The sequence below is a fragment of the Arthrobacter sp. NPDC057259 genome, from assembly GCF_042668995.1.
In the GTDB taxonomy this organism is placed as follows: Bacteria; Actinomycetota; Actinomycetes; order Actinomycetales; family Micrococcaceae; genus Arthrobacter.
On record NZ_JBHUYA010000002.1, the window covers coordinates 1 to 111,356 of the forward strand.

106 protein-coding genes (1 of these 106 running past the window's edge) are annotated in these 111,356 nt (G+C 69.7%); 46 read left to right on the forward strand and 60 right to left on the reverse strand.

Going from position 1 to position 111,356, the window contains the following annotated elements:
* Positions 1–702: 702 nt before the first annotated feature.
* From rpsN to rpmB, 3 genes are read right to left on the reverse strand one after another with little or no spacing between them, the layout of a single operon-like run.
* Positions 703–1,008, reverse strand: a complete 306-nt coding sequence (gene rpsN / locus ACFUCU_RS03825) for a 30S ribosomal protein S14 (protein WP_043485315.1) — start codon at positions 1,006–1,008, stop codon at positions 703–705.
* A gap of 4 nt (positions 1,009–1,012) precedes the next feature.
* Positions 1,013–1,180 carry a 50S ribosomal protein L33 gene (gene rpmG, locus ACFUCU_RS03830; RefSeq protein ID WP_290257284.1) on the reverse strand — a complete coding sequence of 56 codons (168 nt, stop codon included), beginning with the start codon at positions 1,178–1,180 and terminating at the stop codon, positions 1,013–1,015.
* Positions 1,180–1,416, reverse strand: coding sequence for a 50S ribosomal protein L28 (gene rpmB / locus ACFUCU_RS03835; protein ID WP_056737118.1), 237 nt, complete (start codon positions 1,414–1,416; stop codon positions 1,180–1,182). Before rpmB ends, rpmG begins: the two co-directional genes overlap by 1 nt.
* A gap of 462 nt (positions 1,417–1,878) precedes the next feature.
* Between rpmB and ACFUCU_RS03840 the strand changes: the two genes are divergently transcribed.
* The 3 genes from ACFUCU_RS03840 to ACFUCU_RS03850 are packed head-to-tail and all read left to right on the forward strand — an operon-like array spanning position 1,879 to position 4,680.
* Positions 1,879–3,321 carry a ferric reductase-like transmembrane domain-containing protein gene (locus ACFUCU_RS03840; protein WP_377970821.1) on the forward strand — a complete coding sequence of 481 codons (1,443 nt, stop codon included), beginning with the start codon at positions 1,879–1,881 and terminating at the stop codon, positions 3,319–3,321.
* Positions 3,318–3,881: an FMN-binding protein gene (locus ACFUCU_RS03845; protein WP_290257282.1), complete on the forward strand. Its 564-nt coding sequence runs from the start codon at positions 3,318–3,320 to the stop codon at positions 3,879–3,881. Before ACFUCU_RS03840 ends, ACFUCU_RS03845 begins: the two co-directional genes overlap by 4 nt.
* A gap of 40 nt (positions 3,882–3,921) precedes the next feature.
* Positions 3,922–4,680: an FAD:protein FMN transferase gene (locus tag ACFUCU_RS03850; protein ID WP_377970822.1), complete on the forward strand. Its 759-nt coding sequence runs from the start codon at positions 3,922–3,924 to the stop codon at positions 4,678–4,680.
* Between the two features lie 12 nt (positions 4,681–4,692).
* On the opposite strand, the gene ACFUCU_RS03855 is transcribed toward ACFUCU_RS03850, so the two are convergent.
* From ACFUCU_RS03855 to ACFUCU_RS03865, 3 genes are all read right to left on the reverse strand, one after another.
* Positions 4,693–6,081 (reverse strand): GH1 family beta-glucosidase, encoded by a 1,389-nt coding sequence (locus ACFUCU_RS03855; protein WP_377970824.1) that lies wholly within the window; start codon positions 6,079–6,081, stop codon positions 4,693–4,695.
* Positions 6,082–6,147: 66 nt separating this feature from the next.
* Positions 6,148–6,909, reverse strand: coding sequence for an SGNH/GDSL hydrolase family protein (locus ACFUCU_RS03860; protein ID WP_290257279.1), 762 nt, complete (start codon positions 6,907–6,909; stop codon positions 6,148–6,150).
* A 49-nt stretch (positions 6,910–6,958) separates the two neighbouring features.
* Positions 6,959–7,456, reverse strand: a complete 498-nt coding sequence (locus tag ACFUCU_RS03865) for a MarR family winged helix-turn-helix transcriptional regulator (protein WP_290257278.1) — start codon at positions 7,454–7,456, stop codon at positions 6,959–6,961.
* 93 nt (positions 7,457–7,549) lie between these two features.
* Between ACFUCU_RS03865 and ACFUCU_RS03870 the strand changes: the two genes are divergently transcribed.
* Positions 7,550–7,837 carry a YciI family protein gene (locus tag ACFUCU_RS03870; RefSeq protein WP_377970827.1) on the forward strand — a complete coding sequence of 96 codons (288 nt, stop codon included), beginning with the start codon at positions 7,550–7,552 and terminating at the stop codon, positions 7,835–7,837.
* Positions 7,838–7,846: 9 nt separating this feature from the next.
* Here the strand turns inward: ACFUCU_RS03870 and ACFUCU_RS03875 are convergent, their stop codons facing one another.
* The 6 genes from ACFUCU_RS03875 to ACFUCU_RS03900 form a co-directional block, all read right to left on the reverse strand.
* Positions 7,847–8,668, reverse strand: a complete 822-nt coding sequence (locus tag ACFUCU_RS03875; RefSeq protein ID WP_377970829.1) for an SGNH/GDSL hydrolase family protein — start codon at positions 8,666–8,668, stop codon at positions 7,847–7,849.
* A gap of 103 nt (positions 8,669–8,771) precedes the next feature.
* A complete protein-coding gene (locus ACFUCU_RS03880) occupies positions 8,772–9,767 on the reverse strand; it encodes a siderophore-interacting protein (RefSeq protein ID WP_377971316.1) in 996 nt (331 codons plus the stop codon).
* A 53-nt stretch (positions 9,768–9,820) separates the two neighbouring features.
* Entirely contained in the window at positions 9,821–10,651 is an 831-nt protein-coding gene (locus ACFUCU_RS03885) for an ABC transporter ATP-binding protein (protein ID WP_377970831.1), read from the reverse strand.
* A 1-nt stretch (position 10,652) separates the two neighbouring features.
* On the reverse strand, positions 10,653–11,666 hold the full coding sequence (locus ACFUCU_RS03890) for a FecCD family ABC transporter permease (RefSeq protein ID WP_377971317.1): 1,014 nt from the start codon (positions 11,664–11,666) through the stop codon (positions 10,653–10,655).
* Positions 11,667–11,683: 17 nt separating this feature from the next.
* Positions 11,684–12,694, reverse strand: a complete 1,011-nt coding sequence (locus ACFUCU_RS03895) for a FecCD family ABC transporter permease (protein ID WP_377970833.1) — start codon at positions 12,692–12,694, stop codon at positions 11,684–11,686.
* An 8-nt stretch (positions 12,695–12,702) separates the two neighbouring features.
* A complete protein-coding gene (locus ACFUCU_RS03900; protein ID WP_377970835.1) occupies positions 12,703–13,815 on the reverse strand; it encodes an iron-siderophore ABC transporter substrate-binding protein in 1,113 nt (370 codons plus the stop codon).
* A 438-nt stretch (positions 13,816–14,253) separates the two neighbouring features.
* Between ACFUCU_RS03900 and ACFUCU_RS03905 the strand changes: the two genes are divergently transcribed.
* The gene (locus ACFUCU_RS03905) at positions 14,254–14,748 is read left to right on the forward strand and encodes an FBP domain-containing protein (RefSeq protein WP_377970836.1); all 495 of its coding nucleotides are present in this window, start codon (positions 14,254–14,256) and stop codon (positions 14,746–14,748) included.
* A 47-nt stretch (positions 14,749–14,795) separates the two neighbouring features.
* Here the strand turns inward: ACFUCU_RS03905 and ACFUCU_RS03910 are convergent, their stop codons facing one another.
* The 3 genes from ACFUCU_RS03910 to ACFUCU_RS03920 are packed head-to-tail and all read right to left on the reverse strand — an operon-like array spanning position 14,796 to position 20,673.
* Positions 14,796–18,278, reverse strand: coding sequence for an ATP-binding protein (locus ACFUCU_RS03910; RefSeq protein WP_377970838.1), 3,483 nt, complete (start codon positions 18,276–18,278; stop codon positions 14,796–14,798).
* Positions 18,275–19,222, reverse strand: a complete 948-nt coding sequence (locus ACFUCU_RS03915) for a DUF4194 domain-containing protein (protein ID WP_377970840.1) — start codon at positions 19,220–19,222, stop codon at positions 18,275–18,277. Before ACFUCU_RS03915 ends, ACFUCU_RS03910 begins: the two co-directional genes overlap by 4 nt.
* A 2-nt stretch (positions 19,223–19,224) precedes the next feature.
* Positions 19,225–20,673, reverse strand: coding sequence for a DUF3375 family protein (locus ACFUCU_RS03920; protein WP_377970841.1), 1,449 nt, complete (start codon positions 20,671–20,673; stop codon positions 19,225–19,227).
* A gap of 286 nt (positions 20,674–20,959) precedes the next feature.
* Here ACFUCU_RS03920 and ACFUCU_RS03925 point away from each other — a divergent pair, with 286 nt between their 5' ends.
* From ACFUCU_RS03925 to ACFUCU_RS03935, 3 genes are all read left to right on the forward strand, one after another.
* On the forward strand, positions 20,960–21,289 hold the full coding sequence (locus ACFUCU_RS03925; RefSeq protein ID WP_377970843.1) for a hypothetical protein: 330 nt from the start codon (positions 20,960–20,962) through the stop codon (positions 21,287–21,289).
* Between the two features lie 64 nt (positions 21,290–21,353).
* On the forward strand, positions 21,354–23,372 hold the full coding sequence (locus ACFUCU_RS03930; protein ID WP_377970844.1) for an acyl-CoA dehydrogenase family protein: 2,019 nt from the start codon (positions 21,354–21,356) through the stop codon (positions 23,370–23,372).
* A 433-nt stretch (positions 23,373–23,805) separates the two neighbouring features.
* A complete protein-coding gene (locus tag ACFUCU_RS03935) occupies positions 23,806–24,546 on the forward strand; it encodes a hypothetical protein (protein ID WP_290257319.1) in 741 nt (246 codons plus the stop codon).
* 28 nt (positions 24,547–24,574) lie between these two features.
* Here ACFUCU_RS03935 and ACFUCU_RS03940 read toward each other — a convergent pair whose 3' ends face one another.
* The gene (locus ACFUCU_RS03940) at positions 24,575–24,973 is read right to left on the reverse strand and encodes a YchJ family protein (protein WP_290257269.1); all 399 of its coding nucleotides are present in this window, start codon (positions 24,971–24,973) and stop codon (positions 24,575–24,577) included.
* Positions 24,974–25,176: 203 nt separating this feature from the next.
* Here ACFUCU_RS03940 and ACFUCU_RS03945 point away from each other — a divergent pair, with 203 nt between their 5' ends.
* The 3 genes from ACFUCU_RS03945 to ACFUCU_RS03955 all read left to right on the forward strand — a co-directional run bounded on the left by ACFUCU_RS03945 (position 25,177) and on the right by ACFUCU_RS03955 (position 27,209).
* Entirely contained in the window at positions 25,177–25,545 is a 369-nt protein-coding gene (locus ACFUCU_RS03945; protein ID WP_377970846.1) for a hypothetical protein, read from the forward strand.
* A gap of 40 nt (positions 25,546–25,585) precedes the next feature.
* A complete protein-coding gene (locus ACFUCU_RS03950) occupies positions 25,586–26,590 on the forward strand; it encodes an aldo/keto reductase family protein (protein ID WP_290257267.1) in 1,005 nt (334 codons plus the stop codon).
* Positions 26,591–26,753: 163 nt separating this feature from the next.
* Entirely contained in the window at positions 26,754–27,209 is a 456-nt protein-coding gene (locus tag ACFUCU_RS03955; RefSeq protein ID WP_377970848.1) for a DUF4282 domain-containing protein, read from the forward strand.
* 45 nt (positions 27,210–27,254) lie between these two features.
* Here ACFUCU_RS03955 and ACFUCU_RS03960 read toward each other — a convergent pair whose 3' ends face one another.
* From ACFUCU_RS03960 to ACFUCU_RS03985, 6 genes are all read right to left on the reverse strand, one after another.
* Entirely contained in the window at positions 27,255–28,136 is an 882-nt protein-coding gene (locus tag ACFUCU_RS03960; RefSeq protein WP_377970849.1) for a cytochrome c oxidase assembly protein, read from the reverse strand.
* A gap of 51 nt (positions 28,137–28,187) precedes the next feature.
* Positions 28,188–28,907: an SGNH/GDSL hydrolase family protein gene (locus tag ACFUCU_RS03965; protein ID WP_290257264.1), complete on the reverse strand. Its 720-nt coding sequence runs from the start codon at positions 28,905–28,907 to the stop codon at positions 28,188–28,190.
* A 122-nt stretch (positions 28,908–29,029) separates the two neighbouring features.
* On the reverse strand, positions 29,030–30,601 hold the full coding sequence (locus tag ACFUCU_RS03970; protein ID WP_377970851.1) for a DUF4389 domain-containing protein: 1,572 nt from the start codon (positions 30,599–30,601) through the stop codon (positions 29,030–29,032).
* Positions 30,598–31,038: a flavodoxin domain-containing protein gene (locus tag ACFUCU_RS03975; RefSeq protein WP_290257262.1), complete on the reverse strand. Its 441-nt coding sequence runs from the start codon at positions 31,036–31,038 to the stop codon at positions 30,598–30,600. Before ACFUCU_RS03975 ends, ACFUCU_RS03970 begins: the two co-directional genes overlap by 4 nt.
* Complete coding sequence (locus ACFUCU_RS03980; protein ID WP_377970853.1) at positions 31,035–32,090, reverse strand: zinc-dependent alcohol dehydrogenase family protein; 1,056 nt, start codon at positions 32,088–32,090, stop codon at positions 31,035–31,037. The genes ACFUCU_RS03975 and ACFUCU_RS03980 overlap by 4 nt, the downstream gene beginning before the upstream one ends.
* Entirely contained in the window at positions 32,087–32,419 is a 333-nt protein-coding gene (locus ACFUCU_RS03985; protein ID WP_377970854.1) for a hypothetical protein, read from the reverse strand. Before ACFUCU_RS03985 ends, ACFUCU_RS03980 begins: the two co-directional genes overlap by 4 nt.
* 408 nt (positions 32,420–32,827) lie before the next feature.
* On the opposite strand from ACFUCU_RS03985, the gene ACFUCU_RS03990 reads away from it, so the two are divergent.
* A complete protein-coding gene (locus tag ACFUCU_RS03990) occupies positions 32,828–34,336 on the forward strand; it encodes an amidohydrolase (protein WP_377970855.1) in 1,509 nt (502 codons plus the stop codon).
* Here the strand turns inward: ACFUCU_RS03990 and ACFUCU_RS03995 are convergent.
* Positions 34,320–34,841 (reverse strand): hypothetical protein, encoded by a 522-nt coding sequence (locus ACFUCU_RS03995; protein ID WP_377970857.1) that lies wholly within the window; start codon positions 34,839–34,841, stop codon positions 34,320–34,322. The genes ACFUCU_RS03990 and ACFUCU_RS03995 overlap by 17 nt on opposite strands.
* A 201-nt stretch (positions 34,842–35,042) precedes the next feature.
* Here ACFUCU_RS03995 and ACFUCU_RS04000 point away from each other — a divergent pair, with 201 nt between their 5' ends.
* From ACFUCU_RS04000 to ACFUCU_RS04040, 9 genes are all read left to right on the forward strand, one after another.
* Positions 35,043–36,662, forward strand: coding sequence for an HNH endonuclease (locus ACFUCU_RS04000; protein WP_377970858.1), 1,620 nt, complete (start codon positions 35,043–35,045; stop codon positions 36,660–36,662).
* 282 nt (positions 36,663–36,944) lie between these two features.
* Positions 36,945–37,562 (forward strand): uracil-DNA glycosylase, encoded by a 618-nt coding sequence (locus ACFUCU_RS04005; protein ID WP_290257256.1) that lies wholly within the window; start codon positions 36,945–36,947, stop codon positions 37,560–37,562.
* A gap of 114 nt (positions 37,563–37,676) precedes the next feature.
* Entirely contained in the window at positions 37,677–38,420 is a 744-nt protein-coding gene (locus ACFUCU_RS04010; RefSeq protein WP_377970859.1) for an SDR family oxidoreductase, read from the forward strand.
* A 6-nt stretch (positions 38,421–38,426) separates the two neighbouring features.
* Positions 38,427–39,410, forward strand: coding sequence for an L-lactate dehydrogenase (locus ACFUCU_RS04015; RefSeq protein WP_377970860.1), 984 nt, complete (start codon positions 38,427–38,429; stop codon positions 39,408–39,410).
* A gap of 74 nt (positions 39,411–39,484) precedes the next feature.
* Entirely contained in the window at positions 39,485–40,192 is a 708-nt protein-coding gene (locus ACFUCU_RS04020) for a FadR/GntR family transcriptional regulator (protein WP_364138367.1), read from the forward strand.
* 48 nt (positions 40,193–40,240) lie between these two features.
* On the forward strand, positions 40,241–41,284 hold the full coding sequence (locus ACFUCU_RS04025; RefSeq protein ID WP_364138364.1) for an asparaginase: 1,044 nt from the start codon (positions 40,241–40,243) through the stop codon (positions 41,282–41,284).
* Between the two features lie 8 nt (positions 41,285–41,292).
* On the forward strand, positions 41,293–42,705 hold the full coding sequence (locus ACFUCU_RS04030) for an aspartate ammonia-lyase (RefSeq protein WP_290257251.1): 1,413 nt from the start codon (positions 41,293–41,295) through the stop codon (positions 42,703–42,705).
* A gap of 29 nt (positions 42,706–42,734) precedes the next feature.
* Positions 42,735–44,288 carry an amino acid permease gene (locus ACFUCU_RS04035; RefSeq protein ID WP_364138361.1) on the forward strand — a complete coding sequence of 518 codons (1,554 nt, stop codon included), beginning with the start codon at positions 42,735–42,737 and terminating at the stop codon, positions 44,286–44,288.
* Positions 44,289–44,354: 66 nt separating this feature from the next.
* The gene (locus ACFUCU_RS04040) at positions 44,355–45,674 is read left to right on the forward strand and encodes an ATP-binding protein (protein WP_290257249.1); all 1,320 of its coding nucleotides are present in this window, start codon (positions 44,355–44,357) and stop codon (positions 45,672–45,674) included.
* Here ACFUCU_RS04040 and ACFUCU_RS04045 read toward each other — a convergent pair.
* Both ACFUCU_RS04045 and gluQRS read right to left on the reverse strand, forming a co-directional pair.
* Positions 45,671–46,216 carry an HD domain-containing protein gene (locus ACFUCU_RS04045; RefSeq protein ID WP_290257248.1) on the reverse strand — a complete coding sequence of 182 codons (546 nt, stop codon included), beginning with the start codon at positions 46,214–46,216 and terminating at the stop codon, positions 45,671–45,673. The two genes, ACFUCU_RS04040 and ACFUCU_RS04045, sit on opposite strands and share 4 nt — an antisense overlap.
* Positions 46,217–46,225: 9 nt before the next feature.
* Positions 46,226–47,116, reverse strand: coding sequence for a tRNA glutamyl-Q(34) synthetase GluQRS (gene gluQRS / locus ACFUCU_RS04050; protein ID WP_377970862.1), 891 nt, complete (start codon positions 47,114–47,116; stop codon positions 46,226–46,228).
* A 327-nt stretch (positions 47,117–47,443) separates the two neighbouring features.
* On the opposite strand from gluQRS, the gene ACFUCU_RS04055 reads away from it, so the two are divergent.
* Positions 47,444–47,902 (forward strand): Lrp/AsnC family transcriptional regulator, encoded by a 459-nt coding sequence (locus ACFUCU_RS04055; RefSeq protein ID WP_377971320.1) that lies wholly within the window; start codon positions 47,444–47,446, stop codon positions 47,900–47,902.
* Between the two features lie 24 nt (positions 47,903–47,926).
* Here the strand turns inward: ACFUCU_RS04055 and ACFUCU_RS04060 are convergent, their stop codons facing one another.
* The 4 genes from ACFUCU_RS04060 to ACFUCU_RS04075 form a co-directional block, all read right to left on the reverse strand.
* Entirely contained in the window at positions 47,927–48,427 is a 501-nt protein-coding gene (locus tag ACFUCU_RS04060) for a DUF456 domain-containing protein (RefSeq protein ID WP_377970864.1), read from the reverse strand.
* 24 nt (positions 48,428–48,451) lie between these two features.
* Positions 48,452–49,666: an NADP-dependent malic enzyme gene (locus ACFUCU_RS04065; RefSeq protein ID WP_377970865.1), complete on the reverse strand. Its 1,215-nt coding sequence runs from the start codon at positions 49,664–49,666 to the stop codon at positions 48,452–48,454.
* 218 nt (positions 49,667–49,884) lie between these two features.
* Complete coding sequence (locus tag ACFUCU_RS04070; protein ID WP_377970866.1) at positions 49,885–50,481, reverse strand: helix-turn-helix domain-containing protein; 597 nt, start codon at positions 50,479–50,481, stop codon at positions 49,885–49,887.
* A gap of 124 nt (positions 50,482–50,605) precedes the next feature.
* The gene (locus ACFUCU_RS04075; RefSeq protein ID WP_377970867.1) at positions 50,606–51,886 is read right to left on the reverse strand and encodes an MFS transporter; all 1,281 of its coding nucleotides are present in this window, start codon (positions 51,884–51,886) and stop codon (positions 50,606–50,608) included.
* Positions 51,887–51,991: 105 nt separating this feature from the next.
* On the opposite strand from ACFUCU_RS04075, the gene ACFUCU_RS04080 reads away from it, so the two are divergent.
* The 4 genes from ACFUCU_RS04080 (at position 51,992) to ACFUCU_RS04095 (ending at position 57,083) form a co-directional block, all read left to right on the forward strand.
* A complete protein-coding gene (locus ACFUCU_RS04080) occupies positions 51,992–53,149 on the forward strand; it encodes a thermonuclease family protein (protein ID WP_377970869.1) in 1,158 nt (385 codons plus the stop codon).
* A gap of 63 nt (positions 53,150–53,212) precedes the next feature.
* Complete coding sequence (gene rraA / locus ACFUCU_RS04085) at positions 53,213–53,689, forward strand: ribonuclease E activity regulator RraA (RefSeq protein ID WP_377970870.1); 477 nt, start codon at positions 53,213–53,215, stop codon at positions 53,687–53,689.
* A 107-nt stretch (positions 53,690–53,796) separates the two neighbouring features.
* A complete protein-coding gene (locus ACFUCU_RS04090; RefSeq protein WP_377970872.1) occupies positions 53,797–55,455 on the forward strand; it encodes an MDR family MFS transporter in 1,659 nt (552 codons plus the stop codon).
* 188 nt (positions 55,456–55,643) lie between these two features.
* A complete protein-coding gene (locus tag ACFUCU_RS04095; RefSeq protein ID WP_377970874.1) occupies positions 55,644–57,083 on the forward strand; it encodes a sugar porter family MFS transporter in 1,440 nt (479 codons plus the stop codon).
* A gap of 106 nt (positions 57,084–57,189) precedes the next feature.
* On the opposite strand, the gene ACFUCU_RS04100 is transcribed toward ACFUCU_RS04095, so the two are convergent.
* Entirely contained in the window at positions 57,190–58,416 is a 1,227-nt protein-coding gene (locus tag ACFUCU_RS04100) for an MFS transporter (protein ID WP_290257238.1), read from the reverse strand.
* A gap of 76 nt (positions 58,417–58,492) precedes the next feature.
* Entirely contained in the window at positions 58,493–58,951 is a 459-nt protein-coding gene (locus ACFUCU_RS04105; protein ID WP_364138331.1) for a MarR family transcriptional regulator, read from the reverse strand.
* Between the two features lie 150 nt (positions 58,952–59,101).
* Between ACFUCU_RS04105 and cycA the strand changes: the two genes are divergently transcribed.
* Positions 59,102–60,565: a D-serine/D-alanine/glycine transporter gene (cycA, locus tag ACFUCU_RS04110; protein ID WP_290257236.1), complete on the forward strand. Its 1,464-nt coding sequence runs from the start codon at positions 59,102–59,104 to the stop codon at positions 60,563–60,565.
* Positions 60,566–60,671: 106 nt separating this feature from the next.
* Here cycA and ACFUCU_RS04115 read toward each other — a convergent pair whose 3' ends face one another.
* From ACFUCU_RS04115 to ACFUCU_RS04125, 3 genes are read right to left on the reverse strand one after another with little or no spacing between them, the layout of a single operon-like run.
* Entirely contained in the window at positions 60,672–61,820 is a 1,149-nt protein-coding gene (locus ACFUCU_RS04115; protein WP_377970877.1) for a mannitol-1-phosphate 5-dehydrogenase, read from the reverse strand.
* The gene (locus ACFUCU_RS04120) at positions 61,820–63,793 is read right to left on the reverse strand and encodes a PTS mannitol transporter subunit IICBA (RefSeq protein WP_377970878.1); all 1,974 of its coding nucleotides are present in this window, start codon (positions 63,791–63,793) and stop codon (positions 61,820–61,822) included. The genes ACFUCU_RS04115 and ACFUCU_RS04120 overlap by 1 nt, the downstream gene beginning before the upstream one ends.
* 58 nt (positions 63,794–63,851) lie before the next feature.
* Positions 63,852–64,580, reverse strand: coding sequence for a TetR/AcrR family transcriptional regulator (locus ACFUCU_RS04125; protein ID WP_290257232.1), 729 nt, complete (start codon positions 64,578–64,580; stop codon positions 63,852–63,854).
* Between the two features lie 187 nt (positions 64,581–64,767).
* Between ACFUCU_RS04125 and ptsP the strand changes: the two genes are divergently transcribed.
* From ptsP to ACFUCU_RS04140, 3 genes are all read left to right on the forward strand, one after another.
* Positions 64,768–66,453, forward strand: a complete 1,686-nt coding sequence (gene ptsP / locus ACFUCU_RS04130) for a phosphoenolpyruvate--protein phosphotransferase (protein ID WP_377970879.1) — start codon at positions 64,768–64,770, stop codon at positions 66,451–66,453.
* 80 nt (positions 66,454–66,533) lie between these two features.
* Entirely contained in the window at positions 66,534–66,953 is a 420-nt protein-coding gene (locus ACFUCU_RS04135; RefSeq protein ID WP_377970881.1) for a helix-turn-helix domain-containing protein, read from the forward strand.
* A 74-nt stretch (positions 66,954–67,027) separates the two neighbouring features.
* A complete protein-coding gene (locus ACFUCU_RS04140; RefSeq protein WP_290257229.1) occupies positions 67,028–67,261 on the forward strand; it encodes a hypothetical protein in 234 nt (77 codons plus the stop codon).
* Positions 67,262–67,297: 36 nt separating this feature from the next.
* Here the strand turns inward: ACFUCU_RS04140 and ACFUCU_RS04145 are convergent, their stop codons facing one another.
* Positions 67,298–68,518, reverse strand: coding sequence for a helix-turn-helix domain-containing protein (locus ACFUCU_RS04145; protein WP_290257228.1), 1,221 nt, complete (start codon positions 68,516–68,518; stop codon positions 67,298–67,300).
* Positions 68,519–68,763: 245 nt separating this feature from the next.
* Between ACFUCU_RS04145 and ald the strand changes: the two genes are divergently transcribed.
* On the forward strand, positions 68,764–69,882 hold the full coding sequence (ald, locus tag ACFUCU_RS04150; RefSeq protein ID WP_377970883.1) for an alanine dehydrogenase: 1,119 nt from the start codon (positions 68,764–68,766) through the stop codon (positions 69,880–69,882).
* A gap of 57 nt (positions 69,883–69,939) precedes the next feature.
* Here the strand turns inward: ald and ACFUCU_RS04155 are convergent, their stop codons facing one another.
* The 6 genes from ACFUCU_RS04155 to ACFUCU_RS04180 all read right to left on the reverse strand — a co-directional run bounded on the left by ACFUCU_RS04155 (position 69,940) and on the right by ACFUCU_RS04180 (position 78,113).
* On the reverse strand, positions 69,940–71,004 hold the full coding sequence (locus ACFUCU_RS04155; RefSeq protein WP_377970885.1) for a Gfo/Idh/MocA family oxidoreductase: 1,065 nt from the start codon (positions 71,002–71,004) through the stop codon (positions 69,940–69,942).
* A 135-nt stretch (positions 71,005–71,139) separates the two neighbouring features.
* A complete protein-coding gene (locus ACFUCU_RS04160) occupies positions 71,140–72,852 on the reverse strand; it encodes an ABC transporter family substrate-binding protein (RefSeq protein WP_364138312.1) in 1,713 nt (570 codons plus the stop codon).
* Positions 72,853–72,907: 55 nt separating this feature from the next.
* Positions 72,908–75,151, reverse strand: a complete 2,244-nt coding sequence (locus ACFUCU_RS04165; protein ID WP_377970887.1) for a dipeptide ABC transporter ATP-binding protein — start codon at positions 75,149–75,151, stop codon at positions 72,908–72,910.
* Entirely contained in the window at positions 75,148–76,116 is a 969-nt protein-coding gene (locus ACFUCU_RS04170) for an ABC transporter permease (protein WP_377970888.1), read from the reverse strand. The genes ACFUCU_RS04165 and ACFUCU_RS04170 overlap by 4 nt, the downstream gene beginning before the upstream one ends.
* Positions 76,117–76,118: 2 nt before the next feature.
* On the reverse strand, positions 76,119–77,105 hold the full coding sequence (locus tag ACFUCU_RS04175; protein ID WP_364138303.1) for an ABC transporter permease: 987 nt from the start codon (positions 77,103–77,105) through the stop codon (positions 76,119–76,121).
* A 366-nt stretch (positions 77,106–77,471) separates the two neighbouring features.
* The gene (locus ACFUCU_RS04180) at positions 77,472–78,113 is read right to left on the reverse strand and encodes a TetR/AcrR family transcriptional regulator (RefSeq protein WP_377970890.1); all 642 of its coding nucleotides are present in this window, start codon (positions 78,111–78,113) and stop codon (positions 77,472–77,474) included.
* Positions 78,114–78,231: 118 nt separating this feature from the next.
* Here ACFUCU_RS04180 and ACFUCU_RS04185 point away from each other — a divergent pair, with 118 nt between their 5' ends.
* From ACFUCU_RS04185 to ACFUCU_RS04195, 3 genes are all read left to right on the forward strand, one after another.
* Positions 78,232–78,795: an NAD(P)H-dependent oxidoreductase gene (locus ACFUCU_RS04185; protein ID WP_290257221.1), complete on the forward strand. Its 564-nt coding sequence runs from the start codon at positions 78,232–78,234 to the stop codon at positions 78,793–78,795.
* A 114-nt stretch (positions 78,796–78,909) separates the two neighbouring features.
* Positions 78,910–80,202 (forward strand): PLP-dependent aminotransferase family protein, encoded by a 1,293-nt coding sequence (locus ACFUCU_RS04190; RefSeq protein ID WP_377970892.1) that lies wholly within the window; start codon positions 78,910–78,912, stop codon positions 80,200–80,202.
* Between the two features lie 42 nt (positions 80,203–80,244).
* Complete coding sequence (locus ACFUCU_RS04195; RefSeq protein ID WP_377970894.1) at positions 80,245–80,676, forward strand: universal stress protein; 432 nt, start codon at positions 80,245–80,247, stop codon at positions 80,674–80,676.
* Positions 80,677–80,716: 40 nt separating this feature from the next.
* Here the strand turns inward: ACFUCU_RS04195 and ACFUCU_RS04200 are convergent, their stop codons facing one another.
* Positions 80,717–82,318, reverse strand: coding sequence for an AMP-binding protein (locus ACFUCU_RS04200; RefSeq protein ID WP_377970896.1), 1,602 nt, complete (start codon positions 82,316–82,318; stop codon positions 80,717–80,719).
* A gap of 233 nt (positions 82,319–82,551) precedes the next feature.
* Between ACFUCU_RS04200 and ACFUCU_RS04205 the strand changes: the two genes are divergently transcribed.
* The gene (locus ACFUCU_RS04205; protein ID WP_377971322.1) at positions 82,552–82,890 is read left to right on the forward strand and encodes a hypothetical protein; all 339 of its coding nucleotides are present in this window, start codon (positions 82,552–82,554) and stop codon (positions 82,888–82,890) included.
* A gap of 107 nt (positions 82,891–82,997) precedes the next feature.
* On the opposite strand, the gene ACFUCU_RS04210 is transcribed toward ACFUCU_RS04205, so the two are convergent.
* From ACFUCU_RS04210 to ACFUCU_RS04225, 4 genes are all read right to left on the reverse strand, one after another.
* Positions 82,998–84,527, reverse strand: coding sequence for a dihydrolipoamide acetyltransferase family protein (locus tag ACFUCU_RS04210; protein WP_364138293.1), 1,530 nt, complete (start codon positions 84,525–84,527; stop codon positions 82,998–83,000).
* Between the two features lie 11 nt (positions 84,528–84,538).
* A complete protein-coding gene (locus ACFUCU_RS04215) occupies positions 84,539–85,519 on the reverse strand; it encodes an alpha-ketoacid dehydrogenase subunit beta (RefSeq protein ID WP_377970898.1) in 981 nt (326 codons plus the stop codon).
* The gene (gene pdhA / locus ACFUCU_RS04220) at positions 85,516–86,754 is read right to left on the reverse strand and encodes a pyruvate dehydrogenase (acetyl-transferring) E1 component subunit alpha (RefSeq protein WP_377970900.1); all 1,239 of its coding nucleotides are present in this window, start codon (positions 86,752–86,754) and stop codon (positions 85,516–85,518) included. Before pdhA ends, ACFUCU_RS04215 begins: the two co-directional genes overlap by 4 nt.
* A 146-nt stretch (positions 86,755–86,900) precedes the next feature.
* On the reverse strand, positions 86,901–88,019 hold the full coding sequence (locus ACFUCU_RS04225) for a histidinol-phosphate transaminase (RefSeq protein ID WP_377970901.1): 1,119 nt from the start codon (positions 88,017–88,019) through the stop codon (positions 86,901–86,903).
* Positions 88,020–88,078: 59 nt separating this feature from the next.
* Here ACFUCU_RS04225 and ACFUCU_RS04230 point away from each other — a divergent pair, with 59 nt between their 5' ends.
* Complete coding sequence (locus ACFUCU_RS04230) at positions 88,079–88,504, forward strand: phage holin family protein (protein WP_290257213.1); 426 nt, start codon at positions 88,079–88,081, stop codon at positions 88,502–88,504.
* Here ACFUCU_RS04230 and ACFUCU_RS04235 read toward each other — a convergent pair.
* Together ACFUCU_RS04235 and ACFUCU_RS04240 are read right to left on the reverse strand one after the other, a co-directional pair.
* Positions 88,449–89,897: a hypothetical protein gene (locus tag ACFUCU_RS04235; RefSeq protein WP_377970902.1), complete on the reverse strand. Its 1,449-nt coding sequence runs from the start codon at positions 89,895–89,897 to the stop codon at positions 88,449–88,451. The two genes, ACFUCU_RS04230 and ACFUCU_RS04235, sit on opposite strands and share 56 nt — an antisense overlap.
* 14 nt (positions 89,898–89,911) lie before the next feature.
* Positions 89,912–90,211, reverse strand: a complete 300-nt coding sequence (locus tag ACFUCU_RS04240) for a hypothetical protein (protein WP_290257211.1) — start codon at positions 90,209–90,211, stop codon at positions 89,912–89,914.
* Between the two features lie 233 nt (positions 90,212–90,444).
* On the opposite strand from ACFUCU_RS04240, the gene purB reads away from it, so the two are divergent.
* The 7 genes from purB to ACFUCU_RS04275 all read left to right on the forward strand — a co-directional run bounded on the left by purB (position 90,445) and on the right by ACFUCU_RS04275 (position 98,593).
* A complete protein-coding gene (gene purB / locus ACFUCU_RS04245) occupies positions 90,445–91,896 on the forward strand; it encodes an adenylosuccinate lyase (protein ID WP_377970904.1) in 1,452 nt (483 codons plus the stop codon).
* 109 nt (positions 91,897–92,005) lie between these two features.
* Positions 92,006–92,893: an endonuclease/exonuclease/phosphatase family protein gene (locus ACFUCU_RS04250; RefSeq protein ID WP_377970905.1), complete on the forward strand. Its 888-nt coding sequence runs from the start codon at positions 92,006–92,008 to the stop codon at positions 92,891–92,893.
* Between the two features lie 42 nt (positions 92,894–92,935).
* A complete protein-coding gene (locus ACFUCU_RS04255; RefSeq protein ID WP_377970906.1) occupies positions 92,936–93,649 on the forward strand; it encodes a histidine phosphatase family protein in 714 nt (237 codons plus the stop codon).
* A gap of 133 nt (positions 93,650–93,782) precedes the next feature.
* On the forward strand, positions 93,783–94,286 hold the full coding sequence (locus tag ACFUCU_RS04260; RefSeq protein WP_377970908.1) for a GNAT family N-acetyltransferase: 504 nt from the start codon (positions 93,783–93,785) through the stop codon (positions 94,284–94,286).
* Between the two features lie 187 nt (positions 94,287–94,473).
* Positions 94,474–95,568, forward strand: a complete 1,095-nt coding sequence (locus tag ACFUCU_RS04265; RefSeq protein ID WP_377971324.1) for an extracellular solute-binding protein — start codon at positions 94,474–94,476, stop codon at positions 95,566–95,568.
* An 86-nt stretch (positions 95,569–95,654) separates the two neighbouring features.
* Positions 95,655–96,722 (forward strand): ABC transporter ATP-binding protein, encoded by a 1,068-nt coding sequence (locus ACFUCU_RS04270; protein WP_377970910.1) that lies wholly within the window; start codon positions 95,655–95,657, stop codon positions 96,720–96,722.
* 32 nt (positions 96,723–96,754) lie between these two features.
* Positions 96,755–98,593 (forward strand): ABC transporter permease subunit, encoded by a 1,839-nt coding sequence (locus ACFUCU_RS04275; RefSeq protein ID WP_377971326.1) that lies wholly within the window; start codon positions 96,755–96,757, stop codon positions 98,591–98,593.
* 63 nt (positions 98,594–98,656) lie between these two features.
* Here ACFUCU_RS04275 and ACFUCU_RS04280 read toward each other — a convergent pair whose 3' ends face one another.
* The 3 genes from ACFUCU_RS04280 to ACFUCU_RS04290 all read right to left on the reverse strand — a co-directional run bounded on the left by ACFUCU_RS04280 (position 98,657) and on the right by ACFUCU_RS04290 (position 101,783).
* Positions 98,657–99,844, reverse strand: a complete 1,188-nt coding sequence (locus ACFUCU_RS04280) for a 4-hydroxybenzoate 3-monooxygenase (RefSeq protein WP_377970911.1) — start codon at positions 99,842–99,844, stop codon at positions 98,657–98,659.
* Between the two features lie 103 nt (positions 99,845–99,947).
* Entirely contained in the window at positions 99,948–100,724 is a 777-nt protein-coding gene (locus ACFUCU_RS04285; RefSeq protein WP_377970913.1) for an IclR family transcriptional regulator, read from the reverse strand.
* Positions 100,725–100,754: 30 nt separating this feature from the next.
* A complete protein-coding gene (locus ACFUCU_RS04290; RefSeq protein WP_377971328.1) occupies positions 100,755–101,783 on the reverse strand; it encodes an FUSC family protein in 1,029 nt (342 codons plus the stop codon).
* 252 nt (positions 101,784–102,035) lie between these two features.
* On the opposite strand from ACFUCU_RS04290, the gene mscL reads away from it, so the two are divergent.
* On the forward strand, positions 102,036–102,479 hold the full coding sequence (mscL, locus tag ACFUCU_RS04295; protein WP_377970914.1) for a large conductance mechanosensitive channel protein MscL: 444 nt from the start codon (positions 102,036–102,038) through the stop codon (positions 102,477–102,479).
* 17 nt (positions 102,480–102,496) lie between these two features.
* On the opposite strand, the gene ACFUCU_RS04300 is transcribed toward mscL, so the two are convergent.
* A complete protein-coding gene (locus ACFUCU_RS04300) occupies positions 102,497–103,492 on the reverse strand; it encodes a diacylglycerol/lipid kinase family protein (protein WP_377970916.1) in 996 nt (331 codons plus the stop codon).
* A gap of 213 nt (positions 103,493–103,705) precedes the next feature.
* Between ACFUCU_RS04300 and ACFUCU_RS04305 the strand changes: the two genes are divergently transcribed.
* Both ACFUCU_RS04305 and ACFUCU_RS04310 read left to right on the forward strand, forming a co-directional pair.
* A complete protein-coding gene (locus ACFUCU_RS04305; protein ID WP_364138256.1) occupies positions 103,706–103,924 on the forward strand; it encodes a hypothetical protein in 219 nt (72 codons plus the stop codon).
* A gap of 128 nt (positions 103,925–104,052) precedes the next feature.
* Positions 104,053–104,676 carry a hypothetical protein gene (locus tag ACFUCU_RS04310; protein ID WP_377970918.1) on the forward strand — a complete coding sequence of 208 codons (624 nt, stop codon included), beginning with the start codon at positions 104,053–104,055 and terminating at the stop codon, positions 104,674–104,676.
* Positions 104,677–104,719: 43 nt separating this feature from the next.
* On the opposite strand, the gene ACFUCU_RS04315 is transcribed toward ACFUCU_RS04310, so the two are convergent.
* The 8 genes in view from ACFUCU_RS04315 to pcaG are tightly spaced (at most 25 nt apart) and all read right to left on the reverse strand, a layout consistent with a single transcriptional unit that may run on beyond the window.
* Positions 104,720–105,541, reverse strand: a complete 822-nt coding sequence (locus tag ACFUCU_RS04315; RefSeq protein WP_290257199.1) for an IclR family transcriptional regulator C-terminal domain-containing protein — start codon at positions 105,539–105,541, stop codon at positions 104,720–104,722.
* A 25-nt stretch (positions 105,542–105,566) separates the two neighbouring features.
* The gene (locus ACFUCU_RS04320) at positions 105,567–106,253 is read right to left on the reverse strand and encodes a 3-oxoacid CoA-transferase subunit B (RefSeq protein ID WP_377970920.1); all 687 of its coding nucleotides are present in this window, start codon (positions 106,251–106,253) and stop codon (positions 105,567–105,569) included.
* Between the two features lies 1 nt (position 106,254).
* Positions 106,255–106,914 (reverse strand): 3-oxoacid CoA-transferase subunit A, encoded by a 660-nt coding sequence (locus ACFUCU_RS04325; RefSeq protein ID WP_377970922.1) that lies wholly within the window; start codon positions 106,912–106,914, stop codon positions 106,255–106,257.
* Between the two features lie 3 nt (positions 106,915–106,917).
* Positions 106,918–108,141 (reverse strand): thiolase family protein, encoded by a 1,224-nt coding sequence (locus ACFUCU_RS04330; RefSeq protein WP_377970924.1) that lies wholly within the window; start codon positions 108,139–108,141, stop codon positions 106,918–106,920.
* Positions 108,134–108,577 (reverse strand): 4-carboxymuconolactone decarboxylase, encoded by a 444-nt coding sequence (gene pcaC / locus ACFUCU_RS04335; protein ID WP_364138245.1) that lies wholly within the window; start codon positions 108,575–108,577, stop codon positions 108,134–108,136. The genes ACFUCU_RS04330 and pcaC overlap by 8 nt, the downstream gene beginning before the upstream one ends.
* The gene (locus ACFUCU_RS04340; protein WP_364138242.1) at positions 108,574–109,392 is read right to left on the reverse strand and encodes an alpha/beta fold hydrolase; all 819 of its coding nucleotides are present in this window, start codon (positions 109,390–109,392) and stop codon (positions 108,574–108,576) included. The genes pcaC and ACFUCU_RS04340 overlap by 4 nt, the downstream gene beginning before the upstream one ends.
* Positions 109,385–110,818 (reverse strand): lyase family protein, encoded by a 1,434-nt coding sequence (locus ACFUCU_RS04345; protein ID WP_377970926.1) that lies wholly within the window; start codon positions 110,816–110,818, stop codon positions 109,385–109,387. Before ACFUCU_RS04345 ends, ACFUCU_RS04340 begins: the two co-directional genes overlap by 8 nt.
* Positions 110,815–111,356, reverse strand: partial view of a protocatechuate 3,4-dioxygenase subunit alpha gene (pcaG, locus tag ACFUCU_RS04350; protein ID WP_377970928.1) — the 3' portion only. The gene runs 43 nt beyond the window's last position; the window shows 542 of its 585 coding nt (coding positions 44–585); its start codon lies beyond the right edge, outside the window; it ends in the stop codon at positions 110,815–110,817. Before pcaG ends, ACFUCU_RS04345 begins: the two co-directional genes overlap by 4 nt.

Below are 111,356 nucleotides of genomic sequence, written 5' to 3' on the forward strand. Positions count from 1 at the left end.
TGAGCCAGGATCAAACTCTCCGTTGAAAACAAACAGACACAACCAACAACCCCGGGAAAACGGGGAAAGAAGGCTGCACAAAATTTGAAACCAGCCAAAAACACCAAACCACACCACAGGGGCGGCACGATTCGGCAATTTCAACCAATCAATAAAACAATCGGTATCAACAAACTTGGCACACTATTGAGTTCTCAAACAACAGACACACCCGGCACCACCACAACCCAACCAGGATCATGACTCGCTCCGGAGCAACTTTTCAAACTTACCCGATCACCAACCGCAATGCAAACCGGCGTAACCGCCGAATCCCACGCAATGGAAAGGGTCCCCACCCGAAAAACCGGCGCACAATTCCGCACCATTTTTCAGGCTGTTCAACAAGGGGGTCGGTCGCTATCTTTCCGCTTCAGCGGCGGCGACTCGAATAACTTTACACACGAACACCGGACCACACAAATCGCACCCCCAAGGCCCTCCCCCGCCCCGAAAACCCCGGAAACCCGGGACCCAGCGCTTCTTCGGGGCCCAATCAACCGCCGTCGTACCCCAAACAGGTCCGTGTGCGCTCGGTCACCACCCCGCGGACCCGGCGCCAGCAGCCCCACGGCAGCCAGCCCCGGCGGCTTAAAGCGCAAGGGGCCGGCAACCATGACGGTTGCCGGCCCCTCTCAAGCCACTGGCTTCAGGAGTGCTGAATTACCAGGAAGACTTCGTGATGCCCGGGAGCTCACCGCGGTGAGCCATGTCGCGGAAGCGAACACGGGAGATGCCGAACTTCTGGAAGGTGCCACGCGGGCGGCCATCGATGATGTCGCGGTTGCGGAGGCGGACCGGGGAAGCGTTGCGCGGCAGCTTCTGCAGGCCGAGGCGTGCAGCTTCGCGGGCTTCGTCGGTCGAGTTGGGGTCGACCAGGGCCTTCTTCAGTTCGAGGCGCTTTGCAGCGTAGCGCTCGACGATGACTTTACGCTGTTCGTTCTTAGCGATCATTGACTTCTTAGCCATGTGCTTAGCGCTCCTCTCGGAATTCGACGTGCTTGCGGATCTTGGGATCGTACTTCCGCAGGACCATGCGGTCCGGGTCGTTACGACGGTTCTTGCGCGTCACGTAGGTGTAACCCGTGCCCGCGGTCGACTTAAGCTTGATGATCGGACGTACGTCCTTGTCCTTTGCCACTAGAGCTTCACTCCCCGTGCCAGGATGTCGGCGACGACAACGTCGATGCCGCGTACGTCGATGGTCTTGATGCCACGTGCAGAGACCTGCAGGGTGACATTACGGCGCAGGGACGGAACCCAGTAGCGCTTCTTCTGGATGTTCGGGTCGAACCGGCGCTTGTTGCGGCGGTGCGAGTGCGAAATGCTGTGTCCAAAGCCCGGCTCGGCTCCGGTCACCTGGCAGTGTGCTGCCATGACGACTCTCCTCATGAAAATAAATGAAACGGCAGGCGGAGTTCCGCGTTACCGTGCGATAGGCAGCGTCCGCCGCCAGCTCCCCTCGAACGGGCCCCTCACGACAACGGCCGAAACCGTGCTGCGAGGGAACTGAAGAAGGAGTCCGGGACAACCGTCAGGGAGAACTCGTAAGCCATCACTGCGGTACCCGGATGCCGGGCGAATACAGGAACGCGCGCAACTTGAGCCCCTAACTACCGGCCTCCGGAGCCGCCTGCACTGCAGACTTTTCCGTCAACCGGAGCAATTGCCCACGCTCCGCGCCACCTAGCGCCTACCAAGTCTACGATCTCGCGGAATTAAAGACCAATCCGGGGGTCCGAGGGTGTATATGGCGGTCCCCCGGACATGCGGGGAAGACTTAAGCGGGGCGCAGTTCTTTCACAGCAAAACGAAAGGGAACGGGCAGATTCTGGATTCATGAACACATCGACCCAGACTGCTCAGCAGCCCCTCGCCCGGCGGGCCGGGGCCGGCGGCAACCCGTTTGCGGCGCAGCACCGCCGGCGGATGTTCAGGGGCGACCTGCTCACGGTCATCGCCTGGTCCTCCATCGCAGCCGCCATCGCCCTGTGGCTTGCCGACGGCGGCGCATCCGGCTTCTCCACCCCGGGCGGAACCTTCACGGCCCTGGGCATCGTGGCCGGACTCGCCGGCATGGACCTGGTGCTGCTGATGCTGCTGCTCGCGGCGCGGCTGCCCATCATCGACGGGGCCGTCGGCCACGACCGGGCCCTCGAATTCCACCGCAAGCTGGGGAAACCCGCCCTGTACCTGCTCCTGGCCCACGGCGTCCTGCTGGCGGTCGGCTACGGGATGGCGGACGGCCTGGACCCCGTCAGCGAGGCAGTGTCCCTCTGGGTACAGGTGCCGGACATGTGGCTGGCGTACATCTCCATCCTGCTGTTCATCGCCGTCGTCGTGACCTCCCTGGTGGCCGTGCGCCGCCGCTTCCCCTACGAGTTCTGGTACGCGGTACACCTGCTGACCTACGCCGCGGTCCTGACCGCCATTCCGCACCAGTTCAGCGTCGGCGGGCTCTTCGCCGAGGGCACCTGGCAGCGCTGGTACTGGCTGGCCGTCTGCATCGGGACCGGCGCCGCGTTGGCGCACTACCGGGTCCTGGAGCCGATCGTTGCCACCGTCCGGCACCAGCTGACGGTCAGCCGCGTCGTCTCCGCCGGCCACGGCGTGGTCAGCATCGAAATGACTGGCCGGCACCTTGACGAGCTGGCCGGCAGCGGCGGCCGTTTCTTTATCTGGCGGTTCCTTGCCCCCGGCCAGTGGTGGCACCCTCACCCCTTCAGCCTCTCCGCCGAGCCCGTGACGTTCGGGGCCGACGGCGGCGGCCGGCTCAGGATCACGGTCCGGAACCTGGGCCGCGGTTCCGCCGCCCTGGCCCGGCTGGGGCCGGGCACCCGGGTAGCGGTGGAGGGACCGTACGGGCTGTTCAGCTCGGCCTCCCGCAGCCGGCGAAAGGTGGTCCTCATCGGCGCCGGGATCGGCATTACCCCCATCCGGGCGCTGCTCGAGAACACGCCCTTCGCGCCGGGGGAAGCCACGGTGATCCTTCGCGGTCACAATCAGTCCGGCCTGTACCTCGGCGACGAGATCCTGGACCTCTGCCAGCGGCGCGGGGCCACCCTGTTCCACCTGACCGGCCGACGGCCCCGGGGCGTGAGCACCTGGCTGCCCGAGAGCGAGTCCCGCGCCGGCTACCGGCTGGCCAGCTACGCTCCCGACCTGGCCGGCTCCGACATCTACGTCTGCGGCCCGGACGCCTGGGCCCGGAACGTCCTCGACGACGCACGCCAGGCCGGCGTGCGGGAAGAACAACTCCACTACGAAAGGTTTGACTGGTGAGAATTCGCGCAGTAGTTTCCGCGACCCTGGCTTCCGCCGGGATCCTTTTGGCCGGCTGGCAGTCCGGCGCCCACGTGGCCGAATCGGCCAGCGCGGTCGGCACGACGGCGGGAACCGCCGGGACCGGGACCACCGGCACAGGGTCCGCCAAGTCCGGGCTGGGCAGTTCCGCCGGCGGCTCGTCGTCCGGGTCCGCAGCTTCCGGGGACACGTCCTCCGGCACCGGCACCAGCGGCAGCGGCGCGTCTGGATCCTCCGGCAGCTCCTCCGGTTCCTCCAGTGCCGGCGGCACCTTCACCGGGGACTCGGTGCAGACCCGGTTCGGCTCGGTCCAGGTGCAGATCAGCGTCAGCGGCGGCAAGATCACGGACGTCAAGGCGCTGCAGCTCACGGACGAGGACCGCCGCTCGGTGCAGATCAGCAACCGCGCCGCTCCCCTGCTGCGCTCCGAGGTGCTCCAGGCCCAGTCCGCCAACGTCCAGACCATCAGCGGGGCCACCGTCACCAGCTCCGCGTACCTGACCTCGCTGCAGGCGGCCCTCGATGCGGCCCACCTCTAAGCCGGAAAGCCCGGCACTGAAGGCCCGGACATTCCAGTGCATGGGCACCGTCATCGGCCTCACCGTCCCGATGGCGGGGAACGACGACGGCGGCCCCCGGGCCGCGACGGAGGAGGCCCTCGGCTCGGCCGCGGACGCCGTCGAATGCATCTTCCGGGAGCTTGACGGGCAGTTCAGCCTCTACCGGCCGGATTCGGAGGCCAGCCGGGTGGCCCGCCGGGAGGTGACGCCTAAGGAAACCTCGGCTGGCTTCCGGGACCGCTACGCCGAGGCCGCGAACTGGCGGCTGCTGACCGAGGGCTCCTTCACCCCGGAACGTCCCGACGGGGCCCCGGATCTGTCCGGGTTGGTCAAGGGCTATGCGGTCCAGGAGGCCGGGGCCGCCCTGGCGTCGCTGGGGCTGAGGGACTGGTGCCTCAACGCCGGCGGCGACGTGCTGGTCTCCGGCTCGCCGATCGTCGGGACCGCGGCCACCTGGCAGGCCGGCATCGTGGACCCGCAGGACCGCGGCACCCTGCTGGCCGCCTACCCGCTGGGCGGCGGCCACACGGCGCGGGCGCTGGCCACCTCCGGGTCGGCCGAACGCGGCGACCACATCTGGACGCGGGCCACCGGGCCGAGCGAATTCCTCCAGGTCTCGGTCGCCGCGGCGGACATCGTGACCGCCGACGTACTGGCCACCGCGATCGTGGCGGGTGGGCTCCCGATGCTGAACCGCGCCACCGACGGCTGGGACGTCCAGATCCTCGCGGTCAGGCGCGACGGCGGCCTGCTCGCCACACCCGGTTTCCGCGCCTAGCGCTCCCGGCCGTCAGCCCGGCAGGGCATTCGACGCCGCGACCCGGCCGTACCAAAGCCCGCTGGCCTTGGGGATCCGGCGCTGCGTGTCGTACTCCACCCGGACCAGGCCGAAGCGCTGGTGGTAGCCGAAGGCCCACTCGAAGTTATCCAGCAGGGACCAGGCGAAGTAGCCGCGCACGTCCACGCCCTCGGCAATCGCCGCGTGCAGCGCACGGAGGTGCTGTTCGAAGAAGTTCCGGCGGTCCTCGTCGTTGACGAAGCCCGCCGCGTCCGGTTCGTCGTCGTAGGCGGCGCCGTTCTCGGTGATGCAGATCGGGATCCCTGCCGGCCCCGTGTATTCGCGTTGCAGCCGCACCAGCAGCCGGCGCAGCCCGTCGGGCTGGACTTCCCAGCCCATGCCGGTGACGGGGAGGCCGCGGGGAACGGTGTGCACGCCGTCGGCGGCCACCATTGGGGAGGACGGGTCGGGGTCCCGGCCGGCCTCCGCCGTGAAGGCGCTCCCGTGGTAGTAGTTGACGCCCAGGACGTCCAGCGGCGCGGCGATCAGTTCGAGGTCTCCGGGCCGGACGACGTCGGCCATGCCGAGGTGCGCGACGTCGGCCAGGACGTCCGCGGGGTATTCGCCCCGGAAGAGCGGATCCAGGAACAGCCGGTTGGATTGGCCGTCCGCGCGCCGGGCGGCGTCGCGGTCCAGTTCACGGTCCGGGTCCGCGGGGTCCGCGACGGTCAGGTTGAGGGTGATGCCCACGGTGGCGGCGGCGTCCCGGCTCCGGAGCTCCCGCACCGCCAAACCGTGGCCCAGCAGCAGGTGGTGGACGGCGGCGAGGGCGGCCGCCGGGTCCTTGCGGCCGGGGGCGTGAAGGCCGGCGGCGTAGCCCAGGAAAGCCGAGACCCAGGGTTCGTTCAGGGTGGTCCAGAACCGGACCCGGTCCCCCAGCGCCCCGTGCATGAGGGCCGCGAACTCCGCGAACCGTTCGGCGGTCTCTCGGGCTGCCCAGCCGCCCTTGTCCTCCAGCGCCTGGGGCAGGTCCCAGTGGTAGAGCGTGATCCAGGGCGTGATTCCGGCCGCCAGCAGCCGGTCGACCAGGTCCGAGTAGAAGGCGATTCCCTCCGGGTTGGGGGTGACGCCGTCGGGCATGCAGCGGGCCCAGGAGACCGAGAACCGGTAGGCGGCCAGGTTCAAATCCTGCATGAGTCCGATGTCCTGCGCCGTGCGGTGGTAGTGGTCGCAGGCGACGTCGCCGTTGTGCCCGTCAGCCACGGCGCCGGGCACCCGGCTGAAGACGTCCCAGATCGATTCGCCGCGCCCGCCCTCCCGGGCCGCGCCCTCGATCTGGTACGCGGCGGTGGCGGCGCCCCAAAGGAATCCGGGCGGGAAGGTCACTGGGGTGCTGTTCATCCGGTGCTGCTCCTTTGAACGGTGCCGCTCTTTGAAAGAGGGGCGGCGGCCGCTGACCCGCAGGGCCTAGAGGTGGGTCAGCTGAGGATACCGCGGCGAGAGGCCGTCGCCGGAGGACTTCCCGGTGACCCGCCGCATCACCCAGGGCCCGGCGAATTCCCGGACCCAGCGCGCGTTGGCGGCGAGCGCCTCGGAGCGGCTGAGTTCCGGGACCGGGGCCATGGGCGGCACGTCGATGGAATGCTCATGGGCCAGGACGTCGAGGACCCGCCGGGCCATGGTGGCGTGCCCGGCCGGCGACATGTGCATCCGGTCCGTGGCCCACATGCCCCAGTCGTAGTATTCGCTGAAGCGCCAGTAGTCCACCAGCAGTGCCCCGTGGTCGCCGGCGATGCCGCGGACCAGTTCGTTGTAGATGGCGGTGCGGCCACGCATGGTGCTGAAGACCTTGGACCCGCGGGCGTCGAAGCCGGTGAACATCACCACGGTGGCGCCGGTGGCGGTCAGCTTGGCGACGGCCTCGTTGTACTCCACGAGCAGCCCGTCGATGTCGATGGTGGGCCGGAGGATGTCGTTGGCGCCGGCATAGATGGTCACCAGCGTGGGGTTGAGCGCGACGGCGGCGTCCACCTGTTCGGCCAGGATCTGCCGCAGTTTCCGGCCGCGGATGGCCAGGTTGGCGTAGCCGAAGCCCGGGTCCGCGGCCCCGAGCTGCTCGGCGACCCGGTCGGCCCAACCGCGCACCCCGTTGGGGCGGGACGGATCATCGTCGCCGACGCCTTCGGTAAAGGAGTCTCCGAGGGCCACATACCGGGTGCTGAAATCCATGCAGACAGTCTGTCACCCGTTGCCGGAAGCAACCAAGGGGCGCGAAGGCCTACCCGGCCTCGACGGGTCCGTTCTCACGCAGGATCCAGTGGCAGGGGTCCAGCCGGGCCACCACCTTCTCGCCGATCCGGGCGAGGGCGGCGACGTCGTCGGGGTCGAGGGCGTCGAGGAAGAGCTCGCGCACCGCCTCCACGTGGGCGGGGGCGAGCCCCACCAGGGTTTCCAGCCCGGCGTCGGTCAGGTGCGCCGTGGTGACGCGGGCATCCCCCGGGTGGGGCTGGCGTTCCACCCATCCCCGGTTCTGCAGCTTGGTGACCACGTGCGAGAGCCGGGACAGCGAGGCGCTGGTGCGGGCGGCGAGTTCGCTCATCGGCAGGTAGCGGCCCTCCGCCTCGGACAGCATGGCCAGGACGTTGTAGTCGAAGAGGGAGAGCTTCCCGGCCGAGTGCAGCTGGGTGTCCAGCGCGGCCGGCAGCAGGGTGTTGATGCTCAGCTGTGCCAGCCAGGCACGGCGTTCCTCGGCGTTGAGCCAGCGCGGATCGGTCATGGCTCCATTCTAGGAGCCGCGAAGCTTGACGGTTCAACCCTCCATGGTTTTCTATCCCTGCCGGGTCGCCCGGACAGGCGGTACGCTGACGCTATGTACGTCGTGTCGCTCACCTACAAGGTCCCCGAAGAGATCGTCGATTTCCACCTGCCCGCGCACGTTCAGTGGCTGCAGGACGCCTTCGACCGGGGCGTCTTCATGGTGGCCGGGCGCAAGATTCCCCGGACCGGAGGGCTGCTGCTCTCCAATGCCGAGCGCGCGGACCTGGACGCGGCGCTGCTCGCGGACCCGTTCTACGTCAACGGCGTGGCCAACTACGACGTCGAGGAGTTCCACGCCAGCCGGGTGGCCCCCGGCTTCGAGAACCTGCTGGACGCCTAGGCCGCAGCCTCAGGCCAACAGCTTCTTCAGCCCGCCCTTCTCGGGCACCCGCACCGGCTGCGGCCAGCGCGGGGTGAGCTGGTCCCCCAGGGTGACGCCGCGCAGTTTACGGCCGAACAGCGGCAGCACCCAGTCGTGCACCCAGCGCCGCTGCCGCCGTTCCCAGTCGCGGAACCCCAGCGGGGCAGGCGGTTCCCATTCCTTGGGGCTGATGCTGTGCGGTACGCCCAGATGGTCCAGGACCTGCGCGGCGAGGTACTTGTGGCCGGCCTTGGACATGTGGAGCCGGTCGCTGTCCCACATCCTGGGGTCCTGAAACGCCTCGAAGGCCCAGTAGTCCACCAGCACGGCTCCGTACCAGTCGGCCAGTTCCCGGACCCGGCGGTTATAGAGGGTGTTGCGGCGCTTGAAGGGTTCGAGCAGCACGGAGACCTTGACATCGAAGCCGGTGAAGAGCACCACGGTGGCCCCCGAGGCGGTGAGCCGGGCGACCAGGACCTCATAGTCGTCCATCAGGTCCTCGATGTCGGTGCCGAGGTCCAGCAGGTCGTTGCCGCCGGCGTACAGGGTCACCAGGGAGGGTTTCATCGCCAGCGCCGGTTCCAACTGCTCGCCGATGATCTGCCGGAGGCGCTTGCTGCGGATGGCGAGGTTGGCGTATTCCCAGCCCGGGTCCGCCTTCGCCAGCCTCTCGGCCACCCGGTCCGCCCAACCCCGCACGCCATTGGGCAGGTGCTTGCTGCGGTCCCCGACGCCCTCGGTGAAGGAATCGCCGAGGGCGACGTAAACCCGCCGCCCGTCCGGGCCCGGATGCAAGAGGTTCGCGGCCATGCCGCCACGGTAGCGCCGCCGGCCAACCAGCCGGTGCCGGGACGGTGAACTCCGGGCGGCGGCTTGGCACCGGGACGGTGCCGCCCGCTCTCCCTCACCCTGCCTAGAGCTCCGCCCGGCCCCGCCGCCAGTACCCCATGAAGGCGACGTTCGCCCGGTCGATCCCCGCCTCGCGGACCAGATAGCGCCGCAGCTCCCGGACGGTGCCCGCCTCGCCGGCGATCCAGGCGTAGAACGGGCTGGCCGGGACACTTTCCGGGGTCTCCCACAGGAGGGCCGCGTCTTCCGTCACCGCTTCCGCCTCCGGGGCGGCCGCCCCCGTCAGGGCGCCGCGGCCATCCGGGCGGGAGACGATGTCCCGGACGGCGTCCCGGAGCAGTTCGCCGAGCGGCCGGCCTCCGTCGGAAGGTTTCCCCGCGGCCGCGGTGCGGCGCGGGAGCCAGGTGACGGCGACGTCGGCCTCTGTGGTGATGTGCCGGATGTCGCCGGCGTCGGCGACCTCCAGGACGGCGTCGCCGCTCAGGTGCGGGGGCAGGCTCTCGAGGATCGCGCAGATCGCCGGGACCGCCGTCTCGTCCCCGGCCAGCAGGATCCGCCGGGCGGCGCCGGGCCGCCACTCGATGCCGGCGTAGGTCTCCTCCAGCACGCAGTGTGCGGCGCGGCTGTTCGGGCCGATCAGGGTGACGCGGTCCCCGGGCCGGGTCTGCCGGGCCCACGTGGCACCCGGGCCTTCGGCGTCCGCTCCGCTGCCGTCCATTCCGGCGCCCCCGTGAGCGTGCAGCACGATGTCGACGTCGATCTCGGGGTAGACGGCGTCCAGCCGGGCCCGCCGGACGGTGTAGGTGCGCATGGTCCCGCGGACGTCCGGGTCCATGGCCAGCCATTGGCGGTACCAGCCGGGTTCCTCGACCCGGAAGGCCGGGAGGGGCATCGCGGTTCCGTCCGCCGCCCGCGACGGGAGCACCAGCTTCACCCGGAGGTCCAGGGTGGGGCCGTGCACGCCGAAGTCGCGCAGCGCGTAGCCGCCGAGGGTGATCCGCCGGAAGCCGGGACTGAGGTCCCGCACTGCTGAGACGGTGACGTCGAAGGCGCGGGACATCGGCTGCTCTGCGAGGGTTTCGGGGTCCGGGTGCCGGGCTGTGCGCTGCGCGGTCACGGGACCGTCACCATCCCGTTGCCGCCGCCCGGGGCAAGCACGGTGTGGTGGCGCCCGATCGGCAGCACCAGCGGGGTGCCGGATACCGGGTCGGGCATCACCCGGCATTCCAGGCCGAACACCTCCCGAATCAACTTCTCTGTGACCACCGCCGCGGAGGCGCCCTGGGCCACGATCCGCCCCGCCTTGAGGGCGATGAGGTGGTCCGCGTACCGTGCGGCCAGGTTCAGGTCGTGCAGCACGACCACCACCGTGGTGCCGCGGCGTCGGTTCAGGTCGGTCAGCAGGTCCAGCACCTCCACCTGATGCGCGAGGTCCAGGTAGGTGGTGGGTTCGTCCAGCAGCAGCAGCCCGGTCTCCTGTGCCAGGGCCATGGCAATCCAGACCCGCTGGCGCTGGCCGCCCGAGAGCTCGTCGACGTCGCGGCCGGCAAGGTGCGCGGTGTCCGTGGCCGCCAGCGCCCGGTCGACGGCCTCCCCATCCGCCCGGCTCCACCCGCCGAAGGCGCCGCGGTGGGGATAGCGGCCACGGCCGACGAGGTCCCGGACGAGGAGTCCGGCCGGCGCGGAGGGATGCTGCGGGAGCAGTCCCATCTGCCGGGCGAGGTCCCGGGCCGGACGGGACCGGATGTTCAGGCCGTCGAGGGTGACGGCGCCGCCCGCGGGCTTGAGCAGCCGGGACAGGCCGCGGAGCAGGGTGGACTTGCCGCAGGCGTTGGCGCCCACGATCATGGTCACCTTCCCGGGCGGAATCGTGCAGCTAAGGCCGGCCACCACCGGCGTGGTTCCGTACTCGAGGGTGAGATCCTGTGCGGCGAGTTCTGCCATCTCAGGTGTCCTTTCGGTTGGCGGTGGCCAGCAGCCACAGCAGGAAGGGCGCGCCCAGCGCCCCGGTCACAACCCCCACGGGGAGGACGGTTCCGGCCAGGAGCAGCGGGGCGACGTTCGCGGCGAGGAAGTCGGCGGAGAGGACGATCAGCATCCCGGTCAGGGCCGCGGCGGGCAGGCTGGTCCGGCGGGTCAGGCGGCGGGAAATTGGGCCGGCGAGGAAGGCGACGAAGGCCACCGGGCCGGCCACCGCCGTCGCGCAGGCCGCGAGGCCGACGCCGGCCGCCACGACGCCCAACCGGGTGGCGCCGACCCGCACGCCGAGCCCCGCGGCGGCGTCGTCGCCGAGTTCGACCATCCGCAGGGGCCGCGCCAGGGCGGCGGCCGCCGGGATCAGCACCAGCAGGGCCGCGGCCAGAATCCCCGCCCGTTCCCATCCCGCGGAGTTCAGCGAGCCGCTGAGCCAGACCAGGGCATCCGCGGCGGTCCGGATGTCGGAGCGGGTCATGAGGAAACTGACCACCGCCTGCAGCGCCGCGGCGATTCCGACGCCGGCCAGGATCAGCCGCCCGCCGGCCGCCCCGCTCCCGCCGGTACCGCGGCGGGAGATCGCGTAGATCAGGAGGGCGACGGCGAGGGCGCCCGCGAGCGCGGCCCCGGACACGGCGGCGCCGGAGGCCCCGAAGACCACGATGGCCGTGACCGCCGCGGCGCTCGCCCCGTAGCTGATGCCGATGATGTCCGGGCTGGCCAGCGGGTTCCGCAGCAAAGTCTGGAACAGCGCCCCCGAGAGGCCGAAGGCGGCGCCGACCATGGCGCCCGTGACCGCCCGCGGCAGCTTCAGCTCCATCACCATGAAACTCACCGTCGGGATCCTGGGGGCACCGCTGAAGTGCGCGCCCAAAACCCTCCACAGGTCCGGAACGGTGACGGTGTAGCTGCCCAGCAGGACCGACGCCGTGAACACCCCGCCGGCGGCGAATGCCAGCAGCACCGCCGGCCGGGACGGCCGCAGGGGCAGCAGCCGGGCGCTCACAGCGCGGCCCCCTTGCTCCGGCGGACCAGCCAGACGAAGACGGGGGCGCCCACCAGGGCGGTCATGATCCCGGCGGGCACCTCACCCGGAAGCAGGACCACGCGGCCGGCCAGGTCCGCGAGCAGCAGCAGGCACGGACCCAGCACCAAGGACAGCGGCAGGATCCACCGGTAATCCGGGCCGGAGAGGAGCCGGACCGCGTGCGGCACCACCAGGCCCACGAAGCCGATCGGGCCGGCCAGCGCCGTCGCCGTCCCACAGAGCAGCACCACCCCGAACGCGGTGACCCCGCGGGAGAGCCCGACCCGCTGGCCAAGTCCGCGGGCCACGTCGTCCCCCAGGGCCAGGCCATTCAGGGCGCGCCCGGCACCCACCACAATCACGGCGCCTGCGGCCAGGAACGGCAGCCCGGCAAGCACCACGGACCAGTCCCGTCCGGCGAGTCCCCCCACCTGCCAGAACCGGAACCGGTCCAGGGTGTCCTGGCTGGAGATCAGGACCACGTTCATCAGCGAGAACAATGCTGCGCTCAGGGCGGCACCGGCGAGGGCGAGCTTCACCGGGGTGGCGCCGCCCCGGCCCGCCGCGGCGATCAGGTAGACCACGACGGCGGCCGCCGCGGCCCCGGCGAACGCGAGCCAGAGGTACCCGGTCAGCGAGGTCACCCCCGCGAGGTGGATGCCGGCGACCACGGCCAGCGCCGCCCCCGCGTTGACGCCCAGGATTCCCGGGTCCGCCAGGGGGTTGCGGGCCACCCCCTGCATGGCGGCGCCGGCCAGGCCCAGCGCGCCGCCCACCAGGAGCCCCAGCACCGTGCGCGGCACCCGGGCCTGCACCACGGCGTGATCCCCGTTGCCCGGGTCGAACCCGGTCAGGGCCGCGACGACTGTGCCGGGGCTGAGTTGCCGGGCCCCCACCGCCAGCGAGGCCGCGGACACCAGGACCAACGCGGCGACGGTGGCGAGCAGCCAGCCGGCGCGGACGCTCCGCCCCCGGGCCGAAGGCATGGGGCGCCCTACTTTGCCGCGGCGGCGTCCGCCGCGGCCGCGAGCTGGGGAAGGAAGCGGTCCAGCGCCCACGGCAGGCTCAGCGGGGAGGCCGCGGAGATGGAGAGCGTCAGGGTGTTGTCCGGGTCCGCGACCAGGGCACCTTTCCTGATCGCGGGGATCTGGCCGAGCAGGGGGTGCTGCTTGATCGAGTCCGCGGTCTTGGCGTCGGGGATCCAGGTGACGAAGAGGTCCGAGGCGAGCTCGTTGGCTTTTTCGGCGGACCAGGGGATGAAGAACTCTTTGGAATCCTTGGTGTTCGAGGCCACCACGGGGGCCAGGGTCATTCCCAGGCTGGAGAGGAACCGGGGACGGTTGTCGTTGGCGGTGTAGATGTTCACGCCGTCGCTCTTGGCCGGCTCCAGGTTGCCATAGATGAAGGTCTTGCCGGCCAGCTGGGGGTAGGCGGCGGCCTTGTCCCTGACCGTGGCCTCGGTCTTCGCGACCAGGCTGGCGGCCTCGGCCTCCTTGCCCAAAGCCTTGCCGATCATGGCGGTGGAGTCCTGCCAGGCGGTTCCGTAGGCGACGCCGGGCTGCGCCACCACGGGGGCGATGTCGCTGAGCTTGCGGTAGTCCTCCTCGCTGAGGCCGGAGTAGGCGCCGAGGATCACGTCCGGGTTGAGCTTGGCGATTTCGGCGAAGTTGATGCCGTCAGCCTCCGAGTACTGCGTGGGGGCAGTGGCGGAGCCGGCTCCGGCGCCCAGCCGGTCCAGCGCGGCGTCCTTCCACGGCGTCGACGCCCGGCTGTTGCCGCCCCAGTCATTCTTCGGCAGGCCCACCGGCACGACGCCCAGGGCGAGGGCGACGTCGTCGTTGACCCAGGACACGGTGACCACGCGCCGCGGCTGGTGCTCCAGCGTCGTCTCACCGAAGGCGTGCTTGATGGTCACGGGGTACCCGGCGGTGGCGGTCGGGGCGGTCCCAGCCTCCTGCGCGCCGGCGGGGCCGGTGGAGCAGCCGGCCAGGCCTAGGCCGGCGACGACGGCGAGGGCGGCGGCGGCGAGTCCGCGCCGGGAGAAGGAGCGCGGGCTCAGGAGGGGGCCGGCGGAGCGGGTGGGAGGCGTAGCGAGCGGGGACGTCACGATGATCCTTAGGTAGGTGATGCAAACCTAAGTAAGGCTAACCTATCCTCATGCTGATTACGCAAGCTTTGAGTGACGTAATTGCCTCGGGCACCTCGCCGGCCCGCGAAGGGCGGACTGGACACCGGGTTCCGCGTTTGCGAGGATGGCGGGGCCGGGCATCGGAAACCGGCGCCGGAAGGTCAGAAACCACCTCCGGATGCGACGAGGGAAAGTGGGCGGACATCATGGCGATGACTCCAGCCGCAGTCAGCGGGGTGGCCGTTGCGGCCTGCATCGCGCCCGCGCCGTCGCCGGCCTTCTCCACCATGTACGGACCCGCAGCGGCCTAACGCCGCCGCGCCTCCCCACCGGAATCGCAGGCCGGCAGCTGCCTGCCCCCTCCCCCCGCGCGTCCAACGCGCCGGCCGGAGCTCTCCGATCCCGAAAGACCTTCCCATGTACGAAATCACCGTTGCCCGCATCCGCTCCTCCTTCATCAACGCCAGCCGCTCCGAAGCCGCCAAGCTGACCCTGCCCAGGAACTTCGACAGCCTGGACTGGGATAGCCTCGACTTCCTCGGCTGGCGCGACGGGAAGATGCCGCTGCGCGGCTACCTAATGCTTCCCGGCGCCAACGGGCCCGTCGGCATCATGCTCCGCGCCCCCGAGGGCGGTGCCAAGAAAAACCGCGCGGTGCTGTGCGAACTGTGCCGCGACATCCATTCCAAGGACGACGTGCTGCTCTGGGTGGCCAAGCGGGCCGGACAGTCGGGGCGCAACGGCAACACCGTGGGCACCTTGATCTGTGCGGACTTCGGCTGCTGTCGCAACGTGCGAGTGGCGCCGCCGGTCAACGACATCAACCCGGACCCGGAGGCGGCCGTCGCCCGCCAGGTCGAGGGCCTGATTGCCCGCACCGCGCAGTTCATGGACCGCGTCCGCGGAGCCTGACGGCACCTGCGCGCCCGGGCTCCTTGGGCTGCCCGGGCGCGCCGGCGTCAGCGCAGGATGATGTCCACCGGGTTCGCCTCGGACCGCCAGGCCCCGCCGTCGGCGGCGTCGGGGGCGATCACCGGGGCCGTCAGCACGCCGGAACGGTTGGTGCGCTTGTCCCGGAGGATCTCGGTCACCGAACCGAGGTGCCGGGACAGGTCGATCACATTCTCCGGGGCAGCCAGCAGCAGCTGGAACCCGAATTCGTGCAGCGCCTTGATGCCGGCGCCGGCGAATTCCTCGGAAGCCAGGACGAACGCCTCGTCCATCATGACCGTGCCGTAGGTGGTGAAGCCCTGCTCGGCTATGCCCAGCTGGTAGCTCAGCGCGGCCGCCATGATGAACGCGGTGAAGCGCTGCCGCTCGCCGCCGGACATGGAGCCGGTGTCCGCGTGCATGAACACCTCGGTTTTCTTCGCACCCTTCGCCGCGCCGGACTTGTCAGCGCGGGCTGCCACCTCGCGGTGTTCCTTGCACTGGATGAACAGGTGCCCGCGGACGTCCAGCACCTCGGCGCGCCAGCGGCGGTCCTCCGGGCTCTGCGAGCCGAGCCGCTTCACGAGGGTTTCCAGCGACTTGTACCGGGTGGTGAGTTCGACGTCGTCGTCCGCCGGCGTGGGCGCACCAGCGGTCTTTCCGGGCCTGGCGTGCCGGACCTTGAGGGCGTTCTGGATGGCGTCCTTGAACTGCTTGGCCGTGGCCGGCAGGGTCTGCTTGATGTCCAGCTCCAGGTAACTGCCCTCGTGGAAGTTCACCTGGGACAGGATGCCGTTCAGCGGCAGGATCCGGCTGGTGATGGAGCGCCGTTCCTCGTCCAGCAGGTGCAGCAGCGTGGAGAAGGATTCGTGCGTGCGCTGGTTGAAGAACTGCCGGAATTCGGCCTCCTGGGCGGGCAGGCCGTCGCTGACGATCGCATGGTAGCGGGCCTCGAACTCACCGGCGGCGCCGATGGACGTGCCGTGGTCGGCGGAGATGGCCGTGCCCCACTCGCGGACGAAGCCCTCAAAGATGCGGGTGAGCCGCTCGGCGGTGGCCTGGCCGCGGGACTCTGCGGCGTGCAGTTCGGCCAGCAGCCGGGTCCGCACCTGGTTGGCCAGCAGGTCCAGTTCGTGCATTTCCAGCACGTCGCCGAAGCCGCTGAAGTACTCCGCCAGGGCCGCGGCCGCCTCCGGGGAGGGCGGCTGCTCGGCGAGCCGGCGCCGGGCCGCGTCCAGCAGTGAGTCGGCCGTGGTCAGCTGCGCGTCCAGGGCCTTGTATTCGCTCTGCAGCACGGCGGCGGATTCGGTGCTGGACTGGTGCCGCTGGCGGGCCGTCTCCACCGTGGCCCGCAGCGGTTCCAGGTCCGCCTGGGCGGCGAGGGCGTCCTTGAGCCGCTGTTCGATCCGGGCCAGTTCCTCGGCGGCGACCGCCGCGGACACCTGCTCCCAGGGCCGGTGGTCCTCGGCGACGCGCCGCAGCGCCTCAAGCTGCCGGGTCATGCCCTGGTGCGATTCCTCGCGGTCTTGGGCAAGCTCCGCGGCCCGGGCCAGCTCCCGTTCCAGCTCCTCCACCTGGGCCGCCACCAGGTCCAGCTTGGCGGCGTTGTCGAACCCCAGGACGTAGTCCTGCCGTCCGGTGAACCGGTCATCCTTTTCGACGGTGTGGCGATTGCGCTTGACCACACCGCCCAGGCTGAGGCCCTTGTCCAGGCCGGCGAGCTCGTCCGGGTTCTCGACGCAGGGGTAGGCGAAGTCCAGGGCAATCCGCTCCCGGATCCACTGCCCGGCCTCGGCAATCGCGCTGCCCTCGGGCCCGGCGGAGAGGATGTCCAGCTTGCCCAGCAGGTCGCCGTCGGACGCCTCCGCCACGGCCAGCGCCCCGCCCGCGAGCGGCTTGGAGATGTCGACTGCCCGGAGCGCACCGCGGACAGTGTGGTCGTTGAGGTAGCGGGTGACGGCGGCGAAGTGCTCGCCCGGCACCAGGAGCGTCGTGGCGAGGCTCCGCAGGGCGCGTTCGGCGGCCGGGCGCCAGCGTTCCTGGCCCTCCGCGAGGTCCATCAGCTCCCCGCCGAACGGCATTTGCTCCTCCGGGACCCCGGTGGCGGCGGCGATGGCGGTGCGGTTCTCGATACTCGACGGCGGCAGGAGGGACTTGCGCGTCTTGAGTGAGACGAGTTCCTGCTGGGCCGCGGCGAGTTCACGCTTACGCGCCGCGTGGCTGTCGAACGCCTCGAAGCGCAGTTCCTTCAGCGCCTCGGAGTCGTCCTTGAGCTCGGCCGAGCGCGCGGCGGCCTGCTCGTGGGCCTGCTCCCAGCCGGCGGCGGTCCAGTCGAGCTCCAGACCGGCGTCGCTGAGGGCCTTCCGGGCGGAGGCCTCCACTTCCTCGCGGAGCTTCAGGCCCACCCGGGCGTTTTCCAGCGACTGTTCGATCGCGGAGATCGCGTTTCCGCCCTGGTTGTTGTACTCGGCCTCGAGCTGGCGCAGTTCCTTGGCCAGCCCGTCCCGGACGGCCCGCTCGGCGGCCAGGTCCTTGGCCTTCGCCTGCGCCAGGTCCTTGAACCGGGCCAGGGTCTTCTCGTGCACGGCGACGGCCAGCTGCTGCCGGTAGGCCTCGAATTCCTCGCCGGCCAGTTCCCGCAGCCGGTTCGCGTCCAGCAGCGACTGGGCGTACTCCTTGTTCAGGCCGGGGACCGGGGCCAGCTGGTCGCGCTGCTGGCGGACGTCCTCGAGCCGCTGCCTGATGGACATGAGGTTGCTGAATTCCTCGACGACGTCGTCCGCGGCGGCCAGGGTGGCGGGGGCGTCCAGCACCTGGTCGCGGAAGAACGTGTTTACGCTGCCGCCGAGGCCCTTGCCGGCCTGGATGACGCGCAGCAGCGGCAGTGCCTGGTCCGAGTTGATCCCCAGCAGGCGGCGGAACCGCTCGGCGAAGGCCTTGTGCACGTCGAAGATCTGGGCGTCCGGGAAGATGGCATCCAGCGTGGACTTGGTGAACCGCTTCTCCGCGATCCCCTCGACCTTGGCCAGGTCCAGCGGCTTGTTGTCGATCAGGTAGAACCGGCCGACGCTGGATTCGGTGCCGTTCTTGGGCAGGTCGAAGAGCGCCGAGATGGTGACCCGGGTCCCGGCGGCGTTGTCGAACGTCAGCGCGACGGCGGACCAGGTGGCACCGGGGCGCTGGTAGGCACTGGCCGAGCCCTCGCCGACGGCCTTGTCCCCCACCTTGCCGCGCATATACGTGAACGTGGTCCGCTTGTCCTCCACGGCCCCGCCGGCCCGTTGCGCCGCAGCCTCATTGGACCGCGGCCGGGCATCGAAGACGCGCAGCATCGCGTCGAACAGCGTGGACTTGCCGACGCCGGAGTTGCCCGTCAGCAGCGTGCCGTTGCGGTCCACGTGCATCGTATGCGCGCCATGGAATGTACCCCAGTTGACCACCTGCACCAGGGCCAGGCGCATCTGTCCGGGGTTCGTCAGCTCGCCCATCGGCAGCATGGTTGCAATGCTCATTCGGCGGCCTCCGCTTCCGTGGTGGGGCTGAGTGACGCCGACGGCGATGCCGCCCCCGCCCCTTCGCCGGACGGCTCTGCTGCAAGCAGCGGGCCGTCCGGCTCCGACAGGCCCGATGCCACTCCCGGGGCGGCATCGCCGTCGTCGTCTATGGCGTCGTCACCATCCGCGTCGTCCCCAACCTCACCGTCCGGAACAGCGTCCCCATCGAGTTCGAGGAGGGGTTCGGTGCCGGTGGGGTCGGTGCCGGCGGCGATCAGGGCTTCGATGTGCGCCGGGATGTCGCCGATGTTCTCGAAGGGCAGGGCCAGCGGGAGGGCGTTGGAGATGGTGTACACGTCGTCGAGGCCGGTGCCCAACAGCAACTGGCGGGCCAGGAGCTTGGCGATGGCGCGGTTGACGACGTCGGCGTCGCGCAGGGCGTCCTGCTGGCCGGCGGGCTGGTAGTGGGCCACTAGGTCGGCGATTTCCTCCCGCGTGATGGTCGGGTCCGTCTGGGCGGTGACGTGCCGGTCCAGCAGCAGCCGCAGCCGGAGCAGCACGATCGTCTCGACCCGGCTGAGGGCCCGCTGCTGGCGCAGGATGCTGGAGCGGGCGCTGCCGCCGATGGCCTCCGGGTCCACCGGACGCAGGACGGCGACCTTGCGCTCGTGGTCCAGCTGCAGGGTCAGGAACAGCTCGGAGAGCCGGCTGCGCAGGATCAACTGGTTGTCCAGCAGCGTGGTCCAGAGTTTCTCGTCCCGGCCGCCGTCGATGTAGGGGCCCTTGAGCAGCTTCACCAGCGCCTGCCGCACCTTCATCGGCAGCACCCCGGTGTCGCCGGGGAAGAGGGCCGCGCCGTCGACGAAGGTGTCGCGGGGAGTCACCGTGAACGGGTCCGCGTGCGCCCGGGTTGCGGCCGTTTCGGCCCCGGCGTCGGGCGTTTCCTGCGGCGATTCGGTCATCTTCAGTCCTCTTTAAGCGTGACGACGGGGAGGTAGGCGGTGCGGGTGGACCCGTCGATTTGTTCGAAGTCCAGCGGCTGCCAACCGCCGCGGTCGAATCCGGCGCCCTGGTGCAGCGCGTGGGAGAGCAGCGCCCGGATGGAGTTGATGTGGCGTTCGTCGGCGGGGAGCTGCTCCCAGGCTTCGGCGAGGGTGGCCGCCCCGGCGACGGCGCCGCGGATGGCGGCCGGGTTGGCCTTGCCGGTGCGCGGCGAGCGCGCCCGGTCCGAGTCGCTGAAGGCGATCGGGTCCGCCAGCTTGGGCGGGGCCGCGAACTCGTCCGGGTCGAAGAGCTTGATCATGGCCAGCGACTCGAAGCCCGCGTTGTAGAGCACCGGCCCGCGGACCAGGCCGGGCCGCTCGCGCTCGTACGGCAGCGAGCGGATCGCCTGCTCGGCCTCCCGCAGCACCTTCCGCAGCCGCACCGACTGGCGGTAGTCGTCGCTCTGCACGTAGGTATTCAGGCTCTCGCTGAGCTTGCCGTAGATCCGCTGGATCTGGCTGTGCTGGCTGCGGAGCTCGGCGACGAGGTTCTTCAGCGTCTCCCGTTCCTCCTGGCTGAGGTCGTCGGCGAACTGGCGGCTGAGCACCTCGCCGATCGCGGAACGGAACCGCAGCTGCTGCTGGGGGTCCTCCAGGAAGGCGGTAAAGGACCGGAACGTCCTGCCCTCGGGACTTTGCCGGAGCCGCTTGTCCGCCTCCAGGACCTGGGCCATCGTGGCGCCCTTGCTGAGCGACTCCTCGATGATCTGGTTGCGGAGTTCGCCCACCAGTTCCTCGATCCGGTCACGCATCTTCTTGTAGTCGGCGGGCAGGCTAGCCGCGAGGTCCAGGATGTTGCCCGCGGCCTCGACGGCTTCCTCGTCGTCGAGCAGGCCGTCGAATTCCCCGGAGCTGATGTCCTCGATCAGCTGACGCCGTTCGCCGATCTCTTCCTGGAGCGCCTCCAGCCGGGCGCTCTGGTCCGGGTTGGTTTCGTTGGCCAGCTTCTCGACGTCGCCCAGCAACGTGCCCAGGCGGGATCCGTTGAGGGTGGAGCGTTCGCTGGAGAGGCTGTCCAGGAACGCCAGCACGCGGGCCGCCGGTTCGGTGACCTCATAGACAATCTGGCCCGACTGGTTGCGGCGGGTGAGGAAGTTCTTCCGGGTCCATTCGTCGCCGAAGGCCTTGCCGTTCGCCGACCCGCCGAGGCCCGGCTCCTGGCGGCGGAGCTGCTCGAGGAAGGCGTCGACGTCGGCGTGGAACTGTTCCAGCGGCAATTGCGGCCGGGTGCGGGTGAAGGAGGCCTGCAGGACGGCGATCACCCAGGGGGCGGAGCGGGTCAGCGCCCACGCGGGTCCCTTGGTCAGCAGTTCCAACTCGCGCAGCCGGGCGCTGATGGCGTCCGCGGAGGACAGGGCGGATCCGGGCACGCAACTCTCCTCTCGCTGCCGGGGGACGGCAGCGACGCAAAACTGCCAGCTACAAGGTTAACTCAGGCACCGCCGGCGCCGGCCTCGCTGCCCCGCGCTGCGCCCGCCGACGGGGGTGCGCATGTTTCTGGTGGGGCTCCTGCGATCTGTTCGTGACCTACCACCGGGTAGCGTCTCGATCCCGTATCAAGAGCGTCCGACGCGCCCCGGGACTCTGGAACCGGCCCCCTCCACAGCCCTACGCTCGGGCTACTGATTCAGCCGAAGCGCCGTTGCAGGAGGAAGAATGCAGTTCGATGCGAGCCTGTTTGATCTGACCACGGTGGAAACCGGGACCCTGGTGTTTGGCGGGACCCTGCTGTTCGCCGCCGTCCTCGCCCTGTTCATCATGACGGCTGCGACGGTGGCCCTGGCGCTGCTGGGCGTGGGCAAGCTGGCCTGGTTCCTCGTCGTCCGGACCCTCGTCGGCGTGGTCTCCGGGATCAATGCGGGGTGGGAGCACCTGGTTCACCAGGCGGGCCGGGTGGAACTGACCGGCGACTTCCCGGGCGAACTGATTGGGCACTCGTCCCCTAGCACCGGCACCTACCCGCGAGTAGTCTTGCGGGACAGCTGAAGGGTCCTCCACCCGCGGCGGATCCAGGGCTTGAGCCGGCCAGTCCGGTGAGGGGAGATGCCCAGTGAGCTCCGCCGTCGACAACCCAGCCGCCCCCGATCCGGGGCCGGACACCGGACAGCCCGCCGTCGAGGCCCCGCCGGCCGATGAGCTGGGCGCCGGCGCCACGGCGGACACCGCCCGCGCCGTCGCCGAGGCCGCCCGGGATACCAGTTGGGACCGGCCCAGCTTCGCGAAGGGCCTGTACCTTGGCAGCTTCGACCCGGGCCTGATCCATCCATGGCCGCAGGCACCCGCGGACGACGTCGAACGCGGCGAGGCGTTCATGGAGCGGCTCACGGTCTACTGCCGCACCATGTCCGGCCGGGTGATCGAGCGGGAGGCGAAAATCCCGGACGAATACATCAAGGGTTTGGCGGACCTGGGCGCGTTCGGCATGAAGATTCCCCGCGAGTACGGCGGCCTGGGCCTCACGCTGGTCTACTACGGCCGCGCGCTGGCGCTGCTGGGCTCGGTGCATCCGAGCCTGGGGGCGCTGCTCTCCGCCCACCAGTCGATCGGCGTACCCGAACCGGTCAAGGTGTTCGGCACAGCGGAGCAGAAGCGCGAGTACCTGCCCCGGTGCGCGGCCGGCGCGATCACCGCGTTCCTGCTCACCGAGCCCGACGTCGGCAGCGACCCCGCGCGGATGGGCAGCACCGCCGTGCCCTCGGACGACGGCTCCTCCTACCTGCTCGACGGGGTGAAGCTGTGGACCACCAACGGGGTGATTGCCGAGTTGGTGGTGGTCATGGCCGTGGTGCCGCCGCACACGGACCCGGACGGCACCGCGCACCGGGGCGGCATCAGCGCGTTCGTGGTGGAGATGGACTCGCCCGGCATCACGGTGGAGAACCGCAACGCGTTCATGGGCCTGCGGGGCATCGAGAACGGCGTCACCCGCTTCCACCGGGTTCGGGTGCCCGCCGCCAACCGGCTGGGACGGGAGGGTCAGGGCCTCAAGATCGCCCTGACCACGCTGAATACCGGCCGTTTGAGCATCCCGGCCCTCTGCGTGGCGTCGGGTCGCTGGAGCCTCAAGATCGCGCGGGAGTGGTCCAACGCCCGCACCCAGTGGGGCCGCCCGGTGGGCCGGCACGAGGCGGTGGGAAAGAAGATTGCCTTCATCGCGGCGAGCGCCTTCGCCCTGGATGCGGTCTTCGAACTGTGCGCCGAGCTGGCCGACGCCGGGCAGAAGGACGTCCGGATCGAGGCGGCGCTGGCGAAGCTCTGGTCTACGGAGATCAGCTGCCGGATCGCGGACGAGCTGGTGCAGATCCGAGGCGGCCGCGGCTTCGAGACGGCGGACTCCCTGCAGGCACGCGGTGAGCGGGCGGTGCCGGCCGAGCAACAGCTGCGGGATATGCGGATCAACCGGATCTTCGAGGGATCCTCGGAGATCATGCGGCTGCTGATCGCGCGGGAGGCCGTGGACGCGCACCTGGCCGCCGCGGGCGCGCTGGCCACCGCGGACGCCAGCCTGCCGGACAAGGCCCGGGCCGCCGTCGGCGCCTCAGGGTTCTACGCCCGCTGGCTGCCGAAGCTGCTCGCCGGCAACGGCATGGACCCGCGGTCCTACGGCGAATTCGGCCGGCTGGCACGGCACCTGCGGTACGTCGAGCGCGCCTCACGGAAACTGGCGCGCCAGACCTTCTACGGAATGGGCCGCTGGCAGGCGGGCCTGGAGCACAAACAGGCGTTCCTGGGCCGGATCGTGGACATCGGCGCCGAGCTGTTCGCCATCTCCGCCTGCTGCTCCCGGGCCGAGATGCTGCTGCACACCGCGCCGGAGCGCGGGGCCTCCGCCTACGAACTGGCCGATGCCTACTGCGCGCAGGCCCGGGTGCGGGTCGAGGAATACTTCGACCAGCTCTGGCGGAACACCGACGACGGCGACCGCGCCCTGACGGTGAGGGTGCTGGCAGGCGACTACGAGTGGCTGGAGGCCGGCGTGCTGGACCAGTCGGAGGGCACCGGGCCGTGGATCGCCGACGCCTCCCCGCGCGAGTCGAAAGCGGAAAACCTGCACCGGAGCTACCGCTGACCTGCGGCAACATCCGCGATCCCTAATAATAAGCAACCTTGCTATTAAGTGTGGTTGCGTGGTTAGGTATGGCAAGACCTGATGACGGTCGAAGCATTGCCGTGCCCGGCCGGACCAGCCGGCACGGGTCCCCCAATGAAAGCGAGCAGCCATCATGAGCAGCACAGCAGGGCCCGAAGACCGCACCCCCCGCCGCGAGAGCACGGCGGACGTCGAACCGGGCCGCGACGCCCGGATCCACGACGCCCGGCAGGACAGCGCCGAGCCCGTCCGCCCCGCCGGGACCGAGACCGTCCGGCCCGCCGAAGAGCACGCCGGCCACCACGCCGAGCACCGCGCGGAGACTCCCGCCGCGGCCGCAGCCGAGACGCGCGCCGAGAACCGTGAACTCCGGGCGGAAGACAGGGCCGGCCACTCCACCGAGACCCGCGCCATGCCCGCCGCCGCCGGCGCCGCAACGGGTGCCGCCGCCGCAACGGCCGCCCGGGACCACCACGACAACCGGCCCATCCACGGCTCGCGCGACCCCCGCCAGGACGGCCTGGACCGCCCCGACCGACTGGACCGGGAGACCGTCGTCGAGGAGGTCCCCACCCGCGAAACGGTCGTGGCCCGTGAAAAGGAACAGTTCGGCGGCATCAAGGTCGGCTCCGCCTTCTTCGGCTGGCTCGCCGCCACCGGCATGGCCGTGATCCTGACCGCACTGGTGGCCGCCGCCGGCACCGCCGTCGGCCTCGCCACCAACACCAACGTGAACGATGCCGTGAACCAGGCCTCCGGCAACCAGACCGTGGGCCTCGCCGGGATCATCACCCTTCTGGTGATCCTGTTCCTGTCGTACTACTGCGGCGGGTACGTGGCCGGCCGGATGGCGCGGTTCAATGGCGCGCGGCAGGGCCTCATGGTGTGGATCTGGGCGCTGATCGCCGCCGTCGTCGTCGCCATCCTGGCCATGACCGCCGGCCAGAAGTTCGACGTCCTGGCCAACCTGAACAGCTTCCCGCGCATCCCGGTCAACGAGGGCGACCTCACCACCACCAGCGTGATCGCCGCCGTCGTGGTGGCCGTCGTGGCCCTGGTCGGCGCCATGCTGGGCGGCCTCGCGGGCATGCGCTTCCACCGCAAGGTGGACCGCGCGGGCTTCACCCCGGTGGAAACGGTCGTGGAGCGCTAGCTCCAGCCCCCTTCGGGGAACGGCACCGCTAGCGGCCTTCGACGCCGTCGAGGTAGTACCAGCGCCGGTCCAGCCGGCGGAACCGGCTGGTCTCGCGCTGGACGCCGCGCTCCCCGCCCACCCGGTAATGGGCCGCGAACTCGACCGTTCCCTCGCTGTCCAGGGGACCGCCGCGGTGGGTTGCGAGGATGTCCAGCCGCCGCCACTGGATCTCCGGATCCAGGTCCAGCTCCGCCGGCCGGGTCTCCGGGTGCCAGGTGCGGAGCAGGTAGTCCGGATCCAGGACCACGAACGCGCTGTACCGGGACCGCATCAGCTGCTCGGCGGTCGGTGCCTCCGCTTCCCCGCGGTGGTACCGGCCGCAGCACTGCCCGTACTGCTCACCGGAGAGGCACGGGCACCGGCCCTCGAACCCTGACTGCTGCACGTGATTCCCTTTCCTCGCCCGATCCCTCGTGGTCCGGAGCTGACACCGACTATATGCCGCTGCCGCGCCACCGAGGGACCGAAAGTATCGGCTTGGACACATCCTGGATCCGCCGACGTTTCCCGGCGCGTCGGCGGCCGATTCTCCGTAAGGTTAACGGTGGCCGGGAACGGCCCGCAGCAGGCTTGGAAGGGAGAGGCGACGTGGAAGACCCGACGACCACCGCCATGAATCTGACCTACGCCGGCACCCTCGTGATCGGCGTCGTCATGTTCGTCGGCGTCGCGGCGGCCTTCGTCATCACCCTCCTGCTCGCCGGCCTCGGCAGGCTCATCGCCACGCTGGGCATGGCCCTCTTCGGGCGCCGCGCCGGCGCGCCCCGCGTACCGAAAATCAGCCCGAAACTGAAGCCGGCCCGCAAGGAACCACAGATTTCCCCGGAATGGGCGGCCGCCGTCGAACGCGCCGATGCCCGGGCCCGAGCACGGGCCGAGGCGGCCGCGGCACCCGAGGTCACCGTCTCCGTCCGCGAGCTCCCCGCCGCCGGCCACCCGGAGCGCAAGGCCAGCTGAGCCCTTACCGGGCCCGGGTATCTGGGCTACGTTGGGACCCATGGAATTCAGATACCTCGGCCACAGCGGCTTCAAGATCTCGGAAATCACCTTCGGCAACTGGCTCACCCACGGCTCGCAGGTGGAAAACGACGTCGCCACCCAGTGCGTGCGGGCGGCGCTCGACGCCGGAATCAGCACCTTCGACACGGCCGACGTCTACGCCAACACCGCCGCCGAGACCGTCCTCGGCGAGGCGCTCAAGGGCGAGCGGCGCGAATCCCTGGAAATCTTCACCAAGGTCTTCGGCCCCACCGGCCCCAAGGGCCACAACGATCTGGGGCTGTCCCGCAAGCACATCATGGAGTCCATTAACGGCTCCCTGTCCCGGCTGCAGACCGACTACGTTGACCTCTACCAGGCCCACCGGTACGACTTCGAGACCCCGCTGGAAGAGACCATGCAGGCCTTCGCCGACATCGTCCGGCAGGGCAAGGCGCTGTACATCGGCGTGAGCGAATGGACCGCGCAGCAGATCCGCGACGGCCACGCCCTAGCCAAGGAGCTCGGCTTCCAGCTGATCTCCAACCAGCCGCAGTACTCCATGCTCTGGCGCGTCATCGAGGCAGAGGTGGTCCCCACGTCCGAAGAGCTCGGCCTGTCCCAGATCGTCTGGTCCCCCATGGCCCAGGGCGTGCTCAGCGGCAAGTACCACCCGGGCAAGCCCGCGCCGGAGGGCAGCCGCGCCACCGATTCCAAGGGTGGCGCGCGGATGATCGAGCGCTGGATGTCCGACGAGGTGCTCACCGGGGTGCAGCAACTCAAGCCCATCGCCGACGAGGCCGGGCTGACCATGGCGCAGCTGAGCATCGCCTGGGTGCTGCAGAACAAGAACGTCGCCTCCGCCATCATGGGCGCTTCCCGCCCCGAACAGATCGAGAAGAACGTCGCTGCGGCCGGCGTGAAGCTGGACCAGGGCATCATGGACAAGATCGATGCGGCCATCGGTTCGCTGGCCGAGCGCGATCCGGCGCAGACCAAGTCCCCGGCGTCGCGCGAGGCCTGACGGGGGCTGTTCACCCCGCTCGGGGGGTGGCGCGGCGGGGCCGGCACGACCCGGGGCTGGCGCGCCGGGCCGCCTTGCGGTGGCGGGAGCGTGTTTCGGTTAGGCTCTGCACAACCGACACGATCCCGCCCCGCAGGCGGCGGGCCACTCCTTGGGGGAGCCAATGAAGAACCTCTTCGATTTTTCCTTCACCCGGTTCGTCGCGCCGTCGATCGCCAGGATCGTCTACATCCTGATCATGATCGCCCTCGGCGTGATGTACCTCTTCTTCGTCATCTCGGCCTTCGCCAGCCGGAACCCGGTCCTCGGGGTGCTGGTGCTGCTGGTGATCGGCCCGCTCATCGTGATCATCTACCTGGCCCTGGCCCGGATCGGGCTCGAGTCCCTGGTGGCCGGCATCCGGACCGCGGAGAACACCGCGGAACTGATCCGGATGCAGGGCGGTACTCCTCCGGGCGCCCACCTGGGCCCGCAGCAGCACGGCCCGGTGGGTCCGCAGTCCTGGGAGACCCATGGCGGCCAGTACCCGGCGCAGCAGCAGCCCCAGCAGTACCCGGCACCGCAGCAACCACAGCAATACCCGGGCTACGGGCAGCCTCCAGCCCCGCCGGCACTGTAACCCGGCGGACGCGGCCCGGCGCGGCAGCCGCGCGGCAGTACGGGCCTAGCGGCCCCGGCGCAGGTGTTCGGCGTTGAGGGCTTCCAGTTCGCTGTCCGTCAGGTCGTCGAAGCTCCGCGCCTCGCGCTTGTCCGTGCGGGAGAACCGCATGAACATCAGGATGATCAGTGGCAGGTCCACGGCCTCGCAGATGAACCAGAGCGCGTCCCCGGCCAGTTGCTGGTCCCGGAGCGCGTCGGGGAACCAGCCGGGGCCGGCCTGCCGCGCCGTCATCAGGTCCAGCACCTGACCGTTCAGCCGGAGCAGGATGCCGGGGACGGCGTCCACCAGCAACTCGATGAAGACGAAGACGAACTCCAGCGTGATGAAGGCGCTGGAGCGGTGGAAGTCGGCTTCCTCGATGATGGGCAGCGCCATAAGCAGGCCCAACAGCGGGATGACCACGGTCAGCAGGGCCTCCGCCAGCGGGTTGGCCCGCAGCACATAGAACGCCGGGGTCAGGAACGTCGAGAAGAGCGCCAGGCCCAGCAGCGGGGCCACCAGGGAATTGCTGACGAAGCGGACCATGCGGTGGCCCAGCACGAAGTCCAGGCGTCCGGCGCCGCGCTCCGACAAGGCGGCGCGGGCCAGTCCGATGGGTTTTCCGAGGCCGATCAGGAGCGGGACGACGAAGAGCAGCAGCGTGATCTTGACCGTAAACGCCCACCGCAGCCCGGCGCTGTAGACGCCCGTGAATCCGCAGGTCAGCAGCAGGAATGAGCCGAGGCCCAGGAGATAGAAGGCGATCGTGCGCCAGAGCGGCCAGCGGCCTCCCTTTGCCGCCGCGGCCCGGAGTCCCAGGCCGTAGAGGGTGCCGGCGATCAGCGCGAGGACCAGCGCGGTCCAGTCGACCTGCCAAGCGGAAATAACGACGTCGAGAGGTGGCACGCGCCCACCTTACGGGCGTTTCCTAGGAATTCCCCGGGATCGGCGGCGGCGCTATTCGGCCGGGCGTCCCGGCTGCGGGTTCTGTTCCGGCGCGGCGTGCTCGATCACGGCGGCGATGTGCTGGAGCAGGTATTCCTGTCCGGCCACGGTGGGGTGGTCGCCGTCGGGCCCGATCAGGTCCTCGACGTCGTCGCTGATCCAGCCCTCGGCGATGGGGTCCACGAACTCGGCGCCGGCACCCTGCGCGGCGCTCCTGAGCTGGGCCCGGATATCGAGAAGGCCGGGGTCGGGGTCCGTGGTGTACGACGGCGGCCCCACCACGATCAGCTTGGCCGAAGGCGCCACGACCTCCGCGTGGGCCAGCGCCGTCGAGGCCGCCTCGCCGACGTCGTCGGGGGCGTAGCCAAGATCGTTCTCTGAACCAAAGAACACCACGACGCCGGTGTCCGGGGTGACGAACTGGTCCACCTGGCTCCCGAAGGTGCCGTCGGCATCGCCTGGGCGGACGTAGCCGCTGCCGTTTTCCGCGGCATTGATCACCTGGAACCCGGACAGGGCGGGATCCGTTCGGATCAGGGCCGGCCAGGCGTGATCGGGGGACGTGCCGTGGCCGGTGCTGAGCGAATCGCCGACCACCACCACACGCACCGCGGGTGCCGCTGTGACCGCCGGCTGCGAGGAACTGGCGAGGGCCGCCGCTACCAGGCAGGCCGCGATACCAACGGCGACGTGCCGTCCGTGACCGCCGCGCGAAAAGAAGGTGACTGCCATGATCGCCTCCTGCCTGGAACCTGCCGTGTCCGCCCCCGCAGGGACGCTGGATACAGCAACGTTGCCGACTGTTGCCAGTGTAGCCGCGCCCGCTGTGGACGCCACCCCCTGGGCATACGGGTTCAGGAAGCCGGCGGCGGGACCGGACCGGGCGACGGCGGGACCGGGGCGGGCGGGACTGATCCGGGCGGGATCGGCGCCGGCCAGGTCGGGCCGGGTGCAGGCGCCGGCTGGAGATCGCCGGGATCGGCGGGGCCGAGGTCCAGGTGGAACGGCGGATACTCGTCCCTCAGCAGGGCCACGTAGGCGATGACCCGGTAGACCCACCGGTTGAGCCCCATCAGCAGGTCGAAGAGGCCCGGCCAGTATCGGCCGGTGAACAGGAGCACCACCCCGGCGATGAGCACCAGCAGCCCGATCAGGGAGATCCCCGCGTTCTCCTGCACCCATTCGGTGCCGTCCCAGTAGCGCTCCCGGCCGCCCCAGCCGCGCACGGTGCCGGTCAGGATCCCCACGATCAGCAGATGCGGAATCGCCAGCAGCCAGGACTTCACCAGCACCAGGCCGCGGGAGAGCCGCTCCGGGTAGTCGACGTCGAAGTCGGCGGGATAGTCGGTCCGGGCCAGGGTGAAGGGCGGGTACCGGTCCGTGCCCAGCGCCGAGTAGGAATAGAACGCTACCCGCCAGTTCCAGCGGATCACGCCCACGTTGAAGGCAAACAGCGAGCGCGGATACCGGCCGGTGAACAGGATGGCGAACCCGGCCACGATCGTGGTGACCACCAGCGCGAACCACAGGAAGAACAGCACGACGTAGTGCGGGATGGCCAGGAACCACTTCACCAGCCACAGCCACCGCGACAGCTGCGGGTCCAGGTGGCCGCTGAGCCGGGCAGGATAAATGCGCGACGGCGGCGCGTAACCATAGGGTGGCGGCGGCACGGGATACCCGGGCGGCGGCGGACCCCCGCCCGAACCGACCCCGCCCGGGCCGGGGCCGCCCGGCCCTGCGGCCCCCAGCCCCGCCGCGCCCAAGACAATCAGCAGCACCCCGACGCCCAGCAGCACCACTCCGGCGATCAGCAGGCCGATGAAGATCGGCAGCAGGAGCTCCGAACGGACCCCGCCGCTCAGGTCCACGGCCACCGGGCTCGCCGCGTCGGCGTTCATGATGACGACGGCCCAGTTGCCCGGCCGGATGTCCCAGCGCAGGTCCTGGCTGCCCGTCCCGGAGACGGAGGCGGCCCAGAAGGTCTGCTCCGCCGGCCGCCCGGGGGCCTTCGTTCCGGCGACGGTGCGGTAGTCGGCCTGGAAGGGCGAGAAGCGGACGTCGACGAGCTCGGCGTGCGGGACGCCGGCGAGGTAGCCCGCGACGTCGGCCTGGCGGGCGATTCCGATGAACACCGGCCGGGCCGGGTCCGCGGCCGAACCGCGCAGCAGGATGCTGCCCGGCGTCGCCTCCGTCCCGGGAAGTGTCCCGTTGGGGCGCATGCCGCCGTCGTCCAGGATGTTGATCCGGGGAAGCGTCAGCGCGTAGCCGTCCGCCGCGAACCGTTCCGTGGGGGTGGTGAAGTAGCCGCCGTCGCGCTGCTGGTAGTTGGCCCAGCCGGTCGCGGCGGCCCCGGCGAGCAGGCCCAGGCCCAGCAGCGCGGCAAGCGAGCCGAGGACCAGCAGGACTACCCGCCCGGGCCTCATGGCCTTTCCGCCGCCTCCAGCAGCGACTGGCCCCAACGGGTCGCCTTTTCGATCTCTCCGGGCCGCAGCGGGCCCTCACTGCCGCGGACGTAGAACGGCATGGGTTCGGAGATGATGTCCGCCCCATGGTCCTTCAATGACTGGGCCATTTTCTTGGCCGCATCGCCGTGGATGAACATCCTCACCCGGGTGTCGAAGGCGGCGGCCTTCACGCCGGCCAGGTCGCCGTCGCCCAGGCCGGAGAGCAGCTCGGTGACCTTGGGCGTGGGGCGCCAGCCGTTGATCGGACTGCCCAGGACCAGCAGGTCTCCGGCCAGGAGGTCGGAGGGCCGGAAGTCGGTGACCGGGATGGGGTCCGCGTGGAAGACCTCGGCCACGGCTTCGGCCACCGACTTGGTGTTGCCGTAGGCGGAGTCGTAGACAACATGGGCCCTCATCCGCTGATCACCACCTTCAGCGCCTTGGTGTCGGCCGCCCGGGCGAAGGTGTCGTAGGCGTCCAGGAACTGGTCGAAGCGGAACCGGTGGGTGGCGAACTTGGCCGCGGGGATCTTGTGCCGGGCCACCAGCTTCAGCAGCATCGGCGTCGTGTTGGCGTTCACCAGGCCCATGCTGATGCTGATGTTCTGGATCCAGAGGTTCTCAACGTGCAGTTCCACGGGCTTGCCGTGCACGCCCACGTTGGCCACCGTGCCGCCGGGACGGACGATGTCCGTGCACATGCCGAAGGTCGCCGGGACACCCACCGCCTCGATCGCCACGTCCACGCCCAGCCCGTCTGTGCGGGCCAGGACCTGGTCCTTCCAGTCGGCGTCGCTGGAGAGGACGGCGTCGGTGGCCCCGAATTCCCGGGCCTTCTCCAGCCGGTTCGCGTCCAGGTCGACGGCGATGATGGTGGCCGCGCCATAGAGCCCGGCCGTGGCGATCGCCGCGAGGCCCACCGGCCCGGCCCCGATCACCGCAACGGTGTCCCCCGGCTTGACCCGGCCGTACTGCACGCCGATCTCGAAGCCCGTGGGCAGGATGTCGGAGAGCATCACGGCTTCCTCGTCGCTGACGCCCTCTGGCAGCAGGTGCAGCGAATTCTCCGCGTACGGAACCCGGACGAACTCGGCCTGCGTACCGTCGATCAGGTGCCCGAAGACCCAGCCCGTCCCGGACTTCCCCTCCTCTCCGAGGCAGTGCGAGTACAGGCCGGTCTTGCAATTGGCGCAATGCCCGCAGGACTTGATGCAGGAGATGATCACCCGGTCCCCCACCTTGAGGCTGGTCACCGAGGATCCCACCTCGGTGATGGTGCCGACGCCCTCGTGGCCCAGGATCCGCCCCTCGGTCACGGCGGGCACGTCGCCCTTGAGGATGTGCAGGTCCGTGCCGCAGATGGTGGTGGTGTCCACCCGGACGACCGCGTCGCTCGGGTTGGTGATCACCGGATCCGGGACGTCGGTCCAGGATTTCTTGCCGGGGCCGCCATAGACGAGGGCTTTCATGCAGACTCCTTGACTCGAAGGACCACCGGCGGATCGACAATCCGCAGGCGGCAGGGCGTGACGGAGGCATCGATCCCCGAGGAGACGATCGACTGGCGGGCGTGTTCGCGGAGTTCGTCGAAGGCGGCCGCGGTTACCCGGGCATGGCCGAGGTCCACGACGATTTCGAAGCCCACGAACTTGGCAACCACCCGCCGGCAGACGACATAGAGCGCGCGGATGTTCGTCGTCGTCACGACGCCGCGCACGTCCACCCGGACTGTCTCGGACGCCGGGTCAGCGTTCAGCACCACCTTGATGCGCGGGTCCCCGTGGGACGGATGCGCCAAAAAGGACCTCGCGCGGCTGCTGTGATGAGCGTGTCCCAAGGGGCTCATGGCGCCTCATCGCTCCCCGCGAAGCCCGGCGTCGCCGGTCCCCGCTGCCGTGCCTCCTGCTGCCGGTCATTCACCATGGCGGATCTCCTGCCTTTCCTGCCCAAGCTGGAAAGTGCAACTGCCATTTCCTCACCCCAGGGTCATAGCGAGACCGAAATTTCCTCGCAGGCGCTTCCCCAATTCCCCAAAATTGCCGTGCTGGATTCGCCTCATACCCAGAGTGAGGGTGCCGTTCTGCCCGGGCAAGGGGACAAAGGTCCCTTGGACTGCCGCCGCCGGCGGGTGCTGATACGGGTGTGCGTTGTGTGGCTGCTGCTACGTGGATTGCCGCCGTCCGGGGACCCCTTTAGCCTTGCTGCTATGCCTAAAACAGCCCCCGACGGCGGTGCGCCGGACCTTCTTCTCACCGGCGTCCACCAGCCGGACGATATGACGCCGTGTGACATCCTCCTGAGCGGCGGGCGGGTCGCGGCCATCGCCCCCGCGGGGTCCCACGCAACGGTTCCGCCCGGGACACGGCGGGTGGAGTTCGACGGCCGCTTCGTGATTCCCGGGCTTTGGGACGAGCACGTGCACATGAACCAGTGGGCGCTGACGCTGGGGCGGGTGGACCTCTCTGGGGCCGCGTCGGCGCGGGAGGCCGCCGCCGTCGTCGGGGCTCACGTTGGCGGCGTGCGCGACGGCGGCGCATCCTCCGGCGGCCGGACGCTGGTCGGCGTCGGCTTCCGGGACGCCGTGTGGGCCGACGCCCCCAGCCTGGAGCTGCTGGACGGGACGACCGGCGGTGTCCCCGTGGCGCTGATCAGCCACGACCTGCACTGCGTCTGGCTGAATTCCGCCGCGGCTGTGCGCTACGGGGTGAACCCGGGCCCGGACGGACTGCTGCGGGAGGAGCCGGCGTTCGCGCTGACCCGTGAGCTGGGCCGCCTGCCGGATTCCGATGTGGACGCGCTGGTCCGCTCCGCGGGTGCGGCGGCCGCGGCGCAGGGCATCGTGGGGATCGTGGACCTCGAGATGGTGTGGAATCGGGATCCCTGGCTGCGCCGGATCGCCGACGGGTTCGACTCGTTCCGGGTGGAGGCGGGCGTATACCCGCAGGACCTGGACCGGGCCGTGGCGGAGGGGATGCGCACCGGCCAGCAGGTTCCGGGCGGCGCCGGGCTGCTCAGCGTCGGGCCCCTGAAGGTGCTGATCGATGGATCGCTGAACACCCGCACGGCGTACTGCGTGGACCCCTATCCGCACGGCGGCCGCGGGTTGCTGACGGTGAGCGAGTCCGAGCTGCTGGATTTGCTGGGGCGTGCCCGCGATACCGGGTTCGTGCCCGCGGTTCACGCGATCGGCGATGGCGCCAACGAGGTCGCGCTGAACGCCTTCGCCGCCGCGGGCGTGAAGGGACGCATCGAACACGCCCAGTTCGTCCGGCGGCAGGACTTTGCCCGCTTCGGCGAGCTGGGGCTGACCGCCAGTGTCCAGCCGGCGCACGCGCTGGATGACCGCGACGCCGCCGACGCCAACTGGGCGGGTCGGACGGACCGGGCCTTCCCGCTGCGGTCCCTGCTCGACGCTGGGGCCACGCTGGCGCTCGGCTCGGACGCGCCCGTGGCCCCGCTGGAGCCGTGGACAACGATGTCCGCCGCGACCACCCGGGCACGCGGCGACGGGCGGGAGCCGTGGCATCCGGAGCAGGCGCTGACGCGGCGGGAGGCACTGGCGGCTTCAGCCCGCGGGCGTTGCCGCATCCGCGTCGGCGACCCGGCCGACGTCGTCGTCCTGGAGGGCGATCCGCTCACCGTGGACGACGCCGCATTCGCCGCGATGCCGGTGGCCGCGACGCTGGTGGCGGGACGGTTCAGCTTCGGCGGCTAGGTGCCTGGACCAAGTTCGCGAACGGCAGCCGGCCAAACTCCTCGACGAAGGCCGCCTGGTAGGACGCCAGGGCCGGGGATAACTCGTCGACGGGAAGTTCGCGCCAGGCGATGATGAGCCGGTCCGCGGCGGCCAACTGCCAGACGAGGCGGCCGTCCCAGTGCCCCGGCGGCCTGCCCCGGCCGAAGTCGACGAATTCCTGGATTTGCCGGCGGAGCCCGCGGTTGCCCTTGCTGCCGGGGCCGGCCTTGCCCAGGTAGAGGATGTCGGCGCCATCGACCCACTCGGCCTTCAGTGTTTCCTGCGGGAGGCCGGGGTTCTTTTTCTTGAAGACTCCTGCGGTGCTCTTGGCGAGGAACTGCGGCTCGGCTGCCTCCGGGCCGCCCGCGGGCAGCAGGACGGCGAAGATGCCGGGTTTCTGCGGGATGCGGTTGATCTCAAGCTCGCCCAGGGGCCGAAATCCGGTGAAGCCGTCACGCTTCAGTGACGCTCTGTTCAGGGGCATGGATTCCTCGGGGAGTGCTTGGATACGGCAAGTTCCAGTATGGACGGTGGGAGTGACTGGGGTGCAGTCGGGGTGACGGCTGACGGCGGGCACGGGCCGCTGACGGCGCCACCGGACGGCATTTTGCCTGATGCCTCAAGCCGCCAGGGATCTCTCCGCGCTCTGCCCTTAAATGTCAGACCCTCGCTGTTGAATTGGGTCATGGAAGGCAATCGGAAGCTTTTCGAGAATGTGGTCGCCGCAGACCTGCTGGGAGACGCGGCGGCGATCATCGATGAGCTCCGCGCGCTGGAGGACCGGAAGTCGGCGATCTCGGCCCGGCAGGCCAGGCTGGCCGTGGCGCTGGACCTGGTCCGGCGGCGGGAACAAGCCGCCTTGGGCTTGCCCGCGGACCAGCTCGGCGCCGGGGTGGGGGCGGAGATCGCGTTGGCGCGGCGGGAATCCCCGGCCAAAGGCTCCCGCCTCCTGGGGCTGGCCCGGGCACTGGTGACCGAGATGCCGCGCACCCTGGCCGCCCTCGAAAAAGGTCAGTTGAACGAATGGCGGGCCACGCTCCTGGTCCGCGAGACCGCCTGCCTCGACTCTGCTGACCGGGCCGCGGTGGATGAGGAACTCGCCGCCGACACCGGCACCTTCGACGGCGTCGGCGACCGTGCCATCATCTCCGCAGCCAAAGCCGCCGCCTACCGGCGCGACCCACGCTCCGTCACCCAACGCGCAGCCCACGCCGAAACCGAACGCACCGTCACTCTCCGACCGGCCCCCGACACCATGTGCTACCTCACCGCACTGCTCCCCGTCGCCGCCGGAGTCGCCGCCTACGCCGCCCTGACCCGACACGCCGACACCGCCCGCGCCACCGGAGACCCCAGCACCCGCGGACAACTCATGGCGGACGCCCTGGTCGAACGGGTCACCGGCACACCGGGCGGGATCACCGGCATTGAGGTTCAGCTCGTCATGACCGACCGGACCCTCCTCGCCGGGGACAGTGAACCCGCCAGGCTTGCCGGCTACGGGACCGTCCCCGCCGGGTGGGCCAGGAAGCTCCTGGCGTCGGGAGGGAAGATCGCCGGAGTAGGCGGAAAGTCTCGACCAGAAAATCTCTCCGGGAAATCGTCTGGCGGCGCAACTGGGGCCGAGGACTTGTCCGTCTGGATCCGCCGGCTCTACACCGCGCCCGGCACCGGCGAACTGACCGGCATGGACTCCCGGGCCCGGCTCTTCCCCGCGGGCCTGCGCCGCTTCATCGAAGTCCGCGACTACACCTGCCGGACCCCCTATTGCGACGCGCCCATCCGGCACCTGGACCACGTCGTTCCCTGGTACTGGGGCGGAGCCACCACGGCAGCTAACGGCGCCGGACTCTGCGAAGCCTGCAACCACACCAAAGAAACCCCCGGCTGGACGGCCCGGCCGGTCGATAGGGCAGAATCGGTCACCCGTGCTGGACCAAGAAACCGGGCCACCACGAGATTAATCAGAGCCCTACCGGCCGCCGAACCCGGAGCGAACCAGGGAGGCAAGCCCGGCGGCAAATTCCAAGTTGGCCTCCACACCCTGGAACTCACCACCCCCACCGGTCACACCTACACCTCAACTGCGCCACCTCTTCCCGGCAGTGCAACGGGACAAAGGAGCGTGGGGCAGATCAGGACAGGGAACGGAGGCCGCGTCGGATCACGCCCACGATTCCCGGTCTCTGGGAGAGCCGGAGTTGAGGGCGGAGCGACATCGAATGAGAGCACGACGGCTCGGGCGGAAGAAAAAGGTGGCGGCTTGAGTTGCAACGAGCCGTCCGACGCCCAGCTTGCTGGTTAGGTCACAGTCGGACACCTCTGCGAAAGGGATGCCCCAAGTTAAACGCAGAACCTGCAGGTACCTTCGCGATCTCGCTATGAGCTGGCCCGGGAATCGAAATGCCCTGAACGGCCCGTGAAAATCAGATGGTTACCTGCAGGCACTTAAAGCGTACGCCGCCGTCGAACCCCGGGCCAAGGGGTCCGTGGACTCTTGCCCGGCCCCGGGAAATGGCTCCCAGCCTAGCGGCGTAGAGTGGACAGAGACGCCTGATTCTGGACGCCAAGTGCTGAGGGAGAAATCGTGACGATTGACTGGGACGAGAAGAAGACCCTGCTGCAGGAACCAAACATCGCCGCCGTCACCCAGCTCTGTGACGAGCTCAGGGAGAAGAAGCCGGGCTCGGTGGTCCCCTATATCGATCCCGTCCATGACGAGGACGAATGCCGGATCGTTAGCCTCCATATCTCGCCCGGCAAGGGCTGCGAATCGGGCTTCCTCTCCCACTTCAACGACGATGAGGCCGCCCAGCGCGCCACGTCCATCTACGAGGCCGTGGAACTCGACCCCCGCTACGTCATGCCCTGGAACGCCTACCCCTGGGTCCGCGACCCCGGCCTTCCCACGGCGCTCAACGTCCAGGAAAAGACCGACGGCCTCCGCCCGTTCCGCCAGTTCATGAAGATCAACAAGCGCGCCTCCGCCGTCATTGCCCACGGCGCCGACGCCCACTCCTTCCTCACCCTCTTCGAGAAGACGTACCACTCCTCGCTGAAGAACCGCGGCATCAAGATCTACAAGGCCACCGCCCTCGGCGGCCGCGCCTTCGCCGTCTCACCGGCCAAGCAGGAGGAACTGCTCGCCAAGAACGTCGCGGTCTACAAGGACGCGATGCAGCGGGCGGGCATCCAGCACCTCTGATCCCCCGGGCACAACGGCCCTCCCCTGTCCCGCCCCCGGCGGGCATGCTGGGAGGGCCGGCCGCGCGGCCGGTCCACAGTGGCGGCCGGACGGCGCCGGAAGGGCGGGTGCGCGATGGGACGGTTGGACGGCAAGGTGGCCCTGATAAGCGGTGGCGCCCGCGGCATCGGCGCGGCCATGGCCCGGCGCTTCCTCGAGGAGGGCGCCAGCGCCGTCGTCGGGGATGTCCTTGACGACGACGGCGCCGCGCTGGCAGCCGAACTCGGCGAGCGCCTTCGGTACGTCCACCTCGACGTGACCCGGCCCGAAGACTGGGACGCCGCCGTAAATCAGGCCGTCACCGCCTTCGGCGGCCTCAGCATCCTGGTCAACAATGCCGGCATCGTGAACTTCGGCCGCATCGACGAATACCCGCACGAGCAGTGGGCCCGCATCATCGACGTCAACCTCACAGGCGTCTTCAACGGCATCAAGGCAGCCGCCCCGGCCCTCGCCCGGTCCGGCAGCTCCTCGATCATTAACGTCTCCTCGATCGCCGGGATCCGCGGCTACGAGAACCTTCCGGGCTACACCGCCGCCAAGTTCGGCGTCCGCGGCCTGACCAAGGCCGCGGCCCTGGAACTCGGCCGCGATGGCACCCGGGTCAACTCGATCCACCCCGGCGTCGTCCGGACCCCCATGACCGACGGCATGACCTTCGACACCGGGCACGTCGCCCTGCACCGGATCGGCGAGCCCGTGGAGGTGGCGGACCTGGCCGTCTATTTGGCCGGCGACGAGTCCTCCTACGTCACCGGCGCCGAGTTCGTCATCGACGGCGGCGAGACCGCCGGCACCGTCGTCACCCCGGCAGGCTGACCGCCCATGGCAACGCCCCCGGCAGCAATCTCCGGCACAGCGCGCTCCGGCACCAAACTCGCCGTCGTCGGCGCCGGCAGCGTCGGCACCTCGCTGGCCTATGCCGCCCTGATCCGGGGCTCGGCCGGCCACGTCGCGCTTTACGACGTCAACGCCGCGAAGGCCGAGGCGGAGGTCCTGGACCTGGCCCACGGCACCCAGTTTTCGGCCGCGGCCGTCACGGTCGACGGCGGCGGGGACATCGCCGCGGTGGCCGGCGCCGACGTCGTGGTCATCACCGCCGGGGCGAAGCAGTCGCCGGGCCAGACCCGGCTGGACCTCGCCGGAACCAACGTCCGGATCCTCGAGCGGCTCATGCCCCGGCTCATTGACCACGCCCCGGACGCCGTCTACGTCCTGGTGACCAATCCCTGCGACGTGCTCACGGTCGCGGCCCGGAAGATCACGGGCCTGCCGTCGTCGCGCATTTTCTCCTCCGGCACCGTGCTGGACACCTCCCGGCTGCGGTGGCTGCTGGCGCACCGGGCGGGCGTCTCCGTCAGCAGCGTCCACGCCAGCATGGTGGGCGAACACGGGGACACCGAGTTCCCGGTCTGGTCCGGCGCCACAATCGGGCCGGTTCCCATCCGGGAGTGGACGGTCGACGGCGCCCGCGTCTTCACCGACGCCTCCCTCGCCGGCACCGCCCGCGAGGTGACCCAGGCCGCCTACAAGGTGATCGCCGGGAAGGGCGCCACGAACTACGCGATCGGGCTCTCCGGCGCCCGGATCGTCGAGGCCCTGCTCCGCGCCGAGAACGCGGTCTTGCCCGTCTCCACGGTGCTGGACGGCCAGCACGGCATCACCGGCGTCGCCCTCTCCCTGCCCAGCGTCGTGGGCCGCGGCGGCGTGCGGACGGTGCTGGAGACGCCCATGGACGACGGCGAGATCGCCTCGCTGCACCACAGCGCCGAGACGCTGCGGCAGAGCCTGGCTTCCCTGGGGATCTAGGGTCCCGCCGCAGATCCCTCGTCATCCGGCCCCGCGTATTGACAGCCCGATGTGACCCCTGCCATATTTGAAGTGTGAACCTGTCAGACAGCCGGACAGCTGGACAGCCTCTCGCCCGCCTTAGCGCCGCCGAAGCCGTCTTCAACGTCCTCCGCTCGGATATCGAATCCGGGAAACTCCCCGTCGGCGCGAAACTCAGCTCCGAGGCCACCCTCGCCCAGCAGTACGGCGTCAGCCGTTCCGTGGTCCGGGAAGCCCTGCGCTCCTGCACCGCCCTGGGCCTGACCGTGACCCGCACCGGGCGCGGTACCTTCGTCGTCGCGGACCGCGTGGCCACGGACCTGGTCCTCGGCCAGTACTCGGCCCTGGACCTGACCGAGGCCCGGCCCCACATCGAGGTCCCCGCCGCCGGCCTGGCCGCGGAACGGCGCTCCGCCGAAGAGCTGGAAACCATGCGGGACATCGTCGCCGAGATGGCCGGCGAGGACGATCCCGAGGTATGGGTGGGGCTGGACTCGAACTTCCACGCCCTGATCGCCAAGGCCAGCCGGAACAAGGTCTTCGAGAACGTCGTCGCGGAGATCCGCGAGGCCCTTGCCTCCCAGTCGGAAACCCTGAACATGGTGGCCGACCGCCAGCACGCCTCCAACGATGAACACCGGAAGATCCTCGCCGCCATCGAGGCCGGCGACGCCGCGACCGCCCGGTTGGCCATGAGCCAGCACCTGCACGCCGTCGGCGAGGCCCTCGCCTCCATCCTGCACCCCACCAGCGCCGCCTAAGCGGCCACCACCGGGCACCACCCACGCCCACCCGATCCAAAGGACACCATGACTTTGCCTTCCCCCGCCCTCGCCCCGGACCGCCTGGACCCGGCCGGCCTGCCGCAGCACGCCGCCCTGGCGGCCCAGACCCGCGACGGGCTGGTGGAAAGCATCCACTACGGCTCGGCGGCGGCCACCGCGGCCGACGGTTCCCTGGTGCTCTCCGCCGGCGACCCGCAGGCCCCGTTCTACCCCCGGTCGGCCCTGAAGCCGCTCCAGGCGGTGGCCATGGTCCGCGCCGGCCTCGAACTCCCGGCCGACCTCCTGGCCCTCGCCGCGGCCAGCCACTCCGGCGGCCCCGAGCACCGCGACGGCGCGCTGCGCATCCTGGAACTGCACGGACTCGGCCCGGACGCGCTGGAAAACAGCACCGACCTGCCCTACGGCGTCCGCGAGCGCGAGAAATGGCTCCGCGCCGGCGGCACCGCCACCCAGCTGGCCCAGAACTGCTCCGGCAAGCACGCCGCGATGGCCGCCACCTGCGTGATCAACGGCTGGCCCGTGGCCGGCTACCTCGACCCCGCCCACCCGCTGCAGCAGCAGGTGGCCCGGACCGTGGCGGACCTGACCGGCCAGGAACCGGAACGGACCTCCACCGACGGCTGTGGCACCCCGCTGTTCGCCCTGACTCTCGGCGGCATGGCCCGCGCCTTCGGGCGGATCGCCGCCGGGACCGGCACCGCTGAAAGCGACACAGCCGAGGCCGCCGTGGCCGACGCGATGCGCCTCCACCCGGAGATGGTGGCGGGCCGGGACCGGGACGTCACAGCCCTGATGCGCCTGGTTCCCGGGCTGGTGGCCAAGGACGGCTTCGAGGGCGTCCAGCTCGTTGGCCTGCCGGACGGCCGCGGCGTCGCCGTGAAGATCTCCGACGGCGGCGACCGCGCCCGGATGCCCGTCACCGTCCGGATCCTGACGGCCCTGGGCCTCGACGCGGAGACCCTGTCCGGCCTCGCCACGGCACCCGTCCTCGGCGGCGGCCACCCCGTGGGGCTGCTCCAGGCCACCGACTTCCTCTCCTCCATCACCCCCAGCACCGACGCACGCTAAGGAACGCCATGACCACCCCTGCCACCGCAGACTTCCGCTCGGAACACGACCTCCTGGGCGACCGGGACGTCCCCGCCGACGCCTACTGGGGCGTCCACACCCTGCGCGCCGTCGAGAACTTTCCCATCACGGGCCAGCCGCTGTCCTCGAACATGTACCTGGTCCGGGGACTCGCCGCCGTGAAACTGGCCGCCGCCCGCGCCAACCACGAGCTGGGCCTGCTGGACGCCCGCCGCGCGGACGCCATCGAGGAGGCCTGCACCGACGTCATGAGCGGCAAGCTCAGCGAGCAGTTCGTCGTCGACGTCATCCAGGGCGGCGCCGGAACGTCGTCGAACATGAACGCCAACGAGGTGATCGCCAACCGGGCGCTGGAAATCCTGGGCTACCCCAAGGGCGACTACGGGCAGCTTCACCCCAACGACCACGTCAACCTCAGCCAGTCCACCAATGACGTGTACCCCACCGCGGTGAAGCTCGGCACCATCTTCGCCGCCCGGGAACTGCTTGAGGCCCTCACCGAACTCGAGGACGCGTTCGCCGCGAAGGCCATGGAGTTCCGCACGGTCGTCAAGATGGGCCGCACCCAGCTTCAGGACGCCGTCCCGATGACCCTGGGCCAGGAGTTCGGCACCTACGCCGTCACCATCGGCGAGGACCGGCTCCGGCTGGCCGAGGCGGACCTGCTGATCCACGAGATCAACCTCGGCGCCACCGCGATCGGCACCGGGCTGAACGCCCCGGCCGGCTACGCCGAGGCCGCCTGCCGGCACCTCGCCCGGATCACCGGCCTGCCGCTGGTCACCGCCGTCGACCTGATCGAGGCCACCCAGGATGTGGGCGCGTTCGTGCACCTCTCCGGGGTGCTCAAGCGGGTGGCCGTGAAGCTGTCCAAGATCTGCAACGACCTCCGCCTGCTCTCCTCCGGACCCCGCGCAGGCCTGGGCGAGATCAACCTTCCCGCCGTGCAGTCCGGCTCCTCGATCATGCCCGGCAAGATCAACCCGGTCATCCCGGAGGTGGTCAGCCAGGTCGCCTACGAGGTGATCGGCAACGACGTCACCATCACCATGGCCGCCGAGGCCGGCCAGCTGCAGCTGAACGCCTTCGAACCGATCATCGTCCACAGCCTCCACAAGAGCATCTCGCACCTGGAAGCCGCCTGCCGCACCCTCACGGCACGCTGCGTCCGGGGCATCACCGCCAACACCGAACGGCTCCGCCTCACCGTGGAGCAGTCAATCGGCCTGGTCACCGCACTGAACCCGCACCTGGGGTATGCGACCGCCACGGCCATCGCACAGGAAGCCCTCGCCACCGGCAAGGGAGTCGCGGAACTGGTCCTCGAACACGGACTGCTCACCGCCGAGCAGCTCGCCGACCTCCTCAGCCCGCAGCGCCTGGCCAACCTGAGCAAATAGCGTCCCCCGAATCCCCATAAGGACCCCCCATGTCATCTCCCGGAACAGCACGCTCGCCCCAGCCCACGGTCACGGACCACACCATCCCGCAGCACGCCCACGCCACCGAGGCGGCCCTGCATGCCGAGGACCAGGGCTACCACAAGAGCCTCAAACCCCGTCAGGTCCAGATGATCGCGATCGGCGGCGCGATCGGCACCGGCCTGTTCATGGGCGCCGGCGGCCGACTCGCCGCGGCCGGACCCGCCCTGATCATCAGCTACGCCGTCTGCGGCTTCTTCGCCTTCATGATCCTGCGCGCCCTCGGCGAACTGGTCATGCACCGGCCCTCCTCGGGATCCTTCGTCTCCTACGCCCGCGAATTCTTCGGCGAGAAGGCCGCCTTCGTCACCGGCTGGCTGTACTGGCTGAACTGGGCGATGACCGCCATCGTGGACATCACCGCCGTCGCGCTCTACATGAACTTCTTCAAGAAGTACTGGGCGCCGATCGCCGACGTGCCGCAGTGGACCTGGGCCCTGGCGGCTCTGATCCTGGTCCTGGGCTTGAACCTGATCAGCGTCAAGGTCTTCGGTGAGATGGAGTTCTGGTTCGCCCTGATCAAGGTGGTGGCCCTGGTCTCCTTCCTGCTGGTCGGGATCTACTTCGTCATCTTCGGCACCCCGGTCCCCGGCCACGAGGTGGGCTTCACCTTGATCGCGGACAACGGCGGATTCTTCCCGAACGGGCTGCTGCCCGCCGTCGTGGTGATGCAGGGCGTCGTCTTCGCCTATGCCTCCATCGAGCTGATCGGCACCGCCGCCGGCGAGACCGAGAACCCGGAGAAGATCATGCCCCGGGCCATCAACACGGTGATCGTGCGGATCGCGGTGTTCTATGTCGGCTCGCTGATCCTGCTCTCCCTGCTGCTGCCCTTCAACGCCTACAAGGCCGGCGAGAGCCCCTTCGTGACGTTCTTCGGCTCCATCGGCGTCGACGGCGTGGACGCCATCATGAACCTGGTGGTCCTCACCGCCGCGCTCTCCTCCCTCAATGCCGGCCTCTACTCGACCGGCCGGATCATGCGCTCCATGTCCGTCTCCGGCTCGGCCCCGAAGTTCGCCGCCCGGATGAACAAAGCAGGCGTGCCCTACGGCGGCATCGCCCTGACCGCCGGCGTGGCCGTCCTCGGAGTCATCCTCAACGCCGTGGTCCCGGCCGAGGCCTTCGAGATCGTCCTGAACGTCGCGTCGCTGGGCATCATCAGCACCTGGGGCATGATCGTGCTCTGCCAGATGCAGCTGGCGAAACTCGCGGCCCGCGGCGAACTCCTCCGCCCCTCCTTCCGGATGCCCGGCGCGCCCGTCACCGGCTGGATCACCCTGGCGTTCCTGCTGGCCGTCCTGGTCCTGATGGCTTTCGACTCGCCCGTGGGCACGTGGACCATCGCCTCCCTGGTGGTCATCATCCCGCTCCTGATGCTCGGCTGGCGCCTCTGCAAGCATCGCATCCTGGAGATCGCCGCGGTGCGTGACGGCTTCACCGGCCCCGCCCCGCTGGTGGCGAACCGGCCGGGTCCGGGCGCCGGCGGCGGGAGCGTCTAAGCCGGATCGCCTAAGCTCGGACCAGGCATTCCTTCGGGCTCAAAGACGATCCACCGGGAGAGACACATGACCAGCTGGCGCATCCGGGACTTCCACTCCGCGGACCTGGACGGGATCCTGCACCTGTGGGAGACGCTCAAGGCCTCGAACGTCGAGCCGGTCTACGCCCTCTCCGAGGTCCTCGCCTCCTGCGAAAAGGATCACGCGGTGGTGGCGGTGCAGGGCGAGCAGGTGGTGGGCGCCGCCGTCGGCCGCGCCGCCCACGACCAGGGCTGGATCGTCTTCCTGGCCACCCTGCCCGAGTACCGCGGCCGCGGCATCGGCACCTCGCTGCTGGCCGCGGTGGAAAACCGGATGGCCCCGCACGGGCTGAACAAGCTCTCCGCGCTCATGCCGGAGTCCGAGACCCGGGTGGAGGCGTTCCTGGGCCGCGGGTTCGTGCTGAAGAAGAACCTCCGGTACTTCGAGCGCCGGATCCCGGTCCAGCGCCAGGAGCTGGAGCCGCTGAGCCAGCTGGGCGGCCGGATCCTGGCGCGGGACCTCTGGGAGAACGTCGCCGGGATGCGCAACGAGAAGGAACTCCTGGAGCGGCGGCTGGTGCTGCCGCTGGCGGAGGCCGAGCTGGCCGACGAGTTCGGGGTGGTCCCGCCGCGGGCCGTCGTCCTCTTCGGCCCGCCCGGCACCGGCAAGACCACCTTCGCCAAGGCGATCGCGTCCCGGCTGGAGTGGCCCTTCGTGGAGGTCTTCCCGTCCCGGCTGGCCGCGGACCCGCTGGGCCTGGCCGGCGCGCTGCGGGAGACGTTCCTGGAGATCGCGGAGCTTGAACACGCCGTGGTCTTCATCGACGAGGTGGAGGAAATCGCCTCCCAGCGCGCCGGGGATCCGCCGTCGCCGCTGCAGGGCGTGACCAACGAGCTGCTGAAGATCATCCCGGCCTTCCGCGAGCAGCCGGGCCGCCTGCTGGTCTGTGCCACCAACTTCATCCGCGCCCTGGATTCGGCGTTCCTGCGCCACGGCCGGTTCGACTACGTCATCCCCATCGGCCTCCCGGACCGGCAGGCCCGCGAGGCGATGTGGCAGCGCTTCATTCCCGCAGCGGTGGTGGATGACGTCGACATCGAGCTGCTGGTGGAGCGCACGGAGGGCTTCTCCCCCGCGGACATCGAATACGCCGCCCGGAGCGCCTCGCAGCGCGCCCTGGAGAACGCGGTCTATGGGGAGGGCGACGGCGGAGCGCCCGGTTCCGGCGCCCCGGCGGGAAGCGCGGTGCGGCGGGGGCCGGCCACCCAGGACTATCTCGACGCGATCGCGGACACCCGGACCACCGTCAGCGCCGAGGTGCAGCAGGAGTTCCTGGAGGATATCGACCTGCTGGGCCGGGTCTAGGCGTCCCCTTCGAGTTCCGCCAGCAGCCAGGGATTGATCCGCGCCAGGATCTTGCGGGTCTCCTCAACGGGAACGGCGGCGTAGAGGACGGGACGCGCCTCGGCGTACCGGGTCACCGGCGGCTTGTCCGGCCACTTCTCGGCCAGGGCCTGCACCCGTTCCGGCAGCGAGTTGTGGGCGTTGTCCGCGATCTTGACCAGCGTGGCGTCGTGGTGTTCCGCGATCGCGCGGATGCCTGACTGGTAGTCGTCCGGGTTGTCCTGCAGCCGCTTCGTGACCCGCTCGATGATGTCCACGGCCCGCTCGGAGACGCCCATCTCCAGCAGCGCCTGCCGGGTGATCGGGGTGTCCTCCGCGATGTCATGCAGGTAGCCGGCGATCTGGATGTCCTCGTCGAAGTCGGCCAGCGCGTCGCCGACCGCCAGCACATGCTCGCGGTAGGGCCGTTTCAGTTTGTCCTTTTGCCGGTTGTGGGCCACTTCGGCGAGGACCCTGGCCGTCTCGACGGTGAAGCGCGGGGCGGAAGGCTCTGTTTCGGGCATGGGTTCAGCCTACGCGTCCGTCATCCCGGTCCATACCCAGGGCTCCCGCGGCAGCGAGGCCGGGTCGAAGGCCGCCAGGGCATTCCCGAGCGGGCCGGGCGGCAGCCCGAGCGAGGCCAGGAGCAGGTCCCGGACCCGGTCCGCGGTCACGCCGGCGGCGGCGAGGTCCGACAAGGTGACGGCACCGTCGCGCTTGGCCAGCCGGGCGCCGTCGGCGTTCAGCACCAGCGGCACGTGCGCATATTCCGGCACGGGAATATTCAGCAGGCCGGCAAGGTAAGCCTGGCGCGGGGTGGAGGGCAGCAGGTCATCTCCCCGGACCACCTGGTCGATGCCCTGTTCGCCGTCGTCCACCACGACGGCGAGGTTGTAGGCGGTGACCCCGTCGGCGCGGCGGAGCACGAAGTCGTCCACGACGCCGGTGAAACTCCCCAGCAACCGGTCCCGGATGGTGCCCTCGGTGACGGCGGCCCTCAGCCGGATCGCGGCGGGCCGGAGGGCGCGCCTGGCCTCACGTTCGGCCTCCTCCAGGTTCCGGCAGGTCCCCGGGTAGGCGCCCTGCGGCGCGTGCGGGGCCGACGGCGCCTCCTGGATTTCGCGCCGGGTGCAGAAACACTCGTAGGTCAGGCCCGCCGCGGTCAGCCGGTCGATCGCGGCGGCGTAGAGCGACTCCCGGTCGGTCTGGCGGACGACGGGGCCGTCCCAGGTCAGGCCGATCGCGGCCAGGTCGCGCAGCTGCGCATCCTCGGCGCCGGAGCGCGCCCGGTCCAGGTCCTCCACGCGCAGCAGGAAGCGGCGGCCGGAGGAGCGGGCGAAGAGCCAGGCGAGGAGCGCGGTGCGGAGGTTGCCGGCGTGCAGCTCTCCCGAGGGGCTGGGGGCGAAGCGGCCGGCGGGATCCATGGGGCAAGCCTATGCCGGACAGCACAAGAGCCCCTCAGCCACCGATGACTTCGGGGAACCGACGTCGGGGGCTCAGGGGCTCGTGCCAGGGTGTGCGGAATGACCAGGGTGTGAACAAGAGTCAATCAGCGGCAGGCTCCTTGCGGGAGCCGGATCCAGAGTCCGGGAGGTGTGCCGGGAGATCTGCAGCCATTGGGTGCCGACGGTGGCCGGCATTCCTTTGTTGCCACCATTTGAGCAGAAGCCCTACAGTTGATGCAACGGACGCCGGTGGCATTGATCAGACTGACCAAGGCGGGCCCAAACATCTAGCAGGGAGTGGTCAGATTGCAGCAGCTCGACGGAACGGACCGGCGGATCCTCCTGGCCCTCGACGAGGAACCCCGGATGCCAATCATGCTGCTGGCGCAGAAACTGGGCCTGGCCCGCGGGACCGTGCAGTCGCGGCTGGAGCGGATGACCGCCTCGGGCGCCCTGCGCGCCAACAGCGGCCGGGTCCTCCCCGCCGCCCTGGGCCGAGGCGTGGCGGCGGCGGTGAGCGCCGAACTGGACCAGAGCCACCTGAACGAGGCGATCGCCGCGCTGCGGAACATCCCCGAGGTCCTCGAATGCCACGCCCCCGCCGGGGACACCGACCTGCTGATCCGGGTGGTCGCCACCAGCCCGGACGACCTCTACCGGGTCTCCGAGGAGATCCGGCTTTGCCCCGGCATCGTCCGGACCTCCACCAGCATGTTCCTGCGCGAGGTCATCCCCTACCGGACCACCGGACTGCTCGCCGACTAGGCTCACGGGCCGGCCGCCGGGCCGCTAGGCGACCGCGGCGGTCCAGACGCCGATCACCCAGGTGCTGGCGGCCAGGCAGGCGAGGCCGAACTCGGCCAGCATGCCCAGGCCCGTGGCCTTCAGGGCCGCCCAGCTGGACGCCGCGGCGGTGCGCCAGGCGCGGGTGCGGTGCAGTTCGCTGAGCAGCAGGCCCGCGGCGAACCCGACGAAGAGCCCCATGACGGGGATCAGGAACATGCCCACGACGCCGAACACCAGCCCGGTAGCCACCGAGCGGCCGGGGATGCTGTGCTGCTTGAGCTTCCGGCCCGTCAGCACCGCGCCGGCGGCCATGCCGGCCAGCACGAACACCCCGCCCACGGCCAGGACCACCCAGCCCGTGGTGCCCGCCCCGCCCCAGAGGGCCCAGGCGAGCAGGCTGAGGGCAATCAGGATGCTGCCCGGCAGGACCGGGATGACGATGCCCGCTACCCCGGTCAGGATGGCCAGGCCGCACAGGACGGTGACGAGCGTTTCGGCGAACACCTGCCCAGTCTAGGGCCGGCCCTCCTACTCCTCGGAGACCGAGGCGGCGACGGCGGCGGCCACCGCCGGGGCGACGCGCGGATCCAGCGGGCTGGGCACGATGTAGTCGGCGGAGAGGTCCTCCTCGGCGAGCGCGGCGATGGCCCGCGCGGCGGCCAGCTTCATGGCCGGGGTGATCCGGCGCGCACCGGCGTCGAGCGCGCCGCGGAAGATGCCGGGGAAGGCCAGGACGTTGTTGATCTGGTTCGGGAAGTCGCTGCGGCCGGTGGCGACGACGGCCGCGTACTTCGCTGCGACCTCGGGCAGTACCTCCGGGTCCGGGTTGGAGAGGGCGAAGACAATCGCTCCGTCGTTCATCCGGGCCAGGTGCGCCTCGTCCAGCCGGGACGAGGAGACGCCGATGAAGACGTCTGCCGACTCCAGCGCCTCGCCCGGGCCGCCGCTGACACCGCGGGGGTTGCTGCGGGCCGCGAGCCGGGCCTTTTTGCTGGCCGGATCCGCGGCGATGTCCGCCCGCTCCCGGTTGATCACGCCGCGGGAATCCAGCAGGACGACGTCGTCGATCCCGGCGGTCAGCAGGATCTCGGCGACGGCGATTCCGGCGGCGCCGGCGCCGGATACCACCACGCGCAGGCCCTCCAGGTCGCGGCCGGCGACCTTCGCGGCACCGGTGAGGGCGGCGAGGACCACGACGGCGGTGCCGTGCTGGTCATCGTGCATGACGGGGCAGTCGAGGGCCTCGATCAGCTTCTCCTCGAGCTCGAAGCAGCGCGGGGCCGAGACATCCTCAAGGTTGACGGCGCCGAAGCTGGGCCGCAGGCAGACCAGGGTCTCCACGATCTCGTCGACATCTTTGGTGTTGAGCACCAGCGGGATGGAGTCGAGGTCGCCGAAGGCCTTGAAGAGGGCCGACTTGCCCTCCATCACCGGGAGGGAGGCGCTGGGGCCGATGTCGCCGAGGCCGAGGACGGCGGTGCCGTCGCTGACCACCACCACGAGGCGTTCGGCCCAGGTGAGGGTCTTGGCGAGTTCCGGTTCCGCGGCGATTGCCCGGCTGACCTGGGCGACGCCAGGGGTGTAGGCGATGGAAAGGTCGCGCTTGCTCTCCAGCGGGACGGTGCTGGCAATGGAGAGTTTTCCGCCCTGGTGGGAGGCGAAGATTTCCTGGTCGTCGATCGGGGCGGCTGCTGCCCCGGCTGCGTCGTCGGCGGAAGTGGGCAGGATGGTTTCAATGGACACGTCGTTGTCTCCTGGGGCTGACCGTGGGCATACGGCACTTGGCTGCCTGGGCGCGGACGCGCCCAGGGTGGTCGTGGGGAACTCCGGCGGCGGCCCCGGGGTGGCGGGCCTGCGGTGGAGATTCCGGAAAGTGCTGGCATGGCGCCGCTCCGGTGTTGCCATGGTAGCCAGATTCGGGGTCCGGGCCGGAGTCGGCCGGACACAAAGGAGTAACCGGTCTAGACCGGCTTGGCCGACTGGGATCCGCGCTCGAAGAGGGAGCAGGCCCGCTTCAGGTCCTCCTCGGCCTCGAAGAGCGAGAGCCGGCGGCACCGCACGGACTGCACCAGCCCGGACACGGTCAGCAGCAGGACCCGGGACACCACGGGGTCGCCGCTGACGGCGGTGACGGCCTTCTCCGCCGTCGCGTCGATGTCGCGCAGCAGGCGGGTGGTGTCCGTGTCCTTGGCGTACACGACCCGGTTCAGGCACTGTTCCACCGCCGGCTGCATCAGGCGCATGTGGAAGATCTCCATCACGACGCCCACCAGGACGTGCACCGGGGCGCGGGTCCCCGAGGGCCGGTCCCCCACGTGCAGCTCGCCCAGCTGCTTGCGGTAGAGGGCCAGCATCAGCTGGGTGGAGGAGGGAAAGTACCGGTAGAGGGTACCCAGCGGCACGTCGGCCTTGGCGGCCACTTCGGAGAGCACGACGGCGTCGAGGCCGGTGCGGGCGAAGCCGGCGGCGACGTCGAGGATGCGGGCATAGCGCTGCCGCTGCCGGGGCAGCGTGGGCGGCGGCGCCATCGGGGGAAGATCGGAAAGAGACTCAGGCATCGGCAAGGTTCCGGGGTCGTTTTCTCGGCACTGCGGAGGCGTGCTCCGCCGGGGTGCCGCGGGAATCCCGTCCACTATACGGCACCGGGCTGGGCGCCCGGCCAGTCACAGGGGAGCCTGCGGCTCAGTCCACGCCCTTGATTTTCACGACGAATACCGCGCCCAGCAGCCCGATCACGGCGGCCGCGACGTAGAGCGAGACGTACCCGCCCCAGAGGGCGACGAACGGGTAGGCGATCAGCGGCGCGAGCACCTGCGGGAGCGAGTTGGCGATGTTGATGACGCCCAGATCCTTGCCGCGGCTCAACGCCATCGGCAGCACCTGGGTGATCAGCGCGAAGTCGACGGCGAGGTAGGCGCCGAAGCCGATGCCGAGCACCGACGCGCCCACCAGGGCCCCGGGCCAGGTGGGGTCGAAGGCCAGGACCAGGGCGGCCCCGGCGATCACGGCGGAGGCGATGATGACCAGGGGTTTGCGCCGCCCCATCCGGTCGCTGAGCCGGCCGCCGATCACGCTGGTGATGATCACCATCACCGCGTACAGGCCGGTCAGGATGAGCACGCCGAATTCGGCCTCAATGCCCTGGGTTTCGCGGAGCCGGACCGCGTCCGTGAGGAAGAACAGGAGGTAGAGGGTGATCATGTGGTTGCCGATGTTCACCAGCAGCCGGGTCAGCCAAGCCCAGGCGAAGTCCGGGTACCGGGCCGGGGAGACCCAGAAGCTGCGGAGGAAGGCGGCCAGCGCGAACGGCGGACGCTCCCCCGGCGGAAGGGCGACGTCGTCGTTGCGCCGGTAATACAGCACGACGCCGGCGAGCAGGACGGCCGCGCAGAGGACATAGCCCAGGCCAAAGTGCCCGGCGACGACGGCGGCGATCACGGCTCCCAGCAGGATGCCGACGGTCTGGCCCATAGCGGCAAGGCCCCCAACGGTGCCGCGCTGGGCGACGGGGACCCGGTCCGGGATCGCCGCGGTGATGGCGGCGTAGGCGGCGTTGCAGCCGGCCTGGACCAGGCACCACAGCAGCGCCATGACGGCCACGTTCGGCGCCCCCGCGAGCGCCACCAGGGCGGCGGCGCCCAGCACCGCGCCGAAGACCACCCACGGGACCCGCCGGCCCCGCCGCGCCGCGGTGCGGTCGCTCAGGGCCCCGCTCAGAGGGTTCGCCACCACGGACACGGCCGCACCCGCCCCGGTGACCAGGGCCAGGATGGCTTCCTTCTGCCCCTCGTCAAACACCGCTGCCTGCTGGCCGAGGAGGACCTGGAGCGGGCCGAAGAAGGCGGCGTTGATGCCCACATTGACCAGGACGACGCCGGTGGTCCACGCCGCCCGGACGGGCCGGACCGGTTCGGCGGTGGCGGGTGAGGCGCTCCCGGCGGCCGGCAGATCGGACAGGCTCATGTGGTTCCCCCGGAACAAATGTCTGGCGCGGTGGACCAGGCTGGGGCCAGACTATCGTGGGCAGCAAGACCTTCGACTCTAAGAAATTGACCGTCCCACCCAGTAATGTCTTCTCCGCACCTTATTTCAAAGGCTGCAGCACTCGTTTCATGGGGGAAATTGGAATTGTCACCTATCAAGTCACTCCGCTTGTCGGGAACTCAGTTTGCGAGCCTGGCGATAGCCGCCATTCTTGGGCTAAGCGGCTGCAGCGCCGGAAGCAAGGCCCAGTCCACAGCTGAGCCCGCAGGGAGTCCCAGCCAGGCATCCGACGCGGCGACCGTCGTTCGCATCATTGACGGCGACACGTTCGTGGCATCCACGGCCAAGGGGGAGGCAACGGTTCGATTGCTGAACGTCGACACCCCGGAAACAAAGGACCCGAACGAGCCGGTTCAGTGCCTGGGTCCCGAGGCAAGCGCGGCGCTGGCGAAACTTCTTCCGGTTGGTTCGAATATCCGTCTGGAAACCGACAAAGAGGCATTGGATAAGTACGGCCGCCTGTTGGCAGGCGTTTTCGATGGTGCCGGCCGTCTGATAAATGCCGAAGTGGCACGCCAAGGTCTGGGTGTGCCGGTGGTCTTTGAACCAAATCGGAAGTTTTATCCACCCGTCGTGGATGCTTTTGAAGAGGCTCGGAAGAACGGTTCCGGCCTCAATTCAGCCAGCATTGGATGCCTTCCGGCTCAGCAGGTGGAGAGTGCCTCTCGCGCAGTAGAGGCCATCGTCGCGGCTCCACTCGCGGAAACTGACGAAGAGTTGGACAGAAGCCACACTGCGTTGGCCACCGCGATCGCCGGAGTTGCCGCACTCAAGGCCGCAGGCGAATCTAAGAAGCTGCTGCATTGGTCGGCCTATCCGCAGTCCCGGGTCGATGGAATGCTGAAGCAGTTGACTGCGGCGAGTGCGAGCGGCTCGGCACGGCAAAGCGCCATCGCGTCGAAAAAGAAAGCCATTGCGGACGCAGCCGCCGAGGCTGCCCGGCAGGCTGAGGAGGCGCGAGCAGCAGCTGCTGCCGCAACGGCGGAAGCCGAAAAAATTCGGAACCTGCCGCCAGCCCCGGCGCCCTACGTACCCCCGGCTTACGTCCCACCGGCCTACGTCCCACCGGCCTATGTAGCTCCGGCCGCGCCCGCGCCGGTAACAAATCCCTATCCCGGTTATACCGGTCCGCGGTGCTACGCTCCCGGCGGCAAGTCATGGACGCCGTGTAGTAAGAAATAGGCATGGTCGGGTCGTATCATCACGCTACGGCCCGACCAGTTTTAACCTCCCAGAGGAGACGCCATGACCCAGACGCCCGTCAACACCGCCGACCTGTACGACGAGCGAGGGGAGGAGTTGGACTCCCTGGCCCTGCAGTTCCAGTCCCTGGGCGGCCGGAGCCACTTCGCCGGCCCGGTCCGGACCATCCGCTGCCTCGAGGACAACGGCCTGGTCAAGAGCGTGCTGGCGACCCCGGGCAACGGCGCGGTCCTGGTGGTCGACGGCGGGGGCTCGCTGCGCACCGCCCTGATGGGGGACATGATCGCCGCGAGCGCCGTGGAGAACGGCTGGGCCGGCGTCGTCATCAACGGCGCCATCCGGGACCGCGTGGCCATCGCCGGGCTCCCGCTGGGCGTCAAGGCCCTGGGCAGCAACCCGCGCAAGAGCGCCAAAAACGGCGCCGGCGAACAGGACGTGGAGCTGGTGATTGACGGCGTCAGCATCCGTCCCGGGCAGTGGATCTGGTGCGACCCGGACGGCATCCTGCTGGAGCGCTGAGACCGCCGAAAAAATTGGCCGGAAAATCAGGAACAAAGCTGGCACTAAGATAGTTACTGAAAGCAACCTTTGTGCTTAAATCCTGAATCTTTCCCCTTGGAGCAGTCATGTCCACCACCACCTCCGCCCGCCTGCCCGGCGAGGTCCTGACGCACCGTCAGACCATCACCGTCATGGTGGGCCTCATGCTCGGCATGTTCCTCTCGTCGCTGGACCAGACGATCGTCTCGACGTCCATCTACACGATCGCCAACGACCTCGACGGCCTCTCGCTGCAGGCCTGGGCGACGACGGCCTACCTGATCACCTCCACGGTGAGCACCCCCCTCTACGGCAAGCTCAGCGACATCTTCGGCCGCCGGCCCCTGTACCTCGCGGCCATTCTCATCTTCCTGGCCGGGTCCCTCTACGCCGGGTCCGTCCACTCCATGACCGAGCTGGCGATTGCCCGCGGCATCCAGGGCATGGGCGCCGGCGGCCTGCTGGCCCTGGCGCTGACCATCATCGGCGACATCGTCGCCCTCAAGGACCGCGCCAAGTTCCAGGGCTACTTCATGTCCGTCTTCGGCGTCTCCTCCGTGCTGGGCCCGGTCATCGGCGGCGCGTTCGCCGGTTCCGCGAACATCCTTGGCTTCGACGGCTGGCGCTGGGTCTTCTTCATCAACATCCCGATCGGCCTGGCCGCCCTCGCCGTCGTGTTCCTTTACCTGCACCTGCCCGCTAAACACCTCAAGCAGAAGATCGACTACTGGGGCGCCGCCGCCATCACCCTGGCGATCGTGCCGCTGCTGCTCGTCGCGGAACAGGGCCGCACCTGGGGCTGGGCCTCCACCGGGGCCTTCCTCTGCTACGGGCTCGGCGTCGTCGGCATCGCCGCGTTCCTGCTGGCCGAAAGGCGCGCCGGTGACTACGCCCTGATCCCGCTGCGCCTCTTCCGCAACACCACGTTCGGGCTGTCCTCGCTGCTGAACTTCATCATCGGCATCGGCATGTTCGGCGCCATCGCGATGCTGCCGATGTACCTCCAGCTGGTCAAGGGCCTCACCCCCACCGAGGCCGGCCTAATGATGATCACCTTCACGGTGGGCATCCTCACCGGCTCCATCACCGCGGGCCGGACCATCTCCGCCTCGGGCACCTACCGGATCTTCCCGATCCTGGGCACCGCCGTCCTGACCGGCGCCGCCGTCGTCATGGGCCTGTCCCTGGGTGTGGACACCCCGCTGTGGGTCCCCGGCGCGATCGCCGTGTTCTTCGGCCTGGGGCTGGGCTTCTGCATGCAGCCGCTGACCCTGGCCATGCAGGTCTCCGTCCCGCCCAAGGACATGGGCGTGGGCACGTCTTCGGCCGCGTTCTTCCGCTCCATGGGCGGCGCCGTCGGCACGGCCGTGTTCATCTCCATGCTGTTCAGCCTCGCGGCGGACAAGGTGGGCAACGGCATGAAGGCCGCCGTCCAGAACGCCGACTACCTGAAGGTGCTCAAGAACCCGGCGGTGGCGGCGGATCCGGCGAACGCCAAGCTGTACGCCTTCTTCAAGGACGGCGCCAGCAACGATTCGCTGAACGACACGAGCTGGCTGCACACCGCCAACCCCGAGCTGACCCGCCCGATCACCGAGGGCTTCGCCCAGTCGATCGACGCCGTCATGCTCACCGCGGCCATCCTCACCGGCATCGCGTTCCTGATCACCTTCGCGCTGCCGAACAAGAAGCTCACCGACCCGAAGGCCGCCGCCCGGGAAGGCGCCGCTGCTGCGGCGCACTGACCTCAGCGCAGGGTTTCACCCTCCGGCGGGAGCGGCTTCGGCCGCCCCCGCCGGAGGTGCTTAACCGCCCGGTTCCGCTATGTTTCGGCTCACTTTCACGGTCCCCGTGACGTGCACCATGCGGGGACCGGTGTAAAACTGGATAGTTGCGGCGCAAGCCGCTGACCACGATTTGCCGAGGGAGCCATATGACCACCACCCAGGACCAGACCGCCGCGAAGATTCCGAAGCGGGTCATCTGGCTAGCCGTGGCGGGCGCCGTCGGCGGCTTCCTCTTCGGCTTCGACTCCTCCGTCGTCAACGGCGCCGTCGATGCCATCAAGGAACAGTTCGCCCTCAGCGAGGCCGTGACCGGCTTCGCCGTCGCCGTCGCCCTGCTGGGCTGCGCGGCCGGCGCCTACCTCGCCGGGAAGGTCGCGGACCGCTACGGCCGCATCCCGGCGATGAAACTGGGCGCCCTGCTGTTCCTGGTCAGCGCCTTCGGCACCGGTTTCGCCTTCGGCGTCTGGGACCTGATCTTCTGGCGCCTGATCGGCGGCCTGGGCATCGGCCTCGCCTCGGTGATCGCCCCCGCCTACATCTCCGAGATCTCCCCGCGGCACGTCCGAGGCCGGCTGGCCTCGCTGCAGCAGCTCGCCATCACCACCGGTATCTTCGCGGCGCTGCTCTCTGACGCCCTGTTCGCCAACACCGCCGGCGGCGCCGACCAGAACCTTTGGTTCGGCATCGAGGCCTGGCGCTGGATGTTCATTGCAGGCGCCGTCCCCGCCGTAATCTACGGCTGGATCGCGTTCACCCTGCCGGAATCCCCGCGCTTCCTGGTGGTCAAGGGCAAGGACGAGGAGGCCCGCAAGGTCTTCAAGTCGATTGCCCCGAACGAGGACACGGACCGTCACCTGCGCGACATCAAGGACGCCATCGAAGAGGACAAGATCGCCGGCAAGAAGGGTTCGCTGCGCGGCAAGGCCCTGGGCCTGCAGCCGGTGGTCTGGATCGGCATCATCCTCTCCGTGCTGCAGCAGTTCGTCGGCATCAACGTGATCTTCTACTACTCCACCACCCTGTGGAAGGCCGTCGGGTTCCAGGAAAAGGACTCGCTGACCATCTCGGTAGCCACGGCCATCACCAACATCCTGGTCACCCTCGTGGCGATCGCCCTGGTGGACCGGGTGGGCCGCCGCCCCATCATGCTGGCCGGTTCGATCGGCATGGCCGCCTCGCTGGCCACCATGGCCGTGGCCTTCGGCTCCGCGACCGGCTCGGGTGAGAACATCACGCTCCCCGGCGGCTGGGGCCCGGCGGCGCTGGTGGCCGCCAACGTCTTCGTCATCAGCTTCGGCGCCTCCTGGGGTCCGCTGGTGTGGGTGCTGCTGGGCGAGATCTTCCCGTCCCGCATCCGCGCCCGCGCGCTCGGCCTGGCCGCGGCCGCCCAGTGGATCGCCAACTTCGCCATCACGCTGAGCTTCCCCGTCATGGCCGCCGCATCGCTGCCGCTGACCTACGCCATGTACGCCCTGTTCGCGGCGGCGTCGTTCTTCTTCGTGATGTTCAAGGTCCCGGAGACCAACGGCATGGCCCTGGAGCACGCCGAGACGCTGTTCGTCCCGAAGGGTTCCGCCAAGAAGTAGCTCGCCCAGCGGGCAGCCCAGTCGGCGGTTCAGCCGGCAAAAGCACAAAGGTCGGGCCCATGTTTCCGCGGAAACATGGGCCTGACCTTTTGTTACTACCGGACGGCTAGACCAGGTGCGGCTCGTGCGAGCTGAGGAACCGGCGTCCGCCGAGGACCACCGCGATGGCCACGGCCATGGCGACGGCGGCCGCGAAGAACGGTACCTGCGGGCCGAAGTGCTCGCCCAGCTGGGCGGCGGCGAACGGCGCCAGCGCGCCGCCCATCCAGCGCACGAAGTTGTAGCCGGCGGAGGCCACCGGACGCGGGGAGTCGGAGACGCCCATGGCCAGTTCGGTGTAGATCGTGTTGTTCACGCCCAGCAGGGCGCCGGAGACCACCACGAGGGTGACGACGGCGGGCACGGAGTGGCCCGCGGACAGGCCCAGGCCCACCAGGTCCAGCAGCAGCAGGGCCAGGGTGCCGGAGAGGACCCGGACGGCGCCGAAGCGGCGCTGCAGGGCGGGCGCCACGAAGACGGAGAACACGGCGACGGCGACGCCCCAGCCGAAGAAGACCGCGCCGATGCCGTAGGCGTCCATCCCGAGGATGAACGGGGTGAAGGCAAGGATGGTGAAGAAGCCGTAGTTGTAGAACAGGCCGCTTGCGGCGGTGGTGCGCAGGCCCTTGTGGCCCAGGGCCAGCAGCGGGTCGCGGAGCCGGACCTTGCGTTCGGGCAGCGGCGTCTTGGGCAGCAGGGCAATCAGGGCGATGAAGGCGGCGGCCATCAGCACGGCGGTGCCGAAGAACGGGGCGCGCCACTGCCAGCCGCCCAGCAGGGCGCCAAGCAACGGGCCGAGCGAGATGCCCAGGCCGAGGGCGGCCTCATAGAGGATGATCGCAATGCCGGCGCCGCCGCTGGCCACGCCGACGATCACGGCGAGGGCGGTGGCCACGAAGAGGGCGTTGCCCAGACCCCAGCCGGCACGGAAGCCCACGAGCTCACCGACGGATCCGGAGAAGCCGGAGAGGGACGCGAAGACCACGATGATCGCCAGGCCGGTCAGCAGCGTGCGCTTGCCGCCGATCCGGGAGGAGACGAAGCCCGTGATGAGCATGGCGATGGCCGTGACCATGAAGTAGCTGGTGAACAGCAGCGAGACCTGGCTGGGGGTGGCCTCCAGGTTCTTGGCGATGGCCGGGAGGATGGGATCCACCAGGCCGATGCCCATGAAGGCAAAGACGGCCGCGAGGGCGGTGGCCCACACCGCCTTCGGCTGCTTGAGGAACGAGGCCTTTTCGGCTTCGAGGGTTGATGATGCTTCCGGCGCTGGGGCCGTGAGCTGGCCGTCCATGGAGGGCGCTCCTAGGGTCGTGGGTGTACGGGGTGGTCTGTGTGGCGCCGGGCGGGGCCGGCGCGGTGGCCGCGGGTCACGGCTGGACGGATTCGTTGATCCGGCCGATCACCGGCATGGCGGCGGCGAGGGCCCGCCGGTCTTCCTCCGGGAGGCCGCCGAGGATCTGCGCCATGACGGCGTTGCGGCGGGCGTTCGCGGATTCGACGGCGGTGTGTCCCGCGGCGGTGAGCCGGACGCGGACGGCCCGGGAATCGGCGGGGTCCGCCTCCCGCAGGACCAGGCCCGCGCGCTCGAGCTTGATGATCTGCTCCGTGGCGCTGGGGACCTTGACGCCCTGGTTCTTGGCGATCTCGCCCACCCGGACGCCGCCGTCGGAGTCCGCCTCCAGCAGCATCTTGAGCGTGCTGATCTGGGCGGCGCTGAGCTCGCCGTCGGCGTCGAGGCGGCGCACCAGGTAGATGCTGTGCCGCAACGCCTCACGGAAGTCCTGGGCCAGGGCGAGCAGGTCCTCGCCGGGGGTCTCATTGTTCATACTTAGGAAGCCTAACAGTTAGGGTACCTAAGAGTCAAGGATGACGCCGGGACGACCCATAACGCACGCCCAGGGCTAAACCTGTACTTTGGAAGGGCTGATTTGTAACCGCCGTCACCCCTTCGGCGGACCATTCGAAGGATCGTTGATATGCCCGAACAGACCACCGCGGGGCAAAGAACTGCCTCCAGCCGGGACACCGAGCCCCACCTCGCCCGCTCGCTGAGCAACCGCCACATCCAGCTGCTCGCCATCGGCGGGGCCATCGGCACCGGGCTCTTCATGGGCTCCGGCAAGACCATCTCGGTGGCCGGCCCGTCCGTGATCTTTGTGTACATGATCATCGGCTTCATGCTCTTCTTCGTGATGCGCGCCATGGGCCAACTGCTGCTCTCCAACCTGAACTACAAGTCCTTCAGCGACTTCGCCGGCGACCTGCTCGGCCCGTGGGCCGGCTTCTTCACCGGCTGGACCTACTGGTTCTGCTGGGTGGTCACCGGCGTCGCCGACGTGATCGCGATCGCCGGCTACGCCGAGGAGCTCTGGCCCGGCATCCAGCTCTGGGTCCCCGGCATCGCCACGATCGTCATCCTGCTGCTGCTGAACCTGCCCACGGTCAAGGCCTTCGGCGAGACCGAGTTCTGGTTCGCGCTGATCAAGATCGTGGCCATCGTCGCGCTGATCGTGGTGGGCCTGGTCATGATCTTCACCGGCTTCCAGTCCAACGCCGGCACCGCCTCCTTCAGTAACCTGTGGAGCCACGGCGGCTTCTTCCCCAAGGAGTTCATGGGCTTCGTGGCGGGCTTCCAGATCGCCGTGTTCGCCTTCGTCGGCATCGAGCTGGTGGGCACCGCCGCCGCGGAGACCAAGAACCCGGAGCACAACCTGCCGCGGGCCATCAACGCCATCCCGCTGCGCGTCATGCTGTTCTACGTCGGCGCTCTGATCATCCTGATGTCCGTCACCCCGTGGACCGGCTTCAAGGCCGGGCAGAGCCCCTTCATCGCGATGTTCTCCCTGGCCGGCCTCGGCATGGCGGCCACAGTGGTGAACCTGGTGGTCCTGACCTCCGCGATGTCCTCGGCCAACTCCGGCATCTACTCCACGTCCCGGATGGTCTACGGCCTGGCGAACGACGGCGACGCCCCCAAGGTCTTCGGCCGGCTCTCCAGCCGCAAGGTCCCGCAGAACGCCCTGTTCCTCTCCTGCGTGCTGCTGCTCGCCGGCGTCGTGTTGCTCTACGCAGGCAAGGACGTTGGCACCGCGTTCGACATGGTCACCACCGTATCCGCCGTCTGCTTCATGTTCGTCTGGAGCATCATCCTGGCCAGCTACCTGGTCTTCCGGAAGCGCCGGCCGCAGCTGCACGACGCCTCCACCTTCAAGATGCCCGGCGGCATCCCGATGGTGTGGGTGGTGTTCGCGTTCTTCGCGTTCCTGGTCTGGGCGCTGACCACCCAGCCGGACACCCTGGTGGCCCTGCTGGTCACCCCGCTGTGGTTCGCCATCCTGGGCGTCGCGTTCGCCGTCGTCCGGCGGTCCCCGCTGCACCAGGCCCGGGTGGCCGAGTGGAAGTCCATGGCCGACGCCGAAACCGCCGCCGCCCGCCCCTGACGCTCCCGCAGGTCCTGTAGCAAAACGACGGGCCCTCCCTCACATGATGTGAGGGAGGGCCCGTCGTTTGTTGGTGCAGCAGTGTTGTCGGTACAGCGGGACGCCGTCAGAGCCCGGCCTTGGCCTCCGTGACCAGAGCGCAGACGGCGGGGAACAACGGATGGGTCGGCTCCAGGCCGGTGATCCGGGCGGTGGCGTCCTCCGGGCTGGAGGACGCCAGGATCTGGCCCAGTTCCACGGCCTCGGCGTCGGCCGGGTCATTGAAGCGCAGCGCGGCGGCCATCGCCCCGAGCAGCGCCTCCGGGACGATGCCCCGCTCGGCCAGCTCGGCGGCCGGTCCGATGAAGCGCTCGTGCCGGCTGAGCTTGCGCAACGGCGCCCGGCCCACCCGGTTCACGGTGTCCGGCAGGTACGGGTTGGTGAAGCGGCCCAGGATCTTCTGCACGTAGGCTTCCTGCTCGTCACGGTTGAAGCCGTGCTTGGCCACCAGCAGTTCCTTGGTCTCGTCCAGGACGGCCCGCACGTCCGCGGCCACGTCCTGGTCCGCCATGGCGTCCGAGATCTTCTCCAGCCCGGCGTCGAAACCGAAGTACGCCGCGGAGGCGTGCCCGGTGTTGACGGTGAACAGCTTCCGCTCGATGTAGGGGCCCAGGTCGTCGACGAACGTGGCGCCCGGGATGACCGGCTGGTGGTCCCCGAACGGCGTCCGGTCGATGACCCACTCGTAGAAGGTCTCGACGGTGACGTCCAGGCCCTGGCCGGCCTCCTGGTTGGGCACGATCCGGTCCACGGCCGTGTTGGCGAACACCGCGGCTGCCGCCAGGTCGCCGGCGGCCGGATCCCACTGGGCGGTGATTTCGGATTTCAGGATGTCCGTCGCGTTGATGGCGTTCTCGCACGCCATCACCTGCAGCGGAGCCAGCCCCGCCGCGCGGGCCGCGATCCCCTTGGCGATCACGGGCGCCACGAACTTGAGGATGTGCGGCCCGACGGCGGTGGTGACGACGTCCGCCGTCGCGATCTCCGCGACGACGGCGTCCTCCTGGCTGCCGGAATTCAGCGCGCGGAAGTTGTCCACCGTGCGCACGGCCGGGGTCTCCCCCACCTCGTGCACCCGGTAGCTGTCCGCCACGGCGAGCTGGGAGATCAGCGCGTCCGCGACATCCGCGAACACCACTTCATAGCCCGCCTCGTGCAGCAGCAGCCCGACAAACCCTCGGCCGATGTTCCCGGCTCCGAAATGAACAGCCTTCACTAGTCATTGACCTTTCCCAGCAGGTCCAGCACTTCGTCAACGGTGGTGGCCGCCTCCAGCTGTGCGACCTGCGCCTTGTTGGTGAACACCTTCGCGATCGAGGAGAGGATCTGCAGGTGCTCGTTGTTCACGCCGGCGACGCCGACGACGAACTTGACCTCTTTGCCGTTCCAGTCGATGCCCTCCGGGTACCTGACCACGGACACCGCGGACTTCATGATGTGGTCCTTGGCGGCGTTGGTGCCGTGCGGGATGGCGAGGTAGCTGCCCATGTAGGTGGAGACAGATTCCTCGCGTTCGTGCATGGCGTCCAGGTAGCCGGAATCGACCGCGCCACGGTCCAGCAGGAGCCGGCCGGCCTCGTCGATCGCGCCGTCACGGGTGGTGGCGGAGCCTTGCAGGACCACGCTGTCGGCCACCAGGATGTCCGACGGTGCGGCCGTCCCGGCTTCCGCGGTAGCGGTTGCGGTTCCGGCAGGCGCGGCGGTTCCCGCGGTAGCGGCGCCGGAGGCGTCCGCCGGGGCGTTGCTGCTGCGGACCAGCTCCACGACCTCGTCATAGCGCGGCGAGTTCATGAAGTTGTCCACGGAGACGTGCACGGCGCTGGCGGTGACGGGCCTGGCCCGTTCGGTCAGGTCCTGATGGGTGATGACGACGTCGTAGCTGTCGCTGAGGTTCGCGATGGCGGAGTTGGTGACCTTGACGTCCGGGTAGCCGGCCGCCTTGATCTTGTTCCGCAGCACCGAGGCGCCCATCGCGGAGGAGCCCATGCCGGCGTCGCAGGCGAAGACGATGTTCTTCACCGGTCCGGCCAGCACGGCGACGCCGCCGGCACCCGCACCGGCGCCCGTGAGGGCGGAGGAGACGGAGCTCTTCTTGCCCTTCATGGCTTCCATTCGGCTGGTGGCGGCGCCGAGTTCGTCGCCCTCGACGTCCTTGCTGGACTTGAGGATGACGGACGCGATCAGGAAGGACACCGTGGCCGCCAGCACCACGGACAGTCCCACGCCCAACAGGCTGTCCGCCGGCGTGGCGGCGAAGACGGCGATGATGCTGCCCGGCGCGGCCGGGGAGCGCAGGCCGGCGCCGGTGAGGACCAGGGTGAAGATGCCGGTCATGCCGCCGCCGATCGCGGCGAGGATGATGATCGGCTTCATCAGCACGTAGGGGAAGTAGATCTCGTGGATGCCGCCGACGAACTGGATCAGCGCGGCGCCGGGGGCCGAGGCCTTGGCCATTCCCTTGCCGAAGAGCATGTAGGCGAGCAGGATGCCGACGCCGGGGCCCGGGTTGGCCTCGAGCAGGAACAGGATGGACTTGCCCTGGGCGAGGGCCTGTTCGGTACCCAGCGGGGTGAGGATGCCGTGGTTGACGGCGTTGTTCAGGAACAGCACCTTGGCGGGTTCGATGAAGATGCTGGTGAAGGGCAGCAGGCCGTTGTTGACCAGGAATTCGACGACGGCGCTGGCGCCGTTGCTGAAGGCCTTGACCACCGGGCCGATGACCAGCATGCCGAAGATGGCCATGATGGCGGCGACGATGCCGGCGGTGAAGTTGTCGATCAGCATCTCGAAGCCGGGCTTGACCTTGTTCTCCCAGAGGCTTTCGAGCTTCTTCATGATCCAGGCCGTCAGCGGGCCCATGATCATGGCGCCGATGAACATCGGGATGTCCGTGCCGACGATCACGCCCATGGTGGCCGCCGCGCCGACGACGCCGCCGCGGACCCCGTAGACCATCCGGCCGCCGGTGTAGCCGATCAGCAGCGGCAGCAGGTAGGTGATCATGGGGCCGACCAGCTTGGCCAGTTCGGTATTGGGGGTAAAGCCCGCCGGGATGAAGAAGGCGGTGATGATGCCCCAGGCGATGAAGGCGCCGATGTTCGGCATGATCATCCCCGAGAGGAAGGTGCCAAATTTCTGGACGCCGACCCGCACGCTGCTACGGGGTTTCGCAACTGTCTCTGTTGCCATGTGATTTCCTAACCGTGTTTTCCTGCTGCACCGCAGGAGTGTCCGATATTTCGACGAGCTAGCTGGTGGAACTGATAGAGATCCGGTGGAGCCATTCGAGGAAGAGCTTGAGTTCAGAGCTGGAGAGCTGGTCCGAGTGCGAGGACTGCAGGGCCGCGTTCAGGGCGATCGCGGCCACCACCACCGGCGACTTGCCGGGGTCTTCCGGGTCGGCCTCGCGGGCCAGGTCGGTGGAGACGGCGAAGATCATGGCGTCCCGGGTCATGGCCGAGAGCTCCAGGTTCCGTTCGGGGGCCTTCTCCGTGATGAGCATCAGGGTGACGCCCACGTTTGCGGCCAGGATGCTGCGCGCCGCTTCCTTGGGCGGGACGGCCAGGTGGCCGGCCACGGCGGCCTTGTTCAGCATGCCTTCGAGCAGCGCTTCGGCGTCGGCCACGACGGCGGGGCGGCTTTCGGGGCGGATGTTACCGAACATGACCAGGTACAGCTCGGGCTGCTTCAGGCCGAACTGCACGTGCTTGTCCCACATCCGCCGGATGTTCTCCAGCGGACGTCCGGAGGGTTCGAAGTCCCGCTCCCCCGCCACGTACTCCTCGAAGCCGGCCGCTACGACGGCGTCGAACAGGCCTTCCTTGTCCCCGAAGTGGTGGTAGAGCGTGGGTGCCGTGACTCCGGCCAGCTGCGTGATCTGGCGGGTGGAGACGGCGGCGCCTCCGGATTTGGCCAGCAGTCCGGCGGCTGCGCGGAGCAGCCGGATTTTGGGCGGTAGCTGGCCATCGATACTCATAGCCGCTACCCTAGCACCTATAGCAACGCTATATGAAGTGCATCACAACACTTTTTTCATCGACTTTTTCAGGTGCTCCAGGTTCCGGGTTGACGTAGTGGACGGCCACGGGAAATCTAGGGTCTAGCGGCTCAGCAGCGGCATCTGAACCGTCTTACTGGCTCACGGCAGAGAATGAGGACTTTCAGTGCAGAACTTCCAAGGTGTAGGCGTCAGCCCCGGCCGGATCATCGGCACCATCCGTCAGATGCCCAAACCGGTCAGCGAGCCGCCCGCCGGAGAGCAGCTGCCCGCCGGCGTCTCCGCCGAGGATGCGACGGCCGCGCTGAAAGCCGCCGCGAAGGCCGTGCACGACCAGCTCAAGAACCGCGCCCAGACCGTCAGCGGTGACGGCAAGGCCGTGCTGGAAGCCACCGCCCTGATGGCCACGGACACCATGCTGCTGAAGACCGCCGGGAAGCTGATCGCCCGCGGCACCTCCAACCAGCGGGCCATCTGGGAGGCCGGCGCCTCCGTCTCGGAGATGCTGCACAACCTCGGCGGCTACATGGCCGAACGCGCCACCGACGTCCTGGACGTCCGCGCCCGGATCGTCGCCGAACTGCGCGGTGTGCCCGCCCCCGGCATCCCCAGCGCCGAGACCCCCTTCATCCTCATCGCCGAGGACCTCGCCCCGGCCGACACCGCCACCCTGGACCCGGAAAAGGTTCTGGCCCTGCTCACCGCCGGCGGCGGACCGCAGTCGCACACCGCGATCATCGCCCGCTCGCTCGGCCTGCCCGCCGTCGTCGCGGCCGCCGGCGTCGATGCCCTGGCCGACGGCACCGAGGTCTACGTCGACGGCGCCGCCGGCACCATCACCGCCGAACCCGGCGACGAGCAGCGCCACGCGGCCGAGCAGTGGGCGGCGACGGCGTCGCTGCTGGCCGACTTCGACGGCACCGGAACGACGGCGGACGGGCACCAGGTGCCGCTGCTGGCCAACGTCGGCGGCGGCAAGGACGCTGCGGCCGCGGCCCGGCTCAACGCCCAGGGCGTGGGCCTGTTCCGCACCGAGTTCTGCTTCCTCGAACGCGACAACGAACCGAGCGTGGACGAGCAGGCGGCCGCCTACAAGGAGGTCTTCGACGCCTTCCCTGGCAAGAAGGTGGTGCTGCGCACCCTGGACGCCGGCGCCGATAAGCCGCTGCCGTTCCTGACCGACGCCACCGAACCCAACCCGGCGCTCGGCGTCCGCGGCTACCGCACCGACCTGACCACCCCCGGCGTCCTCGAGCGCCAGCTGCAGGCGATCGCCCGCGCCGCGGCCGAATCCGAGGCCGACGTCTGGGTGATGGCACCGATGATCTCCACCGCCGATGAAGCGGCCCGCTTCGCCACCATGTGCGCGGAGGCCGGCCTCAAGACCCCCGGCGTCATGGTGGAGGTCCCGTCCGCCGCCCTGACCGCCGAGGCGATCCTGCGCGAGGTCTCCTTCGCCAGCCTGGGCACCAACGACCTGACCCAGTACGCCATGGCCGCGGACCGGCAGCTCGGCCCGCTGGCCGGCCTGAACACCCCGTGGCAGCCCGCGGTGCTCCGCCTGGTGGGCCTGACGGTGGAGGGTTCCGTCGCCGAGGGGCACGGCAAGTCCGTGGGTGTCTGCGGCGAGGCCGCGGCGGACCCGGCCCTGGCCGTGGTCCTCACCGGCCTGGGCGTGACCACCCTGTCCATGACCGCCCGCTCCATCGCCGCCGTGGCCGCGGTCCTGAAGACCGTGTCCCTGGCCGAGGCGCAGGAACTGGCGAAGCTGGCCCTCTCCGCCCCGAGCGCCACGGACGCGCGCGCCTGGGTCCGGGCCAAGCTTCCGGTCCTGGAGGAACTAGGCCTCTGAGCCGCGCCTCTCAACGGGGCCTCTCAACCGGGTCCCTCAAGCAGCCGCCGTGGCGGGCCCGGGACGCTAGGATGCAGTCCATGACACTCATCGCGCCCCGGGTCACCGCCGCGCTCCCCGCCGAGGACGTCAAGGCCCTCCACTACGCCCTCGACGGCAGCACCGACGTCACCGTTTTCGTCGACGGGACGGTCCACCGGCTGCCCGCCTCCGCCCGGGACGCCGTCGTGGATCTGCTGCAGCGCTTCAGCCGCGGCGAATCCGTCACGGTCAGCAGCGTCGAGGAGATGCTGACCACCTCACGGGCGGCCGAACTGGCCGGGATCTCGCACACCTACCTGCGCAACATGACGGACCGCGGGGAGATCCCGGTCCAGTACCGCGGGACGCACCGGCGGATCCGACTGGCGGACATCATGGCGTGGCTGGAGACGCAGAAGAAGAGCGGGGCCGCGGCCGGGGAGCCCGCCGAATCCCCCGTTTCCGCCGAAGAATCCTGACGGCGTGATAAGGATCAAGCAACAATCCGGCCCCGGGGCGAAAGTGCGGCGGACCCCGGGGTTACGCTGGAATTGTGGGTAAGTTCAGAGGGTGGCACATCCTGGCCGGCATCGCCGCCATGGTGATCACCGGCATCCTCGGAAACCTGATGGGGCTGAACAACACCGCCTCCTTCATGGCCAGCTGCGTGGTCTTCGTCGCCGTCGCCCTCTGGACCGAAAGCCGGCTCACGCGCCGCCGGCGGGAAACCGCCCGGCAGGCCCCGCGCGACTCGGTGCACGATCGCCCGGAGCCGGACGAGCGGTAGATTCCCGCTGGGTCCCTGGCCGTTCGCACCCGGCCGCTAGATCCTTGGCCGCTCGGCCCAGCGCCGCGCCTTGAGCGCCGCGTGCAGTTCCAGCCGGACCAGGCCCTTGAGCGGGTCGACGCCCAACAGCTGCCGGATCCGTCCCAGCCGGTTGTAGATGCTGCTGCGGTGCAGGTGCAGCTTCGCCGCGACGTCCTGGACCGAGCCGTCGTTGTCGTAGAACAGCTCCAGCACCGGCAAGAGCTCCCCGTTCCGGTCATGGTCGGCCAGGGTGCGGAAGTGCACCGACCCCGCATCGGCCCACGCCCCGGCGCCGCCGCCCGCGGAGGCCAGCAGCTGATAGATCCCGGTGGCCCGGCAGTCCACCAGCTCCCCCAGCTGCGGATCGACGGCGGCCGCCTGCGCCGCCTGGCGCGACTGCTGGTACGCCTCCACGAGACCCCGGGGCCGGGAAAATCCCTCCGAGGTTCCCAGGATGATCCGCCGGACGGGCCGGCCGGAGCGCTTGGCCAGTTCGAGCTGATAGTGCACCAGCACCTGGGCGTGGTCCGCCCGGCCGGTGGACTCCTTGAACAGGATCACCGCGTGGGTCTCCGTTCCGGCGCTGAAGAGGGCCGCATCCACGCCGATGGTGGCCTGCAGCGCGGCGGAGCGGTGGACCAGCATGGCGTCCGTGGGGTCCGATCCCTCGGCCCAGCCGTCGGCGTCGAGCACGGTGACCAGCTGCCAGGGCCCCCGGCCTTGGACTTCCTTCCAGCCCGCAACGGCGGCGACGGCGTTCGCCTCCCCGCGGCAGGCGGCCAGGAATTCCCGTTCCCGGCGGCGGCGGAATTCGGATTCGGCGGTGTTGGAGTCCAGCAGCAGTGCCGAGAGCTGCTCGAGGTCGCGGGCCACGTCCGGCAGCTGGGCCAGGACGGATCCGGCGGTGGGTTCTCCGGCGTCGAGCTGGACCCAGAGGTAGCCCACCCGGAAGCCGCGGACCAGCAGGGGTACGCAGACCCGGCCCAGCATGCCCAGCTCCTCGTTCGCCGGGACCACTACCGGCCGGACCGCGGTGGCGATGCCGTGCGAGAGTTGCCAGGCGCTGACGTCCACCGGGACGCGCTTGCTGAGCAGGAAGTTCACCCGGACCCGGTCCGCGGCGGACTGGTTGGAGGAGTAGGCGAGCAGGACGCCGTCGAGGTCCTCAAGGGACAATCCGCGCCCCAGCCGCATAGCCACGCGCTCCACGAGCTGCTCGACGTCCTGCTGCTGCATGGTGCCACAGTACTGCCCCGCCCGGGCCGCGGCGAAGCCGGACCACTCCGGACAGCAGGCGACACCTGCCGCCCGCACCCTCGACATCTGTCGAACCAAGCCGGATATCATCCGCGGAATGGCGGGGTTTTCGCGTCGGGCGGGCAGGACGTCCCTGTCGCCTGCCTCACAGCCGGTCCTATTCTGGAATCACGACTTCCCCCGTACACCCGGCCGGCCAGGCCGCCACTTTTGGAGCTTCACACATGATCATCGGTGTCCCCAAAGAGATCAAGAACAACGAATTCCGCGTCGCCATCACGGCGGCCGGCGTGCACGAATTCCGCCACCACGGCCACACCGTCCTGGTGGAGCGCGGCGCGGGCCTGGGCTCGGGCATCACGGACGAGGAATACGCCATCGCCGGCGCCGAGATCGTGGCCGAGGCCGACGACGTCTGGGCCCGCGCCGACATGGTGATGAAGGTCAAGGAGCCGGTCAAGGCCGAGTACCACCGCTTCCGCAAGGGCCTGATCCTCTTCACCTACCTGCACCTGGCCGCCGAGCCGGAACTGACCCAGGAACTGATCAACTCCGGCGTCACCGCGATCGCCTACGAGACCGTGCAGGAGGGCCGCGCGCTGCCGCTGCTGGCGCCCATGTCCGAGGTCGCCGGCCGCCTGTCGGTCCAGGTGGGCGCCACATCGCTGATGGCTCCGGCCGGCGGCAAGGGCGTGCTGCTCGGCGGCGTCCCAGGCGTCCGCCCGGCCAAGGTCGTGGTCCTGGGCGCCGGCGTGGCCGGCACCAACGCCGCCGCCATGGCCCTGGGCCTCGGCGCGGACGTCACCATCCTGGACATCAACATCAACCGGCTGCGTGAACTGGACGCCCAGTACCAGGGCCGCCTGAAGACCGTCGCGTCCAACGCCTACGAGATCGAAAAGTCCGTGGTGGACGCGGACCTGGTCATCGGTTCGGTGCTGATCCCGGGCGCCAAGGCGCCCAAGCTGGTCACCAACGAGCTGGTCTCCCGGATGAAGCCGGGCTCGGTCCTGGTGGACATCGCCGTGGACCAGGGCGGCTGCTTCGAGGACACCCACCCCACCACGCACCAGGAACCCACGTACAAGGTCCACAACACGATTTTCTACTGCGTGGCCAACATGCCGGGCGCCGTGCCGAACACCTCCACCTACGCCCTGACCAACGTCACGCTGCGCTACGGCGTGGCGCTGGCCAACCTGGGCGTCAAGGCCGCGTTCGATCGGGACGCCGCCCTGGCCGCCGGCCTGAACATCGCCGCCGGCAAGGTGGCGCACCGGTCCGTCTCCGAGGCGCACAACCTGCCCCTGGTCTCCGACTGGCACGAGCTCGTCTCGGCGTAACTCACGCCGTCAGCCATTTGAACGGCAGTCATCCAACGGATGGCTGCCGTTCGGGCGTTAAGGCCCCTCCCCGGCCAGTTCCCGGGCCTGCTCGATGATCTCCAGGGCTTCGACGGCGTCCTGCGGGTCCACCGGGAGCGGCAAAGGTGAGCCCGCGCCGCCGTCGGCGATCTTCTCCGCGAGCAACCGGTAGAACTCCGGGTAGGCGCCACGTTCGGTGGGCAGCCGGTCCAGGTGGCCGTCACGGCCCAGCAGGCCGGCCCACTCCGCGTCCTCGACGCCGTACGCCGCGTCAAGCGGGCTGCCGCCGGCCGCCAGGTAGGGTTCCTGCGGGTCCACGCCGTGTTTGGTGTAGCCGCCGCCGCTGCCCAGGATTCGGAACCGCGGCCCCTGCTGGGCGCAGAGCAGGTTCATCCAGAGGTGGCTCGTCACCCCGGAGTCGTGCCGCAGCGCCACGAAGGCGTCGTCGTCTGAGGCCCCGCCGGGCCGCCGCACGGCCAGCTCGGCATGGCGGAGCGTGGCGGGCCCGAAGAGCCGCAATGCCTGGTCCACCAGGTGGGTGCCCAGGTCGTAGAGCACCCCGCCGCCCTCGGCCGCCGTCGCCGCCGCCTTCCACGGCTTACTGACCGCCGGGGACCAGCGCTCGAACCGGGACTCGAAGCGCGCCACTTGGCCCAGGCTGTCGGCCGCCAGCAGACCGCGGACGGTCAGGAAGTCGCCGTCCCAGCGGCGGTTTTGGAACACGGTGAGCACCCGGCCCAGCCGCTCGGCCAGGCCGGTCAGCTCCCGGCCCTCGGCGCTGGTCACGGTGAACGGCTTGTCCACCACGACGTCGAGCCCGGCCTCCAGTGCGGCGCGGGCGAGCGGGTAGTGCGTGGCCGGCGGGGTGCCGAGCACCAGCAGGTCCAGGCCTCCCGCAGCCTTAAGGATGCCCTCCGGGGTGTCCACCAGCCGGGCGCCCGGGTAGCGTTCGGCGGCCGCGGCGCGCCGGACCGGGTCCGCGGTGGCAATGACCTCGAGCGTGTAGGCGGGGTCCGCGGCGATCAGCGGGGCGTGGAAGACGCTGCCGGAGAGGCCGAAGCCCGCGACGGCGGTGCGGAGGGGATGCGAGGGGGATGCCATGGGTCCACGCTACCGGCCCCGTGCACACGGAGGGGCGCCCCCTCGGTTTCGGCTACAAAAAGGCGACGCTCCCCCACAACGTGAGGGAGCGTCGCCCGAATTCCCGCATAAGCTGCGGGAGCGTCGGAGGGGAGGTTACTTCTTTTCCCAGCCGATGGTGGTCCAGTCCGGAACCTGGGACAGGCTCTTGAACAGGGAGGGACCGTAGTTCGCCAGGCCCGTGCGGGCGAAGGAGATCTGCGGGCCGTTCATGACGACGCCCATGGAGAAGTACTTCGCCATGTGCTCCTTCTCGACCTCCATGGCCGCCTTGTTGCGCTCGGCGTTGTCGGCGATGGTGGAGAGCTTCTTGATCTTCGCGTCGAGGTCGGCGTCGCCGAGCTCGTTCTCGTTGGTCTTGGAGTCGTAGAACTGCTTGACGGAGTCGGTCGCGTCGGCGCCGACGGTGTAACCGGAGACGCTCAGGAAGAAGTCGCGGCTGCCCAGGACCTTGCCGAAGTCGGCGGAGGCGCGCTGGTCGATGCCGACATCCATGCCGCCGGCCTGGAGCTGCTTCTGCAGGGTCTGGGCGAAGGCGAGCGTGGTGGGGTCGTCACCGAAGTTGCTGATCTTGAAGGCGGCGGGGACGCCGTCCTTTTCCATGATGCCCGCGGCGTTGGCCTTGTAGCCGGCGTCGGTCAGGACCTTCTTGGCGGCGTCGGGGCCGGTCTCGGTGACGGGGTAGTTGTCCTGGTAGTACTTCGAGAACGGCAGCAGCATCATCGAGCCGGAGCTTTCCTCTTCCCAGTTCAGCCCGTTGAAGCGGACCTTGCGGAGGGCCTCGCGGTCAACTGCGGTGAAGATCGCCTTGCGGATGGCGACGTCGGTCATCGGAGCCTTCTGGGCGTTGATGTTCAGGCCGCCGGCGAACAGGCGCTGGCCGCGCCGGATCTCGGAGTTCTTGGTGCCGTCGAGCTGCTTGTACGGCGTGATGGTGTTTGCGGACACACCATCGATTTCACCGTTCTTGAACGCAGCGATCGCGGCGCTGGACTCGAGCTGGCGGAAGACAACGCTTTCCAGCACCGGCTTGGCGCCCCACCACTTGTCGTTCGGGACCATGGTGACGGTCTTCGCGGCGGTGTCGTACTTGTCGACCTTGAACGGGCCGGCCATCCACTCGGGGTGCATGTCGCCGGTGAAGCCGGTGTTGAAGATCTCCGGGGTGTTGACGGCCGGGTGGATCAAGCCGGTGAAGAGCGAGTCCAGCGGGTAGACCGGCTGGGTGGTGGTGACAACGACTTCCTTGTCGTTGGCGCCGGCCTTGACCGAGTCGACGAACTCGTAGGCGCCGGACGAGACGATGTCGATGTCCTTGTTCTGCCCGTTGAGCATCTTCCAGGTGTTCTCGAAGGTCTTCACGTCGATCGGGGTGCCGTCGTTGAACGTGGCCTTCGGGTTCACCTTGATGGTGATGGTCTGCTTGCCGTCCTTGACGTCGCTCTTGACGTCCTCGCAGAAGTTCTTGTTCGGCGAGGCGGTGCCGTCGAAGTCGAAGTTCCAGCAGCCCCAGGTGCCGGCCTCGTCGATCGGGCGGTGCAGGGCTGTGTTGTCCGCGCTGTTGCCGGTGTTGGAGAAGCCGTTGAAGTCCGGGCCGATGTTGCCCAGCGGCAGGGTGAGCTTGCCGCCCTGCTGCAGGTCCTTCGGGTCCTTGGCGTTGATGCTGATGAGCTTGGACAGGTCGCTGCCCGAGTCCTGGCCCTTGGCGGCTTCCGGGCCCTTCGACCCGCCCCCGCCACCGCCGCAGGCGGTCAGCGCGAGAGCTGCCACGACGGCGGTAACGCCGCCGATCTTGGTGAGATTCTTCATTTTTCCCCTCATTTTTTCTGTTGCACTGCTGCGCCTGGCGGGTAAGCCAGGTGGTTTAGTGGACGACAAGCATGTCCGCGTCCAGGTCGCCGTCCGGGTAGAAACAGGCGAATTGCTGGTCTGTGGGGGCCGACGGCGGACCGCCGGCCGGGCGGCCCGGGGCCGCCTCGGTGAGTGCCGCGTTTTCGAGCACGGGTTCGATGGTCAGGCACTTCTCCTGCCTGGCGGGAGGAAGCGCGGCGAAGACCGGGCAGCGGGTCGCGAAGTTGCAGCCCTGCGGCGCATCCAGCGGCGAGGGCAGGTCACCCTGCAGGATGATCCGTTCCCGGGTGCGTTCGAGCCGCGGGTCCGGCACCGGGATCGCGGAGAGCAGCGCCCGGGTGTAGGGGTGGCGGGGGCGGTCGAAGACCTCGTCGACGTCGCCGATCTCCACGATCTTTCCCAGGTACATGACGGCCACCCGGTTGGAGATGTGCCGCACCACGGACAGGTCGTGGGCCACCATCAGGTAGCTCAGGCCCAGTTCGGCGCGGAGCTGGTCCAGCAGGTTGATGACGCCGGCCTGAACCGAGACGTCCAGCGCGGAAACCGGCTCGTCCAGGACCACCAGCTTGGGATTGACCGCCAGCGCCCGGGCGATGCCGATGCGCTGCCGCTGGCCGCCGGAGAACTGATTGGGGAAGCGGTTGACGTGGTCCGGCTGCAGGCCCACCAGTTCCATCAGCTCCATGATCCGTTTCCGGATGGCGGGCTTGGCCATGCCGGAGTTCTCCAGCGGTTCGGCCAGCACCTCGAAGACGGTGAAGCGCGGGTCCAGCGCGCCGGTGGGGTCCTGGAAGACCATCTGCAGTTCCCGGCGCATGGCGGCCTTGGTCTTCGCGTCCGAGGCGGCCTTGTTGCTCAGGCCGCCGATGGTGACCTCGCCGTCCTGGTCCCGGTGGAACTCCATGATTTCCAGCAGCGTGGTGGTCTTGCCGCAGCCGGACTCGCCCACGATCGAGAAGCACTCGCCCTCGCGGATGTCGAAGCTGAGACCGTCCACGGCCTTGACCGTGCCGATCCGGCGCTTGATCAGGGAGCCCTTCAGCAGCGGGAAGTGCTTGCGCACATCGTTGAGTTCCAGCACGGCCTTACGGTCGGCGCGCGGGACGGCGTCGAACCGGGAGACCGGCACCTCGGGGGCGGAGAAGATCCGGTGCACGTCCACCCCGGCGCCCAGCTCTTCGCTCTTGATGCAGGCGGCGCGGTGCTCGAGCGTGCCGTCCCCGGCGCCGCCGACGGCCAGCAGCGCGGGCTCGCCGTCGAGGCATTCCTCCGTTGCCAGCGGGCAGCGGGGCGCGAAGGAGCAGCCGGTGGGGGCGTTGATCAGGTTCGGCGGGATGCCCTCGATCGGCACCAGCGAGGTCTTCTCGGCGGTGTCCACGCGGGGCACGGCGCCCAGCAGGCCCATGGTGTAGGGCATCCGCGGGTTGTAGTAGATGTCGTCGACACTGCCTGTTTCCACCGGCCGGCCCGCGTACATCACCATGATGTCGTCCGCCATGCCGGCCACGACGCCCAGGTCGTGGGTGATCATGACGACGGCGGCGCCGGTCTCCTCCTGCGCGGTGTGCAGCACCTCAAGCACCTGCGCCTGGATGGTGACGTCCAGCGCCGTCGTCGGCTCGTCCGCGATCAGCACCCGGGGGTTGTTGGCGATCGCGATGGCGATCATCACCCGCTGCCGCATGCCGCCGGAGAACTCGTGCGGGAAGGCTTTGAGGCGGTCCTTCGGGCTGGGGATGCCCACCATGGCGAGGAGTTCGACGGCGCGCGCCTCCTTGGCCTGCTTGCTCATCCCGGGGTTGTGCACGGTGAGCGCCTCGATAATCTGTGCGCCCACGGTGTACACCGGGGTCAGCGAGGACAGCGGGTCCTGGAAGACCATGGCCATCTCGTTGCCGCGGTGGCGGCACATGGCCTTGTCGCTCAGGCCCAGCAGCTCGGTGCCGTGCAGCCGGACCGAGCCGCTAATATCGGCGGTTTCCGGCAGCAGGCCCATGATGGCCATGGAGGTCACGGACTTGCCGGAGCCGGATTCGCCCACGATGCCGAGGGTCTTGCCGGGCATCAGGTCGAAGTCGATGCCGCGGACGGCGTGGACCACGCCGTTCTCGGTGTTGAAGCGGACGTTCAAGTCCCGGACGGAGAGGACGGCGCCCGCGGGCGCACTATCGGCGCTGTGCAGGCCGGCTGCGTGCAGGCGTTCGGCGGTATCGAGGCGTTCGGCTGTGCCGAGGCCGGTGGAGTCGCTGCTCATGCGGTGGCCTTCTTCCTTTTCTTGGCGCTGCCAATCGAGCTGGAGCTGGGGTCGAACGCGTCCCGGAGGCCGTCGTTCATCATCGCCAGGGACCCGGTGAGCAGGAACATCACGGTCAGCGGCACCCAGAACATCCACGGGAAGGTGGAGACCTGGGAGGTGGCCTGGCCGATCAGCACGCCCAGGCTCACGTCCGGGACCTTGATGCCGATGCCGATGAAGGAGAAGGCGACCTCGGAGAGGATGGCGCCGGTGACGCCACGGGTGATGTCCAGCACCAGCAGCGAGCCGATGTTCGGGACCAGGTGACGCCAGACGATGCGCCGGGCGGGAACACCCATGTACTGGGCGGCCTTGACGAAGTCGCGCTGCATCAGGGACATCGAGAGGGACCGGATGAGGCGGGCGGTGCCCATCCAGCTGAAGACCAGCAGCACGATAATCAGCAGCAGCCAGCTGGGCAGGCTCTTCTTCAGCCCGTCCCCGCCGCCGCTCGTGGCCACGGCCACGACCAGGAGCGCCGGCATCATGATCAGCGCTTCGAGGATGAAGAGCATGACCTTGTCGACCTTGCCGCCGAAGTAGGCCATGGTGCAGCCGTACACGGCCGCGATCAGGACCGAGACCAGTCCCACCACCAGGCCGATGAGGATGGAGACCCGGGTCCCCTCGACGGTGAGCGCGTACAGGTCGATGCCGGCCTGGGAGGTGCCCAGCAGGTGCTCGGCGGAGGGTTCGGTGCCGATGTTGAACGGGTCGATGGTCTCCTTGTCCCAGCTGGAGAGTGCCCCGCCGAAGAAGGAGAGCAGGGTCAGCAGGATGAAGATGACGAGCCCGGCGACGGCGGTCTTGTTGCGCAGGAAGCGGCGCAGGATGATCCGCGACTTGGCGATGACGACGTCGCCGTCCTCGATCTTGGCTTCCTCGGCGACCGCGGCCGGGTCGATGGCGTTGAGGTTGGTCATGGCTACTGCACCCGCACTCTCGGGTCGACAAGGGTGGTGGCGAAGTCGGCGAGGATCGCGCCGATCGCGAAGATCACGGAGCCGTAGGCCAGGGTGGCCGTCGCCGCGTTCACGTCCTGGAGGGCGATCGCGTCGATGCTCCACGAGCCCACGCCGTGCCAGGCGAAGATCTTCTCCGCGAAGAAGCCGCCGGCGAAGATCGCCGGGATGGTGAAGGCGATGCTCTGGGCCACCGGGATGAAGGAGACGCGCAGTGCGTGCCGGGTGATGGCTTGGTTGCGGGTGAGGCCCTTGGCGCGGGCGGTGCGGACGAAGTCGGCGTTGACGTTGTCCAGCAGGTACTGCCGCTGCGCGATCTGGTAGGCGCCCCAGCCCACGATCGTGATGGCGAAGGTGGGCACGGCGTAGTGGGCGAGCATGTCCAGGAACTGCACCCAGCCGTCGCCCTCCAGGCCGGGGGTGGAGATGCCGGTGACGAACAGAATCCGGTCACCCACGGTCTCGTTGATGTTGATGGCCCACAACTGCACCAGGAAGTACGCGATCGGTGCGGGCACGATGTACACCAGGTAGCTGTAAGAGGTGATGGCGCGGTCGGAGAACTTGTACTGCCGGGCCGCGGTGTACACGCCGAGGGCGACCCCGATGATCAGGGTCAGGATGATCGAGGCGAGGAAGAGACGGGTGGAGATCCAGACCCGGTCGCCGAACTCTGCGTTGATGTAGGCGCCGTTGGGGCTGCGGCCCCAGTCCCAGCGGGTCACGATCCCGGTGAGCCAGTCCACGTAGCGTTCCCAGGGGCTCAGCGCAGGGTCCAGGCCCTTGAGCCTGAAGGAGTTGGCGACCTGCTCGGGGGTGGGGCGCGGGATGCGTTCCTGTTCCAGCAGCGCCGGCTGCAGGCTGGTGACCGCCAGGAAGTATCCGGCACTGGTGGTCAGGAAGATCATGACGACGTAGGTGACGGCCCGTTTGGCCAGGTAGCGGAGCATGCGGCTACGTCAGGCTGGCCGTCGGCTGTGCTGCGGTGGCGGGCACCGCCGGGCGGGGCAGGCGCGCCCGTCCTGGTGCCGGGTTAATGAGATCGTTCACAGCGCGAATCCTTCCGTAGTCCCCGCGTGACGGGGGGTCTCCGCCGTCGGTCCGGGATCAAGGCCAGCAGGTGCGTGGCCACCCGCAGGCCCTTTGGCCAGCCTCGTAAGGCAGTATGTTGCGGGTCACATTCCAGAGGAAACTACCACATAGAAATCGCGCCGCCGGGCGGGAAATGCGCCAATCCGGGACCGTCACTACCAGATCGTTATGAATAATTCCTTTGAATTGATTTGACTTGGCGGGCGGCAGAAACAGGGCGTACCCTACGCGGTGCCTACCACCCGGACGGCCAGCTCCCGCCAGGACTCCGCCAACCGTTCCGGGGACACCTGGTGCACCCTGACGGCGTAAAGGATGCGCTCCGGTTCGAGCGTCACGCTGAGCGATCCGGCCATCAGCCAGGGGTCAGCCGTGAAGCCCGCCTCACGCAGCAGCATCTCCAGGTGGCGCTGCCAGAGGACGGCGGCCGGGACGTCGAACCGGTTGTAGGGGGATTCGTCCGCGGCCCGGGCTAGGTCGCCGAATTCCAGCACCCAGCGGATCCGGGCGGCACCCACGGCCACCAGCCGGTCCAGGGGCGGGGCGCCGGGGCCCAGGGGCGGCGGACCGAACATGAACCGGCCCTGGAACTCCGCCTCGGCGTCGCTGAGCAGGCTCACCATCAGCCCGGCGCGGCTGCCGAAGCGGCGGAACACCGTGCCCTTGCCCACGCCGGCCCGTGCGGCGAGGGAATCCATGGTGAGGGCCTCCGCGCCGCCCTCGGCGATCAACTCCCGGGCGGCGGTGAGCAGGAGTTCGCGGTTGCGCGCGGCATCCCGGCGCTCGGACGGCCTGCCGGCGGCCGCGGGCAGGCCGGCGCCGGGCGCGGACCCCGGCATGCCGGGGCGGAGGGGGATGTGGCTCACGCTCCACATCCTAGCGGCCGGGAATAATAAACGGACCGCAGTCCGTTTACCTCCGTTAAGGCCTCCGGGCCGGTTCCATCAGCCACGCGCCGCCCCCGGCGCACACGAAGGAGACTCAATGTCCAGCACCACCGTCCTCACCCTCGTCGGCAGCCTCCGCGCCGGCTCCACCAACGCCCAGCTCGCCGAGGCGATCCAGCTCAACGCGCCGGAACAGGTGGAGGTCGTGATCCACGACAGCCTGGGTGACATCCCGTTCTACAACGAGGACATCGACGTCGAGGGTCAGGTTCCCGCCGCCGCAGCCGCCCTGCGCGCCGCCGCCAGCGAGGCTGACACGCTGCTCCTGGTCACCCCCGAGTACAACGGCACCGTTCCCGCCCCGCTGAAGAACGCCATCGACTGGCTGTCCCGCCCGTTCGGCGCCGGCGCCCTCAACGGCAAGCCCACCGCCGTCGTCGGCACCGCCTTCGGCCAGTACGGCGGCGTCTGGGCCCAGGACGAGGCCCGCAAGGCCGCCGGGATCGCCGGCGCCCGCGTCCTCGAGGACGTCAAGCTCGCCGTCCCGGGCTCCATGGTCCGCTTCGCCGAGGTCCACCCCAAGGACGACGCCGAGGTCGTGGAGCAGATCAAGGGCGTCTTCCAGGCGATCGAAGAGGCCCGCACCGCCGACGCGGCCTAATCTCCCCTGCCCCGGAAGCCCCCGGCCGGCCGCTCGCCGCCGGGGGCTTCCGTCTGCGCACGCTCTTGTGAACAAAAGTTTTCCCCATAACAACAAGCGCTGTATCCTGAGGGTGTGACCCACGAAACACTTGATGCCGCCGGCGCAGTCCTGCCGGCCGAGGCCATTGACGCAATCGAACGCGCGGCTACGTCCGCCCACCGCCACGAGGAACTCTTCTCGGAGCGCGCAGCAAACATCAAGCAATCGGCCGTGCGGGACGTCTTCGACATCTCCCTGCGGCCCGGGCTGGTCTCCCTCGCGGGTGGCAGCCCGTACCTCCAGTCCCTCCCGCTGGACCGGCTCGCGGAATCGGCGGCCCGGATCATCGCCGAGGAGGGCCTGACCGCCCTTCAGTACGGCGGCGGCCAGGGCACCGAGGAACTCCGCCGCCAGATCTGCGAGGTGATGGCCGCCGAGGGAATCCTCGACGCAGCCCCGGAGAACATCGTCATCACGGCGGGCTCCCAGTCCGCCCAGGACGTGGCCACCAAGGTCTTCTGCAACCCCGGCGACGTGGTCCTGGTGGAGGACCCCACCTACGTCGGCGCGCTGAACACCTTCGAGGCCTACCAGGTGGAGGTTGCCACCATTCCGATGGACGGCGACGGCATCGTCCCGGAGCAGTTGGAGGCGCGGATCGCCGCCCTGCAGGCCGAGGGCAAGAACATCAAGTTCCTCTACACCATCCCCAGCTTCAACAACCCCTCCGGCATCACCCTGGCAGCTGAGCGCCGGCAGCGGGTCGTGGATATATGCCGTAACGCGAATATCATCATCCTGGAAGACAACCCCTATGGGCTGCTGCGCTTCGACGGCCACCCGTTGACGCCGCTGCGGGCCGGGAACCCGGACGACGTCATCTACATGGGGTCCTTCTCGAAGATCTTCGCCCCCGGCCTGCGGATCGGCTGGGCGCTGGTCCCCGCGCACCTGCAGCGCCGCTACTACCTGGCCTCCGAGGCTGTCACCCTGTGCCCGCCGACGCTGAACCAGATGCTGGTCTCGGCCTACCTCCGCGACTACGACTGGCAGGGCCAGATCGCCACCTACCGGGGGCTCTACCGGGAGCGGTGCGAGGCGATGCTGGCTGCCCTGGAGGAGTACATGCCGGAGGGGCTCAGCTGGACCCGGCCCGAGGGCGGCTTCTTCGTGTGGGTCACCCTGCCGGAGGGCATCGACACCTACCCGCTGCTGCAGAAGGCGATCGACGCCGGGGTGGTCTTCATTCCGGGCGCCGCGTTCAGCCCCTCCGACGAGCCCTCGAACAAGCTGCGGCTCGCGTTCAGCGCCGTCCCGGCCGAGGCGATCGAGGAAGGCGTCCGCAGACTGGCGCCGGTCCTGCGGGAAGCCGTCGGGGCGTTGTAGCCTGAACTGATTGTCTGGCCCGCCTGAATTAGAGGAGACCTCATGTCCGGAATCATCGTCGTCGGCGTCGACGGCAGCGAGACTGCCCTGCGCGCCGCGCACACCGCGCGCGATTTGGCCGCCTCCCTCGGTGCCACCCTCCACGTTGTCAGCGCCTTCGACAGCGACCGGACGCAGGTGTTCGGCAGCGGCAGCGACCAGTGGATCGTCTCCGACGCCGGCGACGCCGAGACGGTCGCCAAGGGCGTGGCCGACAAGTTGCAGTCCGAAGGCACCCCCGTGACCTACTCCGCGGCGCGCGGCAAGCCCGCCGAGGCCTTGATCCAGGAGGCCGAGCGCACCGGCGCCCGGATGATCGTGGTGGGCAACCGGCGGATGCGCGGCCTGGGCCGCGTGCTGGGGAGCGTTGCGAACAGCGTGGCCCACAACGCCCCCTGCGACGTCTACATCGCCAAGACCGACTCGCCGGAATAGCGGCGCCGGCCGCCCGGGCGGCTCAGGTTTTACGGCCGGCTCAGGCCTGCGGCGCCGGGTGCGGATTCTTCAGCACCCGGCGTAGGATCTTGCCCGACGCCGACTTCGGCACCGCGTCGATGAACTGCACCCGGCGGATCTTCTTGAACGGGGCGACCTTCGCGGCCACGAAGTCCTCGACGGCCACCTCGTCCAGCGCGTCGCCGTCGGGCCCGGGCTGGCGCACCACGAAGGCCATGGGAACCTCCTGGCCGTCCTCGTCGACGCTGCCGATCACGGCGGCGTCCGCGATGCCCGGGTGGGTCAGCAGCAGCGCCTCGAGCTCGGCCGGGGCGATCTGGTAGCCCTTGTACTTGATCAGTTCCTTGAGCCGGTCAACGATCGTGACCAGTCCGTCGGCGCGGACCGTGGCGATGTCCCCGGTGTGCAGGAACCCGTCCGCGTCCAGGGTGTCCGCGGTCTCCTGGGGCCGGTTCAGGTACCCGAGCATCACGTTCGGGCCGCGGCACAGCAGGTGTCCGGGTGCGCTGGTGCCCTCGGCGGGAATCTCGATCTCCTCCCCGGTGGCGGGATCCACCAGGCGGCACTCCATGTTGGGGACCGTGAAGCCCACCGAGCTGACCGGGACGTCGACGGCCTCTAGGGGCGTCACGTGTGAGATCGGGCTCATCTCGGTCATGCCGTACCCCTGAAGCACCCGGCAGCCCAGGCGCTCGGCGAGCCGGGTGCCGAGTTCGCCGTCCAGCGGCGCCGCACCGGACATGGCGGCGCGCACGGACCCGAGGTCGTACTCGGCCACCATGGGGTGCTTGGCCAGGGCCACGGCAACGGGCGGGGCGATGAAGAGGAAGCTGCAGCGCTGCTCCTGGATCAGCCGGAGGAACTCCGCGAGGTCGAACCTGGGCATGGTGACCAGCCGGGCACCTTCGCGCAGGGCCAGGTTCAGCAGCACCGTCAGGCCGTAGATGTGGAAGAAGGGCAGGACCGCCAGGACCCGGTCCTCGGCGGTGACCCTGAGCAGGTTCCGGGACTGTTCGACGTTGGCCACCAGGTTGCGGTGGCTGAGCATCACCCCCTTGGGCCGGCCGGTGGTGCCGGAGGAGTAGGGCAGCACGGCGATGTGCCTGGCCGGGTCGAAGCTGACCTCGGGGACGGGCTCCCCGGCGGTCAGCAGGTCCCCCAGCGAGGGGTGGCCCTCGGCGCCGTCGAGAACCACCAGCCGCGCGGCGGGAATCCCCGCCTCTTGGGCCGCGGCGCGTGCGGCCGGGAGCAGCGCCGAGACGGTGAAGAGCCAATCTGCGCCGGCGTCGTCGAGCTGCTTGGCGGTTTCCTCGGCCGTGTACAGGGAGTTGACAGTGGTGACGGTGGCGCCGGCCCGCAGCAGGCCGTGGAAGACGACGGCGAAGGCCGGGGTGTTCGGGCAGAGGATTGCCGCGACGCCGCCCACGCCGAGGCCCCGGGCCGCAACGGCTCCGGCGACGGCGTTGACCCCGTCGCGCAGTTCCCGGTAGCTGGTCTCCGCGCCGCTGCTTCCGTCCACCAGCGCCACCTTGTCCAGGGCGGCGTCGTCGAGGCCGGCAAAAAGATAGTCGTAGAGGCTGACGTCGGGAATGTCTACGGCGGGGAACGGACTCCGGAACACCACTATCTCCTTTGATCGGTGAGGACCGCACCGCGGCGGCTGGTGCCACTCTAATGCCGCGGAGCGCCGGCGGACAGGAGGGCGGCACTTTGACCGCCGTCACGGTGGCCAGTGGGCAGTCTCACCCGGCTCCGGTCCGGGCCGGCGGTGGGCGCGGCGGTAAAATGGGAGGTGCCCCCGACGGTGCGGACAGTCCTATCCGCCCACGTTTCCGGGAGAATCCCTTGCCTGCTCTGCCTGCTTTGCAACGCCGCCAGCTCGTCGGCCACGACATCCTGCTGGCCCGCCACGGCAACCACATCAGCGCCATGCGGGTGGACCGCGCCGCCGGCCGCGTGGTGGCCTACCTCGACGACGGCAGCGTGGACTCGGCGCCGAACCTGATTTCCCCGTCGCTGCAGATGCCGGCGACGGTGCGCAGCGTGCTGCGGGAGGACTGGAAGTTCCTCTCCATCGTCACCGGCGCGAGCTTCGGCGTGGCCGGCACCATGTTTGCCGCGGCCATCGCCGTCGCGAACTGGGGCGGCAGCCGGGTCATCGGCCAGCTCCTCTCCGGTTACTCCGGAGCGTAGAGCCTCCAGGCGGTTCTGTCTGTCTAAAGGGTAGGGGCGGGCGCCTAGGCGACCGCCCCTTGCCGTTAATCAGACCCGGTGAGCCGCGTCTGGTGAGGCGCGGCCGACTAGTCGAGCAGCAGCGCCGGTTCCTCGAGGATCGAGGCGACGTCAGCCATGAAGCGGGCCGAGAGGTCCCCGTCCACCACGCGGTGGTCGAAGGAGCCGCCGAGCGTGGTGATCCAGCGCGGGATGACTTCGCCGTCCAGTACCCACGGCTTCTGCTTGATGGTTCCGAAGGCCACGATCGCCACCTCGCCCGGGTTGATGATCGGGGTGCCGGTGTCGATGCCGAGGGCGCCGATGTTGGTGATGGTCAGGCTGCCGCCCTGCATCTGGGCCGGCTGGGTCTTCCCGGCGCGGGCCGTGGTGGCCAGCTCGTTCAGCGCCAGCGCCAGTTCCTTGAGCGAGAGGTCCTGGGCGTTCTTGATGTTCGGCACCATGAGCCCGCGCGGCGTGGCCGCGGCGATGCCCAGGTTCATGAAGTGCTTGACGTGGATCTCCGCGGAGTCGCTGCCGTCCTTGGCGTCCACCCAGCTGGCGTTGACGCTGGGGTTTCGCGCCGCGGCCCAGATGACGGCCTTGGCCAGGATCAGCAGGGGCGAGACCTTGATGCCCTCGAAGTCGCGGGAGGCCTTCAGCCGCTTGACGAACTCCATGGTGCGGCTGGCGTCCACGTCGACGAAGATGCTCACATGCGGGGCGGCGAAGGCCGACTCGACCATGGCCCGGGCGGTGGCCTTGCGGACACCCTTGACCGGGATCTTCTCGATCCGCTGTTCCTGCGGCCGGCCGGTCTTGCCCCAGAAGGTGTCCGCCTTGTCCAGCTCGGCGTCGCGCTGGGCCTGGTAGCTGACCAGGTCCTCGCGGGTTACCTCGCCGCGGGCGCCGGTGGGGACGACGTCGGCCAGGTCGATGCCGAGGTCGCGGGCGATCTTCCGGACCGGCGGCTTGGCCAGGACCTTGGAGACGAGGCCGGTGATGGCTCCGCCGAGGGTGGGGCGCGGGTCGGCCCCGGCAACGGGCGCCTGGGGCCCGCGTCCGGAGTGGCTGACGGCTGCCGGGTCGATCCAGATGTCGTGCGACTCGACCGGCTCGGCGGGGGCTGCGGCCGCGGCGGTGGCCGCGGGGGCTGCGGGGGCGGAGGTCCGGCGGCGGCGCTTCACGGCGTCGGCCTTGGGGCCGGAGCCAACCAGCGGGCCGCCGGCGGGGCGGCCGTCGGCTTCTGCGGCGGGCTCGGCGTCGCCGCCCGGGGTGAGCGTGCCATACATCGGAGCCGGTTCCGGTGCCTCCGGCGCCTGTGTAAGGTCGGGGGCGGGCGCCGCGGAAGCCGCCGGTGCGGGTGCCGTGGGGGCGCCGGCGTCGGCCACGCTGATGATGGGGGTGCCGACGTCGACCGTCACGCCCTCGGCGACCAGCAACTCCGCAACCGTCCCGGCGTACGGCGACGGGAGTTCGACGATCGACTTGGCGGTCTCGATCTCGCAGAGGATGTCGTTGACGGCCACCGTGTCGCCGGCCTTGACCTTCCAGGAGACGATTTCGGCCTCGGTCAGGCCCTCGCCGACGTCCGGGAGGTTGAACTTGTTTACGGTCATGGTGCTCCCCGTCAGTAGGCGAGGGCGCGTTCGAGCGCCTCAAGAATGCGGTCGATGTCCGGCAGGTAATCTTCCTCGACCTTGGCCACCGGGTAGGGCATGTGGAAGCCGCCGACGCGCAGCACCGGCGCCTCCAGGGAGTGGAAAGCCCGCTCGCTGACACGCGCCGCGATCTCGCCGCCGATGCCGCCGAAGGTGGGGGCCTCGTGTGTGACGATCAGCCTGCCGGTCTTCTTCACGGACGCGGTGACGGTGTCGAAGTCGATCGGTGAGATGGAGCGCAGGTCGATCACCTCGACGCTGTGCCCGTCCTCGGCCGCGGCGTTGGCGGCGGCGAGGGCCACGGGCACCAGCGGGCCGTAGGCAACCACCGTGGCGTCGGTTCCCTCGCGCAGCACATGGGCGGCAAATGGGTCGGCGGAGCGGCCCGGGGCGGCGGTGTCGACGTCGCCCTTGAGCCAGTAGCGGCGCTTCGGCTCGAAGACGATCACCGGGTCCTGGCAGTCGACGGCCTGCTGGATCATCCAGTAGGCGTCGTGCGGGTTGGACGGGGTGATGATCCGGATCCCGGCGGTGTGCGCGAACAGTGCCTCGGGCGACTCGGAGTGGTGCTCGATCGAGCCGATGCCGCCGCCGTAGGGGATGCGGATGACCACGGGGACCGTGAGGTTGCCGTTGCTGCGCGAGTGCATCTTGGCCAGCTGGGTGGTGATCTGGTTGAAGCCCGGGAAGACGAAGCCGTCGAACTGGATCTCGCAGACGGGCCGGAAGCCGCTGAGGGCCAGGCCAATAGCGGTGCCGATGATGCCGGATTCGGCCAGCGGGGTGTCGACGACGCGGTCGGCGCCGAATTCGCCGATCAGGCCGTCGGTGACGCGGTAGACGCCGCCGAGGGGTCCGATGTCCTCGCCCATCAGCAGGGTGCGCGGGTTGCCGGCCAGGGTGGCGCGCAGCCCCTCGTTGATGGCCTTGGCAATGGTCATGGTGGTCATCGGCTGGCTGCCCCGTCTGTCGCTGTGCCCTGTGTCCCGGAGTCCTCGGCGTCCGCCGCCTCATCGGCGAAGCCGGCGCTGTAGTCCTCGAACCAGGCCAGTTCCTCGGCCACCAGGGGGTGGGCCTCGGCGTAGGTGTTCGCGAAGGCCTGCCGGATGTCCGGGGTCTCCAGGTCGTGGGTGGTCTTGCGGACGTACGCGGCGAGCTCGTCGCCGTCGGCCTTGACCTGCTCAAAGAAGGCGTCGTCCGCGAGACCCTCGGCCCGCAGGTACTTCTCGAGCCGCTCCAGCGGATCCTTGGCCCGCCACTGCGCCTCCTCCTCGGAGCCGCGGTACTTGGTGGGGTCATCCGCCGTGGTGTGGGCGCCCACCCGGTAGGTGAAGGCCTCGATCAGCACCGGGCTCTCGCCCCGCCGGGCCCGGTCCAGGGCCCATTCGGTCACGGCGTGCACCGCGATGACGTCGTTCCCGTCCACCCGGATGCCCGGGAAGCCGTAGCCCTTGGCGCGGTTGGAGAGCGGAATCCGGGTCTGCACCGTGGTGGGGACCGAGATGGCCCAGTGATTGTTCTGGCAGAAGAAGACCACGGGGGCGTTGAACGAGGACGCGAAGACCATCGACTCGTGGACGTCGCCCTCGGAGCTGGCGCCGTCGCCGAAATAGACCATGACGGCGGCCTTCTCCCCAGTGGGGTTCAGCTTCTGCTCGCGCTGGACGCCCATGGCGTAGCCGACGGCGTGCGGCGTCTGGGCCGCCAGGACCAGCGTGTACAGGTGGAAGTTGGTGTCTTTGGGGTTCCAGCCGCCGTTGGACACCCCGCGGAACTGACACAGCAGCTCGGCGAGGTCCACGTTGCGTGTCAGGGCGACGCCGTGTTCCCGGTAGGTGGGGAAGATGTAGTCCTGCGGCTGGCTGGCCCGGCCCGAGCCGATCTGCGCGGCTTCCTGTCCGGTCAGCGGCACCCAGAGGGCCAGCTGGCCCTGGCGCTGCAGCGCGGTGGCCTCGACGTCGAACCGGCGGATCTTGGCCATGTCCGCGTAGAAGCCCTTCAGCTTCCCGGCATCCAGGCGGGCGGCGTACTCGGAGAACACCGGGTCCGTCCCCAGCGTCCCGTCCGGGCGCAGGAGCTGGACCATGGGGACGTCGGGGTCACCCAGGACAGCCTCGGCCTGCGCCTCGCGGCGGTCATCCGTGTCGGTTCCGTCGAACTCGGTGGAGGGCAGTTGTGTACCCATACCGTCTCCTTGCCTGCCGCATCCGGGGCGCTGCACTCGGTGGTAAATATGCCACACCAGGAATACATCCCGGTTCCGGCATACATGATGGCTTACTCGTCCCCACAGTACCCTCCGCGGGCGGCCGCAGGGGGTGATGCTTACCGCTAGGAACGCTGCGGGGCTTTTGTATAGTTCGCACACAGTTCGAGGAAGCGGGTGTTGGCTTCCGTCTCGCCGATGCTGACCCGCACACCCTCGTCACCGAAGGCCCGGACGGAGAGCGCCTGCTCCCCCGCCAGTGCGGCAAATTCGCCACTGTTGGCCCCGAGGTTCAGCCACACAAAGTTGCCCTGGGCCTCGGGAACGAACCAGCCGAGGTCCCGCAGGCCTGCCGTTACCCGGTCCCGTTCGTCGACCAGGCTTTGTACCCTTTCTACAACCTGGTCGTAGTACTGGAGGGAGGCGACGGCGGCGTCCTCACCCAGCTGGGATACGGCGAACGGGGTGGCCGTGACGCGCAGATGCTGGGTCAACCCGGGCTGGGAGACGCTGTAGCCCACCCGGAGGCCGGCCAGGCCGTGAGCCTTGGAGAAGGTCCGGAGCACCACCACGTTGGGGAATTTGCGGTACATCTCGATGCCGTCCACGGCGTCCTCGGCCCGGACGAACTCCTGGTAGGCCTCGTCGATCACGACGACGACGTCCGCGGGCACGGCGTTGAGGAACCGCTCCGTCTCTTCGGAGGTGAGGATGGGCCCGGTGGGGTTGTTCGGGGTGCAGAGCAGGATCATCTTTGTCCGGACAGTGACGGCGGCGGCCATGGCGTCCAGGTCGTGGCGTCCGTCCGCGGTGAGCGGGATTCGGACGCTCTCGGCACCGGCGAGGCCGACGCTGATGGGGTAGGCCTCGAAGGAGCGCCACGCGTAGATAACTTCGTCGGCCTTGCCGTCGTCGTTCTGGCCGGCGAAGGTGGCCAACAGCTGGTTAAGGGCGCCGAGGCTGCCGGCGCCGGTGACGATGTCCTCGGCCGGGACGTCGAGGAAGTCGGCGAGCGCGGCGCGGAGCTTGCTGCTGAGCGGGTCCGGGTAGCGGTTGAAGTCGGTCCGCGCCGCGATGGCCTGCTGCACTGCAGGGATCGGCGGGAGCGGGTTTTCGTTGGAGGAAAGCTTGTAGCTGACCAGCCCCTCGACGGGAGCCGGCGGCTTGCCGGCTGCGTATCGGGGAAGCAGGTCTACCACCGGCCGCGGGCGGATTCCGCCGGCCAGGCTGTCAGAAGAAGTCATGCCCCCTAGCCTACGACGCCACCCTGCCCGTGCGTCCGGTGATGTGACAGCATGGGGCCATGCGCTCTCTCTTTGTGCGGGTCATCGTCAATGCCCTGGCCCTCTGGGTGGCTAGCTGGATCCTGCCGGGACTGAATATCTCCACCACGGCCACCACCGGCGCCGTCGCGGACCAGGGGGTCACGCAGGGCACGGAGACCATCGGCATCATCCTGGCCTACCTGTTTATCGGCCTGATCTTCGGCCTGGTCAACGCCTTCGTCAAGCCGCTGGTCAGCCTGCTGTCACTGCCGATCACCATCCTCACCCTGGGCCTGTTCACCGTTGTGATCAACGCGGCCATGCTGTATCTGACGGCCTGGCTGAGTTCCTACACGCCGGTGCACTTCACCATCGACTCCTTCTTCTGGACCGCCGTCCTGGCCGCCATCATCGTGACCCTGGTGTCGCTGGTGGCCGGCCGGCTTCCCGGTGGCCGCCGCTGACCATACCGCCGGCGTCGGCCCCGACGCTCCCTCCCCCCGCTGGTACGGGACGCGCCTCGCGGCGGAGCGCGAACCGGGTGACGGCCGCCGTCCCGCCCGTACCCACCACGGCCGCGAGCGCGGCGGTGGACGCCTGCAGCGACGGGTCACGGGAGGCTTCGACGGCGGCGGCTCCGGCCTCGTAGTTCTCCAGCCGGTGTCCCGGCCCCAGGCCGAAGTCCTTTGGCGCCGGGACGCTCAGGGCGTTGGTCAGGGTGGCCGTGACCCGGTCGCGGGTGTCCGCGTTCGGGGCGCCGTCGGCCCCGGGCACCCAGTCCTCCCGGTGTTCCAGGTGCAGGCTGCTGATCCCCGGGGCGGGGCTGATCCCGCCGACCGGTGACCCGGCCGTCAGGACGTACTTGAGGTCGAATTCGGCCAGGAATGCCTTGTCCCGGCTGAGGTTCATGGCGTGGATGCCGCCCTGGCTGTAGCCGACGGCCACCAGCTGATCGCCCGCCTCCGCGCCGGCCTCGCGCAGTGCGCACCTGATGGCGGCTGTTGTTTCGACGGAGTCATAGCCCAGCGCCTCCGCGATGCCGGCCGTGTCGAAGGGGTTGGTTCCGGCGGGAAGACCGCCCAGTTGCGTCCCCGGGACCAGCACCACCCAGGCAGGGCCGCCGGCGGCATCGACCCTGATGACCTCGATCTCACCCGGCGTCCGGTCCACGTCCTCGGTGCGGCGCAGCAGTCCGGCCGGCGTCAGGTCCACGGTTTCGGTGCTGGTGCCCCCGGCGGTGGCCGAGACCGGACGGGGCTTGAGGAAGCCGAGCCCGGGCTCGTCCGTCAGCGCCCTGACCAGGCCACCGATCGAGGCCGACCCGGGAACCCCGGCGAGCGCTCCGGCCAGCGGGAGCGGCAGGCCCAGCAGCAGCGCCAGGCTCCCCGGTGAGGCGAGCCCGGTTTCGAACCGGTCGCGGACCCCGGGGAGGCCCAGAACCCCGCCGGCGGATCCGTACTTGGGTCCGGCCAGGCCCATCCTCAGCAGCAGGGCGTTTCGGGCCTCGGTGAACTCGTAGTCCCGGTGGCTGGCCCGGACCTGGGCGGCGATGTGTTCCAGCTCGGCCCGGACCCTGCCGATCCCCCGGCCTGCCTCCCCCACAGCGGTGATGGCTTCGCTGCCGCTGCGGTAGGCGTCCTGCTGATAGGGGAACAGGGACCGGCGGATCCCGTCCGCCTCCGCTTCCACGGCGTAAAGGTCCCGCACCGAGGCGTCCAGGGCTGCCGCGCCGGCCAGCAGTTCTTCGAATTGGAAGGCCACGCCGCCCACCCCGCCGCGGATGCGGAGCATGCCGTCCGGGGGCGGGGCCACCGGGCGCGGTACCTCGCCGGAGCCTGCCGGGCTGAGTTCCGTCATCAGTGCCCGTCCTCTCAAAACCCGGACCGGCCGGGGGCGAGGGCCACCAACCGGGCGTGGGCCAGCACCGCCGACGAGGCCTCGAGCAGGCCATCCCGGGCCCGTCGGAGCGAGGCCGCCTGCAGCGAGAGCGTCACCCGGTACGCCCGCCCGGCCGGCGACTGCCAGGTCTGCAGCTCCAACCGGGCCAGCGCCGCCAGGACGGCGTCCGCCTGCCCGGCGCATCCGGCCACCCGGGCCGCGAGCCGCTGCACCTCGGCGCTGCGGGAGGCGCAGGCCGCCGCGTCCCCGGCCAGCACGGTTGTGGACGTCATCGCGCATCCCTCCTTTCTCCGGCTTAAGCCGGCTTCCTCGTGTTCTCTGCCGTGTGTTCTCTTCCTGGGGTTGCCTCCTGCACACCCCGGCCACAGAACGACGCTAGGGCCACGCACCGGGGGCGGACACGGCACGGTGCGGCTATGTGGACAACGGGCTGCGCCCCGCCCGGGCGGCTGTCATACCACCGCCCGGCTTCGGCCCCGGCGGCACTTCGTGAAAGAATCGGACCATGCCTGAAACTGCTGCCACAGCTGAGACCCGCACGCCGTCCGGACGCCTGGCCCTGGCCGCCTCCGGCACCCCCATCGCCCTGGGACCGCTGGACGGCCGCTACCAGTCCGCCGTCGCGCCTTTGGTGGACTACCTCTCTGAGGCCGCGCTCAACCGCGACCGCGTCGCCGTCGAGGTCGAATGGCTGATCCACCTGACCGGCAACAACGTCCTGCCCGGCGCCGGCCCGCTGTCCGCGGAGCAGCAGCAGCAGCTGCGGGACATCGTCACCGAGTTCGATGCCGCCTCGGTGGCCGAACTCGCCGAGATCGAGGCCGTCACCGTCCACGACGTGAAGGCCGTCGAGTACTACATCGGCCGCCGCCTGCCCGGCATCGGGATCGAGCACCTGACCGCGATGGTCCACTTCGGCTGCACGTCGGAGGATATCAACAACCTCTCCTACGCGCTCGGCATCAAGGGCGCCGTCGAGGATGTCTGGCTGCCCGCCGCCCGCACGCTCGTGGGCCAGATCGGCGCCATGGCCGAGGCCAACCGCGCCGTCCCGATGCTCTCCCGCACCCACGGCCAGCCCGCCACCCCCACCACCCTGGGCAAGGAACTGGCCGTCATCGCCCACCGCCTGACCCGCCAGCTGGACCGGATTGCGCGCACCGAATACCTGGGCAAGATCAACGGCGCCACCGGCACCTACGCCGCGCACGTCGCCTCCGTCCCGGGAGCCGACTGGGAAGCCGTCGCCAAGGGCTTCGTCGAGGGCCTCGGCCTTACCTGGAACCCGCTGACCACCCAGATCGAAAGCCACGACTGGCAGGCCGAGCTGTACGCCGACGTCGCCCGCTTCAACCGGATCCTGCACAACGTCTGCACCGACATCTGGAGCTACATCTCGATCGGCTACTTCGCCCAGGTCCCCGTGGCCGGCGCGACGGGCTCGTCGACCATGCCGCACAAGGTCAACCCGATCCGCTTCGAGAACGCCGAGGCGAACCTGGAGATCTCCTCCGGCCTCCTGGACGTGCTCGGCTCCACCCTGGTGACCTCCCGCTGGCAGCGCGACCTCACCGATTCCTCCTCGCAGCGGAACATCGGCGTCGCCTTCGGCCACTCGCTGCTGGCGATCTCCAACGTCGCCAAGGGCCTGGACCGCCTGGACGTGGCAGAGAACGTGCTGGCTGCGGACCTGGACACCAACTGGGAGGTCCTCGGCGAGGCCATCCAGATGGTCATGCGCGCCGAGGCAATCGCCGGCGTGCCGGGCATGGAAAACCCCTACGAACGACTCAAGGACCTGACCCGCGGCCAGCGGGTGGACGCCGCCCGGATGCAGGAGTTCGTCCAGGGCCTGGGCCTCTCCGCCGAGGCGGAATCACGCCTACTGGCGCTCACCCCGGGCCGCTACACCGGCATCGCGGACAGGCTGGTCGATCACCTGGCGGACGGCCGCTAGGTCATTCACGTCGAATTAACCTTCCGGCACATCCGCGTTTACGCCGCCGTCGAGGACCGGCCAGTCGTATCGTGGATTCTGGGACTGTAACCGACACGAGGAGACTCCCTTGCCGAGCGACATAGCGTCGACCGCACGGACCGTTCTGACCGACCCGGACCCCCTGGCGCCGGACGCCCCCGAATCTCCGGGGGCGGACGACGCCGCGTTGAGCCTGATGAGCTTCAACATCCGCTGCGATACCAACCACACCCTCCCCGGCCAGGCCGACTACTGGCCGGAGCGGGCGCCGGCCCTGCAGGCCGTGCTCGCCGAGGAACTCCCGGACGTCCTGGGCATCCAGGAGGGCCTCGGGCACCAGCTGGCGGTGATCGAGGAGGCGCTCCCGGACCACTACCGGATGATCGGACAGGGCCGCGACGGCGGCAGCCGCGGTGAGTACTCCTGCATCTTCTACAACTCCCGGCGCCTGCTGCTGCAGGCCTGGGACCAGTTCTGGCTCTCGGACACCCCGGACGTCGCGGGATCCGCCACCTGGGGCAACGACACCACCCGGATCGCCACCTGGGGCCGGTTCGAGGACAGCAGCACCGGCCGGGAACTGATGGTCCTCAACACGCACTTCGACCACGAGTCGGAGAACGCCCAGCTGCGCAGCGCCGAGGCCATCATCGACCACACGGCCCGCTTCGAACCCGGGCTGCCCACCGTGGTGATGGGCGACTTCAACGCCCGCGCCGGCGCCTCCGGGGCATACTCCACCCTGGTGGACGGCGGCCCGTTCCGGGACTCCTGGCTGGTCGCCAAGCGGCACCTCACCCCGGCGTACGGCACCTTCCCGAACTACAAGGACCCGGTGGTGGGCGAGAGCCGCATCGACTGGATCGCCGTCACCCCCGGCATCCAAGTGGCCGACGCGGCGGTCAACACCTTCCGCCTCGACGACCGCTACCCCAGCGACCACGCCCCGATCCAGGCCACCGTCCTCATCCCCTGACGCCCGGCTCCCCTCGCAGGGTGCGGCGGTAAAATTCGGGCTATGAGGCTCCTCCTGATCAGGCACGGCCAGACGCCGGGCAACGTGCTCGGCCAGCTCGACACGGCGCATCCCGGCCCCGGCCTGACCGAGCTGGGCGAACGGCAGGCGGAGGCCCTGGCCCGTTCCCTGGTGCGGCTGGAAATCAGCCGGCTCTACGCCTCCACGCTGATCCGGACCCAGCTGACCGCCGCCCCGCTGGCCGGCCGCCGCGGACTCGATGTCACGGTCCTGGACGGGCTGCACGAGATCGAGGCGGGCGCGCTGGAGAAGCTCACCGACCGGGAGTCCCACCTGCGCTACCTCGGCACGGTGTTCGGTTGGGCCGCGGGCGAGCTGGACCGGCGGATGCCGACCGGACCCAGCGGCCACGACTTCCTGGCCCGGTTCGACGACGCCGTCGACCGGATCGCGGCGGCAGCTGCCGGGCCCCGGGGCGGGGCGTCCCCGGGGAGCACGGACGACGGGAGCATGGACGACGGCGGCACGGTCGCCGTCGTCAGCCACGGCGCGGCAATCCGGGTCTGGACCGCCCTGCGCGCGGAGAACGTCGACGCCGGGTTCGCGGCCCGGCACGTGCTGGCCAACACCGGCATCGTGGCCCTGGAGGGCGGCCCCGCGGAAGGCTGGCGGATGGTCCACTGGGACGGCAGCCCCGTGGGCGGCCTGGCCCTGGCCGACCCGACGGCGGAGGACCCGGCCGGCGGCCCCGCCTGAGGTCCGTTCGGCCTCCACGCCCTCCGCGCCGTCACCGCCCCAAGTTCTCCCATCCCTTACCTGCGGGAAACACCGTGGAAACCACCGCTTCCTAGCCTTGGACTGCATAACCCTTCGGTGAAACGAGGCAACGATGCAGACCAACCCGCGGCTTCACATCAGGCAGGTGCCCTGGGCCAACCCCGTGGGCGCAGACCTCCGGGCCGCCCAGCAGGCCGAACTGGACGCACGCTTCGGCCGCCCGGACCACGAGCCGGGCCCGGTACCCTCCGAGTCGGACTCGGCGGTGTTCCTCGTCGCCTATGACAAGGGCTCGGGCCAGCCGGTGGGCTGCGGCGGGCTGCGCCTCCTGGACTCCCGGACCGCCGAGATCAAGCGCCTCTACGTCCTGCCGTACACCCGCGGTTCGGGGGTGGCGAGCTCCATCCTGGCGGCACTGGAGGGCCACGCCCACGCCCTTGGCATCACCAGGCTGACGGCGGAGGCGGGCTCGGTACAGACCGACGGCCGGCAGTTCTACGCAAACTCGGGGTTCGCCCCGGTGCCGAATTTCGGGCCCTACATCGGCGTGGAGCACTCCTTCTGCTACGCCAAGGCCATCGATTCCCACAGCGCGGCCCACACTGCGATGGCCTGATCCTGCTGTTCACGGGGGATTCATCCCCCGGGCCCGAAGCGTTCCGTTCCGTCGGCAAGACTCGACACCCATGGCCGGCGGATTTATCGATTCGTTAGGCATAAGCGCCCATTTCCTCCGTCGGCGGCTATAGGCTGGCCCGACCATGCCCTAACGTCGATACGAAACGAGTCCGCCCGTGCGCCAGATGAAGACCATGCTCGCCGCCGCCATCGCCGTCAGCCTCCTCGCGGGGTGTGGCTCAGGGGCCGCGGCCCCCGGGAATTCATCGGCAGCCCCCGCCGGACCGCCCGCTACCGCACCCTCCGGGCCGCCGTCGGGGGAAACACTCGTCGTCTATACGAACTCCAACGGCGAGGGGCGCGGCGACTGGCTGACCCAGAAAGCCGCCGAGGCCGGTTTCAAGATCCAGATCGTCGGGGCCGGCGGCGCCGACGCCACCAACAAGCTCATCGCCGAGAAGAACAACCCGGTGGCCGACGTCGCCTTCGGGCTGAACAACATGTACTTCGAGCAGGTCAAGGCCGCCGGAGCGATCGAGCCGTTCACGCCCTCCTGGTCCGGCGAGGTTGACCCCGCCAAGGGCGACAAGTCGGACTCCAAGACGTACTGGCCGCTGGTCCAGCAGGCCATCCTGCTCGGCTACAACTCGGACAAGTACAGCAAGGACCAGGCCCCCAAGGACTGGACCGACCTGTGGACCCAGGACAAGTTCAAGTCCCGCTACGAACGCGTGACCGGGCTGGGAACCGCCACCGCACAGCTGGTGTTCGCCGGCATCCTGAACCGCTACAAGGACGACGGCGGCGACCTGGGCGTCTCGGACGAGGGCTGGAAGCAGATCGAAGGCTACTTCAAGAACGGCACCCCGGCCGTCGCCAAAACGGATCTCTTCGCGCGGATCGCCTCGGGTGACACGGACATGGGCCAGATGCCCTCCTCGATCATTCCCGACCGGGAGAAGTCCTTCAACGTCAAGGTCGACACCGTGATGCCGTCCGTCGGCGTGCCGCTCGCGATCGAACAAGTCGCGCTCGTGAAGGGGTCGAAGAAGAAGGACGAGGCGCTGAAGTTCATCAACTGGTTCGGCAGCGCCGAGACCCAGGGCCAGTTCGCCCAGAAGTTCAACGCCATGCCCGTCAACACGAAGGCGGCGGCCCAGGCCAACCCCGAGGTGGTCGACTTCTTCAAGAACCTCAAGCAGCAGGACATCGACTGGGGATTCGTCCAGGCGAACATGGGCAAGTGGGTCGAGAAAATCGAACTCGAATACATGAGCTGACCCCCGGGGCCGGCCCGGCAGCTCCACCGGGCCGGCCCACCCGCTTTAACCCCAGGTTTTCCGATCCCGCAGGAAAGACAGATGCCATGATCCGCTTTGAAAACATCGAGGTAACTTTTGGCGGCTTCACCGCCATCCCGGGGCTGAACCTGGACGTGAAGCAGGGCGAGTTCTTTACGCTCCTCGGACCCTCCGGCTGCGGGAAGACGACCGCGCTGCGCACCCTCGCCGGCTTCATCGATCCCACCGCAGGCGACGTCTACGTCGACGGCAAAGCGGTGACCCGGCTGCCCAGCGACAAGCGCCAGGTCGGTATGGTCTTCCAGAACTACGCGCTGTTCCCGAGCATGAGCGTCTGGGAAAACATCGCCTTCGGCCTGCGGGTCAGGAAAGAGAAAGGGGCGGAAAGCGACCGGCTGGTCCGCGACATCGCCCGGCGCGTGGATCTTTCCGAGGAACAGCTCGGCAAAAATGTCGCAGAGCTCTCCGGCGGCCAGCAGCAGCGCGTCGCCGTCGCCCGGGCCCTGGTCCTCCAGCCCAAGATCCTGCTGCTCGACGAACCGCTCTCGAATTTGGACGCCAAGCTTCGGCATCAGCTCCGTCAGCAGCTCAAGGACCTGCAGAGCGAATTCGGCATCACCACCGTCTACGTCACGCACGACCAGGATGAGGCCCTGGCCATGAGCGACCGCGTCGCCGTCTTCAACAAGGGCGTCGTGGAGCAGGTGGGAACGCCGCAGAGCATCTACGACCAGTCGGCCACCGAGTTCGTCTGCAATTTCATCGGCGACAGCTCACGGCTCAGTCCCGCCTTCGTGGCCGAACTGAACCGGCAGTCCCCGTCCGCGGCCCTCGACCCGGCCGCCAATTCGTACCTCCGGGTGGAGAAGGCCTCCCTGGAACGGCCAGCGGACGGCGAGGCGGCCGCCGTCGAGGGCACCGTCGTTTCCCGGACCTACCACGGCCTGCACAGCCGCTACGTGGTCGACTGCCTCGGTTCGGAGCTCCGCCTCCTGGTCCGGGAAGACGGCGGCGCGCACCCCACCACCGGCGGACGGGCCACCGTGTACGTCCAGCCCGCCCACGTCCTTCAGTACGATCCCGGGACCGGCGCGTCCCTGGACGTCCCCCAGCGGGAAGCCGTCCGGCCGTGACCCGGTCCAGTACCGCCGGCAGCCCCCGGAGCATGCTGCGGTCTCCGGCGGTCCTGATTGCCGGGATCATCCTGACCTGGTTCATTGCGGCGTTTCTCGTCTGGCCCAACGCCAATGTCCTGGTCCAGACGTTCTTCCCCGACGGAAAATTCTCGGGCCGTGCCGCAGAGAAACTGTTCTCCTCGCCGCGGGCCATGAAATCCCTCGGCAACAGCTTCCTCCTGGCCGTCGCGCTTTCCATCACCGTCAACGTGGTGGGCATCTTCATCGTCCTCGTCACCCAGTACTTCAAGATCCGTGGTTCCCGCATCCTGTTCCTGGGCTACGCCACCACGTTCATCTACGGCGGCATCGTGCTCGCCGCAGGCTACAAATTCATCTATGGCGACAAGGGAATCGTCACCGGTTTCCTGGCCTCGGTGATTCCGGACCTGGACCGCGGCTGGTTCTCGGGTTTCTTCGCCGTGCTGGCCGTGATGACGTTCGCGACCACCACCAACCACATGCTGTTCGTGACCAACGCCCTCAAGGGGGTGGATTACCAAACCATCGAGGCCGCCAAGAACATGGGCGCCTCCACGTGGACCATCCTGCGGCGGATCGTCCTGCCGATGCTCAAGCCGACTCTTTTCGCGGTGACGGTGCTGTCCTTCCTGACCGGGCTCGGGGCCCTCTCCGCGCCTCAGGTCCTGGGCGGACGCGACTTCCAGACCATCACTCCGATGATCCTGACCTTCACCAACAGCCCCACCTCACGGGACCTCGCCGCCCTGCTGGCCCTCATCCTGGGGGTGGCCACCATGGTGATGCTGGCGATCATGACCCGGCTGGAGAAGGGCGGCACCTACTTCTCTGTCTCCAAGGTCTCCGCGGGCCTGCAGAAGCAGCAGATCACCAACCACGCGGCGAACGCCGTCGTCCACGCGATCGCCTACCTGCTGTTCGCCGTGTACGTCCTGCCCGTGGTCCTGATCGTGCTGTATTCCTTCGCCGACGGCGCCGCGATCCAGTCCGGGCGCCTGGACCCCGGCAGCCTGACCCTGGAAAACTACGCCAGGGTGCTGACCCAGCCCGCGGGTTTGCGGCCGTTCCTGATCAGCATCACGTACAGCGCCCTCGCCGCGGTCATTGCGGTGGGCGGACTGCTGTTTGTGGCCAGGACCCTGCAGAAGTACCGCAACTGGGTCAGCACCGCGTTTGAGTACCTCCTGCACATCCCCTGGATCCTGCCTGCCGCGCTGCTGGCGCTGGGCCTGATCCTCAGCTACGACCATCCGAACCCGCTGGTGGGCGGCGCCGTGCTGACCGGAACCACGGTGATCCTGCTGATCGCCTTCGTGACGGTGAAGATCCCCTTCACGCTGCGGATGCTCAAGGCGTCCTTCGCGGCGGTCAATACCTCCCTGGAGGAGGCGGCGGGTCTCATGGGTGCCCGGACCCTCTACATTTTCCGCCGCATCCTGCTGCCCATCGTGCTCCCGGCCGCCGCCGCTGTGACCGCGCTGAACTTCAACAGCATGCTCGATGACTACGACACGGCCATCTTCCTGGCCCACCCGCTGTACCAGCCCCTGGGCCTCATCATTAAGGCCAACACCGACGGCGCCGAGGGGGTCGAGGGGGTCGCCAACACCTTCGTTTACACCGTCCTGCTGATGGTGATCACGGGCCTGACGATGTACCTGGTGTACGGCCGGGCCGGCCGGAAGCCGGGTCAAGGGAGCAGGCGGCCGGGACGGGCTCCGGCCGCGGCGGTGCCGGCGTCCGGGCAGCCGGGCCCGGCCGCCGGGCCGGTGTCACCGGGCGGAACCCCGGCGGGGGCTCCGGCGGTGCTGGCGGACGAACCGGAGGAGCCGGCCCGGCTGCCCTAAGCCGACTGGCCCGAAGGGGTTGCCCTGAGCGGGTTGCCCCGGGCCGCGCCCCGGGACGCCGTCCTACCGCGCCGACGGCCAGCCGGTGTAGGCCTCGGCGAGGTAGGCGCGGCCGTGCCGGGAGGACACCACGGAGTTCAGCTCGCCCAGCTGCCGGGCCCGGGCGAAGTCGTCCGCACCCTCGGGGGTGTGCAGCATGGAGGTCATCCAGTAGGAGAAGTGCTGGGCCTTCCACACCCGGTCCAGGGCGCGGCTGCTGTAGCGGTCCAGGAGAGCCTCCGACCCGGTCTTGTAGTAGCTGTCCAGTCCCTCGAACAGCACCCGGACGTCAGCGATGGCGAGGTTGAGGCCCTTCGCCCCGGTGGGCGGCACCGTGTGGGCGGCATCCCCGGCCAGGAACAGCTTCTTGTGGCGCATCGGGGCCTGCACGAAGCTGCGGAACTTCAGCACCGTCTTATCCAGCACCGGACCTTCCTTGAGCTCGAAACCGTTGCCGTTCACCCGGCTGCGGAAGGTCTCCCAAATCCGCTCGTCGCTCCAGTTGTTGACGTCCTCGCCCGGATCGCACTGGAAGTACATCCGCTGCACCGTCTCGGTGCGCTGGCTGATCAGCGCGAAGCCGTTCTCCGAGTTGGCGTAGATCAGCTCCTCCGAGCTACGCGGTGCCTCGGCCAGGATGCCGAACCAGGCGAACGGGTACTCGTGGAAGTACCACTTTCGGTGCGCCTCCGGGATCTGCCCGCGGCAGTGGCTGCGGGAGCCGTCGGCGCCGACGATGAACTCCGCCCGGAGCTCCACCTCGGTGCCGTCAACGTCGGTGAACCAGACCCGGGGGTCGCCGTCGAGGTCGTGGATGGCCGTGTCCGTGACTCCGTAGCGCACGTCTCCGCCGTCGGCCTCGCGGCGGGCGGCAAGGTCCTTGAAGACATCGGTCTGGGGGTAGAGCCACACCGATTCTCCCACCAGGTCATGGAAGTCGATGCGGTGGCTCTCGCCGTTGAAGCGCAGCTCGATACCGTCGTGCCGGTCCCCGTCGGTGAGCACCCGGTCCGAAACACCGCCGTCCACCAGCAGGTTGACGGTGCCGTGCTCCAGGATCCCGGCACGGACGGTCTCGGCGATCTCTTGCCTGCTGCGCAGCTCCACCACCGTGGACTCGATCCCTTCCCTGGCCAGAAGGTGGGAGAGCATCAGGCCGGCGGGGCCGCCGCCGACGATGGCCACCTGCGTGCGGACGACGTGCCGTGCCATGGGTTCCTCGCTTCGTTGCGGGGTCCGGGCGGGCCCGGGGCGGGCGCGGCGCACAGACCGGATCATCACTGCCTCCCAGTGTGCCGCACGGGCGTGACCGGCGTTACACCTGTTCCGTTGAATGGATCGAGGATGCGCGGGTCTCCCCCAGCCGCCGGCCGATGCCCCGCGCGGCGGTCTGCAGCGCGGGTAACAGCGCCTGGAGCCGCATCTCGCGCACGGGAACCACGACGCCGAGCGCGGCCACCGCGCGCTTCCGGGCGTCCCGGACCGGAACCGCGATGCCCCACGTGTCCGGATCCACCACGCCGGAGAGCTCGGCGTAGCCCTGGGCGGCGGCCTGGGCCAGCAGCGAGCGGAGCCCGGCAACACCCACCTTCCCGGCGGGATCGGCGAAGTCGCGCAGGTACGCCGCCTGGCGGGCGGGCGGCTGGTGAGCCATCAGCACCAGCCCGGCCGAGGAGAGGTGCACGGGCATCCGGCCGGCCACCTTGGCCCGGTTCGCCACCGAGCCGCGCCGGGAGAGTCGTTCGACGAAGAGGGCCTCCGCCCCGTCCAGCACCGCCAGGTTCACGTTCTGGTTCAGCACCTGCTGAATGTCCTCCATGAACGGCATCGCCGCCTGGCGCAGGGCCAGGGTGGGCGAGTTCCGGTTTACCAGTTCCCAGAGCCGCAGCCCCAGCCGGACCGACCCGCCGGCACCGAGTTCCAGCAGCCCGTGCCCGGCCAGCTGCCGGATCAGGCGGTGTGCGGTGCTCAGCGGCAGCCCAGCGCGGGCGGCGAGTTCGGAGAGCTGCAGCGCATCCGAACCCTCCGGGATGGCCTCCAGCAGGCGCACCACGCGGTCCACCACCGAATCACCCGATTCGGAATTGGCCATGCCCCACGCTCCCGCCGTCGACGTTTCCTGCTAGCGACCAGTCTTCCACTGCCGCCACAGGGCGGGCGCCAGGACGACGGCGACGCCCACCACGGCGCCGATTACGGTCTCGAAGAGCCGGTCCCGGAGCAGCACGCCGGCCGGGACGGGCGCCACCAGGAGGGTGGAGATAAGGGCCAGCGGCGTGACGAAGAGCTGGGCCACCAGATACTGGCGGGCGATGAACATTTCCGCACCGAACTGGCAGGCGGCGATCACCAGCACCGTCAGCCAGGGTTCGGGCTGCAGCAGCAGGATCGCCGCGAGCAGCGCCAGGCCCAGGGCGGTGCCCAGGATGCGCTGCAGGCCGCGGCTGATCCGGTGCCGGGTGGTGTGGCCCACCAGGGGCACGACGGCGGCCACCATGGCCCAGTAGTTGTGGCCGATGCCGAGGCGCTGGCCGATCACCGTGGCCAGGATCCCGGCCAGGCCCGCGGCCACGAGGTAACCGACGGCCTCCTGCCACGCCGCACGACGCTCCGGCCCGGTCAGGCGGACGGGGGCGGACCAGTTCCACGGCCGCCGCCGGCCGGGAACCACGCGGGAGGACATGCCCACCAGGAGCGAGAAGGCGACCGTCAGCACCGCCACCAGCATGCCCTGCCAGAGCGGCGGCTGGTGCGGGACGGAGGCGATCGCCGCGAAGGCGAAGATGTGAAACAGGGATCCCGCCGGGCGGAGCCGCCACAGGGAGACGATGAGCGAGCAGGCGCCGGCCACCAAGGTGGTCGCCGCAACCTGCAGCCAGATCCGCCCGGCCGGCGTGAACGCGGGCAGCGCGCCGGCGTACGCGGTCAGGGCGGCCAGCAGGATCACGGCGAGCATCAGCGTTCCCGCGCGCAGCTGCAGCACCAGCCGCCGGCCGTGCGGCTCGTTACGTCCGTAGATTCCGGCGAAGGCGCCGAAGGAGGCGAAGATGGCCAGGTCCAGCCGCTGCAGCAGCACCAGGGTGATCAGCGGGACGAAGACGCCGACGGCGCAGCGGAGCGCGGGGTGGTGGTCCTTGTTGGCCGGGCCCATGGTGAAGAACATGGCGAAGAAGTCGGCGAACGGTGCGCGGCGGTCCGCGGCGGATGAGGGATGCACGGGGTGTGAGGGGCCTTCCTTTGCCATTCGGTGAAACGACGGCGGCACTGGCATCCCTGACGAGCTTACGCCCGGAAGGTCCCCGCCGCCGCCTCAATTTCCGATCAACGGAAGACCCGGAGCGTGCTTCCGGTGGTAGCGTCGAGCGGTTGAAACACCCGTACGGCAGCATTCCCGGAGGACCCCATGCTCAAAGGATTCAAGGACTTCATCCTGCGCGGCAACGTGATCGAACTGTCGATCGCCGTCGTCGTCGGTACCGCGTTCACCGCCCTGGTGACCGCCTTCACCACCAACATCATCAACCCGATCATCGCGGCCGCGGGCGGCGTGGAGGCCCAGGGCCTCGGCTTCCACATCTGGCCGGGCAACGAGAAGACGTTCGTCAACGTGGGCGCGGTGCTGACCGCGTTCGTCACCTTCCTGATCACCGCGGCGGTGGTGTACTTCATCTTCGTGGCGCCGATGAACCGGATCAACAGGATGGTCAAGAACCGGCTCGCGACGGCGGAGCCGGAGGAGAAGCCGCTCCCGGCGGACACGGCCCTGCTGGCCGAGATCCGGGACCTGCTGACGGTGGTGGCCGGGGCGTCCCGCGACTCCCGGGACGTCCCGGCCGAGCCCCGCTAGCGGCCAGGCGCCTCTCGCTAGGCCTGCGCGGCCTTCGTCATCCGGATGGTCAGCGCCTCGTGCTCGACGGCCACGCTCAGGTGCTTGGCCTTGCCGATGTGGTCGCCGTCGAGCTGGAATTCCTGCTCCTGGTCGAGGCTGATTTCCGCGGTTTTGCCGACGAAGTACTCCACGGCCTTGTTCTTGTTGTTCTTGCGGCCGAACATGCCGGCCAGCACGCTGAACCAGCCGAGCCGGCCCTGCGGGGCGAGGATCAGGACGTCCAGGATGCCGTCGTCGATCTTGGCGTCCGGGAACACCTCGATGCCGCCGGTGATCTTGCCGCAGTTGCCCACCATGACGCTGCGGATGCGGCGCCGGACCGGCTGCTGTCCGTCGACGCTGATCCGGGCGCGGACCGGCTTGCCGGGCAGGTGCCGGATGCCGGCCTCGACGTAGGCCAGCCAGCCCACCCGGTCCTTGAGCTCGTCGACGGTGTTGGCCATGATGGCCGCGTCGTATCCCAGTCCGGCCATGACCAGGAACAGCTGCTCGTCCCCGCCGTGGTCCAGCCGCGCCTTGACGACGTCGACCTTGATGTCGGAACCGGCCAGGACGTCCCGGCTGGCCGCGACCGGGTCGGTGATGTCGACCCCGATGTTGCGGGCCAGCAGGTTGCCCGTGCCCATCGGCACCAGGCCCATCGGGGTGCCGGTGCCGGCGAGGACCTCGGCGACGCACCGGACGGTGCCGTCCCCGCCCGCGGCGATGACGACGTCGACGCCGGCCTCCAGGGCCTCCCGCGCCTGGCCCAGGCCGGTGTCCTCGGCGGTGGTCTCGAGCCAGAGCGGTTCGGCCCAGCCCTCCGACTCGCAGAGGTCATAGAAGGCGGTCTTGAAGTCCTCGCCGGAGGATTTCATCGGGTTGATGACGACGGCGGCGCGGCGGGTCGTCGAGGCGTCCCCTGCCGGGCTGGTCTGTGCGGAATGCTCCGGGGCCGGGGTGGCCTGGGTCGCGGCATTGTTCTGTGGCATGTCGTCCTTCGGGCAGCGTGGCGGGATGGCTCCCGCAGTGAAATCCTATCCGCGCCGCCCCGCTATCCCGCACAGCGGGGGCGCGGAATCGTGGACGCACCGCTCGGATGGTCAGTACACTGACCGTGTTCAAGGACTGAAGCGTGCCGGCCTGGCCGGATGCCGCCCCGGAACCTCCGGGGCGTGTGCGCTTCGGACGCGGAAGGCGGCCACATGACCGAACACCAGGACCATCACACGGCGGAAGCCGAAGCCTCCAGCAGGGATCCCCACGACTGGGGCCGGGCCATGGCGCTGGCGCTGACCCGGCTGGCCGAACAACTCGATCCCGAGGGGGGCGAGGACATGCACACCACCCTGGTAAACCGGCCGCTGCAACTGCAGATCCGTGACGACGACGAGGGCGTCACCATCACCGTCTCCACCGCGTAATCCGGGCCCCGGCCCGGCGACGGGGAAACAATCCGCCGGGAATCCGTATTTTGTCCAAGGTATGTGCCAGACTGGGCGGGATTTAGCGGCCCGATGTGGCCGGAAGACTCATCTCATTTGGGGGAATGATGACCGAGCGCGCGGATTCCGACGCACACGAACACTCACTGACGAACCTCGGGGCGGAGCCCCGCTACGGCCAGCGATGGCCCGACGGCGCGCCATGGCCGGATTCGGCGGACCGCCGGCACACGCTGCTGCCGGCCCTGCCGCTGCCCCGCCCGCGGACCGAGACACTCGAGCACGCCGTGCGCGGCACCGTCTTCGCCTTGGCGGTGGTCCCTGCCGGCGTCGTGCTGTGGCTGGCTCTCTGGAAGCTCGGCTGGATGGCCTCTCTGGTGTCGTTCGTGACGGCGGCCGGCGCCGCGCGGCTCTATCTGGCCGGCAGCACCGGTGGCCGGGGCGGCTCCGTGACCCGGCGCGGGGCCTGGGTGGTGCTGGGCGTGACCGCGCTGACCATGCTCCTGGCGTTCTTCGGCAGCATCTGGCTGGATGTGGCCGAATATATCGGCGACCAGCCCTTCGGATTGCTCTTCGAACCGGGAGCCTGGGACCTGCTGGGCTACAACCTCACGAGCAATCCGCCGCTGGTGCAGGACCTCAAGGGCGAATTCCTGATGATGCTGCTGTTCAGCGCGCTGGGCTCCTCCTTCACGCTGCGGCAGCTCTTCGCCCGGTCCCGCCGGGTCTAGAACCCCTCGCCCGGCGACTCAGTCCGCGCGCCAAGCCCGCGGCTCAGCTCTTCGCGGAGAGGTCCGCCGAGATGAGTTCGGCGGTGGCGACGGCGGCCTCGCGGACCGAGTCGAGGTACGCTGCGGGGTCCGGGCGGGCCGCGACGGCCTGGGCCTGCAGGGACACGTTGATCGCCGCCACCACCTTCGGCCCGTCGTGGATCGGCGCGGCCACGGACATCAGCCCGAGTTCCAGTTCCTGGTCCAGCAGGCACCAGCCCTGGGCGCGGACCGTGGCGAGTTCGGCCTCCAGCCCGGCGCGGTCGGCGATGGTGTGCGGTGTCAGCGGTCGCAGATCCGCGGTGTCCAGGTAGCGCGCCAGCTCCTCCGGCGGGAGGGCGGCCAGCAGCACCCGGCCCATCGAGGTGGCATAGGCGGGGAACCGGGTGCCCACGGTGATGCCGACGGTCATGATCCGGCGCGTAGCCACCCGGGCTACGTAACTGATGTCCTGGCCCTCCAGCACAGCCGCGGAGGTTGATTCGCCGAGCGCCAAGGAGAGCTCCTCCAGGTGCGGCTGGGCGATCTGCGGCAGGGACAGGCCGGAGAGGTACGCGTAGCCGAGCTGCAGCACCTTGGCCGTGAGCGCGAAGTCCTTGCCGTCGGTGCGGACGTAGCCCAGCTCCACCAGGGTGTGCAGGAATCGGCGGGCCGTGGCGCGGGTCAGGTCCGTCCGCGCGGCCACCTCGCTGAGCGTCATCTGCGGGTGCTCGGCGTCGAAGGAGCGGATGACGGCCAGGCCGCGGGCCAGCGACTGGACGTACTGGTCGCTCGCGGCGGGCGCCTCCGTGGCACCGGCCGGGGACGGGTTCGGCTTTTGAGTCACCGCCCTACCCTATCTGCGCGGCCCGTCATTCCGGCCCGGCCGCGGTCAGCGGCACGGGTACCACGGCCTGCAGGTCCGCCAGGGTACAGCCGAACGTCTCCCGCACCGTGACGCCGTCGGGCCCGATGAGGAAGACGGCCTTGTCCGTGTAGACGCGGGTGACGCAGCCGATCCCGGTGAGCGGGTAGGTGCAGGTTTCGACCAGTTTGGAGACGCCGTCGCGAGTCAGCAGGGTCATCATCACAAAGACGTCCTTGGCCCCGGTGGCCAGGTCCATGGCCCCGCCCACGGCCGGGATGGCGTCCGGGGCGCCGGTGTGCCAGTTCGCCAGGTCCCCGGCCCCGGAGACCTGGAAGGCGCCGAGGACGCAGATGTCCAGGTGGCCGCCGCGCATGATCGCGAAGGAGTCCGCGTGGTGGAAGTAGGAGGCGCCGGGCAGCTCGGTGACGGGGATCTTGCCGGCGTTGATCAGATCTCCGTCGATCTGGCCCCCGGTGGCCTCGGGACCCATGCCCAGCATGCCGTTCTCCGTGTGAAGGGTGACGTTCTGTTCCGGCTCGAGATAGTTGGAGACCAGGGTGGGCTGGCCGATGCCGAGGTTGACGAAGGAGCCGGGGGCTATGTCCCGGGCCACCAGGCGGGCCAGCTCGTCCCGGCCCAGGGGCTCTTCGGAGCGCCGGAGACTCTCCTGGCGCTCTGACTGCGTGCTCATCTCAGGCCACCTTCACAATGCTGTTGACGTAGATTCCGGGCGTGATGACGTTTTCCGGGTCGAGGCTGCCGGTGGGGACGACGTCGGAGACCTGGACGATGGTGTGCTTCGCCGCCGCGGCCATGATGGGACCGAAGTTCCGGGCGGTCTTGCGGTAGACCAGGTTGCCCTTGCCGTCGGCGGTGAGGGCCTTGATCAGGGCGACGTCGGCGTGGATGGGCGTCTCGAAGACCTGCCACTTGCCGTCCAGGAACCGGGTTTCCTTGCCCTCGGCGAGCATGGTGCCGTAGCCGGTGGGGGTGAAAAAGCCGCCGATCCCGGCCCCGGCGGCCCGGATCCGTTCGGCCAGGTTGCCCTGCGGCACGAGTTCGAGTTCGATCTCCCCGGCCCGGTACTTCTCGTCGAAGTGCCACGAGTCGGCCTGGCGGGGGAAGGAGCAGATCATCTTCCGCACCCGGCCCTCCTTGATCAGCAGCGCCAGGCCCTGGTCCGCCTGGCCGGCGTTGTTGTTCACCACCGTGAGGCCGGTGGCGCCGCCGTCGAGCAGGGCGTCGATGAGTTCGAAGGGCTGGCCGGCGTTGCCGAAGCCGCCGATCATCACCGTGGACCCGTCCCGGATACCGGCGACGGCCTCGGCCACCGTGTCTACGAAGTTCAGCATGGCTCAGGCCTCTCCCTTGCTGGCGCCGGCGGTGACGTTTTCGAGGACGACGGCGAGGCCCTGACCGACGCCGATGCAGATCGCGGCGACGCCCCAGCGTTCTCCGGACGCCTGCAGGGAGCGGGCCAGGGTGCCCAGCAGCCGGCCGCCGGAGGCGCCCAGCGGGTGGCCCATGGCGATCGCCCCGCCGTGCCGGTTCACAATCGCGGGATCGATGCCCCAGCCGTTGATGCAGGCCAGGGACTGCGCGGCGAAGGCCTCGTTGAGTTCGACGGCGCCCACCTGGTCCCAGCCGATCCCTGCCTTCGCGAGGGCCTTGTTGGCCGCCTCGACGGGGGCGTAGCCGAAGTACTGAGGGTCGTTGGCGTGCGCGCCGCGGCCGGCGATCCGGGCCAGCGGGTCCAGGCCGAGCAGCCCCGCGGCGGCCTCGCTGCCCAGCCACGCCGCGGACGCGCCGTCGGAGAGCGGGGAGGCGTTTCCGGCGGTGATGGTCCCGCCGTCGGGCCCGTCGGCCGCGGCGCGGAAGACGGTCGTCAACCCGGCGAGCTTCTCCGCGCTGGAACCGGGGCGGATGCCCTCGTCCCGCGTCAGTTCCGTGCCCGGCACGGCGGCGACGAGCGAGTCGTAGAAGCCCTCGTCCCAGGCCGCGGCGGCCAGGTTGTGCGAGGCGGCCGAGAACTCGTCCTGGGCCTGCCGAGTGACGCCGTACTTCTGGCGGAGCCGCTCGGTGGCCTCGCCGAGGGAGATGGACCAGTCCGGGCGCATCCGCTTGTTCACCAGGCGCCAGCCCAGGGTGGTGGACACCAGGGCCATGTCCCCGGCCGGGTAGGGCTTTTCGGTCTTGGGCAGCACCCACGGCGCCCGGGACATCGACTCGACGCCGCCGGTGAGTACCAGGTCCGCGTCGCCGGTGGCGATCTGCCGGGAGGCGATGATCGCCGCGTCCAGCGAGGACCCGCAGAGCCGGTTGACCGTGGTCCCCGGGACGCCGACCGGAAGCCCTGCCAGCAGGGTGCCCATCCGGGCGACGTTGCGGTTTTCCTCGCCGGCGCCGTTGGCGTTGCCGAAGACCACCTCGTCGATCCGCTCCGGGTCCAGGCCGGGGGCCCGGCGGACGGCCTCGCCGATCACGTGCGCGGCCAGGTCATCCGGGCGTACGCCGGCCAGGCCGCCGCCGAATTTGCCGAACGGGGTCCGTACGGCGTCGTACAGAAAAGCCTCAGTCATGGTTCTTGTCCACTTCGGTCTCGTCGATGGTGCGGAACACCTGCTGGGCGGTCTTGAAGGCGGTGTTGGCCGACGGGACCCCGCAGTAGATGGCCGTCTGCAGCAGGATTTCCTTGATCTCGTCCCGGGTCAGGCCGTTGGTCAGGGCGGCCCGGATGTGCATGGCCAGCTCCTCCCAGTGCCCGTGCGCCACCATCGCGGTGATGGTCACGGCGGAGCGCATCTGCCGGCTGATGCCCGGCCTGGTCCAGATGCCACCCCAGGCGATCCGGGTGATCATGTCCTGGAAGTCCTCGGTGAAGTCGTCCTTGGCGGCGTTGGCCCGGTCCACATGGGCGTCGCCGAGCACCTCGCGGCGGACCTTCATGCCGCCGTCGTAGATCTCGCGGCTGGTGGCCTCCGGCTGGACGACGCCGTGACGGTCCGGGCCGCTCACTGTCCCGTCCCGTTCGACTCGGCCCAGGTGATGAGGGTGCGCAGCAGTTCGGCGACGTGCCCGGGGGCCTCGAAGGGTGCCAGGTGGGCGACGCCGGCCAGGGTGGCGGCGTTCGCGGTGCCACCGCCGGCGGTGATGCCGTCCACGATTTCCTTCGCGAGCGACGGCGGTGCCACCTCGTCCAACTCCCCGGCGAGGGCCTGGGTGGGGACGGTGATGCTGCCGAGTTCGGCGCGGACGTCGTAGCCGGCCAGGGCCTCACAGCAGAACGCGTAGCTGAACCGGTCGGCATCCCTGAGCGTGTGCAGCAGGCGGCTGCTGCGCTCGGGTTCGTGCTCCAAGAAGCCGGGCGCGAACCAGCGCTGGGCGGAGCCCTCGATCATCACCGGGGTGCCCTGGTTCCGGACGGTCTCCGCGCGCTCCAGCCAGCCCTCGGGGGTGCCGATCCTGGCGCCGCTGCACTGCACGGAGAGGCTCTTGAGCCTGCCGCCGTGTTTGATGCCCAGCTGCAGCCCCACGGCCCCGCCGAGGGAGACGCCGGCGTAGTGGAAGCGTGCGCCCGGGGAGATCGAATCGACGAGCTCGACGACGGCGTCGGCCAGTTCGGCCACGGTAAAGGGTTCCGTCGCGGCCGGGGAGACCCCGTGGCCGGGCAGGTCCCAGGCAACGACGTCGAATGCGTTGCCGAGGAGGCCCCCGGCCTGGCTCCAGAGCAGGGTGGAGGTCCCCAGGGAGGGCCCCACCACCACCAGGGGCCGGTCGCCGAGTTCGCGTTGCGGCGAGAGCAGGACGGCCTTGAGGGTTGGCTTAGTCATCGGAAACACCTTTCTGGAGGGCCGGGTCAGCGAAGCCGGGCCGGGCGTCGAGCAGCCGGCGGATGATCCCGCCGGACTGGCCGAGGTAGTTCGCGGGGTCGAGCAGCTCCTCGAGCCGTTCGTCGGTGAGGGCGTCGGCTGGGACGGCCTCCCGCAGCAGCGAGCGGTAGGTGGCGCCCCGCTCGGCGGCGGGCGCCTGCAGGGTGCGGTCCACTACCTCCTGCAGCCGGGCGCGGCCGCCGTCCCCCAGCAGGGGCGCGACGGCGGCGCCGACGGCCTCGGAGAGCAGCAGCGGCCCGAAGAGGTCCAGGTTGCGGCGCATGGCGTCCGGGTGCACCTGCAGCCCGGCGGTGAGCTCGCGCAGCTGGCCGGCGGCGCCGAGGGCGAGCCGGAGCAGGGAGCGCAGCGCGGGCCATTCGGCGTGCCAGGCGCCGTCGGCCCGTTCGTCGTTGAAGCTGGCGGCGGCAAGGTGCAGCTGGGCCGCCAGCGCGGGGGCCTGCAGCGCGGCGCTGCGGACCAGGACCGAGAGGACCGGGTTCTGCTTGTGCGGCATCGCCGAGGAGCCGCCGCGTCCGGGGGCTACGGGTTCGGACAGCTCGGCGACCTCGGGCCGGCTGAGGAACAGCACGTCCCCGGCGATTTTGCCGGCCGCGTCCGTGACCGCGGTGAGGGCGTCGCCCAGTGCCGTGACGGCGAGGCGGTTGGTGTGCCAGGGTGCAGCGACCGGGTCCAGGCCGAGGCTGGCGGCGAGCCGGTCGGAGAGCTCGAACGGGGTGCTGGCGGGGCCGGCCAGTGCGGTGCCGGCGGCCAGGGTGCCGGCGGCGCCGCCGGTCTGCACCGGAAACTCCAGGCTCTCCAGGCGGGCCGCGGCGTCGACGAGCCCGGCGAACCACTGCGCGGCCCGGAGTCCGAAGCTGTAGGGCAGCGAGTGCTGGGTCAGGCTGCGGCCCACGCAGACGGTGTCCCGGTGGCGTTCGGCGAGCCCGGCCAGCGCCGCCGTCGATTCCCGCACCTCGGCCAGGAGTTCGGCGACGGCGTCGGAGGCCAGCAGCATCAGGGCCGAGTCCAGCACGTCCTGGCTGGTCAGGGACGCGTGCACCGCGGCGGACGCCCCGAGGCCCTCCGTGTCCAGGGCCTTGACCCGGGCCCGGAGGTCGGCCAGCAGCGGGATGACCGGGTTCGCCCCGCCCTGGGCGCGGACCGCGATCCCGGCAAGGTCGTAGCGGTCCACGCCCGCGGCCGCCGCAACGACGGCGGCAGACCCGGCGGGCGCCAGGGAAGCCTCCTCGAGAACCCCGGCGAAGGCGGCCTCGACCCGCAGGATGGCGGCGAGGACGGCGCGGTCGCCGGTCAGCGCCGTCACCCGCGGGGCGGCCGAGACCGGGCTGAGCAGGCCAAAGTCGCCGTCGGGAAGGGGAGCCGTCACGGCGCGGTGCCCTCGCCCTCGGAGCCGGCCTCGAAGTCGAGGAACACCGTCTCGCCCTCGCCCTGCAGCCGGATATCCCAACGCAGGCCGCCGTCGGCCTCGCGCCGGGCGATCAGCGTGCGGCGGCGCTCCGGGTCCAGGGTGGACAGCAGGGGGTCGCTGGCCAGGGCTTCCTCGTTCTCCGGCAGGTACACGCGGGTGAAGAGCCGGTTCATCAGGCCGCGGGCGAAGACCACCACGGAGATGAACGGCGCGGCACCCGGGGCGGTGGGGCCGGGGTTGACGGTGGTGAAGGTGAAGACGCCGGTGTTGCCGACGGCGCAGCGGCCGAAGCCGGTGAAGGTGTACCCGTCGCGGACCAGGGAGCCGGGGTGCTGCGGGACGTTGCCCTCGGCGTCGGCCTGCCAGATCTCCAGGATGGCGTCCGGGACCGGGTGGCCGGCGCCGTCGTACACCGTGCCCTGCAGCCGGATGCTGCCCGGGGTGGCGGGCGGCAGCAGGTCGCGGTCCTTGGCGTAGGGCAGCGCGTAGCCGTAGA

Bases quoted from the DNA above. Each gene is read 5' to 3' on its own strand.
- ACFUCU_RS03895 (WP_377970833.1), bottom strand. From the start codon at position 12,694: ATGCCTTCGGCCCGGGGGCGGAGCGTCCGCGCCGGCTGGCTGCTCGCC.
- ACFUCU_RS04275 (WP_377971326.1), top strand. From the start codon at position 96,755: ATGCTGCGGTCTCCGGCGGTCCTGATTGCCGGGATCATCCTGACCTGG.
- rpmB (WP_056737118.1), bottom strand. From the start codon at position 1,416: ATGGCAGCACACTGCCAGGTGACCGGAGCCGAGCCGGGCTTTGGACAC.
- ACFUCU_RS04195 (WP_377970894.1), top strand. From the start codon at position 80,245: ATGTCCGGAATCATCGTCGTCGGCGTCGACGGCAGCGAGACTGCCCTG.
- ACFUCU_RS04165 (WP_377970887.1), bottom strand. From the start codon at position 75,151: ATGAGCAGCGACTCCACCGGCCTCGGCACAGCCGAACGCCTCGATACC.
- ACFUCU_RS04160 (WP_364138312.1), bottom strand. From the start codon at position 72,852: ATGAAGAATCTCACCAAGATCGGCGGCGTTACCGCCGTCGTGGCAGCT.
- ACFUCU_RS04320 (WP_377970920.1), bottom strand. From the start codon at position 106,253: ATGAGCACGCAGTCAGAGCGCCAGGAGAGTCTCCGGCGCTCCGAAGAG.
- ACFUCU_RS04135 (WP_377970881.1), top strand. From the start codon at position 66,534: ATGACACTCATCGCGCCCCGGGTCACCGCCGCGCTCCCCGCCGAGGAC.
- ACFUCU_RS04015 (WP_377970860.1), top strand. From the start codon at position 38,427: ATGGCAACGCCCCCGGCAGCAATCTCCGGCACAGCGCGCTCCGGCACC.
- ACFUCU_RS04045 (WP_290257248.1), bottom strand. From the start codon at position 46,216: ATGCCCGAAACAGAGCCTTCCGCCCCGCGCTTCACCGTCGAGACGGCC.
- ACFUCU_RS04300 (WP_377970916.1), bottom strand. From the start codon at position 103,492: ATGCCACAGAACAATGCCGCGACCCAGGCCACCCCGGCCCCGGAGCAT.
- ACFUCU_RS04155 (WP_377970885.1), bottom strand. From the start codon at position 71,004: ATGGCATCCCCCTCGCATCCCCTCCGCACCGCCGTCGCGGGCTTCGGC.
- cycA (WP_290257236.1), top strand. From the start codon at position 59,102: ATGCCCGAACAGACCACCGCGGGGCAAAGAACTGCCTCCAGCCGGGAC.
- ACFUCU_RS03880 (WP_377971316.1), bottom strand. From the start codon at position 9,767: ATGTCCCGCGCCTTCGACGTCACCGTCTCAGCAGTGCGGGACCTCAGT.
- ACFUCU_RS04255 (WP_377970906.1), top strand. From the start codon at position 92,936: ATGAGGCTCCTCCTGATCAGGCACGGCCAGACGCCGGGCAACGTGCTC.
- ACFUCU_RS04310 (WP_377970918.1), top strand. From the start codon at position 104,053: ATGACCGAGCGCGCGGATTCCGACGCACACGAACACTCACTGACGAAC.
- ACFUCU_RS04235 (WP_377970902.1), bottom strand. From the start codon at position 89,897: ATGACGGAACTCAGCCCGGCAGGCTCCGGCGAGGTACCGCGCCCGGTG.
- ACFUCU_RS03865 (WP_290257278.1), bottom strand. From the start codon at position 7,456: ATGACCGATCCGCGCTGGCTCAACGCCGAGGAACGCCGTGCCTGGCTG.
- ACFUCU_RS04125 (WP_290257232.1), bottom strand. From the start codon at position 64,580: ATGAGTATCGATGGCCAGCTACCGCCCAAAATCCGGCTGCTCCGCGCA.
- ACFUCU_RS03935 (WP_290257319.1), top strand. From the start codon at position 23,806: ATGCCCGCCGCCGCCGGCGCCGCAACGGGTGCCGCCGCCGCAACGGCC.
- ACFUCU_RS04075 (WP_377970867.1), bottom strand. From the start codon at position 51,886: ATGAGCCTGTCCGATCTGCCGGCCGCCGGGAGCGCCTCACCCGCCACC.
- ACFUCU_RS04145 (WP_290257228.1), bottom strand. From the start codon at position 68,518: ATGCAGCAGCAGGACGTCGAGCAGCTCGTGGAGCGCGTGGCTATGCGG.
- ACFUCU_RS04325 (WP_377970922.1), bottom strand. From the start codon at position 106,914: ATGCTGAACTTCGTAGACACGGTGGCCGAGGCCGTCGCCGGTATCCGG.
- ACFUCU_RS03995 (WP_377970857.1), bottom strand. From the start codon at position 34,841: ATGCCCCTGAACAGAGCGTCACTGAAGCGTGACGGCTTCACCGGATTT.
- ACFUCU_RS04120 (WP_377970878.1), bottom strand. From the start codon at position 63,793: ATGGCAACAGAGACAGTTGCGAAACCCCGTAGCAGCGTGCGGGTCGGC.
- ACFUCU_RS03860 (WP_290257279.1), bottom strand. From the start codon at position 6,909: ATGGATTTCAGCACCCGGTATGTGGCCCTCGGAGACTCCTTTACCGAA.
- ACFUCU_RS04070 (WP_377970866.1), bottom strand. From the start codon at position 50,481: ATGCCTGAGTCTCTTTCCGATCTTCCCCCGATGGCGCCGCCGCCCACG.
- ACFUCU_RS04225 (WP_377970901.1), bottom strand. From the start codon at position 88,019: ATGACTTCTTCTGACAGCCTGGCCGGCGGAATCCGCCCGCGGCCGGTG.
- ACFUCU_RS03925 (WP_377970843.1), top strand. From the start codon at position 20,960: ATGCAGTTCGATGCGAGCCTGTTTGATCTGACCACGGTGGAAACCGGG.
- ACFUCU_RS03975 (WP_290257262.1), bottom strand. From the start codon at position 31,038: ATGAGGGCCCATGTTGTCTACGACTCCGCCTACGGCAACACCAAGTCG.
- ACFUCU_RS03910 (WP_377970838.1), bottom strand. From the start codon at position 18,278: ATGAGCATTGCAACCATGCTGCCGATGGGCGAGCTGACGAACCCCGGA.
- rraA (WP_377970870.1), top strand. From the start codon at position 53,213: ATGACCCAGACGCCCGTCAACACCGCCGACCTGTACGACGAGCGAGGG.
- ald (WP_377970883.1), top strand. From the start codon at position 68,764: ATGATCATCGGTGTCCCCAAAGAGATCAAGAACAACGAATTCCGCGTC.
- ACFUCU_RS04010 (WP_377970859.1), top strand. From the start codon at position 37,677: ATGGGACGGTTGGACGGCAAGGTGGCCCTGATAAGCGGTGGCGCCCGC.
- ACFUCU_RS04210 (WP_364138293.1), bottom strand. From the start codon at position 84,527: ATGACCGTAAACAAGTTCAACCTCCCGGACGTCGGCGAGGGCCTGACC.
- ACFUCU_RS04035 (WP_364138361.1), top strand. From the start codon at position 42,735: ATGTCATCTCCCGGAACAGCACGCTCGCCCCAGCCCACGGTCACGGAC.
- pdhA (WP_377970900.1), bottom strand. From the start codon at position 86,754: ATGGGTACACAACTGCCCTCCACCGAGTTCGACGGAACCGACACGGAT.
- ACFUCU_RS04030 (WP_290257251.1), top strand. From the start codon at position 41,293: ATGACCACCCCTGCCACCGCAGACTTCCGCTCGGAACACGACCTCCTG.
- mscL (WP_377970914.1), top strand. From the start codon at position 102,036: ATGCTCAAAGGATTCAAGGACTTCATCCTGCGCGGCAACGTGATCGAA.
- ACFUCU_RS03840 (WP_377970821.1), top strand. From the start codon at position 1,879: ATGAACACATCGACCCAGACTGCTCAGCAGCCCCTCGCCCGGCGGGCC.
- ACFUCU_RS03990 (WP_377970855.1), top strand. From the start codon at position 32,828: ATGCCTAAAACAGCCCCCGACGGCGGTGCGCCGGACCTTCTTCTCACC.
- ACFUCU_RS03915 (WP_377970840.1), bottom strand. From the start codon at position 19,222: ATGACCGAATCGCCGCAGGAAACGCCCGACGCCGGGGCCGAAACGGCC.
- ACFUCU_RS04330 (WP_377970924.1), bottom strand. From the start codon at position 108,141: ATGACTGAGGCTTTTCTGTACGACGCCGTACGGACCCCGTTCGGCAAA.
- rpsN (WP_043485315.1), bottom strand. From the start codon at position 1,008: ATGGCTAAGAAGTCAATGATCGCTAAGAACGAACAGCGTAAAGTCATC.
- ACFUCU_RS04230 (WP_290257213.1), top strand. From the start codon at position 88,079: ATGCGCTCTCTCTTTGTGCGGGTCATCGTCAATGCCCTGGCCCTCTGG.
- purB (WP_377970904.1), top strand. From the start codon at position 90,445: ATGCCTGAAACTGCTGCCACAGCTGAGACCCGCACGCCGTCCGGACGC.
- ACFUCU_RS03970 (WP_377970851.1), bottom strand. From the start codon at position 30,601: ATGAGGCCCGGGCGGGTAGTCCTGCTGGTCCTCGGCTCGCTTGCCGCG.
- ACFUCU_RS04025 (WP_364138364.1), top strand. From the start codon at position 40,241: ATGACTTTGCCTTCCCCCGCCCTCGCCCCGGACCGCCTGGACCCGGCC.
- ACFUCU_RS04090 (WP_377970872.1), top strand. From the start codon at position 53,797: ATGTCCACCACCACCTCCGCCCGCCTGCCCGGCGAGGTCCTGACGCAC.
- ACFUCU_RS04040 (WP_290257249.1), top strand. From the start codon at position 44,355: ATGACCAGCTGGCGCATCCGGGACTTCCACTCCGCGGACCTGGACGGG.
- ACFUCU_RS04000 (WP_377970858.1), top strand. From the start codon at position 35,043: ATGGAAGGCAATCGGAAGCTTTTCGAGAATGTGGTCGCCGCAGACCTG.
- ACFUCU_RS03850 (WP_377970822.1), top strand. From the start codon at position 3,922: ATGGGCACCGTCATCGGCCTCACCGTCCCGATGGCGGGGAACGACGAC.
- ACFUCU_RS04265 (WP_377971324.1), top strand. From the start codon at position 94,474: ATGAAGACCATGCTCGCCGCCGCCATCGCCGTCAGCCTCCTCGCGGGG.
- ACFUCU_RS03950 (WP_290257267.1), top strand. From the start codon at position 25,586: ATGGAATTCAGATACCTCGGCCACAGCGGCTTCAAGATCTCGGAAATC.
- ACFUCU_RS03965 (WP_290257264.1), bottom strand. From the start codon at position 28,907: ATGGCAGTCACCTTCTTTTCGCGCGGCGGTCACGGACGGCACGTCGCC.
- ACFUCU_RS03875 (WP_377970829.1), bottom strand. From the start codon at position 8,668: ATGGCCGCGAACCTCTTGCATCCGGGCCCGGACGGGCGGCGGGTTTAC.
- ACFUCU_RS04185 (WP_290257221.1), top strand. From the start codon at position 78,232: ATGTCCAGCACCACCGTCCTCACCCTCGTCGGCAGCCTCCGCGCCGGC.
- ACFUCU_RS04175 (WP_364138303.1), bottom strand. From the start codon at position 77,105: ATGCTCCGCTACCTGGCCAAACGGGCCGTCACCTACGTCGTCATGATC.
- ACFUCU_RS04100 (WP_290257238.1), bottom strand. From the start codon at position 58,416: ATGGACGGCCAGCTCACGGCCCCAGCGCCGGAAGCATCATCAACCCTC.
- ACFUCU_RS04215 (WP_377970898.1), bottom strand. From the start codon at position 85,519: ATGACCACCATGACCATTGCCAAGGCCATCAACGAGGGGCTGCGCGCC.
- ACFUCU_RS04105 (WP_364138331.1), bottom strand. From the start codon at position 58,951: ATGAACAATGAGACCCCCGGCGAGGACCTGCTCGCCCTGGCCCAGGAC.
- ACFUCU_RS04170 (WP_377970888.1), bottom strand. From the start codon at position 76,116: ATGACCAACCTCAACGCCATCGACCCGGCCGCGGTCGCCGAGGAAGCC.
- ACFUCU_RS04285 (WP_377970913.1), bottom strand. From the start codon at position 100,724: ATGGCCAATTCCGAATCGGGTGATTCGGTGGTGGACCGCGTGGTGCGC.
- ACFUCU_RS04305 (WP_364138256.1), top strand. From the start codon at position 103,706: ATGACCGAACACCAGGACCATCACACGGCGGAAGCCGAAGCCTCCAGC.
- ACFUCU_RS04095 (WP_377970874.1), top strand. From the start codon at position 55,644: ATGACCACCACCCAGGACCAGACCGCCGCGAAGATTCCGAAGCGGGTC.
- gluQRS (WP_377970862.1), bottom strand. From the start codon at position 47,116: ATGGATCCCGCCGGCCGCTTCGCCCCCAGCCCCTCGGGAGAGCTGCAC.
- ACFUCU_RS04240 (WP_290257211.1), bottom strand. From the start codon at position 90,211: ATGACGTCCACAACCGTGCTGGCCGGGGACGCGGCGGCCTGCGCCTCC.
- ACFUCU_RS04340 (WP_364138242.1), bottom strand. From the start codon at position 109,392: ATGACTAAGCCAACCCTCAAGGCCGTCCTGCTCTCGCCGCAACGCGAA.
- ACFUCU_RS04290 (WP_377971328.1), bottom strand. From the start codon at position 101,783: ATGGGCCCGGCCAACAAGGACCACCACCCCGCGCTCCGCTGCGCCGTC.
- ACFUCU_RS03980 (WP_377970853.1), bottom strand. From the start codon at position 32,090: ATGAAAGCCCTCGTCTATGGCGGCCCCGGCAAGAAATCCTGGACCGAC.
- ACFUCU_RS03905 (WP_377970836.1), top strand. From the start codon at position 14,254: ATGTACGAAATCACCGTTGCCCGCATCCGCTCCTCCTTCATCAACGCC.
- ACFUCU_RS03955 (WP_377970848.1), top strand. From the start codon at position 26,754: ATGAAGAACCTCTTCGATTTTTCCTTCACCCGGTTCGTCGCGCCGTCG.
- ACFUCU_RS04280 (WP_377970911.1), bottom strand. From the start codon at position 99,844: ATGGCACGGCACGTCGTCCGCACGCAGGTGGCCATCGTCGGCGGCGGC.
- ACFUCU_RS04260 (WP_377970908.1), top strand. From the start codon at position 93,783: ATGCAGACCAACCCGCGGCTTCACATCAGGCAGGTGCCCTGGGCCAAC.
- ACFUCU_RS03855 (WP_377970824.1), bottom strand. From the start codon at position 6,081: ATGAACAGCACCCCAGTGACCTTCCCGCCCGGATTCCTTTGGGGCGCC.
- ACFUCU_RS04270 (WP_377970910.1), top strand. From the start codon at position 95,655: ATGATCCGCTTTGAAAACATCGAGGTAACTTTTGGCGGCTTCACCGCC.
- ACFUCU_RS03885 (WP_377970831.1), bottom strand. From the start codon at position 10,651: ATGGCAGAACTCGCCGCACAGGATCTCACCCTCGAGTACGGAACCACG.
- ACFUCU_RS04080 (WP_377970869.1), top strand. From the start codon at position 51,992: ATGTCTTCTCCGCACCTTATTTCAAAGGCTGCAGCACTCGTTTCATGG.
- ACFUCU_RS03870 (WP_377970827.1), top strand. From the start codon at position 7,550: ATGTACGTCGTGTCGCTCACCTACAAGGTCCCCGAAGAGATCGTCGAT.